The sequence below is a fragment of the Streptomyces mashuensis genome, assembly GCF_014654785.1.
In the GTDB taxonomy this organism is placed as follows: Bacteria; Actinomycetota; Actinomycetes; order Streptomycetales; family Streptomycetaceae; genus Streptomyces; species Streptomyces mashuensis.
In genome coordinates this window covers 56,748-169,465 of record NZ_BNBD01000008.1, presented here as the reverse complement: position 1 = coordinate 169,465, position 112,718 = coordinate 56,748, and the positions used below count along the sequence as shown (strand labels likewise).

Annotated in this window: 104 protein-coding genes and 3 pseudogenes (2 of these 107 cut by a window edge); 69 read left to right on the top strand and 38 right to left on the bottom strand. The window is 73.5% G+C overall.

Translation table 11 applies throughout. From position 1 onward, the window contains the following. Positions 1–352 carry the 3' portion of a peptidase inhibitor family I36 protein gene (locus IE305_RS20120; RefSeq protein ID WP_190131059.1) on the top strand. It extends 26 nt beyond the left edge of the window, so only the last 352 of its 378 coding nucleotides appear in the window; the start codon falls outside the window, past its left edge; it ends in the stop codon at positions 350–352. Here IE305_RS20120 and IE305_RS20115 read toward each other — a convergent pair. Both IE305_RS20115 and IE305_RS20110 read right to left on the bottom strand, forming a co-directional pair. Continuing rightward, positions 330–1,391: a methyltransferase gene (locus IE305_RS20115; RefSeq protein ID WP_190131058.1), complete on the bottom strand. Its 1,062-nt coding sequence runs from the start codon at positions 1,389–1,391 to the stop codon at positions 330–332. The genes IE305_RS20120 and IE305_RS20115 overlap by 23 nt on opposite strands. Positions 1,392–1,543: 152 nt before the next feature. After that, positions 1,544–2,107: a GlcG/HbpS family heme-binding protein gene (locus IE305_RS20110; RefSeq protein WP_190131057.1), complete on the bottom strand. Its 564-nt coding sequence runs from the start codon at positions 2,105–2,107 to the stop codon at positions 1,544–1,546. Between the two features lie 156 nt (positions 2,108–2,263). Between IE305_RS20110 and IE305_RS20105 the strand changes: the two genes are divergently transcribed. The 4 genes from IE305_RS20105 (at position 2,264) to IE305_RS20090 (ending at position 5,683) form a co-directional block, all read left to right on the top strand. Beyond that, the gene (locus IE305_RS20105) at positions 2,264–3,559 is read left to right on the top strand and encodes a sensor histidine kinase (RefSeq protein WP_190131056.1); all 1,296 of its coding nucleotides are present in this window, start codon (positions 2,264–2,266) and stop codon (positions 3,557–3,559) included. Further along, positions 3,556–4,185, top strand: coding sequence for a response regulator (locus IE305_RS20100; protein ID WP_190131055.1), 630 nt, complete (start codon positions 3,556–3,558; stop codon positions 4,183–4,185). Before IE305_RS20105 ends, IE305_RS20100 begins: the two co-directional genes overlap by 4 nt. Before the next feature lie 109 nt (positions 4,186–4,294). Beyond that, a complete protein-coding gene (locus IE305_RS20095) occupies positions 4,295–4,966 on the top strand; it encodes a DUF4360 domain-containing protein (RefSeq protein WP_190131054.1) in 672 nt (223 codons plus the stop codon). A 54-nt stretch (positions 4,967–5,020) separates the two neighbouring features. Continuing rightward, entirely contained in the window at positions 5,021–5,683 is a 663-nt protein-coding gene (locus tag IE305_RS20090; protein WP_190131053.1) for a DUF4360 domain-containing protein, read from the top strand. Here IE305_RS20090 and IE305_RS20085 read toward each other — a convergent pair. The 4 genes from IE305_RS20085 to IE305_RS20070 form a co-directional block, all read right to left on the bottom strand. After that, positions 5,637–6,485, bottom strand: coding sequence for a cytochrome c oxidase assembly protein (locus IE305_RS20085; protein WP_190131052.1), 849 nt, complete (start codon positions 6,483–6,485; stop codon positions 5,637–5,639). The two genes, IE305_RS20090 and IE305_RS20085, sit on opposite strands and share 47 nt — an antisense overlap. Beyond that, positions 6,485–6,991, bottom strand: coding sequence for a DUF2243 domain-containing protein (locus IE305_RS20080; protein WP_229891237.1), 507 nt, complete (start codon positions 6,989–6,991; stop codon positions 6,485–6,487). Before IE305_RS20080 ends, IE305_RS20085 begins: the two co-directional genes overlap by 1 nt. A 126-nt stretch (positions 6,992–7,117) precedes the next feature. Continuing rightward, the gene (locus tag IE305_RS20075) at positions 7,118–9,118 is read right to left on the bottom strand and encodes an FG-GAP-like repeat-containing protein (protein ID WP_190131051.1); all 2,001 of its coding nucleotides are present in this window, start codon (positions 9,116–9,118) and stop codon (positions 7,118–7,120) included. Positions 9,119–9,258: 140 nt separating this feature from the next. Further along, entirely contained in the window at positions 9,259–10,581 is a 1,323-nt protein-coding gene (locus IE305_RS20070; protein WP_190131050.1) for a GntR family transcriptional regulator, read from the bottom strand. 59 nt (positions 10,582–10,640) lie between these two features. Here IE305_RS20070 and IE305_RS20065 point away from each other — a divergent pair, with 59 nt between their 5' ends. After that, positions 10,641–11,975: an MFS transporter gene (locus IE305_RS20065; RefSeq protein WP_308440259.1), complete on the top strand. Its 1,335-nt coding sequence runs from the start codon at positions 10,641–10,643 to the stop codon at positions 11,973–11,975. A 181-nt stretch (positions 11,976–12,156) separates the two neighbouring features. On the opposite strand, the gene IE305_RS20060 is transcribed toward IE305_RS20065, so the two are convergent. Then, positions 12,157–12,315, bottom strand: coding sequence for a hypothetical protein (locus IE305_RS20060; protein ID WP_190131049.1), 159 nt, complete (start codon positions 12,313–12,315; stop codon positions 12,157–12,159). A gap of 60 nt (positions 12,316–12,375) precedes the next feature. Between IE305_RS20060 and IE305_RS20055 the strand changes: the two genes are divergently transcribed. Together IE305_RS20055 and IE305_RS20050 are read left to right on the top strand one after the other, a co-directional pair. Further along, positions 12,376–14,025 carry an NRAMP family divalent metal transporter gene (locus IE305_RS20055; protein WP_190131048.1) on the top strand — a complete coding sequence of 550 codons (1,650 nt, stop codon included), beginning with the start codon at positions 12,376–12,378 and terminating at the stop codon, positions 14,023–14,025. A gap of 227 nt (positions 14,026–14,252) precedes the next feature. Next, positions 14,253–15,233 carry a hypothetical protein gene (locus IE305_RS20050; protein WP_190131047.1) on the top strand — a complete coding sequence of 327 codons (981 nt, stop codon included), beginning with the start codon at positions 14,253–14,255 and terminating at the stop codon, positions 15,231–15,233. Between the two features lie 116 nt (positions 15,234–15,349). Here IE305_RS20050 and IE305_RS33705 read toward each other — a convergent pair whose 3' ends face one another. Beyond that, positions 15,350–15,763, bottom strand: coding sequence for a hypothetical protein (locus IE305_RS33705; RefSeq protein ID WP_308440258.1), 414 nt, complete (start codon positions 15,761–15,763; stop codon positions 15,350–15,352). Further along, entirely contained in the window at positions 15,754–16,086 is a 333-nt protein-coding gene (locus IE305_RS33700; RefSeq protein WP_308440257.1) for a hypothetical protein, read from the bottom strand. Before IE305_RS33700 ends, IE305_RS33705 begins: the two co-directional genes overlap by 10 nt. Positions 16,087–16,278: 192 nt before the next feature. On the opposite strand from IE305_RS33700, the gene IE305_RS20040 reads away from it, so the two are divergent. After that, positions 16,279–16,668 (top strand): VOC family protein, encoded by a 390-nt coding sequence (locus tag IE305_RS20040; protein WP_190131046.1) that lies wholly within the window; start codon positions 16,279–16,281, stop codon positions 16,666–16,668. Between the two features lie 94 nt (positions 16,669–16,762). Continuing rightward, a complete protein-coding gene (locus tag IE305_RS20035; protein ID WP_190131045.1) occupies positions 16,763–17,371 on the top strand; it encodes an ALF repeat-containing protein in 609 nt (202 codons plus the stop codon). Between the two features lie 61 nt (positions 17,372–17,432). On the opposite strand, the gene IE305_RS20030 is transcribed toward IE305_RS20035, so the two are convergent. From IE305_RS20030 to IE305_RS20015, 4 genes are all read right to left on the bottom strand, one after another. Next, on the bottom strand, positions 17,433–19,997 hold the full coding sequence (locus tag IE305_RS20030) for an ABC transporter permease (RefSeq protein ID WP_190131044.1): 2,565 nt from the start codon (positions 19,995–19,997) through the stop codon (positions 17,433–17,435). Positions 19,998–20,087: 90 nt separating this feature from the next. Continuing rightward, entirely contained in the window at positions 20,088–20,864 is a 777-nt protein-coding gene (locus IE305_RS20025) for an ABC transporter ATP-binding protein (RefSeq protein ID WP_190131043.1), read from the bottom strand. Between the two features lie 202 nt (positions 20,865–21,066). After that, positions 21,067–21,744, bottom strand: coding sequence for a response regulator (locus IE305_RS20020; protein ID WP_190131042.1), 678 nt, complete (start codon positions 21,742–21,744; stop codon positions 21,067–21,069). Beyond that, the gene (locus IE305_RS20015; RefSeq protein WP_190131041.1) at positions 21,741–23,360 is read right to left on the bottom strand and encodes a sensor histidine kinase; all 1,620 of its coding nucleotides are present in this window, start codon (positions 23,358–23,360) and stop codon (positions 21,741–21,743) included. Before IE305_RS20015 ends, IE305_RS20020 begins: the two co-directional genes overlap by 4 nt. 321 nt (positions 23,361–23,681) lie before the next feature. Here IE305_RS20015 and IE305_RS20010 point away from each other — a divergent pair, with 321 nt between their 5' ends. The 6 genes from IE305_RS20010 (at position 23,682) to IE305_RS19985 (ending at position 29,971) form a co-directional block, all read left to right on the top strand. Further along, entirely contained in the window at positions 23,682–24,710 is a 1,029-nt protein-coding gene (locus IE305_RS20010) for a 3-oxoacyl-ACP synthase III family protein (RefSeq protein WP_190131040.1), read from the top strand. Further along, entirely contained in the window at positions 24,707–25,459 is a 753-nt protein-coding gene (locus IE305_RS20005; RefSeq protein WP_190131039.1) for a glycosyltransferase family A protein, read from the top strand. The genes IE305_RS20010 and IE305_RS20005 overlap by 4 nt, the downstream gene beginning before the upstream one ends. Beyond that, a complete protein-coding gene (locus tag IE305_RS20000; RefSeq protein ID WP_190131038.1) occupies positions 25,459–26,940 on the top strand; it encodes a class I adenylate-forming enzyme family protein in 1,482 nt (493 codons plus the stop codon). Before IE305_RS20005 ends, IE305_RS20000 begins: the two co-directional genes overlap by 1 nt. Next, positions 26,937–27,425 (top strand): hypothetical protein, encoded by a 489-nt coding sequence (locus IE305_RS19995; RefSeq protein WP_190131037.1) that lies wholly within the window; start codon positions 26,937–26,939, stop codon positions 27,423–27,425. Before IE305_RS20000 ends, IE305_RS19995 begins: the two co-directional genes overlap by 4 nt. Beyond that, a complete protein-coding gene (locus tag IE305_RS19990; RefSeq protein ID WP_190131036.1) occupies positions 27,422–28,498 on the top strand; it encodes a cytochrome P450 family protein in 1,077 nt (358 codons plus the stop codon). The genes IE305_RS19995 and IE305_RS19990 overlap by 4 nt, the downstream gene beginning before the upstream one ends. A 543-nt stretch (positions 28,499–29,041) precedes the next feature. Continuing rightward, complete coding sequence (locus IE305_RS19985; protein WP_190131035.1) at positions 29,042–29,971, top strand: NAD-dependent epimerase/dehydratase family protein; 930 nt, start codon at positions 29,042–29,044, stop codon at positions 29,969–29,971. Here IE305_RS19985 and IE305_RS19980 read toward each other — a convergent pair. Further along, entirely contained in the window at positions 29,958–30,884 is a 927-nt protein-coding gene (locus IE305_RS19980) for an NADP-dependent oxidoreductase (protein WP_190131175.1), read from the bottom strand. The two genes, IE305_RS19985 and IE305_RS19980, sit on opposite strands and share 14 nt — an antisense overlap. Before the next feature lie 693 nt (positions 30,885–31,577). Then, complete coding sequence (locus IE305_RS19975; protein WP_190131034.1) at positions 31,578–32,879, bottom strand: flavin monoamine oxidase family protein; 1,302 nt, start codon at positions 32,877–32,879, stop codon at positions 31,578–31,580. Between the two features lie 157 nt (positions 32,880–33,036). On the opposite strand from IE305_RS19975, the gene IE305_RS19970 reads away from it, so the two are divergent. The 3 genes from IE305_RS19970 to IE305_RS19960 all read left to right on the top strand — a co-directional run bounded on the left by IE305_RS19970 (position 33,037) and on the right by IE305_RS19960 (position 34,907). Further along, on the top strand, positions 33,037–33,678 hold the full coding sequence (locus IE305_RS19970) for a TetR/AcrR family transcriptional regulator (RefSeq protein WP_190131033.1): 642 nt from the start codon (positions 33,037–33,039) through the stop codon (positions 33,676–33,678). Between the two features lie 344 nt (positions 33,679–34,022). Further along, positions 34,023–34,163 carry a hypothetical protein gene (locus IE305_RS19965; protein WP_190131032.1) on the top strand — a complete coding sequence of 47 codons (141 nt, stop codon included), beginning with the start codon at positions 34,023–34,025 and terminating at the stop codon, positions 34,161–34,163. A gap of 18 nt (positions 34,164–34,181) precedes the next feature. Next, positions 34,182–34,907: a dienelactone hydrolase family protein gene (locus IE305_RS19960; RefSeq protein ID WP_190131031.1), complete on the top strand. Its 726-nt coding sequence runs from the start codon at positions 34,182–34,184 to the stop codon at positions 34,905–34,907. A gap of 615 nt (positions 34,908–35,522) precedes the next feature. Here the strand turns inward: IE305_RS19960 and IE305_RS19955 are convergent. Next, complete coding sequence (locus IE305_RS19955; protein WP_190131030.1) at positions 35,523–36,131, bottom strand: TetR/AcrR family transcriptional regulator; 609 nt, start codon at positions 36,129–36,131, stop codon at positions 35,523–35,525. A gap of 148 nt (positions 36,132–36,279) precedes the next feature. Here IE305_RS19955 and IE305_RS19950 point away from each other — a divergent pair, with 148 nt between their 5' ends. Then, positions 36,280–37,086: a class I SAM-dependent methyltransferase gene (locus IE305_RS19950; RefSeq protein WP_229891233.1), complete on the top strand. Its 807-nt coding sequence runs from the start codon at positions 36,280–36,282 to the stop codon at positions 37,084–37,086. Here the strand turns inward: IE305_RS19950 and IE305_RS19945 are convergent. Beyond that, positions 37,013–37,915 carry an SAM-dependent methyltransferase gene (locus IE305_RS19945; RefSeq protein WP_190131028.1) on the bottom strand — a complete coding sequence of 301 codons (903 nt, stop codon included), beginning with the start codon at positions 37,913–37,915 and terminating at the stop codon, positions 37,013–37,015. The genes IE305_RS19950 and IE305_RS19945 overlap by 74 nt on opposite strands. A 180-nt stretch (positions 37,916–38,095) precedes the next feature. On the opposite strand from IE305_RS19945, the pseudogene IE305_RS33825 reads away from it, so the two are divergent. The 6 genes and pseudogenes from IE305_RS33825 to IE305_RS19925 all read left to right on the top strand — a co-directional run. Further along, a pseudogene (locus IE305_RS33825) lies at positions 38,096–38,332 on the top strand (helix-turn-helix domain-containing protein); the annotation flags it as partial. 21 nt (positions 38,333–38,353) lie between these two features. Continuing rightward, positions 38,354–39,697: pseudogene (locus IE305_RS33820) on the top strand (nSTAND1 domain-containing NTPase); the annotation flags it as partial. 312 nt (positions 39,698–40,009) lie between these two features. Continuing rightward, entirely contained in the window at positions 40,010–41,995 is a 1,986-nt protein-coding gene (locus tag IE305_RS33815; RefSeq protein ID WP_373311696.1) for a WD40 repeat domain-containing protein, read from the top strand. Positions 41,996–42,137: 142 nt separating this feature from the next. After that, positions 42,138–43,037 carry an MBL fold metallo-hydrolase gene (locus tag IE305_RS19935; protein ID WP_190131026.1) on the top strand — a complete coding sequence of 300 codons (900 nt, stop codon included), beginning with the start codon at positions 42,138–42,140 and terminating at the stop codon, positions 43,035–43,037. A 217-nt stretch (positions 43,038–43,254) separates the two neighbouring features. After that, positions 43,255–44,133 carry an aminoglycoside phosphotransferase family protein gene (locus IE305_RS19930; protein WP_229891231.1) on the top strand — a complete coding sequence of 293 codons (879 nt, stop codon included), beginning with the start codon at positions 43,255–43,257 and terminating at the stop codon, positions 44,131–44,133. A 117-nt stretch (positions 44,134–44,250) separates the two neighbouring features. Then, positions 44,251–45,144, top strand: a complete 894-nt coding sequence (locus tag IE305_RS19925; protein ID WP_190131024.1) for a 4Fe-4S domain-containing protein — start codon at positions 44,251–44,253, stop codon at positions 45,142–45,144. Here the strand turns inward: IE305_RS19925 and IE305_RS19920 are convergent. Further along, positions 45,125–45,313 (bottom strand): hypothetical protein, encoded by a 189-nt coding sequence (locus tag IE305_RS19920; RefSeq protein WP_190131023.1) that lies wholly within the window; start codon positions 45,311–45,313, stop codon positions 45,125–45,127. The two genes, IE305_RS19925 and IE305_RS19920, sit on opposite strands and share 20 nt — an antisense overlap. Positions 45,314–45,325: 12 nt before the next feature. Here IE305_RS19920 and IE305_RS19915 point away from each other — a divergent pair, with 12 nt between their 5' ends. The 7 genes from IE305_RS19915 to IE305_RS19885 all read left to right on the top strand — a co-directional run bounded on the left by IE305_RS19915 (position 45,326) and on the right by IE305_RS19885 (position 51,226). Beyond that, positions 45,326–46,150 (top strand): alpha/beta fold hydrolase, encoded by an 825-nt coding sequence (locus IE305_RS19915; RefSeq protein ID WP_190131022.1) that lies wholly within the window; start codon positions 45,326–45,328, stop codon positions 46,148–46,150. Positions 46,151–46,182: 32 nt separating this feature from the next. Then, positions 46,183–47,037, top strand: a complete 855-nt coding sequence (locus IE305_RS19910; protein ID WP_190131021.1) for an alpha/beta fold hydrolase — start codon at positions 46,183–46,185, stop codon at positions 47,035–47,037. A gap of 109 nt (positions 47,038–47,146) precedes the next feature. Further along, the gene (locus IE305_RS19905; RefSeq protein WP_190131020.1) at positions 47,147–47,650 is read left to right on the top strand and encodes a SigE family RNA polymerase sigma factor; all 504 of its coding nucleotides are present in this window, start codon (positions 47,147–47,149) and stop codon (positions 47,648–47,650) included. A 73-nt stretch (positions 47,651–47,723) separates the two neighbouring features. Next, on the top strand, positions 47,724–48,998 hold the full coding sequence (locus IE305_RS19900; RefSeq protein ID WP_190131019.1) for a hypothetical protein: 1,275 nt from the start codon (positions 47,724–47,726) through the stop codon (positions 48,996–48,998). Positions 48,999–49,069: 71 nt separating this feature from the next. Next, the gene (locus tag IE305_RS19895) at positions 49,070–49,537 is read left to right on the top strand and encodes a MarR family winged helix-turn-helix transcriptional regulator (protein WP_190131018.1); all 468 of its coding nucleotides are present in this window, start codon (positions 49,070–49,072) and stop codon (positions 49,535–49,537) included. Next, positions 49,534–50,400 carry an ABC transporter ATP-binding protein gene (locus tag IE305_RS19890; RefSeq protein WP_190131017.1) on the top strand — a complete coding sequence of 289 codons (867 nt, stop codon included), beginning with the start codon at positions 49,534–49,536 and terminating at the stop codon, positions 50,398–50,400. Before IE305_RS19895 ends, IE305_RS19890 begins: the two co-directional genes overlap by 4 nt. Continuing rightward, complete coding sequence (locus tag IE305_RS19885) at positions 50,360–51,226, top strand: ABC transporter permease (protein WP_190131016.1); 867 nt, start codon at positions 50,360–50,362, stop codon at positions 51,224–51,226. Before IE305_RS19890 ends, IE305_RS19885 begins: the two co-directional genes overlap by 41 nt. Here the strand turns inward: IE305_RS19885 and IE305_RS19880 are convergent. After that, positions 51,186–52,436, bottom strand: coding sequence for an MFS transporter (locus IE305_RS19880; RefSeq protein WP_190131015.1), 1,251 nt, complete (start codon positions 52,434–52,436; stop codon positions 51,186–51,188). The two genes, IE305_RS19885 and IE305_RS19880, sit on opposite strands and share 41 nt — an antisense overlap. A 128-nt stretch (positions 52,437–52,564) precedes the next feature. After that, positions 52,565–53,431 carry an SCO4651 family lipoprotein gene (locus IE305_RS19875; protein WP_190131014.1) on the bottom strand — a complete coding sequence of 289 codons (867 nt, stop codon included), beginning with the start codon at positions 53,429–53,431 and terminating at the stop codon, positions 52,565–52,567. A gap of 102 nt (positions 53,432–53,533) precedes the next feature. Here IE305_RS19875 and IE305_RS19870 point away from each other — a divergent pair, with 102 nt between their 5' ends. Further along, positions 53,534–53,899 carry an MmcQ/YjbR family DNA-binding protein gene (locus IE305_RS19870; RefSeq protein ID WP_190131013.1) on the top strand — a complete coding sequence of 122 codons (366 nt, stop codon included), beginning with the start codon at positions 53,534–53,536 and terminating at the stop codon, positions 53,897–53,899. A 37-nt stretch (positions 53,900–53,936) separates the two neighbouring features. Here IE305_RS19870 and IE305_RS19865 read toward each other — a convergent pair whose 3' ends face one another. Continuing rightward, a complete protein-coding gene (locus IE305_RS19865; RefSeq protein WP_190131012.1) occupies positions 53,937–54,926 on the bottom strand; it encodes an aldo/keto reductase in 990 nt (329 codons plus the stop codon). Positions 54,927–55,086: 160 nt separating this feature from the next. Between IE305_RS19865 and IE305_RS19860 the strand changes: the two genes are divergently transcribed. The 3 genes from IE305_RS19860 (at position 55,087) to IE305_RS19850 (ending at position 57,842) form a co-directional block, all read left to right on the top strand. Continuing rightward, complete coding sequence (locus IE305_RS19860) at positions 55,087–55,962, top strand: LysR family transcriptional regulator (RefSeq protein WP_190131011.1); 876 nt, start codon at positions 55,087–55,089, stop codon at positions 55,960–55,962. 58 nt (positions 55,963–56,020) lie between these two features. Further along, positions 56,021–56,974, top strand: coding sequence for a carbohydrate kinase family protein (locus tag IE305_RS19855; protein ID WP_190131010.1), 954 nt, complete (start codon positions 56,021–56,023; stop codon positions 56,972–56,974). A gap of 82 nt (positions 56,975–57,056) precedes the next feature. Continuing rightward, positions 57,057–57,842, top strand: a complete 786-nt coding sequence (locus IE305_RS19850) for a VOC family protein (protein WP_190131009.1) — start codon at positions 57,057–57,059, stop codon at positions 57,840–57,842. A 7-nt stretch (positions 57,843–57,849) separates the two neighbouring features. On the opposite strand, the gene IE305_RS19845 is transcribed toward IE305_RS19850, so the two are convergent. From IE305_RS19845 to IE305_RS19830, 4 genes are all read right to left on the bottom strand, one after another. After that, positions 57,850–58,320, bottom strand: coding sequence for an RICIN domain-containing protein (locus IE305_RS19845; protein WP_190131008.1), 471 nt, complete (start codon positions 58,318–58,320; stop codon positions 57,850–57,852). Between the two features lie 198 nt (positions 58,321–58,518). After that, the gene (locus IE305_RS19840) at positions 58,519–59,400 is read right to left on the bottom strand and encodes a DMT family transporter (RefSeq protein WP_190131007.1); all 882 of its coding nucleotides are present in this window, start codon (positions 59,398–59,400) and stop codon (positions 58,519–58,521) included. Between the two features lie 107 nt (positions 59,401–59,507). Further along, on the bottom strand, positions 59,508–60,998 hold the full coding sequence (locus IE305_RS19835; protein WP_190131006.1) for a carboxylesterase/lipase family protein: 1,491 nt from the start codon (positions 60,996–60,998) through the stop codon (positions 59,508–59,510). A gap of 63 nt (positions 60,999–61,061) precedes the next feature. Beyond that, positions 61,062–61,859 carry a helix-turn-helix domain-containing protein gene (locus IE305_RS19830; RefSeq protein WP_190131005.1) on the bottom strand — a complete coding sequence of 266 codons (798 nt, stop codon included), beginning with the start codon at positions 61,857–61,859 and terminating at the stop codon, positions 61,062–61,064. Positions 61,860–61,914: 55 nt separating this feature from the next. Here IE305_RS19830 and IE305_RS19825 point away from each other — a divergent pair, with 55 nt between their 5' ends. Then, a complete protein-coding gene (locus tag IE305_RS19825) occupies positions 61,915–62,490 on the top strand; it encodes a class I SAM-dependent methyltransferase (protein WP_190131004.1) in 576 nt (191 codons plus the stop codon). 108 nt (positions 62,491–62,598) lie between these two features. On the opposite strand, the gene IE305_RS19820 is transcribed toward IE305_RS19825, so the two are convergent. Next, the gene (locus IE305_RS19820) at positions 62,599–62,982 is read right to left on the bottom strand and encodes a hypothetical protein (RefSeq protein ID WP_190131003.1); all 384 of its coding nucleotides are present in this window, start codon (positions 62,980–62,982) and stop codon (positions 62,599–62,601) included. 189 nt (positions 62,983–63,171) lie between these two features. Here IE305_RS19820 and IE305_RS33130 point away from each other — a divergent pair, with 189 nt between their 5' ends. Together IE305_RS33130 and IE305_RS19810 are read left to right on the top strand one after the other, a co-directional pair. Beyond that, positions 63,172–63,717, top strand: a complete 546-nt coding sequence (locus IE305_RS33130) for a hypothetical protein (protein WP_229891229.1) — start codon at positions 63,172–63,174, stop codon at positions 63,715–63,717. Positions 63,718–63,780: 63 nt separating this feature from the next. Beyond that, complete coding sequence (locus IE305_RS19810; protein WP_190131002.1) at positions 63,781–64,515, top strand: SOS response-associated peptidase; 735 nt, start codon at positions 63,781–63,783, stop codon at positions 64,513–64,515. Here the strand turns inward: IE305_RS19810 and IE305_RS19805 are convergent. Continuing rightward, the gene (locus tag IE305_RS19805) at positions 64,507–65,115 is read right to left on the bottom strand and encodes a TetR/AcrR family transcriptional regulator (RefSeq protein WP_190131001.1); all 609 of its coding nucleotides are present in this window, start codon (positions 65,113–65,115) and stop codon (positions 64,507–64,509) included. The two genes, IE305_RS19810 and IE305_RS19805, sit on opposite strands and share 9 nt — an antisense overlap. Before the next feature lie 49 nt (positions 65,116–65,164). Between IE305_RS19805 and IE305_RS19800 the strand changes: the two genes are divergently transcribed. From IE305_RS19800 to IE305_RS19760, 9 genes are all read left to right on the top strand, one after another. After that, positions 65,165–65,725 (top strand): GNAT family N-acetyltransferase, encoded by a 561-nt coding sequence (locus tag IE305_RS19800; protein ID WP_190131000.1) that lies wholly within the window; start codon positions 65,165–65,167, stop codon positions 65,723–65,725. Positions 65,726–66,077: 352 nt separating this feature from the next. Continuing rightward, the gene (locus IE305_RS19795; RefSeq protein WP_190130999.1) at positions 66,078–67,916 is read left to right on the top strand and encodes an ABC transporter ATP-binding protein; all 1,839 of its coding nucleotides are present in this window, start codon (positions 66,078–66,080) and stop codon (positions 67,914–67,916) included. Then, positions 67,913–68,824 carry a serine/threonine-protein kinase gene (locus IE305_RS19790; protein ID WP_190130998.1) on the top strand — a complete coding sequence of 304 codons (912 nt, stop codon included), beginning with the start codon at positions 67,913–67,915 and terminating at the stop codon, positions 68,822–68,824. Before IE305_RS19795 ends, IE305_RS19790 begins: the two co-directional genes overlap by 4 nt. 74 nt (positions 68,825–68,898) lie before the next feature. Then, positions 68,899–69,264 carry a hypothetical protein gene (locus tag IE305_RS19785; RefSeq protein ID WP_190130997.1) on the top strand — a complete coding sequence of 122 codons (366 nt, stop codon included), beginning with the start codon at positions 68,899–68,901 and terminating at the stop codon, positions 69,262–69,264. A gap of 215 nt (positions 69,265–69,479) precedes the next feature. Beyond that, positions 69,480–69,590 (top strand): keywimysin-related RiPP, encoded by a 111-nt coding sequence (locus IE305_RS19780; RefSeq protein ID WP_190130996.1) that lies wholly within the window; start codon positions 69,480–69,482, stop codon positions 69,588–69,590. Positions 69,591–69,613: 23 nt separating this feature from the next. Next, positions 69,614–71,494 carry a lasso peptide isopeptide bond-forming cyclase gene (locus IE305_RS19775; RefSeq protein WP_190130995.1) on the top strand — a complete coding sequence of 627 codons (1,881 nt, stop codon included), beginning with the start codon at positions 69,614–69,616 and terminating at the stop codon, positions 71,492–71,494. 22 nt (positions 71,495–71,516) lie between these two features. After that, positions 71,517–71,771: a lasso peptide biosynthesis PqqD family chaperone gene (locus IE305_RS19770; protein WP_190130994.1), complete on the top strand. Its 255-nt coding sequence runs from the start codon at positions 71,517–71,519 to the stop codon at positions 71,769–71,771. Continuing rightward, positions 71,768–72,232 (top strand): lasso peptide biosynthesis B2 protein, encoded by a 465-nt coding sequence (locus IE305_RS19765; RefSeq protein WP_190130993.1) that lies wholly within the window; start codon positions 71,768–71,770, stop codon positions 72,230–72,232. The genes IE305_RS19770 and IE305_RS19765 overlap by 4 nt, the downstream gene beginning before the upstream one ends. A gap of 122 nt (positions 72,233–72,354) precedes the next feature. Then, positions 72,355–74,091, top strand: coding sequence for an ABC transporter ATP-binding protein (locus IE305_RS19760; protein WP_190131173.1), 1,737 nt, complete (start codon positions 72,355–72,357; stop codon positions 74,089–74,091). A 32-nt stretch (positions 74,092–74,123) separates the two neighbouring features. Here IE305_RS19760 and ctaD read toward each other — a convergent pair whose 3' ends face one another. From ctaD to IE305_RS19745, 4 genes are all read right to left on the bottom strand, one after another. After that, positions 74,124–75,812 (bottom strand): aa3-type cytochrome oxidase subunit I, encoded by a 1,689-nt coding sequence (gene ctaD, locus IE305_RS19755; RefSeq protein WP_229891228.1) that lies wholly within the window; start codon positions 75,810–75,812, stop codon positions 74,124–74,126. Between the two features lie 108 nt (positions 75,813–75,920). Continuing rightward, a complete protein-coding gene (locus tag IE305_RS33695; RefSeq protein ID WP_308440256.1) occupies positions 75,921–76,214 on the bottom strand; it encodes a hypothetical protein in 294 nt (97 codons plus the stop codon). A gap of 30 nt (positions 76,215–76,244) precedes the next feature. Continuing rightward, complete coding sequence (locus IE305_RS33690; RefSeq protein ID WP_308440255.1) at positions 76,245–76,451, bottom strand: hypothetical protein; 207 nt, start codon at positions 76,449–76,451, stop codon at positions 76,245–76,247. A 120-nt stretch (positions 76,452–76,571) separates the two neighbouring features. Next, positions 76,572–77,063 (bottom strand): MarR family winged helix-turn-helix transcriptional regulator, encoded by a 492-nt coding sequence (locus IE305_RS19745; RefSeq protein WP_229891226.1) that lies wholly within the window; start codon positions 77,061–77,063, stop codon positions 76,572–76,574. A 94-nt stretch (positions 77,064–77,157) separates the two neighbouring features. Here IE305_RS19745 and IE305_RS19740 point away from each other — a divergent pair, with 94 nt between their 5' ends. After that, the gene (locus IE305_RS19740) at positions 77,158–77,637 is read left to right on the top strand and encodes an SgcJ/EcaC family oxidoreductase (protein WP_190130990.1); all 480 of its coding nucleotides are present in this window, start codon (positions 77,158–77,160) and stop codon (positions 77,635–77,637) included. Here IE305_RS19740 and IE305_RS19735 read toward each other — a convergent pair. Further along, the gene (locus tag IE305_RS19735; RefSeq protein ID WP_190131172.1) at positions 77,627–78,667 is read right to left on the bottom strand and encodes a vWA domain-containing protein; all 1,041 of its coding nucleotides are present in this window, start codon (positions 78,665–78,667) and stop codon (positions 77,627–77,629) included. The two genes, IE305_RS19740 and IE305_RS19735, sit on opposite strands and share 11 nt — an antisense overlap. 178 nt (positions 78,668–78,845) lie before the next feature. On the opposite strand from IE305_RS19735, the gene IE305_RS19730 reads away from it, so the two are divergent. The 6 genes from IE305_RS19730 (at position 78,846) to IE305_RS19705 (ending at position 82,993) form a co-directional block, all read left to right on the top strand. Beyond that, positions 78,846–80,159: a sensor histidine kinase gene (locus IE305_RS19730; protein WP_190130989.1), complete on the top strand. Its 1,314-nt coding sequence runs from the start codon at positions 78,846–78,848 to the stop codon at positions 80,157–80,159. Then, entirely contained in the window at positions 80,156–80,830 is a 675-nt protein-coding gene (locus IE305_RS19725) for a response regulator (RefSeq protein WP_190130988.1), read from the top strand. The genes IE305_RS19730 and IE305_RS19725 overlap by 4 nt, the downstream gene beginning before the upstream one ends. Before the next feature lie 90 nt (positions 80,831–80,920). Beyond that, positions 80,921–81,277, top strand: coding sequence for a hypothetical protein (locus IE305_RS19720; protein ID WP_190130987.1), 357 nt, complete (start codon positions 80,921–80,923; stop codon positions 81,275–81,277). 180 nt (positions 81,278–81,457) lie between these two features. Then, on the top strand, positions 81,458–81,652 hold the full coding sequence (locus IE305_RS19715) for a hypothetical protein (RefSeq protein WP_190130986.1): 195 nt from the start codon (positions 81,458–81,460) through the stop codon (positions 81,650–81,652). A gap of 56 nt (positions 81,653–81,708) precedes the next feature. After that, positions 81,709–82,281, top strand: a complete 573-nt coding sequence (locus tag IE305_RS19710; protein ID WP_190130985.1) for a CGNR zinc finger domain-containing protein — start codon at positions 81,709–81,711, stop codon at positions 82,279–82,281. Positions 82,282–82,486: 205 nt separating this feature from the next. After that, complete coding sequence (locus IE305_RS19705; RefSeq protein ID WP_190130984.1) at positions 82,487–82,993, top strand: DinB family protein; 507 nt, start codon at positions 82,487–82,489, stop codon at positions 82,991–82,993. A 12-nt stretch (positions 82,994–83,005) separates the two neighbouring features. Here the strand turns inward: IE305_RS19705 and IE305_RS19700 are convergent. Both IE305_RS19700 and IE305_RS19695 read right to left on the bottom strand, forming a co-directional pair. Further along, positions 83,006–83,218, bottom strand: a pseudogene (locus IE305_RS19700) (hypothetical protein); the annotation flags it as partial. A 58-nt stretch (positions 83,219–83,276) separates the two neighbouring features. Further along, positions 83,277–83,906 carry a TetR/AcrR family transcriptional regulator gene (locus IE305_RS19695; RefSeq protein ID WP_190130983.1) on the bottom strand — a complete coding sequence of 210 codons (630 nt, stop codon included), beginning with the start codon at positions 83,904–83,906 and terminating at the stop codon, positions 83,277–83,279. 36 nt (positions 83,907–83,942) lie between these two features. On the opposite strand from IE305_RS19695, the gene IE305_RS19690 reads away from it, so the two are divergent. The 4 genes from IE305_RS19690 to IE305_RS19675 all read left to right on the top strand — a co-directional run bounded on the left by IE305_RS19690 (position 83,943) and on the right by IE305_RS19675 (position 102,326). Next, complete coding sequence (locus IE305_RS19690; protein ID WP_190130982.1) at positions 83,943–84,752, top strand: alpha/beta fold hydrolase; 810 nt, start codon at positions 83,943–83,945, stop codon at positions 84,750–84,752. Between the two features lie 185 nt (positions 84,753–84,937). After that, on the top strand, positions 84,938–94,303 hold the full coding sequence (locus IE305_RS19685; protein ID WP_190130981.1) for a type I polyketide synthase: 9,366 nt from the start codon (positions 84,938–84,940) through the stop codon (positions 94,301–94,303). Between the two features lie 33 nt (positions 94,304–94,336). After that, entirely contained in the window at positions 94,337–101,137 is a 6,801-nt protein-coding gene (locus IE305_RS19680; protein ID WP_190130980.1) for a non-ribosomal peptide synthetase/type I polyketide synthase, read from the top strand. A gap of 58 nt (positions 101,138–101,195) precedes the next feature. Continuing rightward, a complete protein-coding gene (locus tag IE305_RS19675; RefSeq protein WP_190130979.1) occupies positions 101,196–102,326 on the top strand; it encodes an acyl-CoA dehydrogenase family protein in 1,131 nt (376 codons plus the stop codon). Between the two features lie 126 nt (positions 102,327–102,452). Here the strand turns inward: IE305_RS19675 and IE305_RS19670 are convergent, their stop codons facing one another. Further along, on the bottom strand, positions 102,453–103,298 hold the full coding sequence (locus IE305_RS19670) for a hypothetical protein (protein ID WP_190130978.1): 846 nt from the start codon (positions 103,296–103,298) through the stop codon (positions 102,453–102,455). 65 nt (positions 103,299–103,363) lie between these two features. On the opposite strand from IE305_RS19670, the gene IE305_RS19665 reads away from it, so the two are divergent. From IE305_RS19665 to IE305_RS19645, 5 genes are all read left to right on the top strand, one after another. Further along, positions 103,364–104,071 (top strand): VC0807 family protein, encoded by a 708-nt coding sequence (locus IE305_RS19665; protein ID WP_190130977.1) that lies wholly within the window; start codon positions 103,364–103,366, stop codon positions 104,069–104,071. Positions 104,072–104,133: 62 nt separating this feature from the next. Continuing rightward, entirely contained in the window at positions 104,134–104,586 is a 453-nt protein-coding gene (locus IE305_RS19660) for a hypothetical protein (protein ID WP_229891224.1), read from the top strand. 64 nt (positions 104,587–104,650) lie between these two features. Then, complete coding sequence (locus IE305_RS19655) at positions 104,651–105,055, top strand: hypothetical protein (RefSeq protein WP_190130976.1); 405 nt, start codon at positions 104,651–104,653, stop codon at positions 105,053–105,055. Positions 105,056–105,089: 34 nt separating this feature from the next. Beyond that, the gene (locus IE305_RS19650) at positions 105,090–106,955 is read left to right on the top strand and encodes a peroxidase family protein (protein ID WP_229891222.1); all 1,866 of its coding nucleotides are present in this window, start codon (positions 105,090–105,092) and stop codon (positions 106,953–106,955) included. Between the two features lie 83 nt (positions 106,956–107,038). Continuing rightward, the gene (locus IE305_RS19645; protein ID WP_229891220.1) at positions 107,039–107,653 is read left to right on the top strand and encodes a hypothetical protein; all 615 of its coding nucleotides are present in this window, start codon (positions 107,039–107,041) and stop codon (positions 107,651–107,653) included. A 26-nt stretch (positions 107,654–107,679) separates the two neighbouring features. Here IE305_RS19645 and IE305_RS19640 read toward each other — a convergent pair whose 3' ends face one another. Beyond that, on the bottom strand, positions 107,680–108,339 hold the full coding sequence (locus IE305_RS19640) for a TetR/AcrR family transcriptional regulator (protein WP_190130975.1): 660 nt from the start codon (positions 108,337–108,339) through the stop codon (positions 107,680–107,682). Continuing rightward, entirely contained in the window at positions 108,336–109,016 is a 681-nt protein-coding gene (locus tag IE305_RS19635; RefSeq protein ID WP_190130974.1) for a DUF4166 domain-containing protein, read from the bottom strand. The genes IE305_RS19640 and IE305_RS19635 overlap by 4 nt, the downstream gene beginning before the upstream one ends. Positions 109,017–109,133: 117 nt before the next feature. Here IE305_RS19635 and IE305_RS19630 point away from each other — a divergent pair, with 117 nt between their 5' ends. From IE305_RS19630 to IE305_RS19615, 4 genes are all read left to right on the top strand, one after another. Continuing rightward, positions 109,134–109,751 carry a carbonic anhydrase gene (locus tag IE305_RS19630; RefSeq protein WP_190130973.1) on the top strand — a complete coding sequence of 206 codons (618 nt, stop codon included), beginning with the start codon at positions 109,134–109,136 and terminating at the stop codon, positions 109,749–109,751. A 17-nt stretch (positions 109,752–109,768) separates the two neighbouring features. Then, entirely contained in the window at positions 109,769–110,596 is an 828-nt protein-coding gene (locus IE305_RS19625) for a chitosanase (RefSeq protein ID WP_190130972.1), read from the top strand. A 191-nt stretch (positions 110,597–110,787) separates the two neighbouring features. Beyond that, positions 110,788–111,840, top strand: a complete 1,053-nt coding sequence (locus tag IE305_RS19620) for a hypothetical protein (protein WP_190130971.1) — start codon at positions 110,788–110,790, stop codon at positions 111,838–111,840. Continuing rightward, a complete protein-coding gene (locus IE305_RS19615) occupies positions 111,791–112,123 on the top strand; it encodes an antibiotic biosynthesis monooxygenase family protein (RefSeq protein ID WP_190130970.1) in 333 nt (110 codons plus the stop codon). Before IE305_RS19620 ends, IE305_RS19615 begins: the two co-directional genes overlap by 50 nt. A 53-nt stretch (positions 112,124–112,176) precedes the next feature. Here IE305_RS19615 and IE305_RS19610 read toward each other — a convergent pair whose 3' ends face one another. Further along, positions 112,177–112,718 carry the 3' portion of a dihydrodipicolinate synthase family protein gene (locus IE305_RS19610; protein ID WP_190130969.1) on the bottom strand. The gene runs 358 nt beyond the window's last position, so the window shows 542 of its 900 coding nt (coding positions 359–900); its start codon lies beyond the right edge, outside the window; it ends in the stop codon at positions 112,177–112,179.

Below are 112,718 nucleotides of genomic sequence, written 5' to 3'. Positions count from 1 at the left end.
GGGGGCCGTGGCCGCGCTGCCGGCGCAGGCGGCCCGGGCCGGGGCGGTGCCGATCTGCCCCACCGTCGTCGGCCTGTGCACGTGGCCCGAGCCGAACGCGGAGGGCGGGGCGAGGATGCTGCAGCGCCCCGAGCCGCGCCTCGTGCCGGTGGTCCGCAGCGCGAAGAACCAGACCAGCCGGAAGTGGTGCCTCTACCCCAAGCCGTCCTACGGCGGCGAACCCTTCGTCCTCCACCCGGCCTTCTACACGCCGGGCCTCGGCCTGGAGGCACGTTCCGCCCGCCCCTGCCCCGACCCGCAGCCGAAGCCGCGTCCTTCGCCGAAGCAGGTCAGGCCGGCCGGGCCTCGATGAGCCGGAAGGGATGGGGGTGCGGCAGCGGGTGGACGGTCTCCAGCCGGAAGCCCGCGGTCGCGCACAGGGCCGCGAAGTCGTCCTCGGTGCGTTCCCGGCCGCCGAGGTTGACCAGCATGTTGAGGTCGCTGAGGTAGGCCAGGCCGGGGTCCCCGGCCGGTACCGCCGGCGGCAGGACGGGTTCGACGATCAGGAGGGCGCCGTCGTCCGGCACGGCCTTCCGGACGTTGCCCAGAATGGTCGCGCACTGTGCGTCGTCCCAGTCGTGGAGCACGCTCTTCAGCAGGTAGAGGTCGCCGCCCGGCGGGACCGAGGCGAAGAAGTCGCCGGTCACCGTGGTGGCGCGGTCCGCAAGGCCGTCGGCGGCGAAGCGTGCCGCGGCCTGCGCCAGCCCTTCGGCGGTGTCGTGGACGATGCCCCGCAAGCCCGGGTGCGCGCGCAGGATTGCCGAGAGCAGCGTCCCGTCCCCGCCGCCCACGTCCACGACGCACGCGAAGCGGCCGAAGGCGTAGTGGTGGGGAATGATGTCCGCGGCCGCCCGGGTGGCCTGGCCCATGGCCGCGTTGAACTCGGCGGACAGCTCCGGACGGGTCGTCAGGTAGCCGAAGAAGTCCGTGCCGAAGACGGTGTCGAAGGAGGGCCGGCCCGTCCGCAGGCTCTCCTCGAGGTGTTCCCAGCCGCGCATCATCACCGGGTCGGTGAACGTCGTCGCCACCGCGAGCATCGAGCCGGGCACGCCGGAGCGCAGCAGCGCGCCGGCCGGCGTCGACCGGAAGGTGCCCGGCTCCGTCTCCACGAGCAGCCGCTCACCCGCCAGCGCGCGCAGCAGCCGGTGCGCCGGCCCGGGAGGGATGCCGAGGGCCTCCGCGAGGCCGGCGGCGGTGCGTTCCCCGTCGCCGAGCAGGTCGAAGATCCCCAGCCGTGCGGCGGTGCCCAGGAGGTGCGTCCGCATCTGGGCGAAGGCCAGGTCGAGAATGGTGCGGACGTGCTGCCCCTCGGCGGCGGTGCCGGACTGCTCCTGGTCGGCCGTCCCGGTCATGGCGCCCCTCTCGTCATGGCGCCGCCGGGCGTTCCCCGGAGGCGCCCTCTGCACGAAGTCGCGAAGTTAGGTAAGCCTAAGTCGCCCGCCGTGGCGGGGGCAATCCCCGTGGCGTGACCGCCGGCGGCGGGCGACGGGACCGGAGGACGCGGCTACTCGGCCGCCTTCCCCAGCGCGGCAACGCCCGCCCGGGCGAACTTCTCGTCCAGGTCGCCGCTGGGCGCCCCCGCGACGCCGACGGCCGCCACCGGCGCACCGCCCACCTGCACCGGAGCACCGCCCGGCAGGAAGAGCGTGCCGGGGATGTCCTTGAGGTTCGGCGTCTGGGAGAGGCGGCCCACCAGGACGGACGTCGGGGCGTTCCAGGAGACCGCGGTGAACGCCTTCTTCTCCGCGGACACGTACGACTGCGGGCCCGCGCCGTCGCCGCGCAGGGTGACGAGGGTGTTGCCGTTGCGGTCGACGACAGCCACGGACACCTTCTGGCCCTCCTTCCCGGCGGCCTCCAGACTGGCCCGGGCGGCCTTGAGGGCCGCCGCGACCGACAGGTGCGTGGACCGGTTCAGGTCGCCGCCGGCCGGGTCGGTCGCGACCGCGGCCTTCGGGGCGGCCCCGGCCGCCTCGGCGGGGGCGGCGGCGTGGGCGGCGACGACGCCGACGGTCCCGGCGGCGACGACGGCGGCAGCAGCGGCGAGGAACTTCTTGGTGTTGGTCATGCCACGATCCTCCGGCCGCCCCACGCCCCGGCCCGTCGGCCCGGCGGCTCGTCCCGCCCGGCACGACGGCCGACCCCCGTATCGGCCGATCGGTTGATGCGAGGATGGTCCCCCCGGGTCACGATGAGCGGGAACACGCAGGTCGAGGAGGGTTGCATGCGGCGGACGGAGGCGGCGGAACGGACCGCCGCGGAGCCCGTGCAGGCTGCGCCCGAGGGCCCGGCGCCCGCCCTCGCGGAGGCCACGGCCACCGGCGAGCGCCGGCTGGGACTCGTCATGCACGCCGCGTTCTTCCTCCTGCTCGCCGCCTCCCTCGCACGCTTCCTGATCCGCCACCCCGGCGAGCCCCGCACCCCGTGGATCATCACGCTGTGCACCGGCCTCGCCCTGCTGTACGTCCTCGGGCCCGGCCCCTTCGCACGCCCCGCCCCGCGCCGCCTCGCCTGGCTCGGCGCGGTCGTCGCCGTCTGGACCGTCCTCGTCGTGCTTGCGCCCAGCTTCGCCTGGTGCGCCGTACCCCTGTTCTTCACCGGGCTGCGCACCCTGCCGCCGCGCACGGCCCTCGTCCTCGTCGCCGTGCTCACCGCGTTCGTGGTGGGCGCCCAGCTGAAGCTGTCGGCCGGCGGCTTCGACCCCAACCTCGTGCTCGCCCCGCCGGCCGTCGCGGCGATCGCCACCGCCGTCTTCGTCCACATGCGGCGCCAGTCCGAGCAGCAGCGGCAGCTCATCGACGACCTCATCCGCACCCGGCGCGAGCTGGCCGCCACCGAGCGCCGCGAGGGCACCCTCGCCGAGCGGCAGCGCCTGTCCATGGAGATCCACGACACCCTCGCCCAGGGCCTGTCCAGCCAGCAGATGCTGCTCCAGGCCGCCGACCGGCTGTGGACGACCGACCCCGCGACGGCCCACCGGCACGTCCGCACCGCCGCCGCCGTCGCCGGCCACAACCTGGCCGAGGCGCGCCGCTTCGTCCGCGACCTCGCCCCCGCCGACCTCGCCGGCGACGGCACCCTCGAACAGGCCCTGCGCGCCCTGGCCGCCCGCGCCGCGCAGGAACCCGGCGGCCCGGCGGTCGCCTGCCACACCGAAGGCACCGCCGTCCCGCTCCCCGGACAGGTCTCCTCCGCGCTGCTGCGCATCGCCCAGGGCGCCCTGGCGAACGTCCGCGAACACGCCGGCGCCACCACCGCCACGCTCACCCTCACGTTCCTCGGCGACCAGGTGGTCCTGGACGTCGCCGACGACGGCCGCGGCTTCGACGCCACGGCCCTCCCCGCCGCCGCACCCGCGGCGGCGCCCGGCGGGCGCGGCCACGGCCTGCCCGCCATGCGGGCCCGGGTCCGGCAGCTGGGCGGCACCCTGACCGTCGAGACCGCGCCCGGCGAGGGCACCGTCCTCTCCGCCGCCATTCCCCTGGAAGCCGCCGTCACCCACCCGGAAGCCCGCCCATGAGCGCAACCCCTGTCCGCGTCATCCTCTGCGACGACCACGCCGTGGTGCGGGCCGGGCTGCTCGCCCTGCTCGGCAGCGAGCCCGACATCGAGGTGGTGGGCGAGGCCGGCAGCGGCGAGGAGGCCGTGGCCACCGCCGCGAAACTCCGGCCCGACGTGGTGCTGATGGACCTCCAGCTCGGCCCCGGCATCGACGGCGTCGAGGCCACCCGGCGCATCTCCGCCACCGGCGTCCACGTCCTCGTCCTCACCACGTACGACACCGACGCCGACATCACCCGGGCCATCGCCGCGGGCGCCACCGGCTACCTGCTCAAGGCCGAACGGCCCGAGGAGCTGTTCACGGCGATCCGCTCCGCCGCGCAGGGCCGCACCACCCTGTCCCCGCCGGTCGCCAGCCGCGTCATGAACCGGCTGCGCGGCGCCGCCCGCCCCGCCCTGACCGCCCGCGAACTCGACATCCTCGGCAAGCTCGCCCAGGGCCTCGGCAACCGCGACATCGCCCGCGACCTGTTCATCAGCCAGGCCACCGTCAAGACCCATCTGGGCCGCATCTACGACAAACTGGGCGTCGACACCCGGGCCGGCGCGGTCGCCGTCGCCAAGGAACAACGTCTGCTGCCCTGACCCCCGGCGAACGACAGGTTCGACTCAACTCGGCCTGTACGCACCCTCCCCCCGGTGCTGGGATGAACGGCACCCAGCCACGCACCTCCGTCCCAGGGGGAGGGATCCCATGCACCGACCGCACGGATCACGCCGAGCACTGAGACCCGCGCTGATCGCCGGCGCCACCGCCGTCCTCGTGGCCGCCGCCGCCACACCGTCACCCGCGGCCACCGCACCGAAGCCCCCGCCGGACCGCGTCGTCATCGACGTGGTGGCGGTCAACGGCTCCGGCTGCCCGGCCGGCACCGCCGCCGTATCGGTCGCCGCCGACAACACGGCGTTCACCGTCACGTACAGCGACTACACCGCCCAGGTCGGCGTCGGCGCCAAACCGACCGACTTCCGCAAGAACTGCCAGCTCGGCCTGAACGTCCACGTCCCGCAGGGCTTCACCTACGCCATCGCCCGCGCCGACTACCGCGGCTTCGCCCACCTGGAGGACGGCGCCGCCGGCATGGAACGCGCCAGCTACTACTTCCAGGGCTCGGCGAACACCACCTCCGTCAGCCACCGTTTCACCGGCCCCCTCACCGACAACTGGCAGAGCTCCGACGTCACGGCGGCCGACGCCCTCGTCTACGCCCCCTGCGGCGTCCAGCGCATCCTCAACGTCAACACCGAGCTGCGCGTGGGCGCCGGCACCTCCGACCCGCGCACCACCACCAGCTTCATGGCCATGGACTCCACCGACGGCAGCGTCAACACCCTCTACCACTTCGCCTGGAAGGAATGCCCCTGACCCGGCGCCCGTGACCCGGTGCCAGTGGTGCTCCAGCGAGTGGGAGGGAACCCCATGACCAGACCGGCGGCAATCGCCTGCGCGGCCGCGGCGGCCGCGGCACTCAGCCTCTCGACGTGCCTCTCGACGCCCGCCGCGGCCGCCGACGGCACACCCCCACCGGACAAGATCGTCATCGATGTCGTGGCGGTCAACGGCTCCGGCTGCCCCGCCGGGACGGCGAACGTCAACGTCTCACCGGACAACACGGCCTTCACCGTCTCCTACAGCCACTACGTCGCCCAGGTCGGCGTCGGCGCCAAACCGACCGACTTCCGCAAGAACTGCCAGCTCAGCCTGAACGTCCACGTCCCCCAGGGCTTCACCTACGCCGTGGCGCAGGCCGACTACCGCGGCTTCGCCCACCTGGAACCCGGCGCCAAGGGCCTGCAACGGGCCAGCTACTACTTCCAGGGCATGTCCCAGACCACGTACACGAACCACAACTTCACCGGCCCGCACAGCGAGGACTGGCAGGTCACCGACACCACCGACCTCGACGCCGTCGTCTACGCACCTTGCGGCGCCCTGCGCAACTTCAACATCAACACCGAGCTGCGCGTCGACGCGGGCACGTCCGACCCGGCCAGGACCACCAGCTTCCTGGCCATGGACTCGACGGACGGCAGTATCAACACGCTGTACCACTTCGCCTGGAAGCAGTGCCCCAAGCGGTGAACCCGGCCGCGGACCCACCGGCGGCCCGGCCCCTTCCGGGCCGCCAGGTGGCCACCAACGCCCCCGCCAGGAGGAGTTCCGCGACGTCCCCGCCGTAGTACATGATCTCCGCGCCCTGCTGCACCTGGCCGACGGGCGCGTGGACGTCCACGAAGAACCCGCCGTACAGGGCCTGCGCGATCAGGGCGTGCGCGGCGATCGCCACGCCCAGGTACACCAGCCGGGCCCGCACCCCGGGCCGCCCGGGCGCGGGATCGGGACCGGCCACGGCATGGGCGAAAAGACACCCCGAGACCAGGAAGTGCACCCCCATCAGCGCATGCCCGGCCGGGTGGGCCATGGCGGCGTCGTACAGCGGGGTGAAGTACAGCGGCACCAGGCTGCCCGTGCTCAGCACCAGGGCCACCGCCGGGTGGGCCGCCACGCGCGCGGGCCGGCTGTGCAGGACGGCGGTGACACGACGGGCCCCGCGGGGCGGGAGGGCACGCAGCAGCAGCGTGACCGGCGCGGCCAGGACCAGCGCCAGGGGCGCGTACATCCCGACGAGCATGTGCTGGGCCATGTGCCCGCGGAAGTCGGTGTGCGCGGCCGGTGCCAGTGGCGGCAGCAGCGCGACGCCGAGCAGGACGAGCCCGGCCAGGAACGACGCCGACCGCCAAGGGGACCAGCCCTGCACCGGATTGCGGCGACGGGCCCGGCGTACGCCGAGGACGTGGACAGCGGCGCAGGCGAGGAGGACGAGGAGGACGGCGAGGTGCAGGGGCGACAGCGGGGCAGCGGTGCCATGGCCGGGGTGGTGCATCAGCGACGCCCGCTCGTGCCGCGCTGGAGCGCGTGGCCGCCGAGGAGCAGCAGGCCGCCGAGGACGAGGAAGCCGGCGTCCCACCACGCCTGGTGGGGGCCGCCGTGGACGTGGTGGATGCCCAGAATCTGGTGGTCGAGCAGGCCCTCGACGAGGTTGAACACGCCCCAGCCCGCCACGATCCACCCCCACAGCACCCGCGACGTCCACACCGCCCGCCGGTTCTCGGTGACGCGGGCGTGCAGCAGGGCGAGCCCCAGGAGGACGGCGAGCCAGCACACGACGTGGAAGATGCCGTCCCACACCGTGTTCATCTCCAGGCCGGAGACCGTGTGCGGGTCGTAGTACCGCACGCCGACGCGGTCGTGGTTGGTGCTGCTGAGCATGTGGTGCCACTGGAGGAGCTGGTGCAGCAGAATGCCGTCGGCGAACCCGCCGAGCCCCACCCCCAGCACGATGCCCGGCAGGACGACGGCCCGGTCTGCGTCGCTCACCGTGGCACTCACCGCTGTCTCCCTTCGCTGCCCATGCGCGCGGACCTCTCGCACACGGCTTCCCGCCGGCGCCGTTCCGACGCACACGCATCGGCCCCGGCCGGAAGCCGGGGGCCGATGCGTGTCACACGCCGGGGTTCACCACCCGTCGGTCATGCGCAGCGGTGCGCTGAAGTCCGCGCCGCCCCGGTTCACCCACTGCCGCAGGACGCCCGACTCGTCGTCACGGGCGAGCAGGTGGGCGGTGCCGCCGCCGTAGAAGGTGCCCGCCGTCGTCTCGGAGTAGTGCCAGTCGCGTACCACGGGCTTGCCGAGGTCGGCCCGGTCGAAGGTGCCGTCGCCGTCGCCCTTCCAGAGGAAGAGGTCGCCGTTCGCGCCGCGTGCCACGAGGTCGGGCCTGCCGTCGCCGGTGAAGTCGCCGGCCGTGGTCTGGGTGTAGTTCCAGCCGTCGGTCATCGTCGTCGGGTCGCCCAGGGTGCCGCCGCGCCGGCCGTACCAGCGGTGGAGGGTGCCGCCGGCGTCGCGGGCGAGGAGGTCGGCGACGCCGTCGCCGTCGAGGTCGGCGGCCGTGGTCTGGGTGTAGTGCCAGTCGTCATAGAGCTTCCGCCGGGCGTCGAAGGTGCCGTCGCCATGGCCGGCCCACATGTACAGGTCGCCGTCGGCGGCCTTGCCGATCAGGTCGGCCTTCCCGTCGCCCGTGACGTCGCCGGCCTTCGTCTCCGTGATGTTCCAGCCGGTGGTGAGAGGGTGGTCCCGGTCGGGGCGGGAGAAGGTGCCGTCCCCGAGCCCCTTCCACAGGTAGAGCTTGGCTTCGCCGTCGGTGGTGCGGGCGACGATGTCGGCGATGCCGTCGCCGGTGAAGTCGGCCGCGGTGGTCTGCGTGAAGTTCGGCGTGAAGGGGGAGGGCGGCACGGGACCGGCGAGGGCGTCGGCGAGGGCCTGGGAGCCGTTGTCGGTGAAGTGCAGCTTGTCGGCGTCGGTGCGGTAGGCGGTGAAGACCCGTTCCGTGTCGAGCGGGTCCCGGGTGGCCTGGTCGAAGTCCACGCGCGCGTCGATGTCGGACGTCGTGCGGATGTACGCGTTGACCTGCCGGCGCACGGCCTCCCGTTCCGGGGTGTAGCGCCAGAACCCCTTGAACGGCGGGATCGTGGCCACCGTCATGGGGACGCCGGCGGCGCGCGAGCGCTGGGCGAGCCGGCGGATGCCTGCGACGAGGTCGTCGGCCTTGGCGTCGTTGACGATGTCGTTGATGCCCTCGTAGAGGATCACCGACTTCACGTTCGGCTGGGCGAGCACGTCCCGGTCGAAGCGTTCGAGCGTGCTCTCCCCGTAGGCGGCCCGCTCCCCCCGCGTGAGGAGACGGTTGGCGGAGAGACCGGCGTTGGAGACGCCCATCGGACGCCCCTGGGCGCGCAGGGACCGCGCGTAGTCGTCGGTCCAGCGGCGGTTGGCGTCCTTGGTCGTGGCGCCGACGTCGGTCTGCGAGTCGCCGATGGCGACGACGGTCCCCGGGTTGCCGTCGGCGGTGACGTCCAGCCCGCTCAGGAAGGCCCAGTGGCCCTCGTCGCGGGTGGAGTAGCCGGAGCCGCCCGGGTCGTCGGTGCGGTCCGCCGGGCCCGAGAGGTAGGTGGTGGTCCAGGCGTCGGGGTGGTACGGCGCCGTCTGGACGGGGTTCGGCAGGAAGAGGCTGACGAGGAGGTCCTCGTCGGCCTTCACGGGGAACGCCACCGGGTCGCTGTACCGGCTCTCCCCGGGCCCCAGCACCACCTGGCGGCCGCCCCCGAACGTCAGGGTCGCGGGCCGGCCCACGGCGGCCGCGCCGCCGGCGCGGTGGGCGAGGGTGGCGTGCCCGATGGTTACGGGGCTCTTGCTGAAGGTGTTGCTCAGCTGGATGCGTGCGGTGCTGCCGCCGATGCTCGTGTGCACGACCATGCGCAGCGTCTGCTGCCCGGACACCCCGGACGCGTCGGACCCCGCTGCGGTGGCCAGCGCCGTGCCCCAGGACCTCGTCCACGAGGCGTCCGGGCCGGCGGCGTGCGCCTCCTGCCAGGCCGGTTGCACCGTCAGTGTTCCGCACGCGAGCACCAGCACGGCGGCTGCCCGCAGTCGTCCGCCGCGTGACGACAGAGACCTTCTCATCCCATCTCCCCGTTCATGTGAGCATGTCCGGCGTCACCGGACAAAGATCATCTTCACATTCAGGGCCGGATTGCGCTAGATCGAATGTTCGAATATGTCGCGCCGAAACGCCGCACGGGAAGGTGGCCCGTGCGGCGCCGTCAGCCGCCGTACGTCGTCTGCGACTCGGCCAGGGCGGCGGCGAAGTCGCGGGCCAGGCGGGGCGCTTCCGGTTCCGGCAGGGCCGCCGTGGTGATGCGGACGCCGGGGGTGCTGCCGATGCGGAAGCGCGCGCCGGCGGCGACCCACCAGCCATGGGTGCGGAGACCGTTGACCACCGCCGATTCGTCGCGTACGGGGACCCACACGTTCATGCCGCTGTTGCCGTGGGCGGTGATGCCGTGCCGGGCGAGCGCGTCGAGGAGCGCGTGGCGCCGGGCGGCGTACGTGGGCCCGGCGCGCTCGACCAGGGCCCGGGTGGCCGGGTCCGTCATGAGGGCGAGGACGGTCTCCTGGAGCAGGTGGCTGACCCAGCCGGAGGTCAGCAGCAGCCGCCCGTCGTGGCGGGCCAGCGTCGTCGCGTCGCAGGCGGCCGCGGCCCAGCGCAGGTCGGTGCCCAGGTACTTGGTCACCGTCGCCACGTGGGCCCAGCGGCCCAGGTGCCCGCCGGCCGTGAGGGAGTGCAGGGGAGCGGCGGAGACGGCTCCGGCGTGGTCGTTCTCGACGACGAGGACGTCGGGGGCCCCGGCGAGGACGGCGACGAGGGCGTCGCGGCGCGCCGGGGACAGGTAGCCGCCGTACGGGTTCTGCGCGCGGGGACTGCAGACGACCGCCCGCACCCCCGCCTTCAGCGCGGCCCGCAGGGACTCGGGGCGCATGCCCTCGCCGTCGACCTCGACGGCGAGGGTGCGCAGGCCCAGGGCGGTGACGAGGTCGAGGAGGTGGTGGTAGCCGGGGTCCTCCAGGGCCACGGCGTCGCCGGGGCGCAGTTCGACCGAGAGCAGCCGCCCGATCAGGTCGAGCGCCCCGTGGGCGAAGGTGATGTGCTCCACCGGCACGCCGTCCGCGCCGAGCCACTGGCGTACGGCGTCCTCCAGGCGCGGCAGCCGGGGCGCGGTGCGGTGCGGGCGGGCGCCGGGCGAGAGCCGGGTGGGCGGCAGCAGGTCGGGGAGGAAGGCGGGGTCGGGGAGGCCGCCGGCCAGGTCCCGCAGCCCTTCGGGCACCGGCGGCGGACGGCGGGAGGCGACGGCGGGCGCGGGGGCGACGACCGTGCCGCCGCGGCCCCGGGTGACGACGATGCCGCGGCGCCGGAGCTCCTGGTACGCGGTCGCGACGGTGCCGGGGCTGATGCCGAGGTCCTGGGCGAGCCGGCGGACCGGGGGGAGGGCGGCCCCCGGCGCCAGGGCGCCGTCGGCCACGGCGCGTTCGACGGACGCGGAAACGTCCTTGGCTGTCGTCCCGGTGATGCCATATTGTTCTGTCACATACTCAAGTATGTATCAATACAAATAGCTTGAGCAAGCGAAACGGGGGGCGGTCCGTCATGGGGAACGTCACGGGCACAGGACGCGCGCGGATACCGGGAGGGCGCGACGGGCGCCGGATGCTGGGGGTGGCCCTGGTCGACCGGATCGGCAGCGGCCTGTGGGGCGCCACCTCGGTCTTCTACTTCACGTACGTCTCGCACCTGGGCCTGGGGCAGGTCGGCACCCTGGTCTCCGCGGCTGGTGTCGCCGGCATCGCCGGGGCGCCCTTCGGCGGGCGGCTCGCCGACCGGCTGCCGCTCACCCGTGTCCTGGCCGCCTTCCAGGTGCTGCGCGCCCTGGCCGCCGCCGGCCTCCTGCTCACCGACGACTTCACCCTGCTGCTGCTCTGCTCGGTGGCCGGCGGCTTCGGCGACCGGGCAGCGGGCGTGCTGACCAGGCTCTACGGCACGCGGATCGCCGGCAGCGACCGCGTGCGGTACCAGGCCGTCAACCGTACGGTCGCCAACGCCGGCTGGGCCCTGGGCGGCCTGGCCGCGGCGGCGGCGCTGGGGGCCGGCACCACGGCCGTCTACCCGTACATGCTCCTGGGCGACGCCGCCTCGTTCGTCGCCGCGGCAGTCATCACCCTGGGCTGTGCCGAGGCCGGTGCCGCCCCCGTCGTCGTCACCGGGGGAGCGGCGGGACAAGAGACGGCAAGCGCACCCCAGGCCGTACCGGTCAGCCCCTGGCGCAACCGCAGGTACCTGGCGTACGTCGGCACCGACGGCGTGCTCTGCCTCCACGACGCCGTCTTCAAGGTCGGTCTGTCGCTGTGGGCGGTACGGGCCACCGACGCACCGCACGGCCTGGTGCCGGTGCTGCTGGTGCTCAACAACGTCCTGGTCGTCGCCCTCCAGGTGCCCCTGTCCCGCCTCGGCGCCACGACCGACCGGGCCCGCTCCCTGCTGCTGCCGCTGTGCGCCGCGTTCGCCGTGGGCGGCGCCGCCATGGCGGCCGCGGCCGCGGGCGGCCCCGTGCTCGCCTCCGCGTTCCTGCTGCTGGCGGCCATCGCCTTCACCGCCGCCGAAATGCTCCAGGCGGTCGTCTCCTGGGAGCTGTCCGTGGCCCTCGCGCCCCCGACGGCCCAGGGCGCCTACCTCGGCGTGCACGGCCTCGGCCAGGCCACGCAGCGCGCGGTGGGCCCGCTGGCCGCCACCGCGGCCATCGCGGCCGGCCCGGCCGGCTGGGCCGTACTGGGTGCAGCCGTCGCCGCCACGTGTCTGGTGCAGCACCGCCTCGTACGGTCGCCCCTGGCGGCCGCGGCGACGCCGGCACCCGCGGGGGACGCCTCGGCCGGCGGGGTTCTTCACCGGCCCGGCGACGACCACGCCGCGGACCTCGTCACCCCCTGATGTGCTGTTGCACCACCGCGCGTCAAGGTCGAGTCAAGACACTTGCGTCAACATGCAATCGTCAGGCTAAGCTGCTGGACGTTCGAGACGTGCGAAACGTTTGAGCGTTTGAGATGCCTCGTCCAGGTTCGACGAGGAGTCGCCACGGCCGGGAGGAGGCGAGAGACATGGACGGTCACAGTCACAGTCCGGGCCACAGGAAGCCCCGCACCCGTATGTCCTCGTCGACCTCCGGTACGCGGTAACGACCTTCCCCGCGCGCGTCCCGCGCGTCACCGCCCGCGCAGCCCAGCACCCGTACGGCACCGTGCCGCTCCGGGCCCTTGGGCTGCCCGCGCACGGGGAAGGTTGCTGCTGAGTGCCCCGACCTTCCCCCTGAACGGGGGACAGGGAGGCTCTCATGACCGACTCCACGATCACCACCCCCTCCGCCGCCGCAGCCCGCACCGCCGTCCTCGACGACGCCCACACCGGAGACAGCCGCGGGGCACTCGGCACCATCAAGGCGGACGACACCGCCCCGCGCCGGAGGCTGTCCGCCCGGCTCAAGACCCTGCTCGCCGTCGTCGGCCCCGGCCTGATCGTCATGGTCGGCGACAACGACGCCGGCGCGTTCGGCACCTACACGCAGGCCGGCCGGAACTACGGCACCAGCCTCCTGTGGACCCTGCTCCTCCTCATACCCGTGCCGTACGTCAACCAGGAGATGGTGCTGCGGCTCGGCGCGGTCACCGGTGTGGGGCACGCGCGGCTGATCCTGGAGCGGTTCGGCAGGTTCTGGGGCGCGTTCTCCGTCATCGACCTGTTCCTGCTCAACGCCCTCACGCTGGTGACCGAGTTCATCGGCATCACCCTCGCCGTCGGCCACCTCGGGCTGCCCAAGGTGCCCGGCGTGCTGCTGGCCGCCGTCCTCGTGGTGCTGGCCGCGTCGACCGGCTCCTTCCGCCGTTTCGAGCGCACCGCGATCCTCCTCTGCGCGGGCTCGCTGCTGCTGGTGCCCGTCTACGTCATCGTGCACCCCCCGACGGGGCGGATGGCCCACGACTTCGTCGTGCCGGGCATGCCGCACCACGCGCGGCTCGCCGACGTCTTGCTGCTCGTCATCGCCGTCGTCGGCACCACGGTGGCACCGTGGCAGCTGTTCTTCCAGCAGTCCTACGTCATCGACAAGCGCATCACCCCGCGCTTCCTGCGGTACGAGAAGGCCGATCTGTGGCTCGGCATCGCCGTCGTCCTCGTGGGCGCCGCCGCCATGACGGGCTTCTGCGCCGCGGCGTTCTCCGGGCACGCCGAGGCCGGCCACTTCACCGACGCCGGCGACGTCGCCGCGGGGCTGGAGAAGTACGCGGGCAGGACCGCCGGCGTGCTGTTCGCCGTCGCACTGCTCGACGCCTCGGTCATCGGCGCCTGCGCCGTCTCGCTGTCCACCGCCTACGCCATCGGCGACGTCCTCGGGCTGAAGCACTCGCTGCACCACGGCATCAAGGGCGCCAAGGGCTTCTACGCGGTCTTCGCGGGCCTCGTCCTCGCCGCCGCGGTCGTCGTCGTCATCCCCGGCTCCCCGCTGGGCCTGCTCACCGAGGGCGTCCAGACCCTCGCCGGCGTCCTGCTGCCCTCCGCCTCGGTCTTCCTGCTCCTGCTGTGCAACGACAGGACCGTGCTCGGGCCGTGGGTCAACGGGCGCGTCACCAACGTCTTCACCTCCCTCGTCGTGGCCGTCCTCGTCACGCTCTCGGTCGTCCTGACCGCCGCCGTCCTCTTCCCCGGCATCGGCGCGAACGCGATCCTCGACATCATGGGCATCTGCGGCGTCGCCGGCATCCTCGCCCTCGGCTACGCCGAGACGCGCCGCCGCCGCAAGGGCTGGGCCCTGGCCGGGCCTGTCGACCGCACCGGCAAGGAGAACTGGCGGATGCCGCCGCTGCACGAGCTGCCGGACCCCGTCCTGTCCACGGGCCGCAAGGTGGGCCTGGCCGCCCTGCGCCTCTACCTCCTCGCCGCGATGGTCCTGGTCGTGGTCCGCATCGTGCAACTCGCCCTCGGCGGCTGACAGCTCCGCCGGAACCCCCGCACGTCTCCGGGGCGGCGTGCCCCCGTCCGCCGCCCCGGAGACCACCGCCCGCGCCCCGGGGCCACGGTCGGCCCGCCCGGGAGCGGCCAAGGCGAACGCCGGCCAGGTCACCCGACCCGCCGGACAGTGCCCAATACTCCAACTACAGTTGGCGGCCCTGCTGTTCAGCTGATCTCGGTCAACACGACCCCAGGAGGCGCCGTCCCGTGGCAAGCTCCATGCAGTCCTGGCGAACCAGCGCCGCACGTTTCGCCTTCCTCTTCGCGGCGGCGCTGGCGCTGGCGGGCGGCGTCCTGCTGACTTTGCAGGACAAGAACATGACCAGCGCGGCCATCATGTCCTCGATCGGCCTCAACCTTGTCGCGTCGGTCGTCTTCGCCCTGATCTTCTCGTTCTTCAGCTCGGAGAAACAGGAAGCGGCCCTCAAGGAGAACCTGAACGAACAGTTCGGCGTACTCTCCGACGCCCTGCTGGACCGTATGTCGGACGCCAACCGGATCTTTCTGCCCAGTGGCCGCTACCCGGCGACCGACACCTTCGACGACGACTTCAACCGGCATCTCAACCAGAGTCTGGCCACGACGACTTCCTATGTATTCCGCGGGCCGAGCGCCCGCTTCGTCGCGGCCAGGCTCTCGCACGTCCACCACAACCCCGGGTCCGTACGGGTCTCCATGCTCGCCCCGGACAATCCCTCGGCTCTCTACCAACGAGCGGCCGACCGGCGCCTTTGGCCCTCCTCCGTCGGCAAGACGAGCAGCCGGCTCTCCGAGGAGATCCTGACCGAGATCCTCATGTCCATCGTCTCGCTGTTCGACTACCGGCACGTCTGCCCGATCGACATCATCTACTCGGCCGACCCGTCGGTGTACCGGATGGAGATGACCGACGATTCCGTCTACATTTCCTGGTACCACGCGAATTCCTCGCTCGAGAAGCAGATGCCGGAATCGCTCCGCTTCCCCAAGGGGTCGTTCCTGTACAGCATCCTCGACCTGGAGACGAAGCGACTCTTCGAGCTCTCCGAGAACCGGGTCCGGTTCGACTCGACGAAGGACGAGGCCTTCCTCATCACCCACATGCAGACGATCTCCGGACGCGCCATCACGGAAGAGGACGTCGCGGCCTGGCGAGCCGAGTACCGGAACTACACCCTGGGCTTCTCCGACTACTTACGGAACCTCTAGGGTCGCGTGATCCTTGTGAGACCCCGGTCGGGGGTGCGGCACGGCCGGCGGCCACCGCTGCGGCGACCGGGGATACGCCGGGGCTGCACAGCCGGCCTTGTGACTTCAGTAATCGCTCACTGGATCAGGGACGTGTGCGGGTGATCCGGGGACTCCGGGCAGACGTAGAGCTGCAGGCGGTTCCCCTTGGAAACCTGGACCTTGGGCGGGTTCGTCACACACGAGTCGTCGAGGGAGCCGAGGGCTTGATCCTCGTAGGGGACCCAACCGTGGTTGCTGGAGTCCCATTCGTTCGAGGCGATGGTCAGCAGCGGGGCCATCTTGGCGCCACAGGCGGTGCAGAAGCGGGCGATCGGGTCGGTGAGGCCCCACGGGGGCCAGCCGCCGACCTTCCAGCCCGGGGCGACGGACAGCTGGCTCCCGTAGAACGAATCCGGGTAGGGGGCCCAGGAGCTGTCCACGGCGGATGCGGCGGCCTGCCAGTTGCTCCAGTCCCCCAGCCGCTGCTGTAGTTCCTTACTCAGATCCATGACGGCCGCAGCAGCGGTATGTCGCGCACGTAAAGCTGGGCCACGGGCACCATGGGGTTCGGACCGTCGTGCCACTCGTAGCCCTCGCCGGCGCGCACCCCGTACGCCACGTACAGGTCGTCGATCTGGTCGTGTGACTCGCCGCAGTGCGGCCACGGCTCGTCGGCGGGCCACAGCATCGGCCCGCCGACAGAACTGTCGTGCGGTGACGGAGACCCGGGGCGGGGATGCAACCGGATCGCCGGGCGTGCCAGCGGCGCCAGTTGAGGAAAGACCGTGGCGGCGTCGAGCGGCCGCGGCGGGGTGGTACGGATGCCGTTCATGGCGGCGATGCTGCCGGCAGCCTCTGACAACGGGCACACCGATCCACCATCCACGGATCCAAACGAAACGGCCTAGGCCCCGGGACCGATGCGGAAACGATCATGGCGCGATACCTTCGGTGGGCACGGGCGGTGCGCCGCCCGCGCCCACCGCCGCAACAAGCCGTCAGCGAAAGGAAGCGTGCCCACACCATGCGCGTCATCGGCTTCGACCACCTCGTCCTCAACGTCTCCGACGTCGAGCGGTCCCTCGCCTTCTACACCGGCCCCCTCGGCCTGGAACCGGTCCGCGTCGACGAGTGGCGCGCCGGAAAGGTGCCCTTCCCGTCCGTCCGCGTCTCGCCCACCACCATCATCGACCTGGTGCACCGCGAGCGCGGCGAGTCGAACGTCGACCACCTCTGCCTGGTCGTCGAGCCCCTCGACTGGCAGGAGGTCGTCGCCGCCGGAACGTTCACCGTCGTCAGCGGCCCGTCCACCAACTTCGGCGCCCGCGGCATGGCGGAGTCGCTGTACGTCCGCGACCCCGACGGCAACACGGTCGAGCTGCGCTGGTACCCGCAGGACGCCCCGCAATCCTGACGGAACCCATACAGGGGTGACGGATCGGGCCGTGCCGGGAGTGTCTAAGCTGACGGGGCATTAACGATCTTTCTCGCGAAGTAGGTGCACCTCCATGACGATGAAGCCGGTCCGCGTTGCGGCCGTCGCCACGGCAGCCGTCCTGGCCCCCGTCGTTCTGTTCTCCTCCCCGGCGGTGGCCGCCGGCACCGCCGACCGCGGAACGGTCGCCTCCGCCACCGCCACCGCCTCCCCGGCGTCCCCGGCCGCCAAGGACTACGCGCACATGTCGATGGACGACCTGCGCGTCGAGGTCCTCACCCTCATGGCCAAGAGCCCGGAGAAGTCCTCGATGCGGGTCTACGGCAGCCGCGCCCTCGACAAGCGGACGGCCGAGGCCCTCGTCGAGTTCCTCGAGGTGGGCCAGTACAAGGCCCAGGAGGAGGACGACCGCTACGCCGTCCTGGCCATCCTCGGCAAGAACCCGGGCCGTGGCGTGACGCGAGCCGCCAACAAGGCGCTCGACGGCAACGCCGCCGACCTGCGGTACTCCCTGGAGACCGGCCGGTACAAGGCCCAGGAGGAGGACGACCGCTACGCCGTCCTGCGCCTGATGACGCAGCACCCGAGCGACGCGTTCCGCGCTGCTGCAAGCAAGGCCCTCGACGGCGGTCCCGCCGCCGTGCGCCAGTTCCTCGAGGTCGGCCAGTACCAGGTCCGCTGACCCGGAACGCACCGAGCCGGGGTGGCGTCCCACGGACGCCACCCCGGTGGGCACGGCACGCTCACGCCTCCGCGACAGCCTCCAGCGGGCTCAACGCGGCCGCCCGGCGGGCCGGAACGACTGCCGCGACCGTACCGATCACGAGCGACACCGCGCAGATCAGCAGCAGCGTCCCCCACGGGAGCGTGAACGCGTACTGCGCCACCGCGCCGTTGGCCAGCGCACCGACCGCCCAGGCGCAGAACACCCCGCCCGCCAGGCCCAGCAGCGTGCCGAACGCGGCCACCGTCAGGGACTCCAGCCGGATCATCCGCCGGACCCCGGCACGGTCCATGCCGATGGCGCGCAGCACACCGATCTCCCGGGTGCGCTCCGACACCGACATCGCCAGGGTGTTGACGATGCCGAGCGAGGCGATCACGACGGCCAGGGCGAGGAGCCCGTACATCAGGGTCAGCAGGTCGCCGACGGCGCCGGCGGCCTCGTGGACGAGTCGCGCCCGGTCGTCGACCGTCAGCAGCGGGCTGTTGCCCACGGCCGCACGCAGTCGGCTCTCCATGGCCTTGGACACCGCGCCGCCCTCCGTGCGGACGAGGATCCGTTGCACCGACCCGGGCACGAAGCTGTTCTTCTGCACGTCGGCGGGGGCGCCGAGCACGTCGTGGGCGACGGGGTTGTCCTGGTAGACGCCGACGACGGTGTACGGCCGGAACTCCTGGCTGCGGCCCATGCGCGCCGGGAGCCTGCCGCCCGCCCGCAGGCCGTGTTCCCGGGCGACGCTCTCGGAGACGGCGATCCGGCCCGGCCCGAGGCCCTTCACGGAGCCGCTGACGAAGTCGAGCTTCATGACCGCGCCCACGGTGGCCGGATCGACGCCGGTGACGGTGCGGACCTTGCCGCCCACGACGAGTGTGGAGTCCGCGACGGCTGCCGCGGTCCGTACCCCGGCCGTAGCGGCCACCCGCTGGACGGCGGCGGGGTCGATGCCCGTCGTCGTGTCGCGGGTGCCGATGACGTAGTCGGCGCGGAGGCCGGCGGCGGCCTGCCGGTCGAGGGCCTGCCCGGTGGAGTGGCCGACGACCGCGAGCCCGGCGACCAGCGCCGTACTGATCATCAGGGAGGAGGCGGTGGCGGCCGTGCGCCGCGGGTCGCGCAGCGCGTTCTCCCGCGCGAGGTGGCCGATGGTGCCGAAGCGGGTGGTGAGCCGCCCGGTCAGCCGGATCACCGGCCCGGCGAGCAGCGGCGCCAGCACGATCATGGCGACGGCGAGGAGGGCGCAGCCGGCCATCGCGTTCTGCAGGTTCCCGACGGAGGCGTCCTTCGCCCCCGTGAGGGAGACGAGCAGGCCGGCGCCGAGCGCGAGCAGGGCCGACCCCACTGCGCCACGGACCCGCGACCGTGCCGGGGGCGGCGTCTGCCCGGCCGACCGCATCGCCTCGACGGGCGCGATCCTCGCGGCCCGCCGGGAGGGCAGCCACGCGGCGAGCACCGTGACACCCACGCCCACCGCGAGCGCCGCCACCACGGACCGGGCCCCGATCACCAGCGGCCCGTCGGGCAGCGTCTCCTCGGCCGTGCTCAGGACGTGCGGCAGCGCCGAGGCGACGCCCAGGCCCAGCAGGAAACCGGCCGCCGACGCGACGAGCCCGACCAGCGCCGCCTCCGCCAGAACGGAACGGACCACCTGGCCGCGCGAGGCACCGATCGCCCGCAGCAGGGCGATGTCGCGGGTGCGCCGCGTCACGAGCATGGTGAAGGTGTTGACGACGAGGAACGAGCCGACGAACAGCGCGACCCCGGCGAACACCAGCGGCAGCTTCGTGTAGCCCCGGGTGAGGGTGTCGACGAGGACCGCCTGCTGGGCGGCCTGGGCGGTGCCGCTGACCGCCTCCGCCCGGTCCGCCGGGAGCACGGCCGTGACCCGGTCGGTCAGCTCCGCACGGTCGGTGCCGGGCGCGGCGGACAGGTCGATGGAGGTGTAGTGGCCGGGGGTCGCGAACAGCCGCTGTGCGGTGCCCATGGGGAAGAGCGTCAGGGTGCCGCCCGCGGACACCCGCGGGTCGTCGGTGGTGACGATGCCGACGAGGCGCTTGGTCATGACCGGCCCGGTCGTGGCGAGCGTGACCGTGTCGCCGATGCGGAACCGGCCGGCGGCGGCGGTGCCGGCGTCGACGGCGATCTCGTCGTCGCGCGCAGGGGCGCGGCCCTTCACCAGCGGGTGGCGGTGGTCCGTGCCGTCCGTGCCCGGTACGTACGCGGCGGCGAGGTTCGCCCGGGACGTCCCGGTGCGCAGCGGGCTGCCGTCCGCGGCGGCCAGGGTGGCCGTGCCGTCGGCGGCCGGCCGCACGGCGCCGACGCCGGGCACTCCGGCGAGTTTCTGGACGAGTGCGTCGTCGAGCGCGGTGTCGCGCAGGTCGGCGGCGGTGGCCGACGGGGACGACTTCGGGGTGACGGTGACCGCGATGCCCGCGAAGTTCTTCGACGAGGCGGCACGGTGGGCGGCGGCGGAGGAGTCCGCGAAGACGAGGGTTCCGGAGACGAACGCGACACCGAGACAGACGGCGAGCACGGTCATGGCCAGACGGGCTGGGTGCGCGAGGACGTTGCGCAGGGCTGTGCGGAGCATGGGATGTTCTCCGGGGCTTTCCGGTTCCGTTGGATGCTGCGGGCGGGGGACGGCGGGCCCGGGGCAGGGCAGGGCAGGGCCGGCGCCGTGTCAGGTCGTGCGGCCGTCCCCGGCCTCGAAGCGCAGCATCCGGTCGAGCACGGCGTCGGCGCCCGGCTCGTGCAGGTCGTCGACGACCCGGCCGTCGGCGAGGAACACCACCCGGTCGGCGTGCGCGGCGGCCACCGGGTCGTGGGTGACCATCACCACCGTCTGCCCCAGCTCCCGCACCGACTCCCGGAGGAAGCCGAGGATCTCGGCGCCCGCGCGGGAGTCGAGGTTCCCCGTCGGCTCGTCGGCGAAGACGATCTCGGGGCGGGACACGAGCGCGCGGGCCACCGCGACGCGCTGCTGCTGGCCGCCGGAGAGCTCGGCGGGCCGGTGGCCGAGCCGCCCGCCCAGCCCCACCATGGCGACGACGGTCTCCAGCCACGCCGCATCCGGCTCCCGCCCGGCGATCCGCAGCGGCAGCGTCATGTTCTCCAGCGCGGTGAGCGTCGGCAGCAGGTTGAAGCCCTGGAAGACGAACCCGGCCTTCTCCCGGCGCAGCCGCGTCAGCTGACGCTCGCTCAGTGACGACAGTTCGGTGCCGCCGATGCACGCCGAGCCCGACGTCACCGTGTCCAGCCCGGCCATGCAGTGCATGAGGGTGGACTTGCCGGAGCCGGAGGGGCCCATGACGGCGGTGAACCGGCCCCGCGCGAACTCGACGGACACCGCGTCCAGGGCGGTGACCCGGGTCTCTCCCCGCCCGTAGACCTTGGTCAGGCCCGTCGCCCGGGCCGCCGGTCCGGTGACGGTGCCGGGGAAGGGCATCGGCTGCGACATGTGCACTCCTGCTCGGATACGACGGTCCGCGAGGAGCCCGCGGACCGGGTGGACGTATCCATCCTCACGGCCCTGACCTGCGGAAACATCGTCCTGGGAGGTGGAGTTGAGCTCTGCCGGAGGACGGGCGACGGCCCGCCCGCCCCGCCCTCCGGCAGAGGTCCCGCGCACCTGCCTCTGCCTTCGGGCAGAGGCAGGTGCGTCAGGAGGCCAGCCCCGCCCGGTGGGCGAGCAGCGCCGCCTGCACCCGGCTCGCCGAACCCGTCTTGTCGAGGATCGCGCCCACGTGCGTCTTGACCGTGCCGATCCCGATGCCGAGCTGCGCGGCGATGTCCTGGTTGGACAGCCCTTCACCGAGCATCGCGAGGACGTCCCGCTCCCGGGCGGTGAGCCGGGCGATCCGCTCGTCCCCGGGCACGGTGCGGGCGGCGTCCGGTCCGCCGCCGCGCAGCATCCGGGAGATCACCGTGCCCGTGACACCGGGGGAGAGCACGGCGTCGCCGGCGGCGGCCGCCCGTACCGCGCTGATCAGCTCCTGCGGACCCTCGTCCTTGAGGAGGAAGCCCGCGGCGCCCTCCCGCAGCGCCCGGAGGACGTTGTCCTCGTCGCCGAAGGTCGTCAGCATCACGACGCGCGGCGCGGGGTCGAGGGCGAGGAGCGGGGCGATCGCGGAGAGGCCGTCGCACACCGGCATGCGGATGTCCACCAGCGCCACGTCGGGGCGGTGGGCGGCGGCCAGTTCGACGGCCTGCCGCCCGTCGGCGGCCTCGGCGACGACGTCGATGCCGTCGGCGTGCCGGAGGATCAGGCACACGCCGTGCCGGATCATCGCCTCGTCGTCGGCGAGCAGGACACGGATCGGCCGGGCGGGCTCGGTCACGAGGACTCCCAGGGTGCGGCGTCCCTGACCGACGGGACGGTGAAACGGTCGATGGCGATGAGACGTTGCGAGGCGTCGAAACAGTACCGGGCGACGATCAGACCGCCCGGGCGGCGCTCGGTGGCGCCGTTGAACGGATAGATGCAGCCGGCCGTGCCGGCGGGGCGCGGCGGTTCGCGTCCGGTGGCCGCGGCCCGCACGGCCGCGTTGTCGAGGACGCCGGCCGCCGCCACTTCGTGCAGAGACATGCCGACGTGGGGGAGCGGAGGCGGTACGGACCGGTGGGGCCGTGTGCCGTACACGAAGAGGATCCCGAGGACCATCAGCACGGACAACACCCCCAGCCCGCACGCCAGGGTCAGGGCCTCGGCGGTCCGGCGCCCGGACGGGACGGCCTCCTCCGTGCCGGCCGGGCCAGCCGGGCCGTCCACGCCGGACGGGGCGTGCGCTCTCGCAGGTCCGGGGGCGTCGCCCGGCTCGGCCGGCACGGCCGCGGCCACCTGGAACCCGCCGGACGGCAGCGGACCGGCGTCGAACGTCCCGCCCAGCAGCTCCACCCGCTCCGCGAGACCGGCGAGGCCCCGGCCCGTGCCCACGTTTCCGGCGGAGGGGGACGGCGGTGGCGCGGCGCCGTTGCGGACGGTGACCCGTACGGCCTCGTCGTCGTGCGCGACGGTCACGGTGACGTGCGCCTGCGCGGCGTACCGGTGCACGTTCGTGAGAGCCTCCCGTACGACGCGGTGCACCGCGCGGCGTACGGGCGCCGGGCGGTTGTCCAGGTCGGGGCCCGTCCACTGGAGCCGTACGGCGATGCCGCCGTCGCGGGACTCCGCCACCAGCGTCTCGATGTCGGCGCGCGTGCCGGTGGCGTCGGTGAGCACGCCGGGCCCGGTGTCGGGGCCGAGCGGGCCGAGGACCCCGAGGGCCTGGCGCAGTTCGCGCAGGGCGTCCCGGGTGGTGCGCCGCACGAGGACCGCTTCCTCGCGCAGCTCGGGGGCGGCCCGGCCGAGGGCCATCTCCAGCCCGCCGGCGTGCAGGGAGATCAGGCTGAGCCGGTGGCCCACCAGGTCGTGCATCTCCGCGGCGATCCGGGACCGCTCCTGGGTGCGGGCCTCGCTGTCGGCGGACCGGCGGGCCCGTTCCGCGGCGTCGCCGCGCTCACGGAGCGCCTGGAGCAGGCGGCCCTGCTGGCCGTGCGCGGTGCCGACGAGGCCGGGGACGACCACGGCGGTGGCCGCCAGGACGAGGCCGAGCGCCAGTCCGTACGACGGCTGCCCGGGGCCGAGCCACGGCGCGGACGCGGTCGCGGCCGCCACGACGACGGCGGCGGCCGCCGCGAGCAGCCGGGCCCGCCGCCGGGCGCGGACCGCCTGCCGGGCCACGGCGTACGCAGCCGCAGCCGCGACCGGCCCCACGCCGGTCGCCAGGCCGGTCAGCGCGGCGAGCGCCAGGAGCACGACGCCGGGGAACCGGCGACGCAGCGGGAACAGCGCCGCGCCGGCGGCGAGCGCCGCCAGCTGAAATGCCGGGCGCGGCAACGGTTCGAGCCGCGCGACGGTCACGTACACACCCAGCCCCGCCAGGAACACCCCGGCCGTCTCCGCCACGATCCGCACGGACCCGCGCGCGAGCGCCCCGCCGAACGGACGAGACGGGCGAGAAGGGCGAGAAGGGGTGAAACGACGAAAGGGGCTGATGCGCGGCACGGTCACCAGTATCGGCGCCCGCGCCCGCCCCGGCCTGAACCCTGTGGACGATCCGCCGCTCTGCCGAAAGGCAGAGACAAAGGAAGAGGCAAAGGACGAGGCAAAGGACGAGGCGAAGGAAGAGACAGCCGCCCTGCCGGAATCCCCCAGGGCCGTCCCGGGCCCGGATGAGTACCGGCTGAGTATCCGCGCCCATGTGCCCCCGCCGGGCCCCTTCGTAGCCTCCCTCGTATGCACAGTCAGTACGCCACCGGCGACGGTCCGCTCCGCGTCGGCATCACCGGAGTGGGCGCCGACCTGCCCCGGCGCGCCGTCACGTCGGAGCAGCTGCGGCAGCGCGTCACCGCGGCCAGTGGGCTGCCCCTGCCGGCGGGCGTGTTCGAACGCGCCACCGGCATCCGCTCCCGCCGCACGGCCGCCGACGACGAGTACGCCTCCACCCTCGCGCTGCGCGCCGCCCGCCGCGCGCTGGACCGCGCCGGGCTCGACCCGCTCGACGTCGACCTGCTGGTGTTCGCCTCCGCCACCCGCGACATGACCGAACCCGCCACCGCGCACATCGTGCAGGCCGCCCTCGGCTCCCGCGGCCACGCCCTCGACGTCACCAACGCCTGCAACAGCTTCGTCAACGGCATCGACGTCGCCCGCAGCATGATCATGGCCGGGCGGGCCCGGCGCGCCCTCGTCGTCACCGGCGAGACACCGAGCCGCGCCGTCCGCCACGACCCGGCCGGCCCCGCCGCGTTCCGTGACGCCTTCGCCGGCTACACCTTCGGCGACGCCGGCGCCGCCGTCGTCCTCGAACCCGTCGCCCGCGGCGGCATCCTCGACGTCGACACCGAGACGCACTCCGAGCACTGGCAGGTCGGCGGCATACCCGGCGGCGGCTCCCGCCACCCGCGCGGCGACGAGCACACCTACTTCCGTGGCGACGGACGCGCCCTGCGCGACGTCTTCGAGAAGGTCGGCACCTCCGTCCTCGACCGCGTCCGCCACCGCACCGGCCTCGACCGGACCGACTTCCGGCACGTCCTCGTCCACCAGGTCACCGTCCCCTACCTGGAACGCTTCGCCGAGCTCAGCGGCGTACCACGGGACCGCCTCGTCGTCACCGTCCCCGAGCTCGGCAACATCGCCAGCGCCACCCTCGGCGTCCAGCTCGACCGCGTCCACGACGGGCTGCGCACCGGGGACCGCGTCCTGTTCGTCGGCCTCGGCGGCGGCATCAGCATCATGACGATCGTGTGGGAGAAGGCATGAGCGACACCCTTGCTCCGCTGTGGGTCGTGGTCCCCGCCCACCAGGAGGCCGCCCGCATCACCGGCACCCTCGACGCGCTCGCCGCCCAGCACGACCGCGCCTTCACTCTCGTCGTCGTCGACAACGCCTCCACCGACGGCACCGCCGGACTCGCCCACGAGTTCGCCCGGCGGGCGCCCTTCCCCGTCCACGTCCTGCACGAACCCGACAAGGGCGTCGGCTGCGCCGTCGACACCGGCTTCCAGTACGCCATCGCCCACGGCGCCACCCTGCTGGCCCGCACCGACGCCGACTGCCTGCCCCACCCCGGCTGGACCGCCGCCGCCCGCGCCGCCCTGCACCGTGGCGCCGGCCTCGTGTGCGGCCGCATCGAGGCCCGCCGCGACGAACACGGGCCCCTCGGCCGCGCCGCCTTCCGCGCCCTGGTCGTCCTCGCCGCGCTCTTCGGCCGCCTGCGCCCCGCCCACCACCGCCGCCACGGCTACCTCGCGCCCTACCGCATGCACGCCGGCAACAACATGGCCGTCACCGCCGGGCTCTACGAAGCCGTCGGCGGCATGCCGCGCCGCCCCTCGCCCACCGACCGCACCTTCCTCAACCGGGTGCGCCGCCACACCACCGCCATCGTCCACGCCCGCGACATGGTCGTGGAGAACTCCACCCGCCGGCTCCGCGCCTACGGCCTCGCCGGCACCGCCCGCTGGTACCTCGACAAGGGCCCGGGCCACCACGGGGAGGACCCGCGCTGATGCTCGACGCCCTCGACCACGCCCTGCGCCGCGGCGCCCACCGCCCCGCGGTCCTCGGCACCACCCGCACCGGAGCCGTCCGCACCAAGGCCACCTGCGGCGACCTGGCCGGCCTCGCCGACCGCTACGCCGCCGCCCTGCACGCCCGCGGCCTGGAACGCGGCGCCACCCTCGGCGTCGCCGTACGCCCCGGCCCCCGCGCCCTCGCCGTCCTCCTCGCCGCGCACCGCCTCGGCCTGCGCGGCGCCGTCCTCGACCCCGGCGCCGGCCCCGACGTACTGCGCGCCCGCCTCGCCCTCGCCCGGCCCGCGCTCGTCCTCGCCGACGCCACCGCCCAGGCCGCCGCCGGCTGGGCCCGGCCCCTGGCCCAACGCGCCGGCCTCGCCCTGCCCGGCCTCGCCGAGCTCGGCCCCGTCGCCACCGTCGGCCCCCGGCTGCCCGGCTGCGCGCCCGCACTGGACACCGGCGCCCCCACCCGCGGCCTGCCGCGCCCCGTCGACGAGGACGGCGACGCCGTCGTCGTCTTCACCTCCGGCACCACCGCCCGGCCCCGCGCCGTCGTCCACACCCGCTCCTCGCTCGCCGCCGGCATGGCCACCGTCGCCGGCCTCGTCCGGCCCGCGCCCGGCCGGCCCGTCCTCGGCGGCACCTTCTTCGTCCTCGTGCCCTCCCTCACGAACGGCGCCCCCGTCGCCCTCCCCGCCCGCACCCCCCGCGTCCTCGCCCGCCAGCTCCGCCGGCTCGCCCCGCAGGCCACCTACCTGACGCCGCCCCAGCTGCGCGCCGCGCTCGCCGAGGACGCCCCCTTCACCGGCCGCGTGTGGACCGGCTCCGCCCCCGCGAGCGCCGGACTGCTCACCCGCGTGAAGGACGCCGGCGCCGACGAGGCGTGGGGCGTCTACGCGCTCACCGAGCTGTTCCCCGCCGCGGCCGTCGAACAGGCCGACAAGGCCGCCTTCACCGGCGACGGCGACCTGGCCGGCGCCCCCCTGCCCGGCGTCACCGCCACCACCACGCCCGCGGGCGAACTCCTGCTGACGGGCCCCGCGGCCCGCCACCGCTACCTCGGCGAGGACCCCGACCCCTGGGTCGCCACCGGCGACCGCGCCCGCCTCGACAACGGCCGCATCGTGCTGGAGGGCAGGACCAAGGACATGGTGCTGCGCGGCGCGGAGAACATCTACCCCGGCCTGTACGAGCCCGCACTGCACGTCCCCGGCGTCGAACTCGCCCTCCTCGTCGGCGTCCCCGCCGACGACGGCGACGAACGCCTCGTCGCCGTCGTCCAGCCGCACCGCGGCGCCGACCGGGCCCGGCTGCACGCCGCCCTCGCCGGCCCGCTGCGCCGCATGGGCACCGCACGCCCCGACGCCGTCCTGCTGGCCGACATCCCCCTGTCCGGCCGCTCCCGCAAACCCGACCGCGCGGCCACCGCCCGCCTGGCCGCGGCCTGGCTCCGCGCCGGGGGAGGGGCCCGATGACCGCGCTGCGGGCGGTGGTCCCCGCCACCGTCGCCGCCCGGACCGACACCACTGAAACGGTACGCCGGTTCGCCGCCGGCGCCCCCTTCCCCGTCCACCTCGTCCACGAGCCGCAACGCGGGACGGACGCCGCCGCCGACACCGGCTTCCGCCCCGCCGCACGCCTTCTCGTCCGCACCGACGCCGACCGCCTCCCGGCCCGCGCCGAGTTCGCCCGCGGCACCGAAAGGGCCTGCGGCCGCAGCCTGCCCTGCCCCGACACGTCCCCGAACTTCGCCCAACGCCACCTGCTGCCCGCGGTGCTGCGCGCGACCGCCCTCTATGGGCCGCCCGAGGACGTCGCCCTCCTCAACCGCGCCCGGGAACACAGCGAACGGACCGCCCGCGCCGAGCACATGGTCGTCCGCACCGGCCTGCGCCGCCTGCCGTGGTGCTGGGACCGCCGCCGGCGCCCCACCGACGAACGCGAGGTGCACGTCCGGTGACCCGTACGCCCGCCACCCGCGCACGGCGCCGTGACCGGCGCGTGTACACCCGCTCCCACCCCCTCCTCTTCGCCCTGCTCGCCGCGGCCCGCCGGCGGCCCGTGACGCGGCTGGGCCGTACGGTGCTGGTGAACGGCACCGAGCCGTACCGCCACACCCTCACCCGGCTCCCCCTGGACCGCACCGCGCCCGGCACCACCGGGGGAGCGGCCCGCGCCCTCTCCGCGGGCGGCATGCTCTTCGACCAGGAGGGCGCCGGCCACCGCGGCACCCGCCGGACCCTCGCCGACGGCCTCGGCGCGGCCGGAGTGACGCGCCTCCGCCCGGTGGGACAGCAGGTCCTCGACCGCCACCTGGCACCGCTGCGCACGGGAACCCCCGTCGACCTGGTCCCCCTCGCCCGCGAACTGGCCGGGGCCACGGTGTGCGCCCTGCTGGGCCTCGACACGGACCCCCTGGCGGTGGCGGACGCGGCGGCCGACGCCGCGGCAGCGGCGGTACGCGACCACCTGCCGGGCCTGCGGGGCCGTGGCGCGGCGCGTGCGGCGGCCACGGCGACGGCCCGGCTGGAGGAACTGGTGGGCGCCGGACTGCCGGCCATGCTCGCCGTCGCCGCGGTCAACACGACCGTGGCAGCCCTGCCGCGCGCCGTCGCGTGGTGCGCGGACGCCGGCCTGTGGGACGCCGCCGCGGACGACCGCCTCCGGCCCGCCCTGGTGACGGAGCTGCTCCGCGTCACGGCCCCGTCGCCGCTGCTGCCCCGCGTGGCCGCGGCGGACAGCGGCCCCGTACGGGCCGGTGACCGCCTGCTCCTGGTGGCCCGTCACGCGGCACGAGCCCACGACCGTCTCCCCGACCCCCACGACCCGGCCCCGGCCGCGCTGGCCCACCTGGTCTTCGGCACAGGCCCCCACACCTGCCCCGGCGCCGCCCTCACCCGGGCCCAACTGGCCGACACCCTGGCCGCGCTGGCACCGCACCGCCCGACCGTGCTGCACGCCCGCGCCGACCGCCGAGCGGCCCTGCCGGGCTGGCACACATTGACGGTCACCGCCCGTGGGGGCACCGCGTGAGCGCCATCGCTGTTCCGGCCGGGCCTCAACTCGCCGACGCGCCGGCCGCGGGGACGCCGCATCGCTGGTGGCCGGCTCTGCCGGTCCGGCGCATGCTGAGGGTCGCCGCCCGAGCGCCTTCCTGGTCCGGCCCGAGCCCCACTCGCCGACCCCCTGGCCTCACCGGCCCGTACCGCCGCACCGCCGACTGCCGAGCGGCCCTGCCGGGCCGGCGCACGTTGACGGTCGCCGCCTGCGGAGCCACCGCCCGAGCGCCCTCCCCGGCCCGAGCCCACTCGCCGACCCCCTGGCCTCACCGGCCCGTACCGCCGCACCGCCGTCTGCGCACGCGCCGATCGCCGAGCGGCTCTGCCGGTCCGGCGCATGCTGACGGTCGCCGCCCGCGGGGCAACCGCCCGAGCTCCCTCGCCGGCCCGGACCACTCGCCGACCCCCTGGCCTCACCGGCCCGCACCGCCCCACCGCCGTCTGCGTACGCGCCGCCCGGCGGGCGGCCCCTGCCGGGCCGGCGCACGTCGACGGTCACCGCCCACGGAGACACCCCATGACCACCATTGCCGTCACCGGCGCATCCGGTTTCTGCGGTGCGCACATCGCCCGGACCGCCGCCGACCACGGCGCGGACGTCCTCTGTGTGGGTCGCCGCCCCGGCCCCGTCGGCCGTCACGTTCCGTGGGACGCCACCACCTCCGCCCCACCGGACCTCCACGGCGCCGACCTCGTCGTCCACTGCGCCGCCGCCGTCGGCGACCCCGCCCCCGGCTCACGGGCCGAGGCCACCATGCGTGCCGTCAACGTCGACGGCACGGCCCGTCTCCTGGAAGCCGCCGCCGGCCGGCCGGTCGTCTGGGTGAGCAGCGCCAGCGTCTACGCCCCGGGGGTCCACCCGGCCCCGCTCACCGAGGACCACCCCGTGCGGGACCAGCTCAACGCGTACGGCCGCACGAAGGCCGCCGGCGAAGCCCTCGCCCTCGCCGCCGGGGCCGTCGTGCTGCGGCCCCGGGCGGTCTACGGCGACGGCGACCCGCACCTGCTGCCGCGCCTGTTGTCGCGGGTCCGCCGCGGCCGGCTGGTGCTGCCCGGCCCGGACACCGTCCTCAGCCTCACGGCCGTCGAGAACCTCGCCGACGCGTGCCTGGCAGCCGCCGGCTGGCCGGCCGGCGCGTACAACATCGCCGACCCGCTGCCGTACGGGCGCGACGACGCGATCCGGACGGTGCTGCGCGCCCACGGCATCGACGCCAGGATCGGCCACCTGCCACTGCCCGTCGCCCGCGCCGCGGCGCGGACCGCGGAAACGCTCGCCCGCCTCCGCCCCGCCCGTGAGCCGCTCCTGACCCGCTACGCCGTGGACCAGCTCGCGCACGGCGTCGTCCTGGACATCACGAAGGCGGTACGCCAGGGCTGGGCACCCCGGCGTACCCTCACGGACCACGTGGACCTCGCGGACCGCGCACCGCTTACGGCACGGTGAGCACGATCTTGCCGCGCGCGTGGCCGCCGGCGCTCGCCTCGTGCGCGGCGGCGGCCTCCTTCAGGGGGAACACGGCGTGCAGCGGCACCGTCAGGCGGCCCTGGTCGGCGAGGACGGCGGCCTCCTCAAGCCCCGCCCAGCCGTGCGCCTGCCCGACGCCGGAGCGGGAGACGTGCACGCCGTGCCGGGCGCCGTCGAGGTCGGCGACGGTCACGACGCGGCCCGGGTCGCCGGCGATGGCCACCAGGTCCGCGAGGGAGCCCTTGCCCGCCGCGTCCAGCACGACGTCGACGCCCTGCGGGGCCACCGCGGCGACGCGCTCGGCGAGGCCCGGCCCGTAGGTGACCGGTACGGCGCCGAGCTGCTCCAGGAAGGCGTGATTGTGCTCGCTCGCCGTACCGATCACGGTGAGCCCGCGGGCCCGGGCGAGCTGCACGGTGAGGGTCCCGACGCCTCCGGCGGCCCCCTCGATCAGCAAGGTCATGCCCTCGGCGACCTGGAGGAAGTCCAGCACGCGCCGGGCCGTCTCGACGTTGCCGGCAGCACCGCCGGCCTCCTCGAAGCTCCACGACCGGGGCTTGGGGGCCCAGGCCTCCAGCACGGCGTACTGTGCCGACGCGCCGCCCAGTTGCAGGAACGGCACGAGGCCGTAGACGGCGTCCCCGACGGCCGTGCCGGTCACGCCCTCGCCCACCTCGTCGACGACGCCCGCCGCGTCCAGCCCGGGAATGTGCGGGAACCGCACGGGCAGCAGCTCCTGCAGCATCCCGGACCGCAGGTACCAGTCGGCGGGCGTGACACCGGCGGCACGCACCGCGATGCGCACCTGACCGGGCCCGGCGTGCGGCTCCTCGGCCTCGTCGAGGGAGAGGACTTCGGGACCGCCGTAGCGGTGGTACTGCACGGCAAACATCATGCATCTCGCAATGCTGGGGCGACGACAAGAGCCTCACGATAACCAGCTGACCGGGCGTCACCCGGCCGAGGGTGCCCCGGGCGTTGCACTGCAGCACCTTCCCGGCGCCGCCGCAGACCGCCGGCGCTACGCCGAGCTCACCCCGGCGTGCCTGGCCAACCTCCTGTCCCGGTACGAGGTCTTCCCCCGCGACATCACCCTCCCCGACGGCCGCCGCCGCAAGTCCAGTTCACCTCACCCGGCTGGGCCGGGCGGCGGACGAACAGCACCTGCTGGGCCGGCCTGGACGCCGCGGGCCGGCCGCTCGCGCCGGCCTCTTCCGGCTGGATCAGCCAGGAGGCCGGCGCGGCCGACCTGGCTCTCCAAGTGGCTGACGACCAGCAGTGTCGCGGCATCGGCACCACCCGGTCGAGGTGCCGTAGGGCCGTCCGCCGCTCCACCGGTTTCACATGCGGGCCCTGGACGTGGGGCCGGTACACCAGCCGGTGCCCGGCGATCTCCCCGACGGTGCGTGGTTCGCGCAGGAAGCTGAGGAGCGCGAACTCGCCGTGCGGCCGCCGAGGTCGAACACGGTGCCGTGCTCGAACCCCTGCGCGTCCGGGCGTCCACGGACGTGGAACCGGTCCGGTCCCGCAGCATCCGGTCGACGCCGGGGACGGCCGCGGGCGGGAGGCCTCCGCCGGGGCGCGGTCAGCGGGACCGGCCGGCCAGGGCGGCGATGACGTTCCGGGCGGCACCCGCGCCGGTCTCCATGGCCCCCTCGATCCCGGTGACGTACATGCCCGCGAAGTCGGCCCCGGCGAAGTGGACGCGCCCATGGGGCTCGCGCATCCGTGGGACGACCCCGGTCAGGTCTCCCGGCCGGTGATGGACCCACGTGCCCTGGGCGAACTCGTCGCCTGCCCAGTCGTATCCGGCCGTGGCGACCACCTCTATGGAAGGGACAAAGGTCCGCAACGCCGCCTGCACGCTCTCGCGGTCCCCGCCGCCGACGGCCGAGGCGTCGGCGGCGAAGCACGAGACGAGCGTGTCGCCCTCGTGCCGGTACTCCACCCTCGCGGTGCAGACCGGGTTCTTGCCGGCGGGAGCGACGGCCAGGAAGGGGTCGATCTCGCCCTTGACCCTCGCCAGGACCTTCGCCGTCCTCATCGGGTGCTTCCGCTCGATCATCCTGCGTACCGGCGGCGCGACCGCGGGGGTGATCGCGATGTCGCCCAGGGTGTTGAGGGGGACCGCCACCACGGCGGACCGCGCCCGTATCCGCTCGCCCGCGCGGGTGGTCACGGTGACGCCTGATCCGTCGTCCTCGACAGCGCCGACGGGTGTGGACAGCCGGAGTTCGGCCTTCGACTCGCCCAGGACGGCCTCGATGAGCCGCTTGGTCCCGCCCTGGATTGGAAAGAAGCCGGCGGTTTCCAGGAAGGCGCCCCAGTCCCCGAAGTTCGCGGACGCCCAGAGGAGGAACTGCGCGAGACCCTGCTCGCCGGGGGAGTGGACGAACGTGGCCAGGATTCCCTCCAGCACGTCCCGGTCGTGTGCGGACAGGCCGAGGGAGTCGAGCCGGTCCGCGAGCGTCTGTTCCTCGATCGCGCCGGTGTCACCCGCGGTGACGTCGAACGGCCTCGGGAACCGCGTCCGCGCGTCGGCGAAGAACCGGGCCGCGTGCGGGGCGACGGTCTCGGCGTACTCGGCCTGGCTCCCGGAGTGCATCCTGCCGCCGGCCAGCCAGTGCACCGTGTCCGCCTCGAGGGTCGTTGCCAGGGGGATGCCGTGGCGCTGCATCTCGCGCCAGACGTTCGGCATGCTCCAGTGCACGTAGGTTCCGCCGAACTCCGCGTAACGGCCGAAGGCTTCGCCCGTGTACGTCCGGCCGCCGATACGGTCGCGCGCTTCGAGGAGGAGCACCGAGTGCCCCGCCGCGCCGAGGTCCCGGGCTGCGGTCACTCCGGCGAAGCCGGCACCGATCACCACGACGTCGTACCTGTCGGCCATGGACCTTCTCCGTTCGCTCGCTTGCACGACGTGATCCAATCTCGAATCGAGTTCGAGTTTATGCCGCGCTCCTGACGGCCTGTCAACGCAGGCCCATTGCAAGCCCATGGAGAGGCCCGGTCTCCCCTGATCCCATGGCTTGATACGATCTCGATTCGTGTTCGAGAACAACGCCACGACCCGGACGCCGGCACGGCCGGGGGCGCAGCGCCGGGGGACGGAGCGCCGGCGCGCCATCCTCCACGCCGCCGAGACGCTGCTGGCCGAGCAGGGCTACGACGCCGCCACGCTGAAGGCGATCGGGGAGCGGGCGGGGATCCCGATCGCCTCCATGTACCACTACTTCGCCGACCGGTACGAGGTCGATGCCGAGCTGCTGCGGTGGCACCTGAGCGAGCTCGACACGCTCATCGGCGCCGCGCTGGACGACCCCGGGACACGGACGCTGCGCCAAGCCGTCGACGTCGTGATCGACCTCCTCCTCGGCTACTTCCGCAGGCACGGGAGCTGCACGGCACTCTGGTTCGCGGGACGGCACTCGACGCTCGACGAGCTGGTGCGCGCCTTCGACGAGACGCAGGCGGAGCGGCTCCGGCGCCACCTCGTCGAGCGGGGCGTCCTCTCCGCCGAGACCCCGCGGCTCGCCCTGCTGCTGGCCTTCGAGGTGGGCACCCGGCTCTTCGACACCGCGTTCCGCCGCTCGCCGACCGGAGACGACGCCACGATCGACGAAGCGCGTCGCCTCGTCACCGCATACCTGGAGACGTACGCCCCCGGAGGGCCGCGCCGGCGCGGCTGACGCGCGGACGGGCCGAGCGGCGTTGTCGGGGACGGCGCGCTCAAAGCTCTGACCTGCTGGTAGCAGTCGATCCGGCCACGTGGCCCTTGCTCGAGTCACCGAGCTCCAGCAGCCGCTGGAGCAGTGGGAGGCCACGCAACCCCAACCGCTGCGCGTCGACGCGGAGCTCGCCTGGCCGGACTACCCGGCCCTGGCGGCGGCCGAGGAGGACGCCGCCGGCCACCTGCTGCTCCGCGCCGACATCCTCGATACCTGCGCGTGCAGCGGGAACCTGCGCGACCCCGGGCACGGCTGGATACAGCTCGGCAGGAAGTCCTTCGTTCCTCACCCTGCACCGCGACCAGGTGATCCAGCCCGACGGCGCCTTCGGCACCTACCAACGCATCAGCCTCGCCGGCGCCGTCCGTGTCGTGGCCGTCGACGACCGAGAGGAACACCCCGCTGTTCTGCCGACGGCAGAGCAGCGGCCCGACCGGACTCGGTGATCGCTACTGTCGAGTCGCATGACGACGATTGCCACGCGCACGGTCGAGTACCCGGCAGACGGCCTGACGATGATCGGGCACCTCGCACTCCCGGCCGGAGCCGATCGCCGGCCCGCGGTGCTGCTCGGGCCGGAGGGCATGGGGCTCAGCGACGTCGAACGCCACCGGGCCGATGCTCTCGCCGAGCTCGGATACGTGGCGCTGGCCTTCGACCTCCACGGCGGACGCTATCTGGGTGACCCCGAGGAGATGCTGGCCCGTTGCATGCCGCTGCTCGCCGACCCCGACCGGATGCGGCACATCGGTCACGCGGCGCTCGACATGTTGCGCGCCGAGCCGCGGACCGACCCCGACCGGATCGCCGCCGTCGGCTACGGCACCGGCGGCGCCATCGGGCTGGAACTCGGGCGCGCCGGCGTCGACCTGCGCGCGATCGCGACTGTCAACGGGCTGACCACGGGCCGACCGGGCGAGGCGGCGCGCATTCGCTGCCCGGTGTGGGCCGGGGTCGGGTCGGAAGACCCGATCATGCCGTCCGCGCAACGGGACGCCTTCACGGCCGAGATGCAGGCTGCGGGCGTCGACTGGCGCCTCATGATCTACGGCGGCGCCCTGCACGCCTTCCACCACCCGACGGTCGACCATCCCACGGTCCCCGGCGTCGGCCACCACCCACGGCACGCGCAGCGAGCCTGGCACGACATCGTCGACCTGCTCGCCGAATGCCTGCCCGTAACGGAGTGATCCGGTCGACAACCGCGATTCCGGCCCGCGGGCCAGGCCCGTCGACCGTAACCGGCTCCAGTGGTCCCGCCCGCGACGCGGTCAGCGGCCGGCGGGATCGGCCTGCCGCCCGGGCCCGTGGGGAGGTGCAGGCAGCCGTCGGCCGTCGGTCGGCGCCCGGCCGAGGCTGTTGAGCTCGGCGGCAGGCCAGGCGCTCGCACACATTCTCGTGAACGAGCCCGAGCCGGGGTGGCGACCGCCCGCCGTGCGTCTGCTTCCGCTCCGGCGGCATCGAGGACCGGCGTCATGATGTCCATGGACCATGTGCGTGACGTCCGCACCGAGGGCAAGACAGGCGACCTGCTCCACGGGAAGCGTGACCCCCGATCGGATGCGGGTGACGACACCGGTCGGCTGCGCCCGGTGGGCCGGGCGGCCCGGGTCGCGCGAAAGCCGGCCGGCAGCTGGTCGGCCACCTACGCTCCGCAGTACCCGGCACCCGTGGTGGACCGGCCGTGCCCAGGTGCACGCGGTGGAGGGGCGGTCCGGCCGGACCGCCCCTCTGATCCACGATCAGACCACTACGCCCCCGACGACGCCTCTGCCCAGGCCGGACAGCGCAACGCTGCCGGAGTGCTAGGGGCCGCGCCGTTCGTCCCGTACCGCGCCCGCCATGACCGCGGTGACCACCTTGTGGACCGCTTCCGCGCCGGGCGGTGGCGGGCCCTCGTGGCCGGCGAAGAGGAGGTGGACGGCTCCGATCAGCGCGGGGGCGAGCGCGGTGACGTCGGCGTCGGGTGCGACGCGGCCCAGTGTGCGTTCCGCCGTGAGGTACGACGCGAGCGTGGCCGCCGCTTCGGTGAGGAGGGGGATGCCGGCCGAGCCGGCCCGGCGCAGGCGGGCGCGCAGTTCGTCCCGGGCGGTGACGAGAGCGACGATCGCCACGGCGACCGGGCCGAACAGGTCCGTCAGCGCGCCGGTGAGGTTACCGGCGACGGTGCCGGATCCGGCGGCGTCGTGCAGCGCATCGCCCTGCCGTCGCACACGGGCGATGCGGTCCAGGACGAGCTCCGCCAGGAAGGCGTCGAAGTCGGCGAAGTGGCGGTGCAGCACCCCCTTGGCGCAGCCCGCCTCCGTCGTCACCGCCCGGCTGGTCAGCGCGTTCGGCCCGTCCCGCAGCAGGATGCGCTCGGCGGCGCCGAACAGCTGCTCGCGCGGGTCGCGCAGGGCCACACCCGTCGGCATGTCGTGATCCCCCTCTCCCTCCGGCTCTTCTTCCCGGCCGCGCCCGCCCGTTGACGAGTGGGCGCGCGCCCACCATAGTGGGCGCATGCCCATTTTACCTCCTGGGCGTGAGCCCGGTTCCGCACCCGAATCCCACCAAGTCCGTGCCATGGCCGAGTCGTTCGGCTCCGACCCGGACCGCTACGACCGCACCCGGCCCCGCTATCCCGACGCCCTCGTCCAGCGCATCGCCGCCGCCTGCCCCGGCCCCGCCGTCCTCGACGTCGGCTGCGGTACGGGCATCGCCGCCCGGCAGTTCCAGGCAGCGGGCTGCGACGTCCTCGGCATCGACCCCGACCCGCGCATGGCCGGCTTCGCCCAACGCCGGGGCCTCGACGTCGAGGTAGCGCGGTTCGAGACCTGGGAGCCCGCCGGCCGGGTCTTCGACGCGGTCGTCGCCGGCCAGACCTGGCACTGGGTCGACCCGGTCGCCGGAGCCGCCAAGGCGGCCGGCGTCCTGCGGCCCGACGGCCGCCTGGCCGTCTTCTGGAACGTGTTCCTGCCCTCGCCCGACGTCGCGGAGGCCTTCTCCGCCGTCCACCGCCGGGTCCTGCCCGACCTACCGCGCAACCCCTGGGCCGCGACCGGCCTCGACGCGTACGCGCCGTTCTTCACCAGGACCACCGACGGCATCCGGCGGACAGGCGCCTTCACTGCCCCCGAGCAGTGGCGGTACGACTGGGAACAGTCCTACACGCGCGACGCATGGCTGTCCCAGATGCGCACCAGCGGCGAAGCCGGCCTGTTGCCCCCGGAGAGGCTCGCGGAGCTGCTGGACGCCACGGCCCGGGCCGTCGACGCGATGGGCGGCAGCTTCACGATGCAGTACGCGGCGGTGGCGGTCACCGCGACCCGGACGGACGGGAGGGGCCCGACGGACCCGTCCGCGGCGGGTCCCCGGGCCGCACGGCCGTGACGAAGCCCGTACCGGACGGGTTGGCCAGGGGCCGGCCGTACCGCTCCCCGACCCTGTCGAGGGGGTGGTACTCCGTCAGCCAGCCGCGGGCCGCCAGCCAGTCGGCGGTGCCGGCACCCAGCCCGCCCTTCCACAGCGACGTGATGTGCGCGACGGACGGGTCGTCGAGAACCGTCCGCCCGCTCCGCCCCCGCTCCAGCGCGAGCCGGCTGCCCGGGGCGGACAACTCGCCGACGGCCGACAGCAACCCGGCCGCCTCCTCGGCCGTGAAGTAGACCAGCAACCCCTCGGCGAGCCACGTCGTCGGCCGGTCCGCGGCGAAGCCGGCGCCGGCCAGCCGGCCGGCCCAGTCCGGGCCGAGCAGATCCACGGGCAGAGCGGTCCGCCCGCACCGCGGGGCGGCGGACCGCGCGGCCAGCACCCGCTCCTTGAACTCCAGGACGGGCGGCAGATCGAGCTCGTACAGATGGACCCCCGGCGGCCACGCGAGCCGGTAGGCGCGGGTGTCCAGCCCGGCCCCGAGCAGGACGACCTGGTGGCAGCCGGAGCGCAGCAACTCGTCGTCGTAGAAGCGGGTACGGAGAACCGTCTGGGCCCTCAGGGCCCTGGCCAACGGCCCCGGCTCCTGCGCCGCCCGTAACGGCTCGCCGGAACGGGCGCCGGAGTCGGAGGCCGCGCCGGTACCGGAGCCGGACGCGGCGGCGGCCAGGAAATCCGCGGCGTACGGGTCCGAGAACAGGGCGTTCCCGGACGCGCTCTCGTGCGCACGCACCCCGGCCACGGCCAGCGCCGTCCTCGACACGGCGCTCATCGGTCGCGAAGTCGTCATGCCGCGCACGCTACCCGGCCCGCCTGCGGCGACGGGGAATACCCGGAGCAATGGCCTGATAGCGAACAGCTATCATCGCGCTGATGCCCACGGCGCCCGCTCGCGCGGAAGCGCGGGCAGAGCACCGACGGGGGCGGTCCGCACACGGTACGGCCCCCGTGCAGAGGGGGAGGACCAGCAGTGGACGGCACGCGCCGTGACCGGGGCGACGAGGCGGAGGGAACGACGCCCCCGGCCCCCGAACGCCCCGGGGAACTGCTGCGCCGGCTGCGGCGCGAGCAGGGGTTCACCCTCGCCGAACTGGCCCGCCGGGCGTTCTACAGCAAGGGCTACCTCAGCAAGGTCGAGAACGGCGAGAAGCCACTGACCCACGAGCTGGCCCGGGTCTGCGACCAGGTACTGGACACCGGCGGGCTGCTGGAGGAGGCCCTCCGGCCGGTGGCGCAGGACTCCGCGGGCGGGGCGCGGGACGACGACGCGTGCCCGTACCCGGGTCTGTCCCCGTTCGGGGTGGAGGACGCGCGCTGGTTCTTCGGACGCGAGGAGGCCGTCGCCGGCCTGGTGTCGCAGCTGGCCGAACGGCTGCGCACGCCGGGCCCCCTCCTGGTCATGGCGCCGTCGGGGGCGGGGAAGTCGTCGCTGCTGCGGGCCGGGCTCCTGCCCGCCCTCGCCCGCGGCGTCCTGCCCGTTCCCGGCTCCCAGACGTGGCCCGTCGCACTGCTCACGCCGGGCCGGCGCCCGGTGGAGGCACTCCTGGACCGGACCGCCATGGTGACCGGGGCCTCCCGCCGACTGCTGGAGAAGGCGCTCGGGGAGGGCGGGGACGCCCTCGCCGCCGCCGTCGGTGCCGCGGTGGGCACCGGTGACGCGGCCGTGTCCCTGATCGTCGTGGTGGACCAGTTCGAAGAAACCTTCATGCTGTGTCCGGACGAGGCGGAACAGCAGGAGTTCGTCCAGGCGTTGCTCGCGCTGACGCGGCAGCCGGAGGGGTCCGGCCGGGCCGTCCCGCCGGCCCTGGTCGTCCTCGGCGTACGGGCCGACTTCTACGAGCGCTGCCTGGCCTTCCCGGGGCTGGCCGCGTCCATGCAGCGAGGCCACGTCACGCTCGGCCCGATGGGCGACGCCCAGTTGCGCGACGCCATCACCGGGCCGGCGCGCGAGGCCGGCCTGGAGCTGGAACCGGGGCTGGCCGAGATCCTGCTGCGCGACACCGGCCTGGTGCACGGTCGCGCGGTGCCCGCCCGCGCGGCCCCCGCCGGGGCCCTTCCCCTGCTGTCCCACGCGCTGCTGAGCACGTGGCAGCACCGCGAGAACGGCACCCTGACCGTCGACGGCTACCGGCTGACCGGAGGCATCTGCGGCGCCGTGGCGGCCACCGCCGAGCGCGCCTACGCCTCGCTGCCCCCGCACCAGCAGGAGACCGCCCGGTACGTCCTGCTGCACCTGGTCCAGGTCGGCGAGCACCGGCAGACGAGCCGGCGGGCCCGGCGGACGGAGCTCCTGGACATCGGCGGCGCGGACCACGAGGCGGCGGACCACGCGGCGGACCACGCGATGGACCACGAGGCGGACCACGCGGCGGACCGGGCCGGGGACGCCGAGGCCGTCGTCGAAACGTTCACCCGGGCCCGGTTGCTCCTCGTGGACGCCGACCACGTCGAGGTGGCGCACGAAGCCCTGCTGGACGCCTGGCCCCGCCTCCGCCAGTGGATCGACGAGGACCGGGCCGCCCTGCGCACCCGCCAGGCGCTCGCGGACGCGGCCGTCACCTGGGAGCAGGAAGGACGCGACACCAGCCTGCTCTACCGCGGCTCGCGCCTCGCGGCGGCCCTCGAGGCCGCCGCGGGCCCGCGCGCCAGGGCGGCCCTCACCTCCACGGCCCGGGCGTTCCTCCAAGCGAGCGCCGACCAGGAGACGGACCGGCAGCTCACGGAGCAGCGACGTCTGCGACGCCTGCGCGCCCTGATCTCCGGTCTGGCGACCCTCCTCGTCCTCTCCCTCCTCGCCGGTGCCGTGGCCGTCCACCAGAGCCGCGTGGCGGACGACCAGCGGCGCATCGCGGAATCGCGGGAACTCGCGGCCCGCGCCGGCGGAATGATGCAGGACCAGCCGGAGGCCGCCATGCTGCTCGCGCTGAGCGCCTACCGTCGCTCGCCCACCACCGAGGCCCGCAGCAGCCTGCTCAGCACCTACGCCCAGTTCCCCGGCAACCAGCTTGCCGGCCACACGGACGACGTGTGGGCGGTGACCTTCAGCCCCGACGGCCGGACGATGGCCACGGCGAGCGACGACCACACCGCCAAGCTGTGGGACACGGCCACCGGGGGGCTCGTCGCCACGCTGGCCGGGCACACCGACAGGGTCGCCGGCGTCGCCTACTCGCCCGACGGCCGGACGCTCGCCACGGTGGGCCGCGACCGCACGGCGAAGCTGTGGGACACGGGCACGCACCGGCTCGTCGCCACGCTCACCGGGCATTCCAGCGGCGTCAACGGCGTCGCGTTCAGGCCCGACGGCCGCACCCTGGCGACGGCGAGCGACGACGGCACCGTACGACTGTGGGACGTGGCCACGCACCGTCAGGCGGCGGTGCTCACCACGGGCGACAGCACCGTGCGGCGGGTCGCGTTCTCTCCCGACGGCCGCACGCTGGCGGCCGCGTACAGCGACCGCAAGGCCCGGCTGTGGGACGTGGACGCACGGCGCGTCACGGCCACCCTCGCCGGCCATACGAACACCGTGACGGCAGTGGCCTTCTCACCGGACGGGCGGACCCTCGCGACCGGAAGCTCGGACCGCACCGCCCGGCTGTGGGACCTGGAGTCGTACCGCACGACGGCCACGTTCGAAGGTCATGCCGACATGGTCTGGTCGGTGGCGTTCTCCCCGGACGGCCGCACCCTCGCCACCGCGGCGGTCAACGACGGCACCGCACGCCTGTGGGACACCACCACGCACCGGGCCACCGGCACCCTGGCCGGGGCCGGCCTGATCTCCGCCGTGGCCTTCGGCCCGGACGGGCGCAGCATGGCGACGGTGGCGGAGACCGGGCAGCGCGGAGTCACCCCGCCGCTCCAACTGTGGAACGCCACCACGCACGAGAAGGCGAGAACGCTGACGGGGAGCGGCGAGTCCACCACGGCCGTGGCCGTCTCCCCGGACGGCCGCACCCTGGCCGCCGGCGACTCCCACGGCTCGGTGTTCGTCTGGGACATCGCCGGCCACCGCCTCGTCACCCCCCTTACCGGCCCCACGGGTGCCGTCACGAGTCTCGTCTTCTCGCCCGACGGCAGCACGCTCGCCGGCACGGGCGAGGACGGCACCACCCGCCTGTGGGACATGAGCAGGCGGGAGGAGCCCAAGGAGGCGGCCACGCTCACGGGCCACTCCGGAAGTGTCCGCGCCGCGGCCTTCAGCCCCGACGGCCGCACCCTGGCGACCGCCGGCAGCGACCACAGCACCCGGCTGTGGGACACGCGCTCCCACGACCAGGTCGCCGTCCTCGACGGAGAACCGGACGCGGTGGGCTCCGTGGCGTTCTCCCCGGACGGCCGCACCCTGGCCACCGGAAGCCACGACGGCACGATCCGCCTGTGGGACCTCCGTTCCCGCACGGTGGTCACCACCCTGGCCCGCGACGGACAGATGTGCAGGGCGTACACCCTCGCCTTCAGCCCGGACGGCCGCACGCTTGCGGCGACCAGCTGCGACATCACCCTGTGGAGCACCGACACGCACCAGCGCATCGCACGGCTCACCGGCCACACCGAGACCACCAGCCGTCTCGCCTACGCCCCCGACGGGCGGACGCTCGCCACGGCCGGCTACGACCGCACCGTCCGCCTGTGGGACACGCAAAGCCACCAGCCCGTCGCCACCCTGACCGGAACCGGCGGTTACGTCTCCGGCCTGGCCTACGCACCCGGGAGCCACCTCCTCGCCACCACCAACACGGACCGCGCCGTCCGCCTCTGGGAGCTCGACCCGGAAACCGTCGCGGCACGCGTCTGCACGCTGAGCGGCGAGCACCGCTGGCGCGAGACGGTCAGGGCTTCTTCGCAGAGGAACCCCTGCGACTGACCCCTCTCACCAGCCGCCGGAGCGGACGCGCGGGGCCCGGCTAACGCAAATCGTTTGCGTTAATCGGGCCGACAGGGCTACTGTGGCCCTTAACGCAAAGAACTCGCTTTAGTGTGAGCCCGAGCCGAGCGACGGAGGAACCATGACGGACCGGTCCGTACCCAGCTGGACGGTGGGCGGTCTCGTCGTGCACCGCATCGACGAGACCGCCTTCCCGCCGGAGACCGGCGCGTGGCTCCTGCCCGCCGCCACCCCCGAAGTCGTGACCCGGCAGTCCTGGCTCCGCCCCGACTTCGCCACTCCCGACGGCATCCTCCGGGCCTCCAGCCACACCTTCGCCTTCGTGACGGCGAACGGCCTCCGCGTCCTCGTGGACACCGGCATCGGCAACGGCAAGACCCGCGCCAACCCGGCCTGGCACGACCTGGACACCGACTACCTGCAACGCCTCACGGACGCGGGCTTCCCGCCCGAGACCGTCGACCTGGTCGTCCTCACCCACCTGCACACCGACCACGTCGGCTGGAACACACGGCTCACGGACGACGGCTCGTGGACGCCCACCTTCCCCCGCGCCCGCTACGTCACCTCGCGCACCGAGTGGGACTACTGGGCCGCTACGGCCGGGCAGATGGAGGAGAGCCGCCGCCAGATGTTCCGCGACTCGGTCGACCCGGTCCACGACGCCGGCCTCCTCGACCTCGTCGACGTGACGGACGGCCCCACCACGATCGCCCCCGGCGTCCGGCTGCTCCCGACGCCGGGGCACACGCCGGGGCAGGTCGCGGTGGAGCTGGCCGACGCCGGCCGGCGAGCCGTCATCACGGGCGACTGCCTCCACCACCCGGTGCAGCTGTCGGACCCGGACATCACCAGCTGCGTGGACATCGACCCCGGCCAGGCGATCCGCACGCGCCGCACCCTGCTGGCCGGACTGGCCGGAACGGACGTCCTGCTGCTGGGCAGCCACTTCCCGCCGCCGACAGCCGGCCACGTGGTCCCCGACGGCGAGGGCTACCGACTGGTGCCGCCGGCCGCCTGAGACACCCGGGACGCCCTGGCATGCCGTCAGCGGATGTGCACATTGGCGCCGCACAGGCCGAGCCCGGTCTCCGCAGCCTGGCGCCATTGCCGTAGGATCCGTGCCGTCGTACAGCTGGTGCACGTGCTCCCGCCCTCGGTCCCGGTCCGGACCGCCCCGACCGTCCTGCTACAAACCGAGTTGACGCCCGCTCTGCCGCGTCGGTCTCATGTGCCCCATGAGCGCCTCCCTCGACACCGACCTCGTACGGCGGCTCGTCGCCGGTCAGTTCCCGCAGTGGGCGGGGCTGCCGGTGGAGCGGGTGCCCTCCGGGGGCACCGTCAACGCCATGTACCGGCTGGGCGACCGCATGGTCGTGCGGCTGCCGCTGTACGAGGGCGGAGCCGCGGACGTGGAGCTGGAGCAGGAATGGCTGCCCCGCCTCGCGCCCCTGCTGGACACCGCCGTTCCCGAGCTGCTCGGGGCCGGCCGGCCCGCGGAGGGGTATCCGTGGCCCTGGTCGGTGCACGGGTGGCTGGCGGGGGACAATCCGCAGCCGGGGGCCCTGAGCGAGCCCGCACTCCTGGCCCAGGACCTGGCCGGCTTCGTCGCGGCCATGCGGAACATCACCCTCCCCGGCGCGCCCCCGGCCCACCGCGGTGGGCCGCTCGCGTCGCTCGACGCCGCGACCCGCGCCGCTCTGGAAGCCCTGCGCGCGCTCCCGGAGGAGGGCGTCGACTGCGATTCCCTGGCCGCCGTATGGGAGGACGCCCTGCGGGTACCCGGCTGGGACGGGCCGCCGGTATGGCTGCACGCCGATCTCATGCCCGGAAACCTGCTGGTGGCGGACGGGCGGCTGGCCTCGGTCATCGACTTCGGGTGCATGGGGGTGGGCGATCCGGCCTGCGACCTGTTCCCCGCATGGAACCTGCTGCCCCCCGATGCCCGGGTGGTCTTCCGCGCAACGCTCGGCGTGGACGACGCGACGTGGGCCCGCGGCCGCGCCCGCACGCTCTCCCAGGCCGTGATCGCGCTGCCGTACTACCGCACCACGAACCCGTCCATGGCACACAACGCCCGCCACGTCATCCAGTCCATACTGGGAGAAATCGCCTGACGCCGGCCCGGCGTCCAGAGCAGCGCACCCCCGCAAGTACAAGGCCGGAACCCCCTTCCTCTTTGCGACGCGTCCGCGATACCCCTGGGGGGACACGGAAACCCGAGGGGGCGGCTCATGGACGGCGAACAGCAACGGCACCACGACGGCTGGTACGTGGACGAGCGGTGCACGAACTGCGACGTCGCCCGGCAGCTCGCCCCCGGCCTCATCGGTGAGGCCGGCGGTCGCTCGGTCGTCCTGCGTCAGCCGCGCGACGAGGACGAGACCCGGCAGTTCCACGCCGCCGCGCACGCCTGCCCCACGCGGTCGGTCCGGCCGCCGGGGCGGGTGCTGGACGCGGCGCAGGACCCGTTCCCGCTGCCCCTCGACGACACCGTGCAGCTGTGCGGGCACAACTCCCCGCACACCGCCGGCGCCAACTCCTACCTGCTGCACCGCCCCGACGGCACGACGATGATGGTGGACACCCCGCGCTGGAGCACCGGGCTCGCCGCCCGCTACGAGGCGCTGGGCCCCGTCACCGACGTCCTGCTCACCCACCGCGACCACGCCGCCCACGGCCGCCGCTACGCCGACCGCTTCGGCGCACGGCTGTGGATCCACGAGGGCGACCTCGACGCCGCCCCCGACGCCGACCAGGTGCTGCGCGGCACGTCGGCGACGCCGGTCGCCGACGGCGTGGTGGCCGTGCCCCTCCCCGGGCACACACGGGGCAGCGTGCTCTACCTCGCGGACGAGCGGTACTGCTTCAGCGGCGACAGCTTCTACTGGTGCCGCACGACGTCGGACATCGAGGTGGCCGACAGCGTCACCTGGTACTCCATCGAGGAACTCGCCGCCTCCCTGACCCGCACGGTGGCCCACCTGCGCTTCGAATGGCTGCTGCCGGGCCACGGCGACCGCCGGCACCTGCCGGCCCACGACATGGCCGAACGCCTGCACCGGCTGGCGGAACGGACCCGCGCGCTCCGGCCCCGTCCCGTCGACTTCACCGCCCACCGCTGGTGACGACGGGAACCCGTACGGACAGCCGGGCGAAGGCACGGGAGACCGCCGCGAGCTGAGCGGCCGCGGCGTCGGTGCCCGTCGCGCCGGCGCCCGCCTGCCGCGCCCGCCGGGCGAGCGTGCGACCCAGTGCGGTCAGCTGCCATTGCCGCGCGCCGTGTCCCCGGGGCACTCTGGAGGACCTATGGAGACAGGTACGCTGACCGTTCCCGGCGCGGAGATCCACTACGAGGTACGCGGGGCCGGCCCGCCCCTTCTGCTGATCAACGGCGGTGACGGCGACGCCGCCATGTTCGGGCCGCTGGCCCGCCTGATGGCCGACCACCACACCGTCATCACCTTCGACCCGCGCGGCAACTCCCGCAGCCGCCTCACCGCCCCGCCGCAGCCCCAGCGGATCGAGGACCGCGGCGACGACGCCCACCTCCTCCTCGCAGCGGTCGCCCCCGGCGAGCCGGCGTACGTCTTCGGCACCAGCTACGGCGGCATGACCGGCATGGACCTCCTGGCCCGCCACCCGGACCAGGTGCGGACGCTCGTCGCGCACGAACCGTTCACGATCGACCTGCTGCCCGACGCCGAGCGCTGGCACGCCCTGTTCGAGGAGGTCCACGCGCTGTACCGGAGCGAGGGGCTGCGGCCGGCGATGCGCAGGTTCGGCGAGGAGATCGGCGTGGACATCGCGCCGGAGCCGGACGACGCACTGCCCGCCCCGGCCCGGGACATGCTGGCGCGCATCCAGGCGAACGGCGAGGTGTGCCTGGAGTACGAGCTGCGCACCTTCACCCGCTTCCGCCCGGACATCGCCGGGCTGCGCACGGAACGGTTCGCCCTGGTGACCGGCGAACAGCAGCCCCGCACGCTGATGCACCGCACGACGGAGGCCCTCGCGGAACGGCTCGGCACCCGCGTCACCGAGTTCCCGGGCGGGCACGTGGGCTACCTGACGCACCCGAAGGAGTTCGCGGTGGCGCTGCGCGGCGCTTTCGCGGGCCATCCGGGCGACTGACGAGGACCAACACCCTGCGCCGGGAGGCAGCTGTGAAGGACGTCGCATTACCGGCAGGCGTCATCGAGTACGACGAGACGGGCTCCGGCCCGCCGGTCGTCCTGCTGCACGGCCTGCTGATGGACCACACCGTCTGGGACGAGGTCATGCCGCTCCTCCCCGAGGGGTTCCGCTACGTACGCCCGGTCCTGCCGCTGGGCTCCCACCGCCGCCCGATGCACGCCGGGGCCGACCTCACCCTGCGCGGGCAGGTGCGGATCGTCGCGGACTTCCTCGATGCGCTCGGCCTCGAGGACGTCACGCTGGTCCACTCCGACTGGGGCGGGGCGCTGTTCCTCACGGCGTACGGCTGGGACCGCCGCGTCGCCCGGCAGGTGATCCTCCCCTGCGAGGCGTTCGACAACTTCCCGCCCGGCCTGCCCGGCAAGCTGCTGACGGCCGCCGTCCGCGTGCCGGGCGGCCTCGGCCTGCGGTTCGCCGCCCGGCAGCTGCGGGTGGGGCCGCTCCGCCGGCTGCCCCTGCTGTTCGGGTGGATGGCCCGGCGGCCGGTGCCCGACGAGGTCGTCCGCCGCTGGACCGAGCCGGTCCTCCGCGACCCGGCCGTCCTCCGCGACCTCTACGCGTACTGCCGCGCACCGGTCGCCAAGCCGGAGCTCGTCCGCAACACCGAGGCGCTGCGCGGCTTCACGGGCGACGCGCTCGTCCTGTGGTCGCCCGGCAACCGCATCATGCCGCCCGCCCACGGCCGCCGCCTGGCCGCCCTGCTGCCCGCCGGCCGGTACGCCGAGGTCCCCGGCGCGTACGTGCTGTCGATGCACGACCAGCCCGCCACCGTGGCCCGTGAGATCGGGACCTTCCTGACGACCCGCGCCGCCCCGAAGCCCTGACCCGGCCCGACCCCGCACCACCCCACCCGACCCGGCCGGGAAAACCTTGTAACGTGATCGGCCCCTCGCCACGTGTATGGGGTGACGTCAGATCACGGAAGGGAACACGGTGGGGGAAGCACCCGGCGACTACCTGGAGTTCGCGACCGCGCGCAGCGGCTATCTGTTCCGTACGGCGTGCCTGCTCACCGGCGGTGACCGGCACCTCGCGGAAGACCTTGTCCAGGAGACCCTCGCCAAGATGTACCGCTCGTGGCGGCGGATCAACCGCACCCAGTCGCCCGTCGCGTACGCGCACACCGTGCTCGTCCGCACGTTCCTCTCGCACCGCCGGCTGCGCAGCTCCGGCGAGCGGCCGAGCGACTGGTTCCCGGACTCCGCCGGGCACCCCGACGACCCCGAGCTGCGGCTGACGCTGCTGGACGGGCTGGCCCGGCTGGCCGCCAAGGACCGGGCCGTGCTGGTGCTGCGCTACTGGGAGGACCGCACGGTGGAGGAGACCGCCGCCGCCATGAAGCTCTCGCAGGGCGCCGTCCGCGTCCGGAGCCTGCGGGCGTTGCAGCGCCTGCGCGAGCTGCTCGGCGACGAGCTGGCCGGTCTCGCGACCCGCTAGCCGTTCCCGCCGGCCCCCGCCGTTCCCGCCGTCCCCCTTCCGCCGCCTCCACGCTGTACGAACGGAGCGACCCATGCCCCTCGACGATCACGATCACGACGACGCGTTCGCGCGCCGGCTGTCCGCCGCCCTGGAGAACGCGGCCCACGCCTGCCCTCCCCCCTCCACCGACCTGGTCGGCCGTGCGACCGAGCGGGGCCGCCGTATGCGCCGGGCCCGCGCGTTCCAGGTGGGGGCCGGGTGCACCGCGCTGACGCTCGTCGCGCTCGGCGGCACGCTGCTGGGCACGGGCGGCGCCGGCGACGCGACGGCTCCCCGCGACGTCCCGCCCGCGGCCTCCGGTCCCGCACGGCCGGCGACCGCCCCGGTCATCAGCGGCGAGGAGATGGCCGCCATCCTGAAGAGCCTGATGCCGAAGGACGGAACGGTCTCCGACGCGTCCGGCACCGGCTCGGCCGGGGCCGGGGACAAGAACAGGACCGCGCTCACCGCGAAGCTCACCTACACCGACACGCACGGCACCACCGGCGTCGACATCGCCGTCCGCCGCCTGGAACCCGGGGACCGGCCCGGCGGGTGCCTGCCCGTCGAGGTCCGGCCGTACGACACGTGCGAGGCGCACACCCTGCCCGACGGCTCGACGCTGTACACCACCAAGTCCTACACGCACCCCAACGCCGACACCGGCCAGCGGCGCTGGTACGCCGAGCTCGCCACCGCCGACGACGCGGTGCTGTTCCTCCAGGAGTTCGGGGGCGGCGGCGAGAAGGCGTCGGGTAGCGGCGCTGCCCCGGCGCTCTCCGTCGAGCAGCTGGGGGAGATCGTACGGAGCCCGGCGTGGCGGAAGGCCGTCGCGGCCCTCCCCGCCCCGGCGTCCGGCACGCCCACGGCGCCGGGGAGGCGGGGCGCCGACGACCAACGGCCGGCCGCGGTGCTGATGTCCCTGCTGCCCCCCGGCGGACGGATCACCGACCGGAACGCCGACGCCGGCCTCGTCCAGCTCGTCTACGACGACGGCCACGGCAAGTCGATGATCGAGGCCGATGTGCAGACCGGCATGACCGACGCGCTCTCCGGGCTCATGGACTGCCCGCCGGACTCCGGCAGCAGCCACTGCCGCAGCGAGACCCTGCCGGACGGCACCCGGGTCAAGGTCACGCAGGCGCCGTCCGAGAAGGGCGGCTCCGCCGTCGTCCGGGCCGCCGACACGCTGCGCCCGGACGGCCGGCGCGTCCTCGTCCGCGAGATCAACTCCTATGCGGAGAGCGGCCCGGTGACCCGGCCGGAACCGCCGCTGAGCCCGGACCGCCTGCGGACCATGGCGCTCGACCCGAAGTGGTTCGGCTGAGGGCCGGATGAGAGCCCAGTCGGCGCGCCCGGACCCTGCCCTTAGCTCGCACACAGAGCTAAAATGACGGTATGCCCGCAAAGGGTGCCGATACTGCCGACGAGCTCGCCCGCCTCCTGGCGGCGATCCACCGGCTGGCCCGGCGCAGGCTGTGGCGGGCCATGCCCGCGCCACGGCTGCGAGGCGCCGAGGCCGAACTGCTGCGCGTCGTCTCGGCGCGGCCCGGGATCGGGGTGTCCAGGGCTGCCAAGGAGCTGTGCCTGGCCGCGAATTCCGTGAGCACCCTGGTCAACGGGCTGGTCGAGGGCGGGCTGCTGTGCCGGAGGAGCGACCCGCGGGACGGCCGCGCGGTGGCCCTGTTCCCCACGGCCGCCTGCCGGGACCGGCTGGGGGAGTGGGAGGCGCGGCGCGCCTGCCTGTTCCGCGAGAGCGTCGCGGCGCTCCCCGCGGAGGACCGGTACGCCCTGGCGGCCGCGCTTCCCGCGCTGCACAGGCTCGCGGACGCGCTGCGCGGGAGCGAGGAGGTGCGGGTGCCATGAGCGCAGAGGGCGGGACCGGCGGCGTGGCCGCCGTCCGCTGCACCGGGCTGACGTACGCCTTCGGCAGGACCAGGGCCGTCGACGGCGTCGACCTGCGCGTCGAGCAGGGCGAGGTGTTCGGCCTGCTCGGGCCGAACGGCGCCGGCAAGACCACGACCCTGCGGTCGATCACCACCCTGCTGCCCGTGCCGCCGGGCGTGATCGAGATCTTCGGCCGCGACGCCGCCCGCCGGAAGATGGCGGTGCGGCGGCTCCTGGGCTACGTACCGCAGCAACTGTCCGCCGACGGCGCCCTGACGGGCCGGGAGAACGTCGACCTGTTCGCCCGGGTCTTCGACGTCCCGCGGCGCGAGCGGCACGAACGCGTGGAACAGGCCCTGGCGGCGGTGGGCCTCGCCGGCGCCGCCGACCGGCTCGCGGCCACGTACTCGGGCGGCATGGTGCGCCTGCTCGAACTCGCCCAGGCGCTCGTCAGCGCACCCCGGCTGCTGGTGCTGGACGAGCCGACCATCGGCCTGGACCCGATCGCGCGCGGCAACGTCTGGGAGCGCATCGCCGGCATCCGGGCCGCCACGGGCATGACGGTGCTGGTCACCACCCACTCCATGGAGGAGGCCGACCAGCGCTGCGACCGCCTGGCGCTGCTGCACCGGGGGAGGGTACGGGCGCTCGGCACACCCGGCGAACTCAAGGACGGGCTCGTCGCCCACCAGGGTGAGGGGAGCCCGCCGCCGTCCCTGGAGGACGTGTTCCGGCACGTCGCGGGCGGCGAACTGGACGGGCCCGGCGACCAGCGAGAAGACCAGCGAGGGGAGTTCGGCGATGTCCGCCGTACCCGCCGCACCGCATCCCGCGTCGGCTGACGGCAGCGAGTCCGTCGAGCAGCGGTACAACCTGCTGCTCCACCCGCCCCGCCCCCGCAGCGGCTGGCAGGTCGTGCCCGCCCGCGTCACGGCCATGTGTGTGGTCGAACTGCGCAAGCTGCGCCACGACCGCGCGGAGCTGTACACGCGCGCCGTCCAGCCCGCGCTGTGGCTGCTGATCTTCGGGCAGACCTTCAGCCGGATCAAGGCGATCCCCACCGGCGACGTCCCCTACGTGGACTACCTGGCACCCGGCATCATCGCCCAGTCCGCCATGTTCATCGCCATCTTCTACGGCATCATGATCATCTGGGAGCGGGACTCCGGGGTCCTCACCAAGCTGCTGGTCACCCCCACGCCGAGGGCCGCCCTGGTGGCCGGAAAGGCGTTCGCCGCCGGCGTCAAGGCCGTGATCCAGGGCGCGGTCGTCGTGGTGATCGCCGCGCTCATGGGCGTCGCCCTCACCTGGAACCCGCTGCGGCTGCTGGCCGCCGCGGTGGTCGTGGTGCTCGGCTCGGCGTTCTTCTCGTGCCTGTCGATGACGATCGCCGCCGTCGTCCTGACCCGTGACCGCCTGATGGGCATCGGCCAGGCCATCACCATGCCCCTGTTCTTCGCCTCCAACGCCCTCTACCCGGTGGTCCTGATGCCCGGCTGGCTCCAGGCCGTCAGCAAGGCGAACCCGCTCAGCTACCAGGTCGACGCCCTGCGCGGGCTGCTCATCGGCACGCCGGCGCATCTGGCCGCCGACTGCGGCGTGCTGGTGCTGGCGGCGCTGGTGGGCATCACGGCGGCGGCAGCCCTGCTCGGCCGGCTGGCCCGCTGAGGGCGGCACCGGTCGCCGGCGAGAGCAGCCCGACCGCCGCCGTCAGCAGCACCACCACCGTCCCGGCCACGACGAAGGCACCCGGCGGCGAGACGTCCACGAGCGGCGGGACGAGAAGTATCGCGGCGACGCAGCCCGCCCGGGTGGCGGTGTGCTCGACGGCCATCAACGGCAGGCGGTGGGCCGGGGGGTACGCACCCAGGCGCGCCCGCATCGTGACGGTCCCCACGGGCACCGCCAGCCCCGACAGCAGACACAGCAACCCCAGCACCGGCACCGAGCCCGCCACCGCCATGCAGACCGTCGCCAGGCCGTCGACCGCCCACGCGGCACAGCAGACGGCGAGCCAGGCACGCGGCCGCAGGGCGCCGGCGAACGGGTTGCCGACGAGCGCGCCGATCCCCGCAAGAGCGACGACCAGCCCGTACGCGCCGGCGTCCGCACCGGCACCCGTGCTCCTGCCGTGCCCGTGGGCGAGCAGTGCGGGCAGCCCGATCGTCGTCGCCGCGGCGCACAACGGCACGGCCCCGTGCACCCCGATCGCCAGACCGATGCCCGGACGGTCGCGGACCAGGGCCAGGACGCGTACGGACGACCGCGCGCCGCCGGAAGCCGGCCGCACCGGCGGGGGCAGGCACCGGGCCATCCCGCCCAGCGCCGCCGCGGAGACGGCGAACGCGGCACCCACGCACGCGAACAGCTGAAGCTTGGAGAACACCAGCAGCAGCGCACCGGCACAGGCATGACCGGTGATGCGCGCCATGCGCAAGGTGAGATCGAAGAGCCCCGTGACGGCCTGCACCTGCCCGGCCTGCACGAGGCCGGGCACCAGCGCCTCGACATTCGGGTCGGACAGCGCCCCCAGCACGCCGAGGAGAAGGACCCCGCCCAGCACGACGGCCGTGCCCCGCACGCCCGGTGACCAGGCGAAGGGCAGCGCCACGGCCACGCCCGCCCGCACGGCGTCCACCGCGGACAGCGCCCCGTAGGAGCAGAAGCGGACGACGACGCGCCGGCCCACGGTGCCGAGGACGACGTACGGCAGCGACTCGAGCAGGACCACGAGCCCGGCGAGCGAGGCCGACCCGGTCCCCGCCCACACGCTCCACACCACCGCCATCGCGTACAGCCGGTCCCCGAGCGAGGACAGACTGCGCGCCAGCCACAGGACCAGGACGGGGCGCTGCCGCAAGAGCCGCAGGTACTCCATGCGTCCTCCCGCCCGGTCGGTGACCCCACCGTAGGAGGTGAGGGGAGGGGAAGGACGGTCGTACCTGGGTGAATCACCCGGTCACGGGAGAAGTCATTGCATATGAAGGGAAGGCCGGCCGAAGCCGGTCACTTCTTCTTGGCCAGCGCCTCCATGGACTCCTTCAGGCCCGCCGTGTCGGCTGCCGGGGGAGCCTGGACCGACACCGGCTCGCCGAAGCCGCTGTACTCCTCCGACGTGCGGTACTCGCCCTTGTTGCTCCTGCCCGACTCCTCGGTCTTCAGGACGAGGCCGTCCTTGTCGACCCACACGTCGAGCCGGATCTGCTCCAGGCCCTCGGTCTTGAGGTCCTTGGCGTAGAAGTCGCGGTCGGTCTCCTTCATGGCGTCGCCCTTGTACGCGGACAGCTCGGAGACGACGACGGTGCCCTGGAAGTGTGCGGCACGCCGGCCGCCCACCGTCTCCACGCCGGTGTTCTTCACGTCGCGGGTGGTGGAGAGCGCGGCGCTCATCCGCACGAAGGGCTCGGAGACCTCCTTCTCCTTGTCCTTGCCGAGTTCGAAGCTCCACCACTTCTTGCCCGGCACGGCGACCGTGTTGCCGTACATCACGCCGTTGACGCTGATGATGTGGTTCACGCCGTCCGGGGTGTCCTCGGTCCTGGCGCCGAAGTCCTTCATGTCGGCGGCGTGCGGCTTGACCTGGAAGACGCCCTCGCTGGTGAACTCCCCGTCCTTGGTCTTTCGCTTGCCCTTGGTCCGGTAGGTGTTCTGCTGCGCACCCTTGACCGCGGCGGCCTTGAGGGCGGTGACCGGGTCGGCCGCCTTGAGTGCCTTGTCGGCGCTGTCGTCGACCGCCTTGCGCTCGCCGCCCTTGCTGCTGCTGTTGCCGCTGCCGGAGCCGCTCGCCTTGCCGTCCCCGCCGCCACAGGCCGTCAGGCCGAGGGCGAGCACGAGTCCGGTCGCCGCCAGGGCGGTCTTGCGTATCGCCTTCAAGGCTTTACTGTCCTTTGCTCACTCTTGATGAATTTTGAGTGAGCATATCCTGTGATGTGCGCATGACTGGGGCGGTGGACGCCCTGGCTTACGGTGGTGACCATGATCAGTGCCGACGACGTCCGCCGTATCGCTCTCTCCCTCCCCGAGACCGTGGAGAAGGAGGCATGGAGCATGCCCACGTTCCGTGTGGCGGGAAAGATGTACATCACGGTCCCCGACGACCAGACGTCGTTCGCCGTGCGCTGTCCCCGGCACGAGCGGGCGGAGCTGATCGCCGCCGAGCCCGGGAAGTTCTGGGTGCCGCCGCACGAGGCCGGTTCGTCGTGGGTCCGGGTCCGGCTCGCCGCGCTGGAAGGCCTCGACGAACTGCGCGACATCCTCGTCGACTCCTGGCGCCAGGCCGCGCCCGACCGGCTGGCGGAGGAACACCCCGACCTGCGGCCGGGCGCGACGGCCGGAGAGTGACGGCGCCGCCTCGCCCCTGACCGGTCCGCCCGCCACCTCACAGGTCGACCTGCGCCAGCCGCCCCTCGTCGTAGCGGGCACCCGCCACCGCACCGCGCGGTACGGCCTGTTCGAGGGCGGCCAGCTCGCCCGCGGTCAGCACGACGTCCGCCGCGGCCGCGTTCTCCTCCAGGTACCGCACCCGCTTGGTGCCGGGCACGGCCGTCACGTCCGGCCCCTGGGCCAGCACCCAGGCGAGGGCCAGCTGCGCGGGCGTGACGCCCTTGGCCGCCGCCAGCGCCCTTACGCGTTCGACGAGCGCGAGATTGGCCGTGAGGTTCTCGCCCTGGAAGCGGGGAGCCGTGCGGCGGAAGTCCCGCTCGCCGTACGCCTGCGGGGCCGGTGCACCGGTCAGCAGACCGCGCCCGACGGGGCTGTACGCGACCAGGCCGATGCCCAGCTCCCGCAGGACCGGCAGGTGCGCGTCCTCGATGTCCCGCGTGAACAGCGAGTACTCGTACTGGCCCGCGGTGACCGGGTGCACGGCGTGGGCCCGCCGGACCGTGGCCGGGGCCGCCTCCGAGATGCCGAGGTGACGCACCTTCCCGGCGGCGACCAGCTCCGCCATCGCACCCCAGGTCTCCTCGACGGGGACGGCCGGGTCGATGCGGTGCTGGTAGTAGAGGTCGATGTGGTCGGTCCCCAGCCGCCGCAGCGACGCCTCGCACGCCGACCGTACGTACTCCGGACGCCCGTTGATGCCCACGGCCGTACCGTCCGGGCGCCGCTCCACACCGAACTTCGTGGCGAGGACGACCTCGTCCCTGCGGCCCGCGACGGCCCGGCCCACCAGCTCCTCGTTCGTGAACGGACCGTAGGCGTCGGCCGTGTCCAGGAACGTCACGCCCAGGTCGAGCGCCCGCCGGATCGTGGCGAGCGAACCCGCCTCGTCACCGGGGGCGTAGTAGTCGCTCATCCCCATGCAGCCCAGCCCGAGGGCCGGAACGTCCAGGGAGGTGGTGCGGGAACCGAGGGTGCGTACGTGCATGGCCGAACTCCGTGAGGTGACGAGGGTGATCCGTAAGGAGATCCGTAAGGAAAGAAGGCGGGTGGCGGGGCGACGGCCCCGGTGCCCTGCCCTCGATTCTGGTCTCCGGGAGCAGCCCCTGGCCAAGACCGGTTGAGCACCGCCCCGATACCCTGCGGGTATGACGATCGAGCTGCGCCTCCTGCGCTACGTCGTGGCGGTGGCCGACGAAGGCGGTTTCCAGAAGGCCGCCGACCGGCTGCACATGGCCCAGCCGCCGCTGAGCCGGCAGATCGCCGCCCTCGAACGCGACCTCGGCGTACGCCTCTTCGAACGCCGCCCCACCCGCCTCACCGAGCCGGGAAAGGTGTTCGTGGAAGGGGCCCGCGAGCTGCTCGCCGAGGCCGACGCGCTGGTGGCGCGCACCGTGCGCACCGCACACGGCACGGCCGGCACGCTCCGGCTCGGCTACGTCACCAGCGCCGCCTACTGGGCCGTCCCCACCCTGCTGTCCGCCATGGGCGCCCGGCACCCCGGCATCCGCGTCGAGACCCGCGAGATGTGGACCGCCGACCTCGCCACCGCCCTCGAACGGAACGAGATCGACGCCGCCCTCTCCCGCAGCCTCCCGCTCCTGCCGCACCTCGCGCGCCTCACCCTCGTACGGGAGCACCTCGTCGTGGTCGTCGCCGCAGGCCACCGGCTCGCCGCGCGCAAGGAGCTGTCGCTGCGCGAGCTGCGCGGCGATACGCTGCGGGCCGTCCGGCGCGACATCGCACCCGCCTTCCACGACGCGCTCCTCGCCGCACTGCGCGCGACGGGCGAACACTTCCCGGTCGAGGAGGAGCCCGTGCCCGGCTTCCGCCACCTGGTCCTGGACGAACGGACCTTCACCGCCGTGCCACAGACCCTGGCCCGCCACCTGCCGCCGGGCACCACCGCCCTGCGCGTCCGTGACGACCTGCCGCGCTTCGACCTCGACCTCGTGTGGCGCGCGGACTCCACCGCGCCACCGCTGCCGTCGCTCGTACGGGCCGCACGCGAGCTCGCGACGTGAGCCGGCTCCCGCACCGTTCACCGTCCTCACCCAGCCCTGACGAAAGGCCCCACCCGTCATGATCATCGTCGCCGGGGAAGCGCTCATCGACCTCGTCCCCGCCGGGCCCGCCACCGACGACGAGCTGCCCGCCCTGCTGCCCCGGCGCGGCGGCGGCCCCTACAACACCGCCGTCGCCCTCGCCCGCCTCGGTTCCCCCACCGCCTTCTGCTCCCGGCTGTCCACCGACCACTTCGGCGAAGCCCTCCTGCGCGCCCTCACGGCGGACGGCGTGGACACCACCCTGGTCCAGCGCGGCCCCGAACCCACCACCCTCGCCGTGGCACACATCGCCGACGGCGGCTCCGCCACGTACACCTTCCACGCGGAAGGCACCGCCGACCGCCTCTTCCGGCTCCCGGCCGCACTGCCCGCAGCAGCGCGCGCCATCTCCTTCGGCACCTGCTCCCTCGCCCTGGAGCCCGGGGCCACGGCCTACGAGGAGCTGCTGCGCCGCGCGGCCGGCGCCGGCCTGTTCACCGCCCTCGACCCGAACATCCGGCCCGGCCTCCTCCCGGGCGCCGACGCCCACCGGGCCCGCTTCCGCTCCTGGCTGCCCCACACCACCCTGCTCAAGCTGTCGGAGGAGGACGCGGCCTGGCTCGCCGAGTCCGCCGACGTCGCGGCCGCCGTCAACGAGTGGCTCGCGTCGGGCCCGTACGCGGTGGTGCTCACCCGGGGCGGCGCCGGCCTGACCGTCCGCACCCGCGACGGCCTCGAACTGTCCGTCCCCGGCGTGGACGTCGACGTCGTCGACACGATCGGAGCCGGAGACACCGTCAACGCCGCGCTGCTGCACCGCCTCGACCACCACGGCGCGCTCACCGCCACCCCCGCCCTGACCGCGGACCAGTGGCGCGACGTCCTGACCTTCGCCGCCCGCGCCGCCGCGCTCACCTGCTCCCGCGCCGGGGCCCAACCGCCGTACGCCTCCGAACTGGGGGAGGGGGAACACCGCCCGGCCGGGCGCTGACCGCGCCCGTGCCTCGGCGGGATCGTCCGCGCCCCCTGCCATGCTGGGAGCCGACGCGCTCCTGCGGCCGAAAGGGCACCCGATGCTGACGTCCACCCACCTCCCCGGCGCACCGGCCTGGCTCGACCTCGGCACCCCCGACATCGACGGCGCCATCTCCTTCTACAGCGCGGTCTTCGGCTGGGAGTACGCCTCGGCCGGCCCCGCCGTCGGCTACGGCTTCTTCCGCCTGGGCGGCAGGACCGTCGCCGGCGTCGGACCGCTGACGGAGGAGGGCGCCGGCCCGGCCTGGACGGTGTACTTCCGCACGGCCGACGCCGACGCCACCGCCAAGGCCGTGGAGCGGGCCGGCGGCACCGTGCGCATGCCGCCGGGCGACGTCTTCACCGCCGGCCGGGCGGCCGGCTTCACCGACCCCACCGGCGCCGAGTTCGCCGTCTGGCAGGCCGGGGACGTGCAGGGACTGGACCTGGTCAACGCCCCCGGCTCGGCCGGCCTCGTCGAGCTGTACACGACGGACCTGGCGGCGGCCAGGGCGTTCTACTGCTCCGTCCTGCCCTGGGACATCAGGGACCTGCCGGTGGGCGGCGGCCTCCAGTACGCCGTCGCCGGGCCGGCGGGCGCCGGCCCGGACGCCGTGCACGGCGGCCTCATGCAGCTGCCCGGGGAACACCGGGCGGCCGGGGCCCGCTCCGAGTGGCACCCCTACTTCGAGACCGACGACTGCGACACCACGCTGGCCGCGGCCGCCGACCACGGCGCCACCGTCGTCATCGGGGCGATGGACGCCCCCGGCTCCGGACGCATGGGCATGGTCCTCGACCCCTTCGGCGCCCCGTTCGCGGTCCTCACGAGCAGCAGGCGCTGACGGCCGTTCAGGACCACAGGGACCAGCGCTGGTTCACCGCCCCGTTGCACGAGTACTGCCGCAGCTGCTCGCCCGGCGTGCCGCTCCACGACGCCTCCAGGCACTTCCCGCTGTGCATCACCCGCAGCTGGTACGCCCCGCCACCGACGCCCTCCAGGCGCCACCGCTGGTTGCCGTCCCCGTTGCAGGGCCACTGGATCACGCCTGCGCCGTCGGCCTGGCTCGCGTCGTAGACGTCGAGGCACTTGCCGCTGTGCCGGGCCACGATCTCGTACGTGCCGTCGCCGTGGCCCACGAAGTCGAACCGCTGGTTGGGCAGGCTGTCGTCCGCCGGGTACTGGATGACCCGGGCCCCGTCCGCGAACGACGCGGCCTCCACGTCGGCGAACAGCATCCGGTACTCGCTACGGATCTTCGTGCCGCCGGCCGCGGCCGGCGCCGCGCCGCCCGGCGAGGCCACGGCCGCCGAGGCCGTCACGGCCGCGAGTACGGTCCCGCACAGCACGGCCAGGGCCGGCCGGCCGCCGCCGGAACGTCTGACGCCAGGTCTGGTGACACGTCTGCTGCCACGTCTGCGCATGATGGTCCCCGCTTCCCGCTCGGCCGTCTTCGCCTTCTGCCTAGCTGTCTAGCGAAGGGCACCGTCGCTGTCGACCTGCTGGGCGCCCCGCTTTCGTCAGGGAGAGGACGGCCGGGGAGCACCCATCGCCTCGTCCTGCTGCACACCGGCCAGCACCAGGGTCCCGGCGAGCACCAGCAGGGCACCCGCCACCTCCGGGAGCAACCACCACCCGAGGCGCACGTCCTCCTCGTACAGCACGACGCCCAGCACGAGGCTCACCGTGGCGTCCCCCAGGGTCAGCGCGGGCTGTGAGGCCACCAGGGGGCCGGCCGCCATGGCGTTCGACAGCAGGACCAGGGCACAGGCCCCCGCCGCGCAGAAGGCGTACGTCTGCCACGCGGTGAAGAACGCACCGGCGCCGTCCTCGCCGAACCGCGTGACCGCCGTCTTCATCAGTGCGGCCGTCAGTGCGTACGACACGGCCGCCGCCGCCCCGAACAGGGCGGCCCGCGCCCCGCCCGGTGGGCGCGCGACCGCGCCGGCCGCGCACGCGGCCACCACGAGGCCCGCGCAGGACAGCCCCCACGCCCAGTGCGCCGCCGACTGCGGCGGGCGGCCGTCCGACGGCGCGGCGGCGGCCAGGACCAGCCCCGCACCGGCGGCGACGGCCACCACCGCGGCCCAGCCGCGCCGCGGCAGGCGCCGGTGGAGGACGGCGCTGCCGATGAGGAGCGCGAGCGGCAGCTCGATCACGAAGACGGGCTGGACGAGCGCCAGCGGCCCGAACCGCAGGGCCAGGGCCTGGAAGACGGCCGCGCAGATCACCGCCGCGATCCCGGCGAACCACACCGGCCGGCGCATCAGACGGAGCATCAGCCGCAGACCGAGCCCCCGGCCCACCGGCACCGTACGCGCGGCCTTCCGCTGGAGGACGGTGGCCGAGGCATTGCTGAGGGCGGTCAGGACCGCGAACACCACCGCGAGCACCATGGCCATCGGAGCTCACGCTAACAGCCGCGGCGGCGCAAAGGCCCGTGCCCGGGGTGGTGCCGAAGGGTGACGACGGCAGGGAGGGGCGGCGACCGGACGTACGGCTCAACCGGTCACCGTGTGTGCCGGCCGAAATGCCGGACGGTGGCCGGGTCGCCGGGTACGTACGGGCGCCACGGGCCGGTGCCGGGCCGGCCGGTGGCCACGAAGGCCGCGATCGCGCGGGAGAACGCCTCGCCGAGAGCACGCACCTCGGCGGTGACCCGGCCGAGCATGGGGCTGCCGCGGTAGGCGTCGAACGTGGTGAACAGGAAGGGGAGTTCGACGCAGTGCGTGGCGCCCAGCCGCGCCGGGCCGTCCGCGGGGGAGTAGGCGAACTCGTAGACGTATGTCCCGTTGCCGGCCGCCGCGTGGTGGCCGGCGAGGGCGAGGGTCTCGTCGCGGAAGAGCAGCTCCGTCACGAGCTCGGTCAGGACGTCGCCGGGTGTCACGTTCCCCGTGGCCGGGAGACGGGCGGCGGTGCGGTCGTATCGCACGGCGCCGTCATGGGCCTCTTGCGCGGCGAGCGAGCGCGCCTGATCGGTGGTGAGGGCACGGATGCGCGGGTCGGACGCGAAGAACGCGGTCATCTCGTCCCTGGTGGTGCCGGTCAGCAGCTGCTTTCCGTCGAGGCGCCCGTCCGCCACCGCCCGCTGCCACGGCACGGGCACGCCGAAGGCGCCGAGGACCGGGTACATCGGCGGGGCCACGCCGCCCGGCCGGGAGACGTCCCGCGAAAGCTGCTGGTAGGCGGCGAGGAGCCGGCCGGCGGGGACGGCCCGCAGCGCGGCGAGGAGACCGGCGCCACCGCAGGGACCGGGCAGGCCGAGAAGACCGAGGTAGCGCCGGGCGTGGGCGGTGGCCTCCCCGGGGTCCTGCGGTGCGAGACCGAAGGGGCCGCTCTGGGCGACGACCCGGTGGACGTGCCGGCCGGTGACCGGGGAGACGGCGAGGTGGAGGGCGGAGAACGCCCCGGCGGACTGGCCGCCGGCCGTGACGCTGCCGGGGTCCCCGCCGAAGGCGGCGATGTTGCGCCGCACCCAGCCGAGGACGGCGGCCTGGTCCTGCACGCCGAGGTTGTCGATGCCCAGCTCCGGCAGGTGGAGGAAGCCGAGCGGGCCGAGGCGGTAGTTGGCCGTGACGACGACGATCCCGCCGGCGGCGGCCAGGTTCCGGCCGTCGTACCAGTCCCAGCCGCCGGATCCGCTGGTGAACCCGCCGCCGTGGAACCACACCAGCACCGGCAGAGCACCCCGCGCGGATGCGTCGGCCGGCAGTGCGGGGGTCCACACGTTGAGCGTGAGGCAGCCGTCCTCGTCCCAGTCGGGCGTACGGCGTCCCATCACCGCTTCGAGACGGGAGGGGCTCTGCGGCACGGAGGGGCCGGGCCGGCCGGCGTCGCGCACACCCGGCCACGCCGGGTGGGGCGCGGGGGCGGCGAAGCGCCGGTCTCCCACGGGCGAAGCCGCGTAGGGGATGCCGCGGAACGCGGCGACGCCGTCCTCGACGGTGCCGCGGACGCTGCCGGCCTCGGTGTCCACCACGGGCCGCTCGTTCCGCTGCATACGGTTCCTCGCATCGGTCACATTCATCACGTCATCGTCCTCAACCGCTCCGGGCTGCGGGTATCAGCGTCCGGCCGAGGGCCCGAAGTAGGCGCCGGGCGGCACGCCCACCCCGCGGCGGAACGCCGCCACGAAGGCGCTGGGCGACCCGTAGCCCACGCGATGCGCCACGGAGGTCACCGTGGCGCCCGCCGCCAGCAGCGGCATGGCCGCCTGGAGCCGCAGCTGGGTGCGCCACTGGCCGTACGTCATGCCCGTCCCCGCGACGAACGCCCGCGCCAGGGTGCGGCTCGACGCGCCCACGACCGCACCCCACTCCGCGAGCGTGCGGTCGTCCGCCGGGTCGCGGCACAGCGCCTCCGCGACGCGGCGTGCACGCGGGTCCGCCGGCAGCGGGGCGCGCACGGTCGTCACCGTCACCGGGTGCAGCAGGTCGAAGACGACCTGCTCGGCGCGGTGCCGGGCCTCGGCCGGCAGGGCCTCGGGCTCCTGCGCGAGGTGGCCGATCAGCTCCCGCAGCAGCCCCGACACCGGTACGACCTGCGGCTCCTGCCACCGCAGCGGGCAGCGGTCCGGCCAGAAGTAGAGGCTGCGCAGCAGCGCCTTGCCGGTCGCTCCCGTGGCGTGCGGGACGCCCGCCGGGATCCACAGCGCGACGCTCGACGGCAGCACCCACGTCCGCCCGGAGGCCTGCACGGCGAGGACGCCGTCGGCGGCCCACGCGAGCTGGTGCGCCGCGTGCTCGTGACGGCCGAACCACTCGCCGCCGTCGAGCGGGAAGCTGCCGACGACGACGGCGCTCCCGGGCGGCGCGACGAGATGGCCGCCGCCCGGCTCCGGCTGTTGTCCGTCTTGCGACATGAGTTGACCTCCTGGCCCGTATCCGACGCCGTCCCCCTCTTCCTAACCTCGGGGCATGCCGATGAACCTCATCCACCGCCGCCTCTGCGCATCGGAGAAATGGGCCCGCGGCGTCGAGAACGATCTCCTGCCCTGGGCACTGGACGGCGTCCGGCTCGGGCCCAGGACCCTGGAGATCGGGCCCGGCTACGGGGCCACGACGCGCGTACTGCTCCACCGGACCGACGAGTTGACCGCCGTCGAGGCGGACGCCACCTACGCGGCGCGGCTGCGCCACGTGTTCGGCGACCGCGTCACCGTGGTGCACGCCGACGGCGCGGCCCTGCCGCTGCCGGACGGGTACTTCGACTCCGTCGTCTGCTTCACGATGCTGCACCACGTGCCGTCGCCCGGCGCGCAGGACCGGTTGTTCGCCGAGGCGTGCCGGGTGCTGCGCCCGGGCGGGCTCTTCACCGGCTGCGACGCGCTGAACAGCTGGGGCTTCCGGCTCATCCACCTCGGCGACACGTGCGTGCCGGTCCCACCGCAGACCTTGCCGGGCCGGCTGCGGGGCGCGGGCTTCGGCGAGTGCGACGTGACCACCGGGAAGGGAAGTTTCCGCTTCCTGGCCTACCGGAAGGAGGCCGCGTAGGCGGCCCGGCCCGGGGCCGGTGCGGACGCCGGGCGGCGGTGGGAGACCCGTCCACGGGGGTACGGATCTCCCGCCACCGGCTCGTCCGCCACCGGCTCGTCCGCGCGGTCAGGCGTCCTCGATGTCCGAGATCAGCCGGGTGCTCAGATCGCTCTGCACGGCCAGCCGGGTGTGCCCGGCGTCCGGGCCGCTGCCCCAGGTGAGCGTCACGGTGGTGAACAGGTGCCCGGCCCCGGAGTCGTGGTAGCGGACCTCCCAGTGGGTGGGCACGTCCTGTGCCCGGAGGACACCGTCGGCATGGTTGGCCTCCTCCCAGGCGGCCAGCCGCCGGCGGAGGTCCTCGGTGAGGTAGTGGGCCCGAAGCTCGTCGCCCAGGTCGTCGGTGCCGTCGTCGACGGCGTCGATGTAGGCGCCGTAGAAGTCGGCCACCCGGTCGACGGCGGAGTCGGGGCTCCCCTCGCGGACCGGGGCGTCGGTCTGATCGTCCGGCATGAAATCCCCCTGGCGTCAGGGTCCTTGCTGTCACGGCCTGGATGGCAATCTGCCCATGCCGTCATAGAAACAACCCTTTCGGCGGATAGGTGGCGGAACGCGACCTCGTGGCCCTTACTGACCGGCGGCGTGCCGGAGGTATGGCTTCCGTCATGGCCGTGGCCCGGCGAACCTGATCGACTCTCCCTCATGACGACGACCGGGACGACGAGAGTCCGGCACGCGGCGCTGCCCCTGGCGGTACTGGCGCTGCTGGCGGCCGGCTGCGGAACGCACCGGGCGGGAGAGGAGGCCGCTGCTGCCGCCCCCTCGCGGAGTGCGGCGCAGGACCTCCCGTGCCCCAGCGAGAGCCCCGCACCCCCGCACCGGTCGACGGCGGACACGCCGCCCGCCGACCACTACGCCGAGAACAACGGCTTCAAGGTGCCCCTTCCCCTGCACGGCAAGGCCCGCTGTGAGGGGCGCGCGGCCGCCGAACGCATCAAGAGCGCGCTCGAGACGTTGCGTACCCGCGGGGACTTCTCCCCGGCGAGCACGCGCAGCGCCCTCGTCCGCCTCGGCCACCCCGCCGACAGGATCCGCGTGTCCGAGAACGGCACCACCGGCGTCGCGTTCCTCGTCGACACCGCACCGCTGTGCCTGGAAGGCACGATGAGCCCGGATTCCGTCAGCGCCGATGCCTTCGCCGGCTACCCCGACCACACCGGCTGCGAACAACCTCGCGGCGGCCACTGAGCGGACCCTCCGGACGGCCGCGGTTCCCCGGGCCTCCCGTCCGCTGCCCCTAGGCTGGGCCGCGTGTGCGGTCGATACGTGTCCACCCGCGCTCCGCGGGACCTGGCGGGGCTGTTCCGGGTGACGTCCTGGGAGCAGCAGGAGGCCCTGGCCCCGTCGTGGAACGTGGCGCCCACCGACGACGTGTGGTCCGTCCTGGACAGGGCCGACCGGCGGACGGGCGAGGTGGAGCGGCGGCTGCGGCCGCTGCGCTGGGGGCTGGTGCCGTCCTGGGCGAAGGACCTCGCCGCCGGCGCCAAGATGATCAACGCCCGGGCGGAGACGGTGGCGGAGAAACCGGCGTACCGCCGCGCGTTCGCCAAGCGCCGGTGCCTGCTGCCGGCCGACGGCTTCTACGAATGGGTGACGGTCCCGGCCACCGAGCACCGGAAGGCGTGCAAGCAGCCGTACTTCATCACGCCGGCCGACGGCCAGGTCATGGCGATGGCCGGGCTGTACGAGTTCTGGCGCGACCCGGCCGCCGGGGACGACCCGGCCGCCTGGGTGGCGACGTGCACCATCCTCACCACCGAGGCCGAGGACGCCGCCGGCCGCATCCACCCCCGGATGCCCCTCGCCATCGCCCCGGACGACTGGGACGCCTGGCTCGACCCCGCCCACGAGGACCCCGCCGAGCTCCGTGCCCTGCTGGCCACCCCCGCCGAGGGCCGGCTCGACGCCTGCGCCGTGTCCACCGCCGTCAACGACGTCCGCAACAACGGCCCCCACCTGCTCGACCCGCCGCAGCGGTCAGCCTGAAACGCCGGGTCCGCCGCCGGCCGCGACGGCGGCCAGGTAGTCGTCGAGGAGCTCGGTCTGCCGCTGCGGCGGGAACGCCGCCGGGTCGAACAGGGCCTGCACCACCAGGCCCAGGACGAACGACTGGGCGCCGGCCGCGATGCGCTCGGGGTCGCCGGAGGGGAGTTCGCCGAGTTGCTGGGCCGCGGCGACCCGTTCGGTGAGCCTGGCGCGGCCCTGCGCGTACTTGCGCGCGTAGTCGGTGCTCAGGGCGGGGTCGGAGAGCGCGGCGTCCCAGGAGGAGACCCAGATGCGGTTGCTGTCGGTGGCCGCGGGGGTCAGCGGCAGGATGTCCAGCAGCGCGTCCCGGAAGGCCGCCAGGCCCTTCCCCGCCCGGCGGCGGGGGCGGGCCACGGTGCGCTGTTCGAGGAGGTCGAGGGCGTACTCCACCAGCGCGCGTTTCGTGGGGAAGTAGTGCGTGAGCAGGCCGGTGGTCGCGCCGAGTTCGGCGGCGACGGCGCGCAGCGTCAGGCCGGCGAAGCCGCGTGCGGCCATGACCTGCCACACCGCTTCCGACACGTCGCGCCGCCGCGACTCGTGATCTCCCTTGGTGCGTGCCATGCGGACACGGTACATTGCCGTAACACTTGTTATGTGAATGGGGGTCCTCATGTTCTCACTGCCGCTGCGCGACGGTGCCCGCCTCGGTCCGCTGGAGGTCTGGCACGCCGAGGAGTTCGCCGCCCACCTCGACCGGGCTCGCGACCACATCCGCCCGTGGGTCGGCCCCGCCTTCGTCACCGACGACGTGGACGGGGCGCGGGCCACGATCCGGCGGTACGCCGAACGCCAGGCCGCAGACGGCGCCCGCCTGTACGGCATCTGGCGGAACGACGTCCTGGTCGGCGGCGTCATGTTCACCGACTTCCAGGCCGCTTTCGGCTCCTGCGAGATCGGCTGCTGGCTCGAGCCGTCCGCCGAGGGGCACGGCCTGGTCACGCAGGCGTGCGGCGCGTTGCTGGACTGGGCCTTCACGGTCCGCGGCCTGCACCGGGCCGAGTGGCACTGCCGGGCCGACAACGACCGCAGCTCGGCGGTGGCCCGGCGGCTCGGCATGACGCTGGAGGGCGTCCGCCGCGAGGCGTGGCCGTACCAGGGCGCGCGTTACGACAAGCAGATCTGGGCGGTCATCGCCCGGGAATGGCGAGCCGGCCCTGCCGCCATCGGCTGACAATGCGCTGACAATGCCGCGTGAGCCGAAAATGGCACTTGACAAGTGCCCAGCCCCACCGCGCTACGCTTGAAACAGGAACAAATTGGACCAGTTCTCCCTTTAAGGGAGGAATAATGAGCATTCTCGCCAATCTCCTCCCCGCGCTGGGCAGTATGCGCAAGCGGGACAGCACTACGGACAGGAAGAAGAGGCGCCGTAAGGACACGGGCCACCGTAGGCGTCACACCAAGCACTGACGCTGCTGGGGACGACGCCGGCGGGGGATCCCGCCACGTCGACAGGCCGGGCCCGACAAGGGCCCGGCCGCATGCCGTGAGCACGGGAACACGCTGTGCGGTCGTTGCGGCGGATGGTGTCCGCGGTCGGGAACCTGGAGCGGGACGAGACGCTCGTCCCCACCGCTCCGGCGGTGGGGATCCGTGCGATCTTCAGGAGGTTCTGGCCCTACACCCGCGGCGGCCGGCGCTGGATCCCCGTCCTGCTCGCGTTCGTCGTCATCGGCCCCGTGATCGACGCGGCCGGCATCTGGCTGTTCAAGGTCGTCGTCGACGACGTGCTCGTGCCGCGCCGGCTCGGCCTGTTCGTCCCCATCGCGCTCGCCTACGTCGTGCTGACCGTGCTCGCCGGCGCCGTGCGGTTCGGCGACGAGGTGACCTCCGCGTGGGTCAGCGAGCGGTTCCTGATGGCGCTGCGGTCGGACCTGTTCCGGCACCTCCAGGGCCTGTCCCTCGGCTTCTTCGAACGACGCCGGCCCGGCGACGTCCTCTCCCGCCTCACCGGCGACGTCGAAGCCGTCGAGACGTTCCTGCTCTCCGGCATCGTCGGCGCGTTCTCCCACCTGATCGAACTCGGTGTCTTCCTCACGGTGCTGTTCTGGCTCAGCTGGGATCTGGCCCTGGTCGCCCTCCTCGTGGCCCCCCTGTTCTGGATCACGGCCCGGTGGTTCTCCCGCCGCATCAAGGCCGCCGCCCGCGAGCAGCGGCGGCGCAGCGGAACCATCAGCGCCGTCGCCGAGGAGTCCCTCGGCAACATCGCGCTCGTCCAGGCGTACAACCGGCAGGGCCGCGAACAGCGCCGCTTCCAGGCCGAGAACCTGGGCAACTACCGGGCCGAGATGGCGTCCGCCAGGATCGGGGCCCTCTTCGCTCCCGTCGTCGACGTCCTGGAGCTCGGTGGTGTGCTGGTCGTGATGGGGATGGGCGCCTGGGAACTCACCCAGGGCCGGCTCACCCTCGGCGGCCTGCTGGTCTTCCTCACCCTCCTCACCCGGCTCTACGGCCCCGTCCGCCGCGCGGCCCGGCTCAGCAGCACGTTCTACGCGGCGTCGGCCGCCGCGGAACGGATCATCGAGCTGTTCGACCAGCGGCCCCAGGTCGGCCAGATCCTCTTCCCCAGCCGGCTCGGCCGGGCCCGCGGCGAGGTCGTCCTCGACGCCGTGACGTTCCGCTACCCCGGCGCCGACCGCCCCGCCCTGTCCGGCGTCTCCTTCCGGGCCGGGCCCGGCGAAACGCTGGCCCTGGTGGGCGCGAGCGGCGCGGGCAAGTCGACGGTCGCCAAGCTGCTGCTGCGCTTCTACGACCCCCAGTCCGGCGCCGTCCTCATGGACGGCCACGACCTGCGCGAGCTGCGCCTGGACGACCTGCGGGAGAACATCGCGGTCCTCCTCCAGGAGACGCTCGTCCTGCACGGCACCGTACGGGAGAACATCGCCTACGGCCGGCCGGACGCCACCGAGGCCGAGATCGTCGCGGCGGCGCGGGCCGCCGACGCGGACGCGTTCGTCCGCGACCTGCCCGAGGGGTACGACACCGTCGTCGGCCGGCGCGGCCTGCTGCTCTCGGGCGGGCAGCGCCAGCGCCTGGCCATCGCCCGGGCCATGGTCCGCGACGCGCCCGTGCTCGTCCTCGACGAGCCCACCACCGGCCTCGACGCCGAGTCGGGACACCGGATCCTCGAACCGCTGCGGCTGCTGATGACCGGCCGCACCACGATCATCATCTCGCACAACCTCCTCACCGTGCGCGCCGCCGACCGCATCGTTCTGCTGGAGGACGGCCGCGTCGGCGACAGCGGCACCCACGAGGAACTCCTCGCCCGCAGCCCCGCGTACGCGCGCCTGCACCGGCTGCACGGCACGCCGGACGCGCCCGTCCGCCCCATCCGCGCAGCCCGAGGAGGCCCGCCGTGACCCCCGTACGGCCACCACTGCCGGCCGGGACGTACATCGCCCCCCGCTACCAGGTGATCGCCCATCTCTACCGCACGGGCTGGCTGGACGTGTACGACGTCTGGAGCGAGGAGCGGGACTGCCGCTGCGTGGTGAAGGTGCTGCGGCCGGACCTCGGCGAGGACGGCGAGCACCGTGAACGCCTGGTCCGGGAGGGCCGCTGGCTGCGGGAGTTCACGCACCCGCACCTGGTCCGGGCCTACGAGACCGTGGCGGAGCCCGAGCCGTACGTCGTCCTGGAGACCCTCACCGGGGAGACGCTGGCCCGCCTCCTGGAGCGCAGGCACCGCCGCCTCGACGCGGACGACCTGGCGCTGCTCGGCGTCCACTTGTGCTCCGCCGCGCACTACCTGCACGGCCGGGGGCTGCTGCACCTGGACGTCAAGCCCGGCAACGTGGTGATCGACTGCCGCCGCGCCAAGCTCTTCGACCTGAGCATCGCCCGCCCGCCCGGACCGGGCGAACCCGGTGTCGGCACCCGCGAGTACCTCTCACCCGAACAGGCGCGGGGCGGCCCCCTCACGGTGGCGGCCGACGTCTGGGGGATAGGCGTCACGCTCTACGAGGCGGCCACCGGCGATGTCCCCTTCGACACCGGCCGCGCCGGAACCGACGACGGGCCCGAGGGCGGCGAGACGAGGGGTGGCGAGACCACGGGCGACCCCGCCGACGACTACCCGCAGCTCACGGAGGCGGCGCCACCGGTGACCCGCCGGCGCCGTCTGCCGGCCCGTCTCGCCGAGGCGATCGACGCCTGCCTCCGCCCCGATCCGGCCGCCCGCCCCACCGTCGCCGCCCTCGCCGAGACGCTCGACGTCCTGCTGCCCCTGGGCCGGCGCGCCGCCGTACCGCCGGGCACGGAGCCGTAGGCGGGGCCCCGGCGCTCGTCACCGGGCGTGCGGTTTAAGCTGTGCTTCCTTTCGAACAGGGGGACATGCAACACATGGGTGGCTGGATCTGGGCGGTGATCCCTGCCGTCATCATCGGCGGTGGCTGGATCAACGAGAACGTCCGCAGAGCCTTGAAGGACCGGCACGAGCGGAAGTTGGAGCTGCTCCGCGCGACCGAGCGTCAGCAGCTGGCGCTGGAGGCCGCCAACCGGCCGCCGGAGCCCGTCTGCGGCTGCACTCATCACCTGGCCAAGCACGACAAGCAGGGCACCTGCCACGAGATGGTCGAGGCGCCCACGGCCTGGGACGCCGACCGCAAGCCGGTGCAGTACGAGGCCCGGCGCTGCAACTGTCAGCAGTACGTGGGGCCGGAGCCGCTGGGCACCGTGTTCGCGCCGGACATCGTCGACCTGAACTGACCGTCGTCCTGTGCGCATTTCAGCCACCGCGAGCATGGCTCGAACGTCTCTTCCCGCGGATATGTATGCGAACAGGCTCATGAATACGCACATGGGCGTATTGTCGTACCACCGCGTTGCGCTGCATCGTTCTTCGTAGCGACGAGCCTCCCTGCGTCAGGCGGGAGTCATGTCTGTTGCAGGGCTGGTTCTCCCTCCCAGTGAAGGAGAAGCTCATGAAGAAGGCGTACGAAACCCCCACCCTGATCCGGCGCGGCGACTTCCGCACCGAGACCGGCCTGCTCCAGTTCAAGGGCAACGACCGTCTCGTTCTCAGCAAGAACTGAGGCAGGGCAACTGATCGCACGCCATGGCGACATCGCATGATCATGCGGCGGCGGGCGGTGGCAGCGCGTACTTCGCGGTCCTCCCGGACTGCGAGGGCGCGCTCACCGCGGCCCGCCGTCTGCCTGACCACCCCGGAACCCGGACCCTCCCCCACCCCTCCGGCAGGCCCTGGATCACCGGTCACTGGGCCGACGACGAATGCGTCGCCGTCGCCACCCGGCGGGCAGCCCTGGCCGTGATCGGCTGCTGTCCCGTCCGCGCCGACGACCTGCGACGCCACGCCGACCGGCTCACCGACCTCTCCCGGCTCACCGACCTCGCCCGCAGCCTGCCCGGCAGCTTCCACCTCGTCGCGTCCCTCGACGGCGACGTCCAGATCCGGGGGACCGCCTCCGGTCTGCGGCTCGTCTTCCACGCCGACGTGGCGGGCGTGCAGGTGGCCGCCTGCGACGCGAGCCTGCTCGCGCACGCCGCCGGCACCGGCCCCGACCCGCGGGAAGTGGCGGTTCGCCTGCTGTGGCCCGTCCCCCACCCGCTCTACGAATCCTCCGTCTGGCAGGGCGTCAGCGCCGTCGCCCCGGGGGAGGCCCTGCACCTGCCGGCCGACGGCCGTACCGCCCGCACCTCCCGGTGGTGGAGCCCGCCCGAGCCCGTACGCCCCCTCGCCCAGGGCGCGCCCCTGGTCCGGCAGGCGCTGTCCGACGCCGTCGACGCCCGCACCCGCCAGGGCGGCGTGGTCAGCTGCGACCTCTCCGGCGGCCTCGACTCCACTTCCGTCTGCTTCCTGGCCGACCGCTCGCCCGCCCGCGTGGTGGCCAGCACCTGGCCCGGCCGCGACCCGGCCGACGACGACCTGGAATGGGCCAAACGCGCCGCCGCCCACATGCCGGACGTCGAACACGTCGTCTGGGACGCCCACGCCTCCCCGCTCGTCTACACCGATCTCCTCGGCATCGACGACCCCATGGACGAGCCGACCATCGGCGTGATGGACCGCGCCCGGGTCCTGCACCACCTGCCGCCCCTGCGCGCCCGCGGCAGCCGGCTGCACCTGACCGGCATCGGCGGCGACCACGTCGCCTGGTGCTCGGAGGCGTACTACCACCGGCTGCTGCGCCGCCGGCCCCTGTTCGCCCTCGGCCGCCTGCGGGGCTTCAAGGCCCTCTTCGACTGGCCGCTGCCCGGCATGGCCCGGGCCCTGGCCGACTCCCGCTCCTACGCACGCTGGCTCGCCACCGCCCCCGGCCGGCTCCGCGAGCCCCTCCCGGCCACGGTGACCGGCACCCTCGGCTGGTCGGCCCCGCCCCGGCTGTTCGACTGGGCCACCGAGGACGCGGCAGTGCTCGTCCGCGACGCGCTGACCGAGGCCGCCGCCGGCGCACGGCCCCTGCACCCCGACCGGGGACTCCACACCGACCTGGAGGCGCTCCGCACCTGCACCCGCATCGTGCGCCAATGGGACACCATGGCCGCCCGTGCCGGCCTGCCCATGGCCTCGCCGTTCTTCGACGACCGCGTGATCGAGGCGTCCCTGGCCGTACGGCCCGCCGACCGGGTCACCCCCTGGGCCTACAAACCCCTGCTCACCGCGGCGATGCGCGGCATCGTGCCCGACGAGTGCCTGCGCCGCACCAGCAAGGCCCAGGCGTCCATGGACGCCGCCGACGGGCTGCGCCGGCACCGCGGCGACCTGCTGGCCCTGTGGGAGGACTCCCACCTCGCCCGCATGGGCCTGGTCGACGCCCACGCCCTCTGCGACCTGGCCCGCAGGCCCAACAGCCCCGGCCTGAAGGACGCGATCCTCTACTCCACCATCGCCTGCGAGGTGTGGCTGCGCAGCCAGGCCCGCAGCCGGACCCGAGCCACCCCGCACACCCCCGCGCCCGAAGCGGACGCACCCTAGCCGAAAGACGGGAGTACGGCACATGGCACTGCGGCTCGCCGCCGACGTCTGCACCGCCACCACCGACTACGGCACCGTCCTGCTGGACCAGCGCAGCGGGCAGTACTGGGAACTCAACCCCACCGGCACCCTCGTCCTCCGCACCCTGTTGCAGGGCGGCGACGAGCAGGACGCCGTGGACGCCCTCGTCGCCGAGTTCGACATCGGCCGCGACGAGGCGGCCCGGGACGTCGCCACCCTCACCGGGCAACTGCGCGCCGGCGGGCTCGCCTCGTGAGCACCCCCAGAGCCCTCGCCCGCCCCGTCGGCGTACCGCTCGCGCACCGCCTCGCCGCCCGCGCCGTCCTGCCGCTCACCTTCCTGCTCGCCCGCATGAAGCCCCGCCGCATCGCAGCCGTACTCGGCTTCCTGCGCCGGGGCGCCGTACCCGCCTCCACCGCCCGCGCGAAGGCGGCCCGGGACGCGGTGTGCGCGGTCAGCCTGTCCTGCGCCGGCCCCCAGGGATGCCTGCCACGTTCCCTGGGCGCGACGCTGGTGTGCAGGTTGTGGGGCGAGTGGCCCACCTGGTGCACCGGCGTACGCGTCGTACCGCCCTTCGCCGCCCACGCCTGGATCGAGGCCGACGGCCGCCCCGTGGACGAGCGCGTGCCCGGCGACTACTTCAGCCGCCTGCTGGCCGTCGCACCCGTCGGCATGCGTACGCCGGGCGGGGAGACGCCGTTCAGGGAAACGCCGTGACCGGGCAGCTGACCGCCGGCACCGGCACCGGCCCGCGCCCGGGCGGCGAAGAACCGGCGGCGAGGCACGACACCGCCGCCTCCGAGCAGCGCCGCGGCAGGCGCCCGGGAGCGGTGGCCACCATGGTGCGCCTGACCGCCGGGCACCGGCCCGCCATCGTCGCCGCCACCGTCCTCACCCTCGCCGGCTCGGCCATAGGGCTGGCCCAGCCGCTGCTGGCCCGGCGCATCGTCGACACAGCAGGCCACGGCGGCGTCACCGGGCCCCTGCTGCTCCTGGCCGGGCTGTTCACGGCCGAGGCCGTCACCGGCGCCGTCGGCCGCTTCCTGCTGGAACGCATGGGCGAAGGCGTCATCCGCACCCTCCGGCACGGCCTGGTCTCCCACCTCCTCCGCCTCGACATGCGCGAGTACGGCCGGCACCGCAGCGGGGACCTGATCTCCCGGGTCACCGCCGACACCACCGTGCTGCGCGAAGCCACGGCCCAGGCCCTGGTCGACCTGGTCACCGGCCTCCTCGTCTCCGCCGGGGCCCTCGCACTGATGGCCTGGCTCGACCCCCTCCTGCTCCTGCTGGTCACCGCCACCGTGGCCGCGGCGGCCCTCATCGTCACCTCGCTGCTCTCCGGCATCCGCTCCGCCGCCGAACGCACCCAGCAGGCCGTCGGCGACATCGCCGCCGACCTGGAACGCGCCCTCGGCGCCCTCCCCATGGTGCGCGTCCACTGCGCCGAGGCCCGCGAGGCCGCCAGGATCGGCACCCGCGTCGACAGCGCGTACAGCGCGGGCGTGCGCACCGCCATGCTGGCCTCGTTCATGAGCTCCGCCGTCGAACTCGCCGTCCAGGGCTCGTTCCTCGTCGTCCTCGTCGTCGGCGGCATGCGCGTGGGCGGCGCCGACTCGCTCGGCGAACTGGTGGCGTTCCTGCTCTACGCCTCGTACCTGGTCGTACCCCTCTCGTCCGTCTTCCGCGCCGTCGGCCTCCTCCAGCGGGGCATGGGCGCCTACGAGCGCGTCGACCAGGCACTGGCCCTCCCCGGGGAGTCGCCCGGTACGGCGGCACGCCGCCCGCACGCCCCCGGGAAGGGACCGGCGGCGGAGGAGACCCCCGCCGCCCTGACCCTGCGGAACGTCCACTTCGGCTACCACCCGGGCCGGCCCGTGCTGCGCGGAGTGTCCCTCTCGGTGCCGTACCGCGGCCAGGTCGCCCTGGTGGGTCGCTCGGGCGCGGGCAAGACCACGATCTTCTCCCTGGCCGCCCGTTTCTACGACCCCGAGGCGGGCCTCCTGCTCTTCGACGGCCGCCCCGCAACGGAGCTGACACGCCGCCAGTGCCGCGAGCGCCTCGCCCTGGTCGACCAGAACACCCACGTCGTCCACGGCACCCTTTGGGACAACATCACCTACGCCGTGCCCGACGCCCCCTCCGGCGAGGTCGAACGCGTGGTGCGGCTGGCCAACCTCACCGACGTCGTCGAACGCCTGCCCGGCGGCCTGGGATGCGTCCTCGGCGAACGCGGCGCGACCCTCTCCGGCGGCGAACGCCAACGCGTGGCCCTGGCCCGCGCCCTGCTCACCCGCCCGTCCCTGCTGCTCCTCGACGAACCGACGTCCCACCTGGACGCGATCAACGAGGCCGCCCTCAGCCAGGTGATGCGCGACGTGGCCCAGGAGTGCGCCCTCCTGGTCATCGCCCACCGACTCTCCACGGTCCAGAACGCCGACCGCATCCACGTCCTCGACGCCGGCCGCGTCATCGCCTCCGGCACGCACGACGAACTCCTGCTCACCAGCCCCGCATACCGCCGGCTGGCCACGGCCCAGACCCTGCGCGAGGCCGGCGACCGGCCGGCCGGCTGACACGCGACCGCGGCGCAGCGGGGGCGCCTCCCTCAACCACCGCCGCCCGGGCCCGGCTCGACGACATCGCGGCGGCCGGTGTTCTCCAGCTCTTCCTGAAGAGCGATGTCGGGGTGGTGGAGGTCGAAGGCGGGGGACTCGGAGCGGATCTTGGGCAGGTCGATGAAGTTGTGGCGGGGCGGTGGGCAGGTGGTGGCCCACTCCAGTGAGCGGCCGTGGCCCCAGGGGTCGTCCACACCGACGTACTTGCCGTACTTGGCGGTCTTCCACACGTTGTACAGGAACGGCAGCGTCGACAGCCCCAGCAGGAAGGAGCCGATGCTGGAGACGGTGTTGAGCCAGGTGAAGCCGTCGGCGGCGAGGTAGTCGGCGTAGCGGCGGGGCATGCCGTTGGCGCCCAGCCAGTGCTGGACGAGGAAGGTGGTGTGGAAACCGGCGAACAGTGTCCAGAAATGGATCTTTCCCAGGCGCTCGTCGAGCATCTTCCCGGTGAACTTCGGCCACCAGAAGTGGAATCCGGCGAACATGGCGAAGACCACCGTCCCGAAGACCACGTAGTGGAAGTGGGCCACGACGAAGTACGAGTCGGTGACGTGGAAGTCCATCGGCGGCGAGGCCAGGATGACACCGGTCAGCCCACCGAAGAGGAACGTCACCAGGAAACCGGTGACCCACAGCATGGGTGTCTCGAACGACAACGAGCCCTTCCACATCGTGCCGATCCAGTTGAAGAACTTCACGCCCGTCGGGATGGCGATGAGGAACGACATGAACGAGAAGAACGGCAGGAGCACCGCCCCGGTGGGGAACATGTGGTGGGCCCACACGCTCACCGACAGCCCGGTGATGGAGATGGTGGCTCCCACGAGCCCGGCGTAGCCGAAGATGGGCTTGCGGGCGAAGACGGGGATGATCTCGGTGACCACCCCGAAGAACGGCAGGGCGATGATGTAGACCTCGGGGTGGCCGAAGAACCAGAACAGGTGCTGCCAGAGAATGGCGCCCCCGTTGGCGGGATCGTAGACGTGCGCCCCGAATTTCCGGTCGGCCTCCAGGGCGAGGAGCGCGGCGGCCAGGACGGGGAAGGCGAGCAGCACCAGCACGCTGGTGAGCAGAATGTTCCAGGTGAAGATCGGCAACCGGAACATGGTCATGCCGGGCGCGCGCATGCAGATGATCGTCGTGATGAAGTTGACGGCGCCCAGGATCGTGCCGAAGCCGGAGAAGGCGAGGCCCAGGATCCACATGTCGGCATCGATGTTCGGGGTGTGGATCGCGTCCGACAGGGGCGTATAGGCGAACCAGCCGAAACTCGGCGCCCCGTTCGGCGTCAGGAACGAGCCCACGGCGAGAATCGACCCGAAGAGGTAGAACCAGTAGGCGAGCATGTTCAGCCGGGGGAAGGCGACGTCCGGAGCGCCGATCTGCAGCGGCATGATGGCGTTGGCGAAACCGGCGAACAGCGGGGTGGCGAACATCAGCAGCATGATCGCGCCATGCATGGTGAACGCCTGGTTGAACTGCTCGGTCGACATGATCTGCAGCCCCGGCCGCGCCAGCTCCGCCCGCATGCCGAGCGCCAGCAGCCCGCCGAGGCCGAAGAAGACGAACGAGGTCACCAGGTACAGCGACCCGATCTTCTTGTGGTCGGTGGTCGACAACCACGCCACCACCGCCACCCCCGGCCCCCGGGCCCGCGTCACCCCGCCCGCGCCGCTCACACCCTCTTCCACCCGTCCCGCCACCACCGTGCCACGCCCTCTCCGCCACACCGGAAGATATGCCCCATTCGTACCGCATGAGGACTTTCCTCGGTGGGAAGCAGGGCGTCAGGCCGCCCGGTAATCGCGCTCCGGCAAGGAGACCCATGCGTCGGGCGGCCCGAAAACGGCACGAGCGTCGGCCGGGCGCAGGCCTGCGTAGGCGCACGCATGAGCCACGGGGTGTCCGCTGTGGATATAGGCAGTGAGAACGTCCTCGGGGGAGTCCTCTTCCTCGTCCGGCCCGCCACCCGGGTGGAGGTCCCAGCCCTCTACGACCCCGTCCCGGAAGATGCTGCCCTGGTTGCCGCTCTTGGCGTTGGCATACATGCCGTAACAGACCGTTCCGGCGGACAGCCGCATCTGCACACCCCACATCTGCGGCGCGTACCCTCACGGCTGGGTGACGATGCAGCCGCCCGGCACGGTCGTCACACCGACGATCCGCAGGTCTCTGTCGAATGGGAACACCGCCCCTGTCACCGGTGCCGCCTGCAGCCGGCGTACGGCCTCGCCGGCGTCGATCCCGCCCACGCACGCCAGCCCGAGACCGAGCGGCTCGAGTTCGCCCAGCGCGGCCCGCAACCGCCTGCCCTCCACCGCCGCTGCCTGTTCGCTCTCGCTCAGCCCACCGCGTGTGCACGGCTGATCCGCCCGCCCTTGTGCGGGCCTTTCGCGACACGATCGCAGAGGGGTCCGACAATGCCCGGCGGCCGGCCGCTACGGCTTTCGTCCCGGGCGTCGACGGCTGTCGGTCGTGCTCGCCCGGATCTCCTCCGTGGCGGCGCGGAAGGCGGGTGCGGCACGCGCGAAGTAGTCGAAGAGGACCTCCCGCTGCTCCGGGGTGTAGTGCGCCAGGACCTCGGCGAGATGACGGCGGGCGGGGCCGACGACCGATTCGATGCGGTCCAGGGCGTCGGGGACGGGTTCGACGATGACGCGCCTGCGGTCGCGCGGATCGGCCGCCCGGCGGGCGAAGCCTGCCTTCTCGAGGCGGTCGATCAGGCGGGTGGTGGCTCCGGTGGTGAGGCCGGTCCTCGTCGCGAGTTCACCCGAGGAGAGCCCGCCGCGGAAGGTGATCAGGCTCAGCGCGTACCACTCGGAGGTGTGCAGCCCCGCGGCTTCCGCGCTGGCCAGGCCCTGCAGCCCCACGGCGTCCAGGTACTGACGGTAGATCACATGCTCGTCCTGATGGCGCGGGGGGTTTGCCACGGCGGGAATCACCTCGTACATTTAGCTGCATGGATGCAGATACTGCTGTTGCGCAGCATCTGCATGATTCTAACGAGTGGGGGAGTGGTGCGCCATGCGCGATCAGCAGCAGGAGAACGCGTTGGTGGAGGCGGTGAAGGCGGTGCTGGAGGGCCTGGTGGCCGCCTGGGGCCGCAACGATGCCGAGGCGTACGGTGCGCTGTTCACCGAGGACGCCAGCTACATCAGCTACCTCGGCACCGTCTACCAGGGCCGCCGCGACATCGTCGAGAGCCACCGCGCACTGTTCGCGACGTTCCTCAAGGGCACCCGGCTGGCCGACGAGGTCCTCGACATCCGCTTCCACGGACCCCACCTGGCCGTCGTCAACGGACGCGGCGACACCTACAAGGGCCGGCGACCGAGCAGGCTCAGCAAGGTCCAGACCTACACGCTGGTCCGCGACACCGACGGCCAGTGGCGCGTCGCCGCGTTCCAGAACACGCGGCGCAAGCCGGTCATGGAGAAGATCTCGTTCACTCTGGCCCCCGGCACCGCGCCCATGGCGTGGAGACGGCCACGCGTCAGTTCATGAGCAGCACCCGCGTGTTCGGCACCAGCTTCCGGTTCACGCTGGTGCTCTGCACGAAGATCGTGAAGTCGTCGTTGTGGTCCGGCTTGACGCGGGCCTCCGCGTCCGGCAGACCGAGCAGGGCCCGGGCCTCCGGCCCCGTGTACACGCGGTCCGTCTTCTTCTCCAGCACCGCGATCTGCTTTCGCGCCTGAATTTTCTCCGACTTGCTCAGCTGGTAGAACGCACCACCGGTGCGGAACGTGTGCCCGCATTCGACGACCCATTCCCGGATCGCCGCTTCCCGGGTCACCGGAATCAGCTGGTACTCCGACGGATTCACCGGGGTCAGACCGGCCGCCTTGATGGTTTCCTTGTTGACCGCGTCCGCACCCGTGGAGAACACCGCCCGCGATCCCCGGATGCCCTTGGTGCGGCCCACCATGAATTTCTCGGTGGCCTGCTGGATGACCTGCCCGGCCTCCTCCAGACCCTGGGTGCTCGTGGCGTCCCAGACGGCGACGTTGTCCCTCGGGAAACCGCACTGCATGGCCTCGCGCTTGCCCATCTGGTCCGGCACCAGCACGGCCAGCGTCCAGTTGTCGTCCTGCGTCTCGATCATCCGGGCCACGGCCTGCACCAGCTCACGCTGATTCCCGGCAGGCGCATCCGGGCAGCGGTGACTCGCGTTCTCCTGCCCGTCCGTCAGGACGAACGTCAGGAAGCTGTGGTCGCCGTACAGCTGCGCCGTCTGCGCCAGCTCCCGCTGCGACTTCAGCGTGGCCGCGAGAAGAGCCGTCATTCCCCCGACCCGGTACAGCTGCTTCAGGGACGGCATGCGCAGCACGTCCTTGTCGTAGATGACGCATTCCACCTTGTCGGCGAACACATACACCGTCACCCGCGTCTCCTGGTCCAGTTCCTGGGACCGGCGGGCCAGATAGGCGATCTGCTGGTCGGCGACCTCGACGACCTTCTCACTCAGCTGCGACATGGAAGAACTGGCATCCAGCACAAGAGCAACGTGATTGATGTAGTTCTGCTTACCGGACATGAGATTGCTCCCCCTCTTTCCGACTAGGTGCTCCCACCTTCCCACCCACCACTGACAATCGATCGGGCCCGGAGACGCGCAGGCCCGCAGCCGGGTGGTCATACCGGGGTATGACCCCCGAGTAGGCACCTGGGGGTGACGCCACCGGCCCCCCGCCCCCCCTACGCTTGATCACGCCATGTCCCAGTCCCCCTCCCCGCCCCCGCCCGCGCCGCCGGCGCCCGCACCGTCCACGCCGTTCGCGTATGTACGCGACCTGTTCACCCCCGCCGGCCCGCCCGAGCCCCTGCTCGGCCAGTCGTCGCGCCCGTTCGTACGCTGGCTGCCGTACGCCGTCGCCGGCGTGTTCCTGGCCGTCCTGCTGCCCGTCACCGCGACCCTGCTGCCGCGCTCCTACGGGATGAACGGCGGCCTCGCCATGCTCCTCTCCGTGGCGCAGACCGTCCCGCTCCTGATCGCCGTGACCAGGCCCCTCCTCGCCTGGAAGATCGCCTTCGCGGCCGACACCGTGTGCGTCCTGGCGCTGCCGACACCGGGCCCGGGCGGCCCCACCGTCTGGCCGTGGCCGGCACCGCTGATCATCGGGATGCTGGTGCTGATGCTCGCCGTCGGCCTGCGGGAACGGTTCCGGACGAGCGTCGCCGTCTGGGGGCTGACCACGGTCACCGGCTACCTCTTCGAGTCGACGTCCTCGCACCACGGCAACGGCAGCTGGCTCGTACCCGTCATCCTCGGCGGCATGCTGCTCCTCGTCGGTGGTGCCCTGCGCGGGCGCGGTGACGCCCGGCGGGCGCTGGCCGAGCAGGAGACCATCAGCGAGGCCGAGCGGGCCCGCCGCACCCTGCTGGAGGAACGCGCCCGGATCGCACGCGAACTCCACGACGTGGTCGCCCACCACATGTCGGTGATCACCGTGCAGGCGGACAGCGCCCCCTACCGGCTGCCCGGCCTGCCCGCCGAGGCCCGCGAGGAGTTCGGCTCCATCGCCGCCACCGCCCGCGAGTCGCTCACCGAGATGCGGCGGCTGCTCGGCGTGCTGCGCAGCGAGGACACCCACGGCGAGCGCGCCCCCCAGCCGGGTCTCGACCGGCTCCAGCAGCTGGCCGAGGCGACCGTACGAGCCGGCGTCCCCGTCGAGCTGACCCTGCCGGAGCTGCCGGAACTGCCGCCGTCCGTGGACCTCTCCGCGTACCGCATCGTGCAGGAGGCCCTGGCCAACGTCGTACGGCACGCGCCGGGCGCCACCGTGCGCGTCTCCGTCTCCCTGGACGAGGACGCCACGCACCTGATGGTGCTGGTCGTCAACGCGGCCCCGCCGGCCGCGCCCGGCCCGCCACTGGAGACGACCGGGACCGGACACGGCCTGGTCGGCATGCGTGAACGCGTCCGCCTCGTCGGCGGCACCCTCGACACCGGCCCGCTGCTCGGCGGCTTCCGCGTGGCCGCCCGGCTCCCCCTCACCCCCCTCGAGAAGGAACCCCCCACCGCATGACCATCCGCGTGATCATCGTCGACGACCAGGCCATGGTGCGGGCCGGCTTCGCCGCGCTCCTCGCCGCCCAGCCCGACATCGACGTCGTCGGCGACGCACCGGACGGTGCGCGCGGCGTGGAACTGAGCCGCTCCACGCACCCGGACGTCGTCCTCATGGACGTCCGCATGCCGGAAATGGACGGCCTGGAGGCCGCCCGCCGCCTCCTCGACCCCCCGCCCGGCGTCGTCCACCGCCCCAAGGTCCTCATGCTGACGACCTTCGACGTCGACGACTACGTGTACGAGGCCCTGCGCGCCGGCGCGTCCGGCTTCCTCCTCAAGGACGCGCCGCCGGCCGACCTGATCTCCGCGGTCCGGGTCGTCGCCGCCGGCGAAGCGCTCCTCGCCCCCTCCGTGACCCGCCGCCTCATCGCCGACTTCGCCAAGCGCCCGGCAGCCCCACGCCGCGCCCCGTCCCTCCGCCTGAACGGCCTGACGCCCCGTGAGACGGAGGTCCTCGAACTGATCGCCCGCGGCCTGTCGAACCAGGAGATCGCCTCCACACTCGTCCTGGCCGAACAGACGGTGAAGACCCACATCGGCCGGGTGCTGCACAAACTGGGCCTACGGGACCGGGCGCAGGCGGTCATCTTCGCGTACGAGTCGGGCCTGGTCACCCCGGGGGAGTGAACACGGCCACGGGCAGGCCGGCACTAGGCTGACCCGGTGTCGAACGCCTCTTCACCCGCCCCTGTCCCACCCGTCCTGACGAAACAGGCCTTGTTCGTCCCGCTCGCCACGGTCCTGGGGGCGGCCTCTGCGTGGTACGCGCTGGTGGCGGAAGGACACCGCGACGACCAGTCGGTGCCGTGCAAGGCCATGCGGGCACCCGTCGCGACGACCGAATACGTCGCCGCGTGGGCCGGCCTGACCCTGGGGGTCACCGCTGTCGTGGTCTGCGTCGTCGCGGCCCTGGGCATGCGCCGGCGGTGCGCGGTGCTGCTGGCATCGACGAAGCCGGGCCTGTTCGCGTACGTGAGCGTATGGCTCAACCTCGCGGCGGTTCCGTTCGAGCTGCTGACCCTCCTCCTGGCCCACAGGCCCGCCGGCATCTGGCCCGGCGGCGACTGCGGTTGACCGGCTCCCGCCGCCCACAAAACGTACGTCACCGCCTGGACCGGTGACGAACCATGTGCGACAGTCAGAGTCGTCGCAGCATCCGGCGCACACGAACGCCGCCTTCCCCCGGGCAGCCGCCGATGTGGACCCCCCGACTCCGGACTCCGGCACCACCCACGACACCGAACGGAGCTCGCCATGGAACACCGGACCACCGAGGAAAGCGCCGCGGCGGCACGCCGCGCACGCTTCGGCAAGCTGCCCGAACGCATACGCCACGAGGACCTGACGGAGGAGAAGGCCGCCACGGTGCAGGACCCGGCGCGCCACGCCCACGACCCCGCCCGCTCGTGGACGTCCTTCTCCTGCCTCGCCGCCGACCTGGGCCTCTGACTCCAGCCGGCCGACCGATCTTGCCGGGCTCCGCCGTCACCCACCAGAATGGTGACGTGAACCTCGACCACGTCTTCGTGTGCGGAGACCCGGCACTCGACTTCGCCGCGACACTACGAGCACGTCGCTCGGTGCGCTTCGAGATGTTCACGGCACCCGACAGGCTGAACGCCTGGTACGTGGAGTCCGGCCTCGTCGATGCGGTCTCACCCGGCCGCGAGGCCGATGTCGCGCAGGCGACGACCGTAAGGGAAGCCATCTACGCACTGGTGACCGCCCGTCGCCTGGGGACGGAGTACGACAGGGCGGCACTGGCCGTACTGAACAACGCGGCACGCAAGCCACCCGCAGCACCCCAGCTCACCCCGTCCGGACGCTGGACGCAGGCCACACCGGAAGAAGCCCTCTCCCTGGTGGCACGGCGCGCGATCGAGCTCCTGAGCGGCGCGGACGTGCCCTTGCTCAAGGAATGCGGCAACCCGGAGTGCACCCGCATCTACATCGACCGCTCACGGGGCATGCGCCGGCAGTGGTGCGGCATGGACTCCTGCGGCAACAAAATCAAAGCAGCCGCATACCGCGCCCGCCGAAAGACACCCCCAACACCAGCCGCCCCACCGGCTTCCTGAGCTCGTGCCACCACCAGCCCGGCGGTACGTCATCGACAACCCGTTCGGCGCGGCGGCCGACTGCGATCTGTCCGACGGATCACGACGGGCAGCCCACCGGCGCTGAACAGCTGCAGCGACCCACCGGACAAGGAGCTGAGTGGAGCAGGTTGGGTCCGTCGTAAATGCCTCGACATCGTCGCGGTGATCGGGGACGCTTCGCGCGATGACAAGAATCGACGACACACCGCCCGCGTGGGACGAGCGCACCCAGCTCACCACGTTTCTCGACTACGCACGGGACACTGCCCGCGCCAAGTGCGATGGCGTCTCCGCGGAGAACGCCCGCAAGGCGCTCCTGCCGGGCTCACCGCTGATGACCATGAGCGGAGTGATCAACCATCTCCGCTGGGTCGAGTACTACTGGTTCCAAGTGGTCTTCCTCGGCGAGGAAGACCGGGGCCCCTGGACCGAGGAGGACCCGGACCGCGAGATGCGTATCGCCGTCGAGTTCCCGCTCACTCAGTTGCTCGACGAATACGCCGAACAGAGCGCTCGCTACCGAGCACTGGTCGCCGGGAACGACTTGGCCACGCAGGCCAAGGGAACCATCCGCAACGGCATCCACGTCGACCTGCGCTGGATCCTCCTCCACCTCACCGAGGAGACCGCCCGCCACAACGGCCACCTGGACATCCTGCGCGAGATGCTCGACGGCACGACCGGCGGCTAGGTCAGGCGGAGATCATGGGCGGGGCCGAAGTCGGATCGAGGCGACGGTGACGGTGCCGTGGAAGATGAAGCTGCGCTTTCGAACCTCGTGGCCATGGCAGCCCCGGAGTTCTTCAATGCGTCGATCGTCCGCTCGACTTCGTTCCTGCGCTTGTAGATCGTCGAGTCGCCCCACTGGCCCGGCGTGATCAGCAGGGCCAGTGGGGCGGTGTCCACCCTCTCCCCGTTCCACGCTCATGCCAACGACCTGAAGACGAGACGGTCACCTGATCCGCCTGACAGGCCTAGACCGTGCTGTTGCCGCTGGACATGAGCCGCCCGCAGATCAGCTCATGGGCAAGCCGTGCCGTCGCGAGCAGTTCCTCGCGCCCCGCGCCCAGACCGGCCTGCGCCGACAGGCCGTGCACGACCGACTGGACGAGACCGGTCAGGGCCGCCGTGTCGGTTCCGGTGGCGAGTTCCCCGTCCTGGGCGGCTTGATCGATGCGTGTGCGGAGGGTTCGCTCGTTCCACCCGTGCAGTTCGGTGTAGTAGGCGCTGGTGTCGAGCGTGCTCGTGCTGTCGGTCATCGCGGCGCTGCTCAGAAGGCAGCCCGGATGCTCGTCACTCGGCTGGGTGAACTCGTGGACCGAGTCGACGAGGACGCGTTCGACGACCGTCCGGAGGTCCTTCTCCGCGACGGCGTGCCGGTAGATCTCCCGGTAACGCTCCGCGTAGGTCCGCACCGCTTCCTCGAACAGCCCGGCCTTGCTGCCGAAGGCCGCGTAGAGGCTGGAGGTGGAGAGGCCGAGGGTCGCGGTGAGGGTGCGGGTCGACGTGCCGGAGTAGCCGGACCGCCAGAAGAGGCGGGCGGCGTCGAGGAGCGCACGGTCACGGTCGAAGGCTCGTGGTCGTCCACGGGTCGGTCGGGGCACCCTTGCATTGTAGAGCGTTCGCTCCATAATGGCTTTATGGAGCGAACGATCCACAATAAGGTGCCGGTCGGTGACGGCAGTTGGGTGACGGTCGACGTGTACGGCGAGCCGGACGCCCCCGGGCTTGTCGTCGTCCCGGGCGGGATGAGCGACGCCCACGCGTGGCGGCACGTCGCGACCGCCATCCACGCCTGGCCGTCGGTGACGGTCGTCAACCGCCGAGGCCGCACGCCGTCGGGGCCGTTGACCCACGCGTACTCGTTACGGACGGAGGTCGAGGACCTCGGTGCGGTTCTCGACGAGTACCCCGCCACCCGGGCGGTCTTCGGCTGGAGCTACGGCGGATCGATCGCCTTGCTCGCCGCCGGCGAACGCCCGCTGCGCCAGGTGATCGCCTACGAGCCGGTCGTGCGGCCGTTCGGCAGAGATGCCCTGCCGGACCTCAGGGCCGCCGAACTCGCCTCGGATTGGGACGCCACCGTCGACATAGTGAACCGGCAGGTCGCCGGCCTTGACGCGGCCCATGTCGACGCCCTGCGAGCGGACCGACACACCTGGGCGACCCTGCAACGCCTGAGCATGCCGACGCACGCCGAACTCGCCGCACTGAACACGGCACCGCTTCCCGACGAGATGGCACGACAGGCCGGCCGTGTCGACCTGATCGTCGGCGAACGCAACCAGGGAACACCCCCTTACGGAACGTCGTTCGACGACGTCCGCCAGTACGTCCCCCACGCCGACGTCCACGTACTCCCCGGCCAGGGCCACATGGCCCACTTGGAGGCGCCGGCAGAGCTCGCCCACCTGCTCAACGCACTGGGCACCGAAGCGGTCACCGGCTGAAGACCGCACCAACGCCACAGGAGCCGGTCCCGGCGCGGCCGGCAGACAAGCGGCCGTGCCGCCCTGCCCCCCCTGCCGGGCACCGAGACCTGGCGATCCGTCGATGACCCCGCAGTTACCGAACCCCCGGTACCTTCCGACCTCCTGATCCACCTGATCTTCCGGTCCACCGCGGGGGTGCATCAATGACGGACGTTTCTGCTCACGGCGCGCGTGATCTCCCTTCGCGCGCGGTCGCGGTCATCGGAATCGGCTGCCGGTTTCCGCAAGCGGACGGGCCGGCCGCGTTCTGGCGCCTGCTGCGCAGCGGCGGTGACGCGGTCACCGACCGGCGTGGTGGCCGCGGGCCGGCACGCGGTGGATTCCTCGACCAGGTGGACGGGTTCGATCCCGGGTTCTTCGGCATCTCGCAGCGCGAGGCCGTCGCCATGGACCCGCAGCAGCGGCTGGCCCTCGAACTGGCCTGGGAGGCCCTCGAGGACGCCAGGACCCGGCCGGGCGACCTCGCCGGCAGCCGGACGGGCGTGTTCCTCGGCGCGATCGCCGACGACTTCGCGACCCTGCTGCACGGCCTGGGCCCCGACGCGGTCACCGCACACACGCTGACCGGGCTGCAGCGCGGCGTGATCGCCAACCGGATCTCCTACACCCTCGACCTCGACGGACCGAGCCTGACGGTCGACACCGGCCAGTCGTCCTCACTGACCGCCGTGCACCTGGCGTGCACAAGCCTGCGGAACGGCGAGTCCGACCTGGCCCTGGCCGGTGGCGTGAACCTGATCCTCGCGCCGCAGAGCACCCTGGCCCTGGAACGGGCCGGCACCCTCTCGCCGGACGGCCGCTGCTTCACCTTCGACGCACGCGCGAACGGCTACGTCCGCGGCGAAGGCGGCGGGATCGTCGTCCTCAAGCCCCTGGAAGCCGCCGTCCGGGACGGCGACCGCATCCATGCCGTCATCCGCGGCAGTGCCCTGAACAACGACGGTGCGACCCAGACGCTCCCGACGCCGGGCCGTGCGTCACAGGAGCGGCTCCTCCTCGCCGCCTGCGCCGACGCGGGCGTCGCACCGGGCGAGGTCCGCTACGTCGAGCTGCACGGGTCGGGAACACCGGTCGGCGACCCGGTCGAGGCTGCCGCGCTCGGTGCCGCGTTGGGATCGGCCCGTACCGAGGACGCCCCTCTCCTCGTCGGATCGGTGAAGACGAACATCGGCCACCTGGAGGGCGCCGCCGGGATCGCCGGGTTCATCAAGACCGTCCTGAGCATCAGCGCCCGCGAACTCGTACCCAGCCTGAACCACTCCGCGCCCGGAGAGCGCATCCCGCTCGACGAGCTGCACCTCCAGGTGAACACCGACACCCGGCCCTGGCCCTCGCCGGACGGGCCGCTGGTCGCCGGGGTCAGCTCGTTCGGGATCGGCGGCACCAACTGCCACGTGATCCTCTCCGACTGGCAGACCGCGGAGTGCCCCGCCGGCGACGAAGACGGGGCCAAGACCCTGCCCTGCGCTCTGTCGGCCCGTACCGCACCCGCCCTGCGCGACCAGACCGCACGGCTGCACGCTCACCTCCAGGCGCGCCCGGAGCTCGGCGCGGCCTCGGTGGCCCGCTCGCTGGCCGTCACCCGCACCACGTTCGAACACCGCGCCGTCGTCGTCGCGGACAGCCGGAACGACCTGCTCGCCGGACTGGAGGCACACTCGGCCGGGCAGCCGTCACCGGCCGTGGTGGAGGGCTGCCACGACGGACCCCCGGTCAGCCCGGTCTTCGTCTTCCCCGGCCAGGGCTCGCAGTGGCCGGGCATGGCAGCGGACCTGATCGACACCTCCCCGGTGTTCGCCGGCCGCCTCCGCGAATGCGCCGACGCTCTCCGTCCGTACGTGGACTGGTCACTGATCGATGTCCTGCGCAGTGCCCCCGGCGCGCCGCCGCTGGAAGCCGACGAGGTGGTCCAGCCGGCGTTGTGGGCGGTGATGGTGTCGCTTGCCGCGCTGTGGCGCTCGGCCGGGGTGCAGCCCGCCGCCGTGGTGGGCCACTCGCAGGGCGAGATCGCCGCCGCCACCGCCATGGGCGCCCTCTCGCTCCAGGACGGCGCCCGGGTCGTCGCCCTGCGCAGCCAGGTACTGAACCGGATCGCGGGCCGCGGCGGAGGGATGCTGGCGATCGAACTCCCCGCCGGCCAGGTGCAGCGGGACCTGGCAGCGCTGGGCGTCTCGCTGTCGGTCGCCGTGGTCAACGGCCCCGCACAGACGGTGGTCTCGGGCCCCGCCGCCGCACTCGACACGCTGGCCGCCCACTACGCCTGCGAAAGCCCGGAGGTACGGACCCGACGGCTTCGGATCGACTACGCCTCGCACAGCGCGGACGTCGAGGACCTACGGGAGGAACTGGTCACCGTCCTCGCCGGAATCGCCCCCCGCCCCATCAGCGTGCCGTTCTGGTCGACCGTCACCGCCGAACCGGTCGACACAGCCGAGCTGGACGCCGGCTACTGGTACCGCAATCTACGCGAACCGGTGCGGTTCGGACCGGCCGTCGAGAAGCTCCTCACGGCGGGCCACTCGACGTTCCTGGAGATCAGCCCGCACCCGGTGCTGTCCATGGGCATCCGGCAGGCGATCGACACCTATGGCGGGGACGGCGCCGCGCTGAGCACGCTGCGGCGCGGCCACGGGGACCGTCGCCGGTTCCTCACGGCGGCGGCCGAAGCGTACGTACGCGGCGTCGCGGTGGACTGGGCGGCGCTGCTGCCCGCTTCGGCACCGTTGACCGACCTGCCGACGTACCCGTTCCAGCGCCGCTCCTGCTGGCCGCCCGGGATGCCCGGGGCCACGGAGCAGGTGCCTGACGCCGTGCCCGACCAGGACCCGGTCCCGTCCCCGGCCGTCACCGGGAGGCCGACGCTGGACCTGGTCCGGAGCCTCACGGCGGTCGTGCTGGGCTCCGGGGCGGCCGACGATGTGCGGCCCGGCCGGACGTTCCGCGAGATGGGCCTGGACTCGGCCATGACCCTCGAACTGCGCGACAGGTTGTCGACCGCGACCGGCCTGCATCTGGAGAGCACCGTCCTCTACGACCACCCCACCCCGGCAGCGCTGGCCGCCGCCGTCGACGAGCGCCGGCGCGAGGCGGGCACGACCACCCCCGGCTCCACGCCGGAAACGCAGGACCGGACGGACGCCGGCGACCCCGTCGTCATCGTCGGCATGGCCTGCCGCTTCCCCGGCGGGGTGTGCTCGCCCGACGACCTCTGGCACGTGGCCGACACCGGGACCGACGCCGTCGGCGACTTCCCCGACGACCGCGGCTGGGACCTGACGGCGCTCCTTGGCACGGGGGACCCGGACCGGACCGGGACGTCCTCCGTCCACCAAGGCGGCTTCATACGTGACGTGGCCGACTTCGACGCGGAGTTCTTCGGGATCAGCCCGCGCGAAGCCCTCGCCATGGACCCGCAGCAGCGGCTCCTCCTGGAAGTCACGTGGGAGGCGCTGGAGCGCGCCGGCATCGACCCCACGACGCTGAAGGGCAGCCGGACCGGTGTGTTCGCCGGGGCGACCCACTCCGGCTACGGGCCGGGCATGGAAGCGGCCGGGCCCGGCGTCGCCGGACATCTGCTGACCGGTACCAGCGCGAGCGTGATCTCCGGGCGTATCGCCTACGTCCTCGGCCTGAACGGGCCGGCGCTGACCATCGACACGGCCTGCTCGTCGTCGCTGGTCGCGTTGCACCAGGCGGTGCGCGCGGTACGGACCGGCGAGTGCTCGCTCGCCCTGGCCGGCGGGGTCACGGTGATGGCAACGCCCGGCATGTTCGTGGAGTTCTCCCGTCAGCGGGGGCTGGCCGGTGACGGCCGCTGCAAAGCCTTCTCCGCCCGCGCGGACGGCACCGGGTGGGCCGAAGGCGCCGGCATGCTCGTGATCGAACGGCTCTCGGACGCCCGCCGCCACGGCCACCCCGTGCTGGCGGTCGTCGCCGGAAGCGCCATCAACTCCGACGGCGCCTCCAACGGGCTGTCCGCGCCCAGCGGCGTCGCCCAGCAGCGCGTCATCGCGGACGCCCTTGCCGACGCCGGGCTCACGCCGCAGCAGGTCGACGCGGTGGAGGCCCACGGCACGGGCACCGCCCTCGGCGACCCCGTCGAGGCCAACGCCCTGCTGGCCGCCTACGGACGCGACCGGGACCGGCCGCTGTGGCTGGGGTCGCTCAAGTCCAACATCGGACACGCGCAGGCGGCGGCGGGCGTCGGCGGCGTCATCAAGATGGTCCAGGCCATCCGGAACGCGACCCTGCCCGCCACGCTGCACGCCGGCGAACCGTCCCCGCACGTGGACTGGACGGCCGGCTCGGTGGCCCTGCTCGACCGGGCCCGCCCCTGGCCGGACACCGGCGAGCCCCGGCGCGGCGGCGTGTCCTCGTTCGGGATCAGCGGTACCAACGCGCACGTCATCCTCGCCGAGCCGCCCACCGCGACCGCACCGGCCGGACCCACCACAGAGCACGCACGGCCGCCCGTCGTGCCGGTCGTCCTGTCGGCCCGCACCCCGGACGCGCTGCGGCAGCAGGCCCGTACGCTGGCCGCCGGGCCGCTCGACCCGGTCGCCGCGGCACCGGCCCTGACCACGAGGGCCTCCCTCGACGAGCGTGCCGTGGTGATCGCCCGTGACCGCCAGGAGGCCGACCGCGCCCTCACCGCCCTGGCCCGCGGCGAGACGGCCCCCGGCCTCGTCACCGGCCGCGCGGCCGAGCCCGGCCGGACCGTTCTCGTCTTCCCCGGCCAGGGCGGCCAGTGGCGGGGCATGGCCTCGGCGCTCGCCGCCGAAAGTCCCGTCTTCGCCGCCCGCCTGGCCGCATGCGAACGCGCCCTCGCGCCGTACGTCGACTGGTCGCTGACCACCGTCCTGGACAAGGCACCCCACCCCGACCCCGCGGCACCCCTGCTCGACCGGATCGACGTCGTGCAGCCCGCCCTGTGGGCCGTGATGGTGTCCCTGGCCGAGCTGTGGCGGTCGGCCGGCGTCGTCCCGGACGCCGTGATCGGCCACTCCCAGGGCGAGATCGCCGCCGCCGTCGTCGCCGGGGCGCTCTCCCTCGACGACGGCGCCCGCGCCGTCACGCTGCGCAGCAGACTGGCCGCCGGCCTGACGGGCCAGGGGGCAATGGCCGCCATCCCGCTGCCCGCCGAGCAGGTACGGGAACGCCTCGGCACGCTGAGCATCGCCGCGGTCAACGGGCCGGCCACCACCGTCGTGGCCGGACCCCCGGACGCGATCACCGGCCTGGTCGGCACCTACCGGGCCGACGGCGTCGACGCCCGCGTGATCCCGGTGACCTACGCCTCGCACTGCCCGGCGGTCGAACCGGTCCGCGAGCAGCTTCTCTCCGGACTGGCGACGCTGACGCCGCGCACCGGCCGGATCCCGCTGATGTCCTCGGTCACCGCCGGCTGGCAGGAGGGCAGTGCGCTCGACGCCTCCTACTGGTACCGGAACCTGCGGCACACCGTGCGCTTCCACGAAGCGGTCGACGCCCTCATCACGTCCGGCCACACCACGTTCGTCGAGGTCGGCCCGCATCCGGTGCTGACCGGCAGCATCCGCCAGATCCTGGACGAAGCCGGGGCCGACGGGATCGTCACCGGCTCGCTGCGCCGCGACGACGGCGACCTGCGCCGGTTCCTCACCTCCGCCGCCGACGCCTGGGCCCAGGGCCTGCCCATCGCGTGGGAAGGACTCACCGGAACGGCCGCCGGCCACGCCGACCTGCTGCCCGCCCTGCCCACCTACCCCTTCCAGCGACGCCGCTACTGGCTCACGAGCACGGGCCCGGGCACGGCCGGCCCCTCCGGCACGGACGCCCTCGGCCTCGCCCCGGCCGGCCACCCCCTCCTCGGTGCGGCCGTCGACCTCGGCGACGGTGAGACGGTGTTCACCGGCCGGCTGTCGACCCGTACCCACCCCTGGCTGGCCGACCACGCCCTCTCCGGAACGGTCGTCGTACCGGGCACCGCGTTCCTGGAGATGGCCCTGCACGCGGGAGCGAAGGCCGGCACGGCGCGGATCGAGGAACTGACGGTCGTCACGCCGATGGAACTCCCGGAGGACGGCGCCGTCGATCTGCGCGTCCGGGTGTCGGACGAGGACGGCAACGGGCTGAGGACCTGCCGGATATCGGGCCGCGCGACCGGCGGGGAGTGGACCGAGCACGCCACCGGCGCCCTCGGCCCCGGCCCGGCCGCAGCCCCCGCCCCCGAGCCGGTGGCCTGGCCTCCGGCCGGCGCGACGCCGGTCCCGCCGGCCCGTACGTACGAGGACCTCGCCCTGCAAGGCTACGAGTACGGGCCCGTGTTCCAGGGGCTACGAGCCGCCTGGCGACGCGACGGCGAGCAGTTCGCCGAGGCCCTGCTGCCCGAGCCGGAGGCCGCGCACGCCGGGGCCTACCACCTGCACCCGGCCCTGCTCGACGCAGCGCTGCACAACCTGATCGCAGACGCAGACGCCGCGGGCCGTGAGGGCCGCCACGAGGGGCAGTACGTGCAGCCGCTGCGCTGGCGCGGAGTGACGGTGCTCGGGGCGACGGGAGGTCGCACATCCCTGCGGATGCACGCGGTACCTGCCGCGGAAGGACGCGACGGAGGCGTGTCCCTGACCTCCCTGACCCTGCTCGACGCGTCGGGAGAGCCGGTGGGCGTGGTCGAGTCGCTGGAACTGGGCCCGGTCGCAGCCGGCCGCACGACCGACCCCACCGCTCTGGCACGCGACTCCCTGTTCGCACTGACCTGGGAACCGCTGCCCGACCGGACCGCCGGATCACCGGCCGGATCACCGGCCGGATCACCGACCGGATCGCCGGCCAGGCCGCCGGCCGGACAGGTGCCCACCCCGTGGGCCGCCCTAGACCTGGACGCGCTCGCGGCCGCGCCCCCCGAGCACGCCCTCGTCAGCTGCCCGGCCGGCGAGGCCGGAACGGACGCGGCGACGGCGGCCAGGCACGCCGTCCACCGGACGCGGGACCTGCTCGGCCGATGGCTGGCCGAGGACCGGCTCGCCGGGTCCCGCCTGGTGCTGGTGACCCGTGGCGCCGTGGCCGCCCGGCCCGGCGAGACCGTCCGGGACCTCGCGCAGGCGGCGGTCTGGGGCCTGGTGCGGACCGCGCAGGTCGAGCACCCGGGCCGTTTCGCCCTGGTCGACCTGGCCCCCGACACCCCCGACACCCTTGGCACGGGCGGCACCCCCGGCACGGCCGTCGTCCCGGCCGCCGCCCTCGCACCGGACGAGAACCAGACGGCGGTCCGTCACGGCACCGTCCTGGTGCCCCGGCTCGTACCCGCGACGAACGAACCCGGCCTCCAGCTCCCCGAAGGCGCCCCCGCCTGGCGCCTCGACCTCCCCGAACGCGGCGGCACCCTCACCGCCCTGGAGGCCCGGCCCTGCCCCGAGGCCGCCGCCGAACCCGGCCCCGGCCACGTCCGCATCGCCGTGCGCGCCGCCGGGCTCAACTTCCACGACGTCCTGGGCGCACTCGGCATGCACCCCGGCGACCTCGGCCACCCTGTGGACTCCGGCCCGCTCGGCCTCGAAGGGGCGGGCGTGGTCACCGCGACCGGGCCCGGTGTCACCGGCCTGGCCACCGGCGACCGGGTGATGGGCCTGTTCCCCGCCGCGTTCGGCACCGTCGCCCACGCCGACCACCGCACCCTCGTCAAGATCCCCGACGGCTGGTCGTTCACCCGGGCCGCCGCCGTGCCCGTCGCCCACATGACCGCCCTGCACGCCCTCACCGAACTGGGCGGCGTGACCGCGGGCGACCCCGTCCTGATCCACGCCGCGGCCGGCGGCGTCGGCATGGCCGCCGTCCAGCTGGCCCGGCACCTGGGCGCGGAGGTCCACGCGACCGCGAGCCCCGCCAAATGGCCCGCCCTGCGTGCCCTCGGCATCGACGAGGACCACCTCGCCTCGTCCCGCGAGCCCGGATTCGGCACACGCTTCGGCTCGGGCGGCCGGCGCATGGCCGTCGTCCTGAACTCGCTGACCGGCGAGCTCGTCGACGAGTCGCTGCGTCTGCTGCGCCCCGGCGGGCTCCTGGTGGAACTGGGCAGGACCGGCCCGCGCGACCCGGCCGAGGTGGCCGCCGCGCATCCCGGTGCGCGCTACGAGGCGTTCAACCTCCTCCAGCTGCCGCCCGAGCACCTCGCCCGCCTCCTGAACCGAGTGGTCGAGCTGTTCGCCGAGGGCGCGTTCACCTGGCCCGCCGTCACCGGCATGGACGTCCGGCACGCCCCCGAGGCCTTCGGGCTGCTGCGTCAGGGCACCCACGTCGGCAAGGTGGTGCTCACCGTCCCGACGGCCCTCGACCCGGACGGCACCGTCCTGGTCACCGGCGGCACCGGCGCCATCGGCCGGGCCCTCGCACGGCACCTCATCACCGAACACGGCGCACGACGGCTCCTGCTGGCCGGACGCCGGGGCGGTGACGCGCCCGGAGCGGCCCGGCTGGCGTCCGAACTGAACGGGCTGGGTGCCGAGGTGAGGTTCGCGGCCGTGGACGTCGCCGACCGGGACGCCGTCGCCGCGCTGATCGAAGCCGTACCCGGCCGGCACCCCCTGACCGCCGTCGTCCACGCCGCGGGAGTGGTGGACGACGCGCCCCTCACCTCCCTCACCGCCGAGCAGATCGACCGGGTGATGCGCGTCAAGGCCGACGGCGCGTGGCACCTGCACGAACTGACCGCCGGTCACCCGCTCGGCGCGTTCATCCTGATCTCCTCGGTCATGGGGACGCTCGGCGGCGCCGGGCAGGGCGGCTACACCGCCGCCAACGCGTTCCTCGACGCGCTCGCCCGGCACCGCCGCGCGCAGGGGTTGCCCGCCCTGGCGCTGGCCTGGGGCCTGTGGGACGACCCGGACGGCATGATGGGCGCCCTCACCCCCGCCGACCGCGCCCGCTTCACCCGCGCCGGACTCGTGGAGATGACGCCCCGGCACGGCCTGGCCCTGCTGGAGGCGGCACTACGGTCACCGCACGCCGTCCTGGCGCCCACCCGCCTCGACCGCGAGATCCTGCGCGACCTCGGTACGGACCTTCCCCCCGTCCTTCGCGCGGTGGCGTCCACCCCAGGCGCGGGGCGACCGCGGCAGGCCCCCCTACGACGGCGGAGCCGGCCGCTGCGGGAGGAGCTGACCGGCTTGACCGCTGCCGACCGCGCCGGCGTCCTGGCCGACCTGATCCGCACCCACATGGCCGCCGTCCTGGGCTCACGGCCCGAGGCCATCCCGGACGACAGGCCGTTCGGCGAGCTCGGGTTCGACTCGCTCACTTCGGTCGAGTTCCGCAACCGCCTCAGCACGGCGACGGACCTCAAGCTCCCCCTCACCCTGCTGTTCGAGGCGCCGACGCTTCCCGAACTCGTCACCTTCCTGGACACCGAACTCGTACCGGCCGGCGAAGCCGAGCCGACGACGGGCGCCGAAGCGGACGTGACAGCACTTGTCGAAGCCGCGACCGCCGAGGAACTCCTCGACTTCATCGACCGCGAGCTCTCCCGCTCCTGACTCGCACCACCCGCTACGGAGGCCCGATCCGTCATGGGATCAGAACCGCACAACACCGAGAACGAGAACGAGAAGCTGCTCGGCTACCTCAAACGCCTCACCCTCGACCTTCACCACGCACGTGAGCGCCTGCGCGAGCTGGAGCAGCAACAGGAGCAGGGCGACCACGAGCCGATCGCCATCGTCGGCATGGCGTGCCGCTATCCGGGCGGGGTCGACTCGCCGGCCGCCCTGTGGCGGCTGCTGGCCTCGGGCGGGGAGACCGTCGGCGCGTTCCCCCGTGACCGCGGCTGGGACGACGGGGACGGCGGCCTGCACGACCCGGCGAACGACGGCGGCCGCAGCCTGACGGGCTCCGGCGGCTTCCTCCACGACGCGGCGGACTTCGACGCGGCCTTCTTCGGCATCAGCCCCCGCGAGGCCCTGGCCATGGACCCGCAGCAACGCCTGCTGCTGGAGACCAGCTGGCGCGCCTTCGAGGACGCGGGGATCGACCCCGAGTCGGTGCGCGACACCGAGACGGGCGTGTTCACCGGCCTGTCCTGCAACGACTACGGAATGGGGCGCGGCGACGTGCCCGAGGAGGCCGAGGGCTTCCTGACGACCGGGACGGCGGGCGGCGCAGCGTCCGGCCGCGTCTCGTACACGTTCGGCCTGCGCGGCCCGGCGATCACCGTGGAGACGGCCTGCTCGTCCTCGCTCGTCGCGCTGCACCTGGCCGTCCAGTCGCTGCGCCGCGGCGAGTGCACGATGGTGCTGGCGGGCGGCGCGACGGTCATGGCCACACCGCAACTGTTCACCGAGTTCACCCGCATGCAGGGCCTGTCGCCGGACGGCCGCTGCCGCCCGTTCTCGGCAGCCGCCGCGGGCACCGGGCTCTCCGAGGGCGTGGGCGTGCTGCTGCTGGAACGGCTGTCGGACGCGCGGCGGCGCGGCCACCGCGTGCTGGCGGTGGTGCGCGGCAGCGCGGTGAACCAGGACGGCAGCAGCAACGGTTTCACCGCACCGAGCGGGTCGGCGCAACAGCGGGTCATCCGGCGGGCGCTGCAGGACGCGCGCCTGTCACCGGGCGACGTCCAGGTGGTGGAGGCGAGCAGCACCGGCACCCCGCTCGGCGACGGAATCGAGGCGCGCGCCCTGCTCGCCACCTACGGATGCGACCGGGACCGCGATTGGCCGCTACGGCTCGGATCGCTGAAACCCAACATCGGTCACACCCAGGCCGCCGCGGGTGTCGCCGGCGTCATCAAGACGGTGCTGTCGATGCGGCACGGCAGGCTCCCGGCCACCCTCCACGTGGACGAACCCACCCCGCACGTCGACTGGTCGGCGGGCGCGGTCGAGCTCGTCGCCGAGGAGACCGCATGGCCCCGGACGTCAGGGCCGAAACGCGCGGCGGTGTCCTCCCAGGGCATCAGCGGCACCAACGCACACGTGATCCTCGAAGAAGCTCCCGCCACTCCCGGAAAGGCGCCGCGACCGGCCGAACAGGACGGGCCGCGCCTGCTGACCCTGTCGGCCAGGACACCGACCGCCCTCGCCGAACTCACCGCGCACTACGCCGAACTGCTCGCCGACAGCACCCACGGTGATGCGCTCGCGTCGGTCTGCCGGACCGCGAGCCTGGGCCGGGCGCACTTCACGCACCGGCTCACAGCCGTGGCGTCCTCGCACGCCGAGCTGCGGGACCTCCTCGTCCGGACGCGCCCCGGCGAGGAGCCGCCACCCGGTGTCCGCGTCGGCCGGCGGACCCCCGAGGCCGGCCGGGGCCCGGTGTTCCTGTTCACCGGCCGCCTGGACGCGTCGTACGCCGACGCGGCCGCCCGCCTGGCCGAGACCGAGCCGGTCTTCCGCCGCGCCGTGGACCAGTGCGTGGACCAGTGCGTGGTCCAGTGCGCCGAGGCGTCCGGCGCCGGCCGGACGTCGCCGTTCACCGTCGCGTACGCGCTCGCCGAGCTGTGGCGCTCCTGGGGCGTGGAGCCCGCCGCCGTCCTCGGCCACGGCATCGGCGAGCTCGTGGCGGCCTGCGTCACCGGCACGATGAGCCTGGACGACGCGCTGCGGGCGGCAGCCCGCACGCCGGCGGACGCCGCTGCACCCGACCGGTTCACCGATGAGATCGCCGAGCTGCTGCGGGACGGACACCGGACCTTCGTGGAGATCGGGTCGGCCACGCCGCTCCTCGACCGGTTCCGGGCGACCGGGCACACCACCGTCCTGCCGTCCTTGAACGGGGGAGAAGAGGGAGGGGACGCCCGGCGCACTCTCCTCGACAGCCTCGGCGCGCTCTACACCCAAGGCGTGCGCATCGACTGGACGCGCGTGCACGGCGAGACGACGCAACCGCCCGCCTCGCTGCCCGGATACCCGTTCCAGCGCGAGCGCTACTGGCTCTGGACGGGAGGCCCCCGCAGGGAACAGGCAGCACCGGCTCACGCCGGGCCGCTGGTCGCGCAGGTACGGCTGGTCGGCGCCGACGGTACGCCCGTGGCGCTCGCCGACGGCGTACGCCTGGAAGCGCTGCCCGCCACGGCCGCACCCGCCGTACCCAGCACCAGCACCACCGAGCCGAATGTCACCGAACCGGACACCCCCCACCTGGTGGCCGGCATCGTCGGCCGCGCGCGCGGCGCGGCCCTCACCGGCGACGACCTGGAGCTGCCGCTCCGCAGCCTGGGCATCGACTCGCTGATCGCCATGGACATCCGGCAGGCCCTCGCCCGCCGGCTCGGCGTCGACATTCCGCTGCCCGACCTGCTGGACGGCCGCAGCGTCGCCGACATCACGCGGACCGTCCAAACGGCCCCCGGCGGCACGGGCCACACCACGGAGACCCGCACGACGACGCTCGTCGCCGACCCGGCGGCCCGCCACGAGCCGTTCCCGCTCACCGACCTCCAGCAGGCCTACCTGGTCGGCCGGACCGACGCCTTCGAACTCGGCAACGTCTCCACCTCCTTCCTCGTCGAGGTCGACCTCGACGACACCGACGTCGACCGGCTCGCCGCCTCCTTCCGGCACCTCGTCGACCGGCACGACATGCTCCGCGCGGTCGTGCCGGGGGACGGGCACCAGCGGGTGCTCGCCGAGGTCCCCGACTACCGCATCGCCACCACCGACCTGCGGACGTGCGACGCCGCCGAACGGGCCCGCCGCCTGGCGGAGATCCACGAGGAGATGCGGCAGCAGGTCTTCGACACCGCCGTCTGGCCGCTGTTCGACATCCGGGCGACCCTGCTCGACGCGCGCACCACCCGGCTGCACCTCACCTTCGACGCACTGATCATGGACGGCCGGAGCTCGGCCCTGCTCTTCCAGGAATGGGCGGAGACCTACCGCTCCGGCACGCCCACGGCACCCCCTCCCGCCCTCACCTACCGCGACTACGTGCTCGCCGCCGCCGCGACGGATGCCGCCCGGCGTGAGCAGTCGCTCGCCTACTGGCAGGCACGCGCCGGCTCCCTCCCGCCCGCACCCCGCCTGCCGCTCCGCCCCGGACCCCCGCCGCGGTGGCCGGTGTTCACCCACCGTACGAGCCGGATCGAGCCCGAGGCGTGGCAGCGCTTCAAGGACCATGCCGCAGCCGCGGGCGTCTCGCCCTCGGCAGCCCTGTGCACGGCGTACGCGCAGGTGCTGGGCGCCTGGAGCGCCTCGCCGCGCTTCACGCTCAACCTGCTGGCGTTCCACCGTCGGCCGCTGCACGAGGACGTCGGCAGGATCGTCGGAAATCTCAGCGCGACCACCCTGCTGGAGGTCGACGCCGCCCCCGCCGAGGACTTCACGTCGGGTGCCAGGCGGTTGCAGAACCAGTTGCTGACCGACCTCGAACACGGGCACGTCAGCGGCGTCGAGGTGCTGCGCGAGCTCAACCGGGCCCGCGGCGGGACCGGCCTGGCGAGCATGCCCGTGGTCTTCACCAGCACCATCGGCCTGACGGGAGGGAACGACGCCGACGGCGGTGCGCTCACGGCGCTGACCACGCTCGGCGCCTCCGGCAGACTGGTGTCCAGCTCGGTCCGGACCCCGCAGGTGTGGCTCGACCACCAGGCCCTGGAGGAGGCCGGGGAACTCGTCCTCAACTGGGACGTGGTGGAGGAGATGTTCCCCGACGGCGTCGTCGACGCCATGTGGGACGCCTACCGGGACCTGGTGCGGGACCTGTGCGGCGAGGGTGCGTGGCGCCGCCCGCCGTCCGTGCTGCCCCCGGTGGCCGACCTGGAGCTGCGCCGGGCGGTCAGCGCCACGGACGACGCCCCCGTTCCTTCCGAGCTGCTGCACGACGCGTTCCTGCGGCACGCCGCCACCCGGCCGGACGCGCCCGCCGTCATCACCGCCGCCCGGACCCTCGACTACGGCGAGCTGGACCGCCGCTCCGACCGGGTCGCCCGCTGGCTGACCGGCCACGGCGCGGGCCCGGGCGTCCTCGTCGGCATCGTGATGGACAAGAGCTGGGAGCAGGTCGTCGCGGCGTTGGGCGTCCTCAAGTCCGGAGCTGCGTATGTGCCGGTGGACGCCACGACGCCCGCCCGGCGCCTTCGGCTGATCACGGAGACCGCCGGGATCGGTCTGGTCCTGACCCGGTCGGCGGTCGCGGACGGGCTCGGCCTGCCGGAGGGAATCCGCTCGCTGCACGTCGACCTGGAGCCGGACGAGCCGCAGGGTACGCCCGCGAGCGATCCCCTGCCGCCTTCCCCGGCCGGGCCCGGCGACCTCGCGTACGTCATCTTCACATCGGGTTCCACCGGGGTCCCCAAGGGCGTGATGATCGAGCACGCCGCCGCGGTCAACACGATCCAGGACGTCAACGACCGGTTCGGCGTGACGGCGCGCGACCGTGTCCTGGCCCTGTCCGCGCTCCACTTCGACCTGTCGGTCTACGACATCTTCGGGCTGCTGTCGGCCGGGGGAGCGGTGGTCCTGCCCGACGCGTCGGCGCAGCGCGAACCGTCCGTCTGGCTCGACCTGATGAACCGGCACGACGTGACGATCTGGAACAGCGTCCCCGCGCTGATGGACATGTTCGTCGCACACGTGAGGCCCCTCGCAGGTCCGCCGTCGCTGCGCGTGGTGATGATGAGCGGCGACTGGATCCCCGTCACCCTCCCCGCGGCCATCGCCTCGACGCTGCCGAACGCGCGGGTCTCGAGCCTGGGCGGCGCGACCGAGGCGTCCATCTGGTCGATCCAGTACCCCATCACCCACGTGGACCCGGACTGGACGAGCATCCCGTACGGCAGACCCATGCGGAACCAACGCTTCCATGTGCTGGACGAGGCGCTGCGCCCGCGCCCGGTCAGGGTCCCCGGTGACTTGTACATCGCCGGTGCCGGCCTGGCCCGCGGCTACCTCGGCGACGAGGCGAAGACACGCGCGGCGTTCCTGCGCCACCCGGTGACGGGGGAGCGGCTCTACCGGACCGGCGACCTCGGCCGGTACCTGCCGGACGGCACCATCGAGTTCCTGGGGCGCGCGGACTCCCAAGTGAAGATCCAGGGCCACCGGATCGAGCCGGGCGAGGTCGAGGCGGCCCTGCTGCGCCGGCCGGACGTCCGCGCAGCGGTCGTGGTGGCCGAGGGCGAGCGGGGCGGCCCGCGACGGCTCGTCGGGTACGCCGTCTCGGGCACCTCCGAGGACGAGCTGCGCGAGGCTCTCGGCCGGGAACTGCCCGGCTACATGGTGCCCGTCCGCATCGTCGTCCTGGACGAGCTGCCCCTGACCGGCAACGGCAAGGTGGACCGCAACCGCCTCCCGTCACCGGAGGAGACGGCCCCGTACTCCGGGGATGCGGTCGCACCGCGCGACGCGACGGAGCGGCTCCTCGCGGACATCTGGGCCGAGCTCTTCGGGCCGGCCGGTGGACCGGCCGGGCTGGGCGTCACCGACAACTTCTTCGACCTGGGCGGTGACTCCATGCTCGCGGTGCGGATGACGGCGCGGATCCGGCAGCGCACCGGCCGGTCGCTGCCGGTGGCCACGTTGCTGGCCCGGCCGACCATCGCCCTGCTCGCCGAGGCGCTGCGCGAGGAGTCCGCCGACGAGGGCCGGGCGGCCCTGGTCACGCTCCGGGACACCGGAAGCCGCCCACCCCTGGTCCTCGTCCACCCGGTCGGCGGCGACGTGCTCTGCTACGCCGGGCTCGGTGCCCTCCTGGACGACGACCAGCCGCTGCACGCCCTCCAGTGCCCCCCTCCCGCATCCGTCCCCCCGACCCTGGCCGGCCTTGCCGCGCACTACGCCGACGTGCTCACCGAACGGTTCCCGGCCGGCCCCTTCCGGCTCGGCGGCTGGTCGATGGGCGGCGTGATCGCGCTGGAGACGGCCCGGCTGCTCACCGGCCGGGGCAGGACGGTCGAACTCGTCGCGGCGGTGGACCTGCTCGAACCGCCGGGCCGCACGGAACCCGCGTCCGACGCGGTGCTGCTGGCCCGCTTCGCCCGCGACCTGGCCGGGCTCGCGGGCAGCGACTGGAACCCCGGCCCGGAGGAGTTCGAGCCCGCCGACGGCCGGCCCGCGGTCGAGGAGCTGCTGAGGCGGGCGCAGGACGCCGCCGTCCTGCCGGACGACGTCGACACCGCCACGCTGGAACGGCTGGCGGACCGGTTCCTGCGCCTCAGCCGCGCGCTGGCCGGGCACGAGCCCGCTCCGTACCGGGGCAGGGTCCGGCTGTTCCAGGCCATGGACGGTGCTCATGCCACAACGACCCGGCAGTGGCTGGACCTCCTCGGGGACCAGGCAGAGAGCATCGACGTCCCCGGCGACCACTACAGCGTCATGCGCTCGCCGGACGTCGGAACGTTGGCGGCCGAGCTCGGCAAGGCCCTGGAGGACCTGTGACCCGGGCCCGCGGAACCCGGCCCAACACCCGCACCAGGAGGACCAGGAGGACCGGACGATGACGACCACCATGGAACTGCCGGCCCGGACCGGCAGCACGAAGTCGGCAACGAGCCCCGCCCTGACAGTCACCTCGGTCCTGGACCGGTTACGGGCATACGCCCCGGGTCTCCCGGCGTACGCGCCGCAGATCGAGCGGACGGGCCGGCTCCCCGCCGACGTCCTCGACGGCTTGAAGGCCACCGGCCTGTTGCGTGCCGCCCTGCCCCCGGCGCTGGGCGGTGTGGAGATGACCGTGCCGGAGATCACGCGGGCGGTCGATCTGCTGGCGGAGGGGGACGCCTCGGTCGCCTGGTGCGCGGCTGTCGCGCTGAACGCCGCGCTGGCCGTGGTCTCGCTGCCCGAAGAGGTGTTCACCGAGCTGTTCCCGGACCCGGACCTGATCACCACGACGGTGCTGCCGCCGGCCGGGCGGGCGGTCCGGCGGGGCACCGGATACCTGCTGTCGGGCCGCTGGACCCACGGCAGCGGAATCACCCACGCCGACCGGGTGATGGCGGGCTTCCTGACCCCGGACGGCGCCTCGCGGGTCGCCGTCTTCGACGCCGCGCACGCACGGGTGCTCGACACCTGGAACACCACCGGTCTGCGCGGCACGGGCAGCCACGACTTCGTCGTGGCCGACCTGTTCGTCCCGGAGCACCACACCTTCGCGCTCGCACCACCGGGCACGCGCCCCGAACCGCTCCACCTGCGCTCCGACAACCTCGCCCTCAAGCTGGCGGGCGTGCCCCTGGGCATCGGCCGGTCCGCGCTGAAAGCCGCCAGGGAGATCCTCGCCGCCAAGGCCTCCGGCAGGGGTGCCGATTTCGCGCACGCCGAGGCGCTGATCGGCGCCGCGGACGCCTACGTGTACGCCACGCTGGAGGACGCCTGGGCCGCGCAGGCGGCGGGCCGGGCACCGGAACGCGGCACGACGGCCCTGGCCCGCCAGTTCGCGCACCGCGCCTGCCGGGAGGCGGTCCAGCTCCTGTACGACGCCGTGGGGTCGGCGGCGGTCTACACCGAGCACACCCCGCTCGACCGGTGCCTGCGCGACGTCATCACCGCGAGCCGCCACGTCGCGTCCTCGGAGAAGATCCTCGACGAGGTCGGCGCCCTGCGCCTCGGCGCCGGCACCCCTGCCTGACCGGCTACCAGGGCACGACCCGGGTGGGAACGGAACACGCCGCTCCGCGGCGGCCGCGCACACCTGGCATACCTCCGGCACCCCTCCGGGCAGCGCCGAGGCGAGTCACCCCCGCACGCGGCGCGGTCAGCGTTCGGCGGCCGCGGCCACGACCTCCTGGACGTACGCGATCACGGGCGGACCGAAATGCGCGTACGCCGCACCGACCGCACCCAGCAGCTGCGGAAGGGACCAGCCGGCGGGCAGGAGTACGGGCGGCAGAGCGGGCGGTGTGCGGAGCGTGTCGACGAGGCTGCCGCCGAAGAGCCGGGCGTAGGCCGCGAGGCCCTGCGGCCCGGGCTCCGGCGGGACGGGCGTGTCGCGGATGGCGGCGCGCAGGCGTTCGGCGTGCTCGCGGTAGCGGCGGTCGAGCTCGTCGAGTTCCCAGGCGCGGCGCGCCACCTGGGCGGCGTCGGCCACGTCGAGTTCGACGCGCCCGAAGTACACCGTGCCCTCCTGGAGGGGGCCGCCGAGCTCGGCCAGCAGGTGGTCGCGGCGGTCGGCCGGGGAGATGAGGATGCCGGGCTGCATCAGGCCGTACCGGGCCAGGGCCGCAGCGCGCCGCAGCCGGTCGCGGTGGGCGCGGTGGGCCTCGGGGACGGTGTAGAAGACGGCGTGGAAGAAGCCGTCCCAGGCCGGGGGCGGGGGAGGGCCGTCGCGGATCCGCCGGAAGGCGGCCAGGAACGGGCCGGTGAGCCGGTAGTCGGCACCGCGACCGCGGGGGGTGGCCGTGACCAGGCCGTCCCGGCGCATCCGGGCGATGAGCGAGCGGGCTGCGGCAGGGGTGAGCCCCACGTCGGTGAGGAGCCGGACCAGTGCGACGCCGGGGAGCTCCTCGCGCCCGGCCACCCCGTACAGGAACGGCACCAGGCTCACGTGGGCACCGCGCGAGACGCCGGCCGCCCCGTTGCGACCTGTTACGATCTTGCTCACGACCGTGAGTATATCCGACACACAAAAATATGTGTGCCGCACAAATGAATCGGGGGAAAACCGGAATGACGAAGCACGACACGCCCCGCAGAGGCGGCGGCAAGGCCCTGGCCAACTGGGGGCCGGCCATCCTGTTCGCCGTGATCCTGCCCTTCGTGACCTACGGGATGCTCACCGACCACGGGGTGAGCCAGGTCAAGGCGCTGCTGCTCATCTCCCTGTGGCCCGCCGTCGAGACGCTCCTGCACCTGGCGATCCGGCGCCGCGTCGACGAGTTCGGCATGATGATGCTGATCCTCATGCTGCTCGGCGCGCTGAGCGCGACGGCCTACAACACCACCGAACTCGTCTTCCTCAAGGACTCGGCCATCACGGGCCTGCTGGGCCTGTCCTTCCTGGGCAGCCTGCTGCTGCGCCGGCCGCTGATGTTCTACCTGGGCCGCAAGTTCGGCACCGACGGCACACCCGAGGGCCTGGCCCACTGGAACGGGCTGTGGGAATTCCCCGGCTTCCGGCGCACGCAGTACCTGCTGACGACGGTGTGGGGCCTCGGCTTCCTGGCGGAGGCGGCCATCCGCGCCGTGCTCACCTACACCCTGCCGACCGACGCCATGGTCCTGGTGAACAACGTCCTCCCGCTGGTCGTCGTGGCCGCCCTGGTCACCTGGACCACCCGGGTCGCCAAGGCGGGCCGCGCCCGCTCGGCAGCGGCACAGGCCGCGGCGGCGGAAGCGAGCGCCACCCCGGCGACCGCGGGCGGCTCCGCCGCCTAGCACGGCCACCGGCCGTCGACCGCCGAGATGCCGGGCCCACAGGCCGAATCTACGATGAACGGGTGGACGCGGATCGGCTGCTGGCCATGTCACGGGCCGAACTGGACCAGCTCTTCCGCACCAGCCCCGCCGGGGAGATTCCCCGCGGCGAGGGGCGCGGCACCGTACTGCTGGCCCGGGGCGCGCGGCTCTCCAAGGCGGTGGCCGGCCTGGCCCGCCTCCTCGCCTGGCAGGGCAAGGTGTTCGCGCCCGACGGAAGAGAACTCCGCAACAGGGTGACGCCCTTCGGCGTACGCGCGGTGAGGGCGGAGGTCCGCCGCGGGCGGAGCCGGCTCGACGGAGCCGAGTGCACCGTCCTCGACTACTCCCGCACCTCCCTCCTCGCCCACCGGATCCGCGACGAGATCCGCCGGATCGCCCCTGGCTCCTACCTCGGCCTCGTCTACTGGGGCCGGCACCGCGTCCTCGGCTTCCTGCTGGACTTCCCCGGTGCCGGCTCCCGGGCCGGGACATGACGGGAGGCACCGGCCCGCCCCGCGCACGCAGCACGCAGCACGCAGCACGAGAAGGTGCATGGCCATGGACGTACAAGCCCGCGCGCGACAGACCCTGGCCGCGATCCGGCTGGTCAACGGCGCGGCGGCGCTCCTCGCCCCCCGCCTGATGGCCCGGAGGCTGGGGGCCGACGCGGCCGGGCCCGCTCTGGTCTACGTCCTGCGCATGTTCGGTGTACGTACGGTGGTCCTCGGCGCCGACCTGCTGCTCGTCCGGGACCCGGAGCAACTCCACCGGATGTTGCGCGTGGGTACGTTCATCCATGCGAGCGACGCCCTCGCAGCAGCGTGCGCCGGACGCCACGGCACGCTGCCCCGCGCGACGGCGACAGCCGCCACGACGGTCTCGACCGTCAACGTCGCCCTGACGCTCCTGGCCCGGTGGGGGAGCGGTGCCCCCGGGGCCATCGCTGAAGGAGCCGACCGCTGAACGACCTCGACCGGCTGCCGGAAGGGAACGGACCATGCGTCGATCCTCCGATGACCGCGACGACCGCCACGGCCGCAAGGCCGGCCCGCGCCGCACCACTCCCACCCCGTGGTTCGTGCTGGCGTACGACAAGCTGGCGATGGCCGCCGACCACACATTCGGCTGGCACCGCCTGCCCAAGCCCCTGGGCCTGCTGACGCTCATCGGGCTGCGGGACAACCTGCGCCGCCACAACCTGTACGACACCAGTGGCTACCCCTCGTCGGGCCTGCCGCCCCCCGGCCCCCCGGACGCCCGGCACCGCACGCAGCGGACCGCCGACGGGACGTACAACGACCTGACGGACCCGCGCATGGGGATGACCCGCTCGCGCTTCGGCCGCAACGTACCCCCCGAGGCGGCCTTCCCCGAACCCGGGCCGGGCATCCTCCGCCCCAGCCCGCGCGACGTCAGCCGTGCCGTCCTGACCCGGCACGAGTTCATCCCCGCCACCTCCGTCAACACCCTGGTCGCCGCCTGGCTGCAGTTCATGATCCGTGACTGGGTCGGCCACGGCCCGGGCACCATGGACAACCCCTGGCGGATCGAGCTCACCGCCGACGACCCCTGGCCCAGTCCGCCCATGCTCGTCCCGCGCACCCTTCCCGACCCGACCCGCCCCGCAGACGGGGACGACGGCCTCCCGCCGACGCACATCAACGAGAACTCGCACTGGTGGGACGCCTCCCAGCTCTACGGCAACGATCTGGACACCCAGCGCCGGCTGCGCACGGGCGCCGAAGGCAAGCTGAAGGTCCCCGGCAACGGCCCGCTGTTCCCCGGAGAGCCGGACAAGGACCCCGCGAACGTACCCGGCTTCTGGCTGGGCCTGGCGATGATGCACACCCTCTTCGCCCGTGAGCACAACGCCATCTGCGACAGGCTGCGCGAGACGTGTCCCGACTGGCCGGACGAGGAACTGTTCCAGCGGGCCCGCCTGATCAACGCGGCCCTCATCGCAAAGATCCACACCGTCGAATGGACGCCCGCCGTCATCAGCCACCCGACGACGGTCACCGCCATGCACGCCAACTGGTACGGGCTGCTGGGCGCACGCATGCACCGGCTGCTCGGCAGGGTCAGCCGCAGCGAGGTGCTCAGCGGCATCGTGGGCGGCCGCACCGACCACTTCGGTGTGCCGTACAGCCTCACCGAGGAGTTCGTGGCCGTCTACCGGATGCACCCCCTGATCCCGGACGACTGGAGCTTCCGCTCGGCCGCCGACGACGCCCTGCTCCAGCAGGCCGAGTTCCACGAGCTGACCGGCCACCAAACCTACGACGTACTCGCCGGGCACTCGGCGACCGACCTCTTCTACTCCTTCGGCACCTCGCACCCCGGCCTGGTCACCCTGCACAACTACCCACGGCACCTCCAGGAGTTCCGGCGCCCGGACGGCATGCTCATGGACCTGGGGGCCGTCGACATCCTGCGCAGCCGCGAGCTGGGCGTACCGCGCTACAACGAGTTCCGGCGACGACTCGGCCTGCTCCCCGCCAAGGACTTCGCCTCCCTGACGGACGACCCCACCTGGGCAGAGGAACTGCGGCGCCTGTACGCCGACGACATCGAAAGGGTCGACCTCTCGGTGGGCCTGTTCGCCGAACCCCGCCCGAAGGGCTTCGCCTTCAGCGACACCGCCTTCCGCATCTTCGTCCTCATGGCGTCCCGCCGCCTCAACAGCGACCGCTTCCTCACCACCGACTACACCCCGCAGGTGTACACCCCGGCCGGGCTGGAGTGGATCGAGAACAACACCATGACCACCGTGCTGCTGCGCCACCTGCCGGACCTCCGCTGGGCCCTGCGGTCGGTGGACAACGCGTTCGCGCCGTGGAGCCCGGCAGCCCCGACGGCATGACCGGCAAGGCCCGCCCCGGCACGGTTTCGGCCGGGCGCCCGCGGCGCAATATCGAGAGGGGCGGCCCGGAGAAGGGGGAGACCATGACGGTGATCGTCGGGCTCGTGCACAAGGGACGCGTACACCTGGGCGGGGACTCCGCAGGCGTGTGCGGTCTGAGGATCACCGTGCGCCGCGATCCGAAGATCTTCCGCAACGGCCCCTACGCCATGGGCTTCACCACCAGCTTCCGCATGGGACAACTGCTGCACCACGCGTTCAAAGCGCCCAGGCCCAAGGGGAACATGGACGCCTTCATGACCACCGTCTTCGTCGACAAACTGCGCACCTGCCTGAAGAACGGCGGCTGGGCACGCAAGGACTCCGAACAGGAACAGGCGGGAACGTTCCTCGTCGGCATCCACGGCCGGCTCTTCGTCATCCACGACGACTACCAGGTGGCCGAACCCGCCGACGGCTACGCAGCCGTGGGCTGCGGCAACGAGTTCGCCCTGGGTGCTCTGCACGCCACCGCCGAACTGGACCTCAAGCCCCGCAGGCGCCTGGCACTGGCCCTGACGGCAGCCGAGTACCACAGCGCCGGAGTCTCCGCGCCGTTCTCCTACGTCACGGCGGCCAAGGCACCTGCGGACGCCGACGGCCCGCACGGCCGGCCCCTGACTGCCGCAGACATCCCGCCCGCCAGGCGCGGACGATAAAGGCCCCCGGCCCCCGGCCACCGGGCTCAGGACCGCTGTCCGCCGTCCCGCTCCCCGGAGCCCCGCCGCAGACGTGCCCGGACCGCTCGCCGCCCCACCGGGCCGAGCTCTTCCAGCACGGACACCAGCCCGGAGAGCTGGTCGAGCGCGTCCAGCGCGCGCAGGGCGCCGTCCGCGTCCACCCCCTCGTACAGTTCCAGCCCGACGAAGGCGGAAGCGACGGCCCGGGCCAGGCCGGACGCGTCCACGAGGCCGGCGAGGGGCGTGCCGGCCAGCACACGGACCAGCACCCGCTCGATCTCCTCGACCCACAGGGCGAGACCCGCCGCGGTGGCCGGCGCGAGCCGGGGCTGGGTCTGGGCACCGGCCAGCAACTGGGCGAGGACGGCCACGTTCCCCTCGGCGCGCTCGGCAACATGCAGCCGGCGCCCGACCTCCAGGAGTTCCGAGAGGGTGCGGACGCGGTCGAGCCGTTCGCGGTACCGGGCCACCCGCTGCTCGGCGCCGTGCCGGAATGCGGCGGAGAGAAGGTCGTCGACGCTGCCGAAGTGATAGAAGACCAGCGCCTGGTTGACCCCGGCCGTGGCGGCGATGCTCCGCGCCGAAACCTTGGCGATGCCCTGTTCGGCGACGGTGCGCAGGGCACCTTCCAGCAGCTTGGTCCGGGTGTCCGCGCTCGGGCTCATACTCGCGCCTCCTCACGCACCGGGCGCAGGCCGTCCCGGATTCCGAGGCCGCCGGCGTCGACGAAGTCCGCGGTGAAGCAGCCCGTGTAACCGAAGAGCGGCCCGAACCGCCGGTTGACGACGGACACCTCGATCCTGAAGCGTTCCGTCGCGTCGTCGTACGACTCGCGCACCGTCGCGTCCCCGGCGACGAGGCCCGGAACCCGGGCGTCCACCAGTCCCTCGCGGAAGCGGTGCTCACCGGACCTGATCACCAGCGAACCACCGGGCCCCGCTGCGAAATGCAGGTCGCTGGCCAGATGCTGGTGGGTGCCCAGGTAGTCGACGACGCAACGGCGAGCAGGGCTGTAGATCATGGTGGCGTCGAACCGCCGGTCGCCGTCCGGGAAGGCGAAGGTCCGCACGAAGGTGACGGTCTCACGCCCGTACGAGTCCAGGTAGGGAACGTTCTCGATGGTGAACGGCACGTCCCGCCCCGCACGCGGAACGAGGATGTTGCGCGAGCCGCCCAGGGTGAGGAACGGCTTGACGAAGCCCCTGCCGTGCCACACCCGTTCCATCGTGCCGCGCCCGACGCACGCCTCTCCGCTGTCGAGCCCGACGGAGAAACGCCGCCGGATCTGCGGATGAAGCCGGCCGAAGTCCATGCCGAGGGCCCGCTGGAAGATCGAGGTCATGACACCCCTTTGACCAGGTGATTGAGCGACTGCTCAAAACGCACCCTAGGGCACGTTGAGCAGACGCTCAAGAGAGGGAGCTGGTCGGCACCGAGGTCCAGGACGTAACCTGCGGTCATGATCGATGCCCCGATTCCGACGCCGCGCGACGCCTTCGAGATGCTGCTGGCAGGTAACCAGCGGTTCGTGACGGGCGCGCCGGAACACCCGAACCAGGACGCCGCCCGCCGCACCGAGGTCGCCCCGGCCCAGAACCCCTTCGCCGTGCTCTTCGGCTGCTCCGACTCACGCCTGGCGGCCGAAATCATCTTCGACCGGGGGCTGGGGGACCTGTTCGTCGTCCGGACCGCCGGGCACGTCATGGGCCCGGAAGTGCTGGGCAGCATCGAGTACGGCGTGAGCGTGCTCGGCGCGCCCCTCGTCGTGGTGCTCGGCCACGACGCGTGCGGCGCGGTGGCGGCGACCCGCTCCGCCGTCCAGGACGGCACGACGGCCGGCGGCTACGTACGGGACGTGATCGAACGCGTGACCCCCAGCGTGCTGGCCGCCCGCGCGGCCGGGCGGACGGAGGACCACGACTTCATCGCCGAGCACATACGGCACACCGTCGACCTGCTGCTGGACCGCTCCCGCGTCCTGGCGGAAGCGGTGGAAGCCGGCCGCGCCGCAGTGGTGGGCCTGTCCTATCGCCTGGCCGACGGCACCGCCCAGCTGGTGACCGCCCGCGGCCTGTAAGCATGAGGGAGGGTGTCGTGCGCGCTCGTCGCCGGCCCGTGCTGCACACGGTTCTTTCGGCTCTGGCCATCGCTGCCGGAGCGACCGCTTGCGGCGCCGACGCGCCCGATACCCCGGAGACCACCACCGCCCCGAGTGCCCATGCCCTGACCGCTGACCAGCGACGCCGGGCCGACCAGCTGGTCAGCGTCTTCGAGAACGGCACGCCGGAGATCCAGTACGACTACGCCGAGAACCTGCACGACGGACGCGGCGTCACGGCCGGCCGGGCCGGTTTCACGACCGCTGACGGCGACGCCCTGAAGGTGATCCGGGCCTACACCCGACAAGCCCCCGGCAACCCGCTGGCCCGCTTCGTCCCCGTACTGGAAGCGCAGCCGGACACCCTGCCCGACAGCGACTACATAGCAGCCTGGAAGCAGGCGGCAAAGGACCCCCGGTTCCGCCGCGTGCAGGACGAACAGGTCGACACCCGCTACTATCAGCCCGCGATGCGCGAAGCCGACCGCCTCGGCCTGCGCACCGCCCTGGCCCGCGCGGAACTGTACGACGCCGCGATCCAGCACGGCACCGGCAGCGACGACGACGCCCTGCCGGCCCTGGTCAAGCAGGCCACGGCCACGGCCGGTGCGCCGTCGGAAGCCGGCGAGAAGAAGTGGCTCGAGACATTCCTCGACGTACGAACGGACGACCTGAACCACCCCAAGAACCCGGACACGGCCAAGGAATGGCGGGAATCGGTCGACAGAGTCGCCGCTGTACGCCGCATCGCCCATACGGGCAACTACAACCTAGACGGCCCCTTCACGGTCACCGCTTTCGGCTCCCGGCACACCATCACCTGAGCCGGCAGCCGCGGGGCGCCGACACCCCGACCGGGAGAGGCCGGACAGCGGCATGAGGGATGCGGCATGCGGCGTGGGACGTCGTCCCCGGCGAGGCCGGCGCGGTGCCGGCGGCCCGTCCGCCGCGCGGGGGAGGGGACCCGTCCCGTGGCATGACGCTTCGTGGCCCATCGCCCGTAAGAGTCGTACGCATGAGTCCCATGCCACCCGACCTCCTTGAACGCCGCGCGCACCGCCGTCGGATGCTCGCCCGTTCCGCCGTCGTCACCTGCCTGCCGTACCTGACGCTGAAGCTGCTCTGGATCGCCGGGGCGGACGTCGGAGTGAAGGACCTCGGCAACCTGTCGCGGGGGCAATGGATCGCGGCGAACGCGATGACCTTCGCCATGGACGGCATCGCCGCGCTGATCGCCTACGTCCTGACCCGGCCCGGCGGCCGTCGCGTGGCCGCATGGCTGATCCTCTTCCCGATGTGGGTGGCGACGGGCATGCTCGTCCCCCTGATGATCGCGGTGCCGGTCGGCCTGGGCGTCATCAGGGCGACCGGCGCCGAGAACCCTGCCCTGTCCAACGACATGCTCCAGCCCTGGGTGTTCGGCGTGGTCTACGGCGGCCTGATCGCCGAGGGGCTCGTCCTCCTCACCGCGTTCGTGCTCTACGCCGACGAACGCTGGGCCACACTGCTGCGCACCCGCGTGCGGGACCTGACCGACCCTGCCGGCACACAGAGCATGCAGCGGGTACTCACCACCCTCGCCGTGGCATTCCTCCTCTTCACCGGAGTGCTGCATCTGGCCTGGGGGCTGGGATCGGACATCGGCATGAACGCCGAATGGACCGCCCGCCGCACCCCCGTCGGCCCCACCGGCGACCTGGTGCACGGCCTGGCAGCGCTCGCCGGGGCGGCCGCCCTGCACGCGCTGGTGTTCCGCAGATGCGGCCGGCTGCGCGTACGGGTGCCGCTGGCGGCGGCCTGGACGGGCACCGGCGTCGTCTTCGGGTCCAGCGGCTGGATGGACGTGGGGCGTTCCCCGGCCACGTCGGCACTGCTGGGCGCCGCCCACACGGCCGACCTGATCGCCGGGCTGCTCACCCTGTGCATCGGCTGCTTCGCGCTGACGGAACTCACCGCTCCGTGCTCCACCAGGGTGACCCGGTGCGGGAGAGGGCACGAGGGCACGGCAGGATGCACCCATGAGCATCGTGAAAATGAACGTTCTGACCGTTCCGGCCGAACAGCGTGAGCTGCTGGAGCAGCGTTTCGCGTCCCGCGCAGGCATGGTGGAGAGCGCCGACGGCTTCGAGTGGTTCGAACTGCTGCGCCCCCTGGAGGGCACCGACCAGTACCTGGTGTACACCCGGTGGCGCAGTGAAGAGGACTTCAAGGCGTGGATGGAGGGCCCGATGAAGGCGGCCCACCAGGGCGGCGGCGCGGGCACTGCCCAGCAGCGCCCGGCCGCGACGGGCTCGACGGTCTGGTCCTTCGAGGTCGTCCAGCAGGCGTCGCCCTCGCCCCAGCAGAGCTGAGAGGTGACCCCGCCCGTCGCGTCAGGGGGTGGCGGGCGGGGTGGCTGCCGGTGTCAGCCGGCCGCCTGGAGGCGGGTGAGCATCGTCCGCAGCTGCCGCGTCTCCTCCTCGGGCAGGGGCAGCAGCGGTGGCCGTGGCGGTCCGGCCGGCCGGTTCTGGATGTTCAGACCTGCTTTGACGGCCCGGGGGAGACCGTGGTGGACGATGAACCGCAGGAACGGCAGCAGCTGCTGCAGCAGTGCGTCCGCTCGGTCGTGCTGCCCGAGGCTGACAGCGGTGTGGAGCTCCAGCACCTGCTGCGGCACGAGGCAGGGGGCGGCGGTGCACCACCCGGCGGCTCCGGCGCGGAAGGCGTCCAGGGCGATCGGGTTGCTGCCGTTGTAGACGGACAGCTCTCCGTCGGACAGCTCACGGATGGCGCGGAAGCGGGAGACCTCGCCCGAGGACTCCTTGACCATGGTGAGGTTGGGGATCTCCCGTGCCAGGGCCACGACCGTCTCCGGCTGCAGGTCCACGCCGCTGGTGCCGGGGTTGTTGTAGAGCATCATCGGCAGGTCGGTGGCCCGGGCCACCGCGTCGTAGTGCCGGACGAGCT

What these genes read in the sequence shown, in the direction of transcription:
- IE305_RS20115 (WP_190131058.1), bottom strand. Translation starts at nt 1,391, where the DNA reads ATGACCGGGACGGCCGACCAGGAGCAGTCCGGCACCGCCGCCGAGGGG.
- IE305_RS20085 (WP_190131052.1), bottom strand. Translation starts at nt 6,485, where the DNA reads ATGCACCACCCCGGCCATGGCACCGCTGCCCCGCTGTCGCCCCTGCAC.
- IE305_RS19945 (WP_190131028.1), bottom strand. Translation starts at nt 37,915, where the DNA reads ATGACGACTTCGCGACCGATGAGCGCCGTGTCGAGGACGGCGCTGGCC.
- IE305_RS19685 (WP_190130981.1), top strand. Translation starts at nt 84,938, where the DNA reads ATGACGGACGTTTCTGCTCACGGCGCGCGTGATCTCCCTTCGCGCGCG.
- IE305_RS20010 (WP_190131040.1), top strand. Translation starts at nt 23,682, where the DNA reads ATGCACAGTCAGTACGCCACCGGCGACGGTCCGCTCCGCGTCGGCATC.
- IE305_RS19805 (WP_190131001.1), bottom strand. Translation starts at nt 65,115, where the DNA reads ATGGCACGCACCAAGGGAGATCACGAGTCGCGGCGGCGCGACGTGTCG.
- IE305_RS19715 (WP_190130986.1), top strand. Translation starts at nt 81,458, where the DNA reads ATGGAACACCGGACCACCGAGGAAAGCGCCGCGGCGGCACGCCGCGCA.
- IE305_RS20030 (WP_190131044.1), bottom strand. Translation starts at nt 19,997, where the DNA reads ATGCTCCGCACAGCCCTGCGCAACGTCCTCGCGCACCCAGCCCGTCTG.
- IE305_RS19850 (WP_190131009.1), top strand. Translation starts at nt 57,057, where the DNA reads ATGCTGACGTCCACCCACCTCCCCGGCGCACCGGCCTGGCTCGACCTC.
- IE305_RS19865 (WP_190131012.1), bottom strand. Translation starts at nt 54,926, where the DNA reads ATGCACGTACGCACCCTCGGTTCCCGCACCACCTCCCTGGACGTTCCG.
- IE305_RS19975 (WP_190131034.1), bottom strand. Translation starts at nt 32,879, where the DNA reads ATGGCCGACAGGTACGACGTCGTGGTGATCGGTGCCGGCTTCGCCGGA.
- IE305_RS19930 (WP_229891231.1), top strand. Translation starts at nt 43,255, where the DNA reads ATGAGCGCCTCCCTCGACACCGACCTCGTACGGCGGCTCGTCGCCGGT.
- IE305_RS19615 (WP_190130970.1), top strand. Translation starts at nt 111,791, where the DNA reads ATGAGCATCGTGAAAATGAACGTTCTGACCGTTCCGGCCGAACAGCGT.
- IE305_RS19995 (WP_190131037.1), top strand. Translation starts at nt 26,937, where the DNA reads ATGACCGCGCTGCGGGCGGTGGTCCCCGCCACCGTCGCCGCCCGGACC.
- IE305_RS19635 (WP_190130974.1), bottom strand. Translation starts at nt 109,016, where the DNA reads ATGACCTCGATCTTCCAGCGGGCCCTCGGCATGGACTTCGGCCGGCTT.
- IE305_RS19830 (WP_190131005.1), bottom strand. Translation starts at nt 61,859, where the DNA reads ATGTCGCAAGACGGACAACAGCCGGAGCCGGGCGGCGGCCATCTCGTC.
- IE305_RS19780 (WP_190130996.1), top strand. Translation starts at nt 69,480, where the DNA reads ATGAAGAAGGCGTACGAAACCCCCACCCTGATCCGGCGCGGCGACTTC.
- IE305_RS33815 (WP_373311696.1), top strand. Translation starts at nt 40,010, where the DNA reads ATGATGCAGGACCAGCCGGAGGCCGCCATGCTGCTCGCGCTGAGCGCC.
- IE305_RS20095 (WP_190131054.1), top strand. Translation starts at nt 4,295, where the DNA reads ATGCACCGACCGCACGGATCACGCCGAGCACTGAGACCCGCGCTGATC.
- IE305_RS19735 (WP_190131172.1), bottom strand. Translation starts at nt 78,667, where the DNA reads ATGTCCGGTAAGCAGAACTACATCAATCACGTTGCTCTTGTGCTGGAT.
- IE305_RS19620 (WP_190130971.1), top strand. Translation starts at nt 110,788, where the DNA reads ATGAGTCCCATGCCACCCGACCTCCTTGAACGCCGCGCGCACCGCCGT.
- IE305_RS19665 (WP_190130977.1), top strand. Translation starts at nt 103,364, where the DNA reads ATGACGAAGCACGACACGCCCCGCAGAGGCGGCGGCAAGGCCCTGGCC.
- IE305_RS19890 (WP_190131017.1), top strand. Translation starts at nt 49,534, where the DNA reads ATGAGCGCAGAGGGCGGGACCGGCGGCGTGGCCGCCGTCCGCTGCACC.
- IE305_RS19690 (WP_190130982.1), top strand. Translation starts at nt 83,943, where the DNA reads ATGGAGCGAACGATCCACAATAAGGTGCCGGTCGGTGACGGCAGTTGG.
- IE305_RS19770 (WP_190130994.1), top strand. Translation starts at nt 71,517, where the DNA reads ATGGCACTGCGGCTCGCCGCCGACGTCTGCACCGCCACCACCGACTAC.
- IE305_RS19950 (WP_229891233.1), top strand. Translation starts at nt 36,280, where the DNA reads ATGGCCGAGTCGTTCGGCTCCGACCCGGACCGCTACGACCGCACCCGG.
- IE305_RS19870 (WP_190131013.1), top strand. Translation starts at nt 53,534, where the DNA reads ATGATCAGTGCCGACGACGTCCGCCGTATCGCTCTCTCCCTCCCCGAG.
- IE305_RS19825 (WP_190131004.1), top strand. Translation starts at nt 61,915, where the DNA reads ATGCCGATGAACCTCATCCACCGCCGCCTCTGCGCATCGGAGAAATGG.
- IE305_RS20075 (WP_190131051.1), bottom strand. Translation starts at nt 9,118, where the DNA reads ATGAGAAGGTCTCTGTCGTCACGCGGCGGACGACTGCGGGCAGCCGCC.
- IE305_RS33695 (WP_308440256.1), bottom strand. Translation starts at nt 76,214, where the DNA reads ATGCGGCTGTCCGCCGGAACGGTCTGTTACGGCATGTATGCCAACGCC.
- IE305_RS20000 (WP_190131038.1), top strand. Translation starts at nt 25,459, where the DNA reads ATGCTCGACGCCCTCGACCACGCCCTGCGCCGCGGCGCCCACCGCCCC.
- IE305_RS19955 (WP_190131030.1), bottom strand. Translation starts at nt 36,131, where the DNA reads ATGCCGACGGGTGTGGCCCTGCGCGACCCGCGCGAGCAGCTGTTCGGC.
- IE305_RS19820 (WP_190131003.1), bottom strand. Translation starts at nt 62,982, where the DNA reads ATGCCGGACGATCAGACCGACGCCCCGGTCCGCGAGGGGAGCCCCGAC.
- IE305_RS19795 (WP_190130999.1), top strand. Translation starts at nt 66,078, where the DNA reads ATGGTGTCCGCGGTCGGGAACCTGGAGCGGGACGAGACGCTCGTCCCC.
- IE305_RS20100 (WP_190131055.1), top strand. Translation starts at nt 3,556, where the DNA reads ATGAGCGCAACCCCTGTCCGCGTCATCCTCTGCGACGACCACGCCGTG.
- IE305_RS19725 (WP_190130988.1), top strand. Translation starts at nt 80,156, where the DNA reads ATGACCATCCGCGTGATCATCGTCGACGACCAGGCCATGGTGCGGGCC.
- IE305_RS20090 (WP_190131053.1), top strand. Translation starts at nt 5,021, where the DNA reads ATGACCAGACCGGCGGCAATCGCCTGCGCGGCCGCGGCGGCCGCGGCA.
- IE305_RS19650 (WP_229891222.1), top strand. Translation starts at nt 105,090, where the DNA reads ATGCGTCGATCCTCCGATGACCGCGACGACCGCCACGGCCGCAAGGCC.
- IE305_RS20055 (WP_190131048.1), top strand. Translation starts at nt 12,376, where the DNA reads ATGACCGACTCCACGATCACCACCCCCTCCGCCGCCGCAGCCCGCACC.
- IE305_RS19655 (WP_190130976.1), top strand. Translation starts at nt 104,651, where the DNA reads ATGGACGTACAAGCCCGCGCGCGACAGACCCTGGCCGCGATCCGGCTG.
- IE305_RS19915 (WP_190131022.1), top strand. Translation starts at nt 45,326, where the DNA reads ATGGAGACAGGTACGCTGACCGTTCCCGGCGCGGAGATCCACTACGAG.
- IE305_RS20065 (WP_308440259.1), top strand. Translation starts at nt 10,641, where the DNA reads ATGGGGAACGTCACGGGCACAGGACGCGCGCGGATACCGGGAGGGCGC.
- IE305_RS19895 (WP_190131018.1), top strand. Translation starts at nt 49,070, where the DNA reads ATGCCCGCAAAGGGTGCCGATACTGCCGACGAGCTCGCCCGCCTCCTG.
- IE305_RS19855 (WP_190131010.1), top strand. Translation starts at nt 56,021, where the DNA reads ATGATCATCGTCGCCGGGGAAGCGCTCATCGACCTCGTCCCCGCCGGG.
- IE305_RS19835 (WP_190131006.1), bottom strand. Translation starts at nt 60,998, where the DNA reads ATGCAGCGGAACGAGCGGCCCGTGGTGGACACCGAGGCCGGCAGCGTC.
- IE305_RS19645 (WP_229891220.1), top strand. Translation starts at nt 107,039, where the DNA reads ATGACGGTGATCGTCGGGCTCGTGCACAAGGGACGCGTACACCTGGGC.
- IE305_RS19705 (WP_190130984.1), top strand. Translation starts at nt 82,487, where the DNA reads ATGACAAGAATCGACGACACACCGCCCGCGTGGGACGAGCGCACCCAG.
- IE305_RS19925 (WP_190131024.1), top strand. Translation starts at nt 44,251, where the DNA reads ATGGACGGCGAACAGCAACGGCACCACGACGGCTGGTACGTGGACGAG.
- IE305_RS33130 (WP_229891229.1), top strand. Translation starts at nt 63,172, where the DNA reads ATGACGACGACCGGGACGACGAGAGTCCGGCACGCGGCGCTGCCCCTG.
- IE305_RS19935 (WP_190131026.1), top strand. Translation starts at nt 42,138, where the DNA reads ATGACGGACCGGTCCGTACCCAGCTGGACGGTGGGCGGTCTCGTCGTG.
- IE305_RS19840 (WP_190131007.1), bottom strand. Translation starts at nt 59,400, where the DNA reads ATGGCCATGGTGCTCGCGGTGGTGTTCGCGGTCCTGACCGCCCTCAGC.
- IE305_RS19980 (WP_190131175.1), bottom strand. Translation starts at nt 30,884, where the DNA reads ATGTTTGCCGTGCAGTACCACCGCTACGGCGGTCCCGAAGTCCTCTCC.
- IE305_RS19785 (WP_190130997.1), top strand. Translation starts at nt 68,899, where the DNA reads ATGGGTGGCTGGATCTGGGCGGTGATCCCTGCCGTCATCATCGGCGGT.
- IE305_RS33705 (WP_308440258.1), bottom strand. Translation starts at nt 15,763, where the DNA reads ATGGATCTGAGTAAGGAACTACAGCAGCGGCTGGGGGACTGGAGCAAC.
- IE305_RS19960 (WP_190131031.1), top strand. Translation starts at nt 34,182, where the DNA reads ATGACGACGATTGCCACGCGCACGGTCGAGTACCCGGCAGACGGCCTG.
- IE305_RS20105 (WP_190131056.1), top strand. Translation starts at nt 2,264, where the DNA reads ATGCGGCGGACGGAGGCGGCGGAACGGACCGCCGCGGAGCCCGTGCAG.
- IE305_RS20040 (WP_190131046.1), top strand. Translation starts at nt 16,279, where the DNA reads ATGCGCGTCATCGGCTTCGACCACCTCGTCCTCAACGTCTCCGACGTC.
- IE305_RS33700 (WP_308440257.1), bottom strand. Translation starts at nt 16,086, where the DNA reads ATGAACGGCATCCGTACCACCCCGCCGCGGCCGCTCGACGCCGCCACG.
- IE305_RS19775 (WP_190130995.1), top strand. Translation starts at nt 69,614, where the DNA reads ATGGCGACATCGCATGATCATGCGGCGGCGGGCGGTGGCAGCGCGTAC.
- IE305_RS19985 (WP_190131035.1), top strand. Translation starts at nt 29,042, where the DNA reads ATGACCACCATTGCCGTCACCGGCGCATCCGGTTTCTGCGGTGCGCAC.
- IE305_RS19860 (WP_190131011.1), top strand. Translation starts at nt 55,087, where the DNA reads ATGACGATCGAGCTGCGCCTCCTGCGCTACGTCGTGGCGGTGGCCGAC.
- IE305_RS20005 (WP_190131039.1), top strand. Translation starts at nt 24,707, where the DNA reads ATGAGCGACACCCTTGCTCCGCTGTGGGTCGTGGTCCCCGCCCACCAG.
- IE305_RS19885 (WP_190131016.1), top strand. Translation starts at nt 50,360, where the DNA reads ATGTCCGCCGTACCCGCCGCACCGCATCCCGCGTCGGCTGACGGCAGC.
- IE305_RS19730 (WP_190130989.1), top strand. Translation starts at nt 78,846, where the DNA reads ATGTCCCAGTCCCCCTCCCCGCCCCCGCCCGCGCCGCCGGCGCCCGCA.
- IE305_RS20025 (WP_190131043.1), bottom strand. Translation starts at nt 20,864, where the DNA reads ATGTCGCAGCCGATGCCCTTCCCCGGCACCGTCACCGGACCGGCGGCC.
- IE305_RS19760 (WP_190131173.1), top strand. Translation starts at nt 72,355, where the DNA reads ATGGTGCGCCTGACCGCCGGGCACCGGCCCGCCATCGTCGCCGCCACC.
- IE305_RS20110 (WP_190131057.1), bottom strand. Translation starts at nt 2,107, where the DNA reads ATGACCAACACCAAGAAGTTCCTCGCCGCTGCTGCCGCCGTCGTCGCC.
- IE305_RS19900 (WP_190131019.1), top strand. Translation starts at nt 47,724, where the DNA reads ATGCCCCTCGACGATCACGATCACGACGACGCGTTCGCGCGCCGGCTG.
- IE305_RS19740 (WP_190130990.1), top strand. Translation starts at nt 77,158, where the DNA reads ATGCGCGATCAGCAGCAGGAGAACGCGTTGGTGGAGGCGGTGAAGGCG.
- IE305_RS19640 (WP_190130975.1), bottom strand. Translation starts at nt 108,339, where the DNA reads ATGAGCCCGAGCGCGGACACCCGGACCAAGCTGCTGGAAGGTGCCCTG.
- IE305_RS19675 (WP_190130979.1), top strand. Translation starts at nt 101,196, where the DNA reads ATGACGACCACCATGGAACTGCCGGCCCGGACCGGCAGCACGAAGTCG.
- IE305_RS19880 (WP_190131015.1), bottom strand. Translation starts at nt 52,436, where the DNA reads ATGGAGTACCTGCGGCTCTTGCGGCAGCGCCCCGTCCTGGTCCTGTGG.
- IE305_RS19630 (WP_190130973.1), top strand. Translation starts at nt 109,134, where the DNA reads ATGATCGATGCCCCGATTCCGACGCCGCGCGACGCCTTCGAGATGCTG.
- IE305_RS19680 (WP_190130980.1), top strand. Translation starts at nt 94,337, where the DNA reads ATGGGATCAGAACCGCACAACACCGAGAACGAGAACGAGAAGCTGCTC.
- IE305_RS20035 (WP_190131045.1), top strand. Translation starts at nt 16,763, where the DNA reads ATGACGATGAAGCCGGTCCGCGTTGCGGCCGTCGCCACGGCAGCCGTC.
- IE305_RS19800 (WP_190131000.1), top strand. Translation starts at nt 65,165, where the DNA reads ATGTTCTCACTGCCGCTGCGCGACGGTGCCCGCCTCGGTCCGCTGGAG.